Raw genomic sequence first — 112125 nt, forward strand, 5'->3', positions numbered from 1 at the left:
GTCGAAGGTCACGATCTCGCGCACCTCGAGGTTCTCGAGCAGGTACTCGCTGAACTGGCCCACGGCCGCTCCCGCGTCGGAGAATCCGGTCAGGCCCGCGACGAGGTGCAGCCCGGTGGGCACGGTGGCGGCCTCGAACGTGAGGTCGTACAGTCCGCGCGGGTCGCTCATGCGTCGATTTTAGGTCGCCGGGCCCGCCGGTCGCCGGAGCCGGAGGGGCCGCCCGTCATGCCCAGAGCGAACACGGGGATAGCGTGATCGGCATGGCCGTTCCCGCACTCTCGCTCGTCTCCGCCTCCCCGCTCTCGGCCGACGCCGACGTCCTCGTGCTCGGGGTGCTCTCGGGTGACGACGGACCGCGCCTCGCGCGGGACGACGACGCGTTCGGCGCGATCTCCGCGGCACTCGCCTCGATCGGTACGACCGGAGCGCCCGACGAACTGCGCCGGCTTCCGGCCCTCATCGAGGGTGCGCCGCCGATCGCGCTCATCGGGCTCGGCGGCGACGCCACGGTGGATGCGCTGCGGGCCGCCGCCGGATCCGCCGTCCGGCAGCTCGCCGGCACCGCCAGGGTGGCCATCGCGCTGCCCGCGGACGACGCCGAGCGTGCGGCGGCGGTGCTCGAGGGCGCGGCGCTCGGGTCGTGGTCGTTCACCACGTACCGCTCCGCCGCCAAGGCGGCCTCCGCCAAGCGACCCGTCGCCGAGATCGTCGTGCACGCGGCGTCCGGGCTCGACGCCCCCGCTCTCGTCGAGCACGCCGCGGCGGTCGCGACGGCCGTCCACACGGTGCGCGATCTGGCATCCACCCCCGCCAACGACCTCTACCCGCAGGCGCTCGCCGAGCGCGCGCAGGAGCTCGCAGCGGGGCTCCCGGTCGAGGTCGAGGTGCTCGACGAGGCGGCGCTGCACGAGGGCGGCTTCGGCGGGATCCTCGGGGTCGGCTCGGGATCGGTGCGACCGCCGCGCCTGGTGGTCGTGCGCTACCGCCCTGCCGGCGCCGAGCGCCGCATCTCGCTCGTCGGCAAGGGCATCACGTACGACTCGGGCGGCATCACGCTCAAGCCGGCGACGGGGCTCGTCGGCATGAAATACGACATGACCGGGGCCGCGGTCGTGCTCGCCGCGACCCTCGCGATCGCACGGCTCGGCCTGCCGGTCGAGGTGACCGCGCGGCTCTGCGTCGCGGAGAACATGCCCTCCGGCAGCGCCATGCGGCCGAACGACGTGCTCACCATGTTCGGCGGCGGCACGGTCGAGGTGCTCAACACGGATGCCGAGGGCCGGCTCGTGCTCGCGGACGGCCTGGGTGCGTCGGCCGACGACGACCCCGACTTCATCCTCGATGTCGCGACCCTCACCGGCGCGGCGCGCGTCGCGATGGGCGAGCGGGTGACGCCGGTGATGGGCGACGACGAGATCGTCCAGCGGGTGCTCGACGCCGGTGCGGATGCGGCCGAGCCCGCGTGGGCCATGCCGATCCCGCCGGAGCTGCGCAGCATCCTGGACAGCGACGTCGCCGACATCGTGAACTCGCGCCCCGGCGTGACCACGGGCGGCATGCTCGTCGCCGCGACCTTCCTCCAGCACTTCGTGCCGACCCGCGGCGACGGCGCCGACGCCCGGCCGATCCCGTGGGCCCATCTCGACATCGCCGGCGTCGCCAACAACAGCGGCGGCCCGTACGGGTTCACGCCCAAGGGCCCGACCGGATCGACCGTGCGCACCCTCATCGCGCTCACGGAAAGCCTGAGCCGGAAGGGATAGGGTTGTTGGCGGCAGAAATCCTCTGTCGTTTCGTCCGCACCGCGACGCCACCCCCTTGCGCGGTGCTCACCTCGCTTCATGCACAGGGAGATGCCGGGTGTCCGAGCAGAACTTCGACCTTGTCGTGCTGGGCGCCGGAAGCGGGGGCTATGCCGCCGCGCTCCGGGCCGCCGAGCTGGGCCTCACCGTGGGCCTCATCGAGAAGGGCAAGGTGGGCGGCACGTGCCTCCACGTCGGGTGCATCCCGACGAAGGCGCTGCTGCACGCCGCCGAGATCGCCGATCATGCGCGGGATGCCGCCCGGTACGGCGTGCAGGCCACGCTCCAGGGCATCGACCTGGCCGGGGTCGCGCAGTACCGCGACAGCATCGTCTCGAGCAAGTGGAAGGGCCTGCAGGGGCTGATCAAGGCCCGCGGCATCACCACGATCGAGGGCGAGGGGCGCCTGACCTCCCCGACGACCGTGCAGGTCGGCGACGTGACGGTCACGGGTAAGAACGTCATCCTGGCGACCGGGTCGTACTCGCGCTCGCTGCCCGGCCTCGACATCGGCGGCCGGATCATCACCTCCGAGCAGGCGCTGAACCTCGACACCGTGCCGAAGAAGGCGCTCGTGCTCGGCGGCGGCGTGATCGGCGTCGAGTTCTCGAGCGTCTGGCGTTCGTGGGGTGCGGACGTGCAGATCATCGAGGCGCTGCCGCACCTCGTGCCGAACGAGGACGAGTCGGTCAGCAAGCAGTTCGAGCGGGCGTTCCGCAAGCGCGGCATAGAGTTCAGCCTCGGGGTGCGCTTCCAGAGCGCGAGCCAGGACGAGAACGGCGTGCACGTCACGCTCGAGAACGGCGCCACCTTCGACGGCGACGTCCTGCTCGTCGCGGTCGGCCGTGGTCCGGTCACCGCGAACCTCGGCTACGAAGAGGTCGGCGTGAACATGGACCGCGGCTTCGTGCTCACTGACGAGCGGCTGCAGACCAACGTGCCCGGCGTCTACGCCGTCGGCGACATCGTCCCGGGCCTGCAGCTGGCCCACCGCGGATTCCTGCAGGGCATCTTCGTCGCCGAGGAGATCGCGGGCATGAACCCGATCCGCCTCGAGGAGTCGACGATCCCGCGCGTCACCTACTCCGACCCCGAGGTCGCATCGGTCGGCATCACCGAGGCCCGGGCCAAGGAGACCTACGGCGACGACCAGGTCGTGGCGTACGACTACAACCTGGCCGGCAACGGCAAGAGCCACATCCTCGAGACGTCCGGCTCGGTCAAGGTGGTGCGCGTCAAGGACGGGCCCGTCGTCGGCGTGCACATGATCGGCGCCCGCGTCGGCGAGCTCATCGGCGAGGCCCAGCTCGCGGTCGGCTGGGAGGCCTACCCCGAGGACATCGCCCCGTACATCCACGCGCACCCCACCCAGAACGAGGCGCTCGGTGAGGCGTTCCTGGCACTCGCCGGGAAGCCGCTCCACGCGATCTGAGGCCGGACTACCCTGAACAGCACCACGAATAAGGAGCATCACCGATGAGCGAATCCGTCAGCCTTCCTGCGCTCGGGGAGAGCGTCACGGAGGGCACGGTGACCCGCTGGCTCAAGAAGGTCGGCGACCGCGTGGAGGTCGACGAGCCGCTGCTCGAGGTCTCGACCGACAAGGTCGACACCGAGATCCCGTCGCCGGTCGCCGGGGTCATCGAGCAGATCCTCGTGCAGGAGGACGAGACCGTCGAGGTGGGCACGGCGCTCGTCACGATCGGCGACGGCTCCGGCGGTGAGGAGGCGGCTCCGCAGGCCGCCCCGCAGGCCGAGGCGGCACCGGCCGAGGCCGCGCAGCCCGCCGCGGCCCCCGAGGCTCCGGCGGCACCCGCCGAGCAGCCGGCCGCGCAGGCCCAGGAGACCGTCCCGGCCCCGCAGCCGACGCCGGCCGAGACGGCGACCCCGTCGACCGAGCAGCCCGTCGAGGCGGAGCAGCCCGCCACCGCGGCCCAGCAGGCGGAGACCACCCAGCCCGCCCCGGAACCCGCAGCCCAGCCGGCCGAGCCGGCTCAGCCCGCTCCCGAACCCGCAGCTGCTCCTGCCCCCGCGCCCGCCGGCACGTCGCCCGCGACGCCCGCCCCGGCCGCAGAGGCTCCCGCAGCGGCAGCTCCCGCTGCCGCGCCGGCTCCGGCTGCAGCGGCTCCGGCCGGCGCAGCTCCCGCGGCCGCGGCGCCCGCCGCTCCGGCGGTCGCTCCGAACGCCGGCTACGTCACCCCGATCGTGCGCAAGCTGGCGAACGAGAAGGGCATCGACCTCTCCGCCGTCTCCGGCACCGGCGTCGGCGGCCGCATCCGCAAGCAGGACGTGCTCGATGCCGCGACGGCTCCGTCAGCCCCGGCCGCTCCCGCCGAGGCTGACGCCGCGTCGCGCCAGCCGGCCGAGGTCTCCGCGCTGCGCGGCACGACCGTGCCGATGTCGCGCCTGCGCAAGGTCGTCGCCGAGCGGGCCGTCGTCTCGATGCAGACGCTCGCGCAGCTCACGACCGTCGTCGAGGTCGACGTGACGAAGGTCGCGGCACTGCGCGACCGCGTGAAGGGCGACTTCCAGGCGAAGACCGGCGTCAAGCTGAACTTCCTGCCGTTCTTCACGCTCGCCGCCGCGGAGGCCCTGCGCGCGTTCCCGATCGTCAACGCGACGGTCGACGGCGACAGCATCGTCTATCCGGATCACGAGAACATCAGCATCGCGGTCGACACCGAGCGCGGTCTGCTGACCCCGGTGATCCGGGATGCGGGCGAGCTCGACCTGGCCGGCATCGCGAAGCAGATCGCGGACCTCGCCGAGCGCACGCGCGGCAACCGCCTGAAGCCCGACGAGCTCGCCGGCGGCACCTTCACCGTGACCAACACGGGATCGCGCGGCGCGCTGTTCGACACCCCGATCGTCTTCCTGCCCCAGTCCGCGATCCTCGGCACGGGCATCGTCGCGAAGCGGCCGGTCGTGGTGAGCGAGGGCGGCACGGACGCGATCGCGATCCGCTCGATCGTCTACCTCGCGCTCTCGTACGACCACCGCATCGTCGACGGCGCGGACGCCGCCCGCTTCCTCGGCGCGGTCAAGGAGCGTCTCGAGGGCGCCGACTTCGAGGGCCAGCTCGGCATCTGATCCGTCTCACCGTCGACCGACGCCGTCATCCTCCGGGTGGCGGCGTCGGCGTCTGCGGGACTGCCGGCGTCACCGCCGGCGCCGGCAGGATGTCGCGTATCCGCCAGCCGTCCGCGCCGTCCACGAGCAGGATCGACGCTCCCCCGCCGAGCCCGACCAGCGCCGAGCCGCCCAGCCGCTCGGTGAGCCGTGCCGCCGCTTCCGCCGACGCGGGCAGCGGATCGGTGGCCAGCTCACCACCGTCCTGCGCCGCGCGGATGGCATCCCGGTCCGTCAGGGCGGCCGACGACCCGTCCTGGTCGACGTCGTCGAGGCACAGCACCGAGAGCTCCCGCCGACATCGCTCGCGCCCCCGGAGCAGCGCCGTCGCCGCGGCGACCGGGTCATCGCCCCGCACGGGATCGTCGCTCGCCGCCGGACGGGGCGAGGCGGATGCACGACCCGGGTGGGACCGCGTCGGCGACCCCGACGGAGCCACGGCACCCGCCGCGGCGCCGGGTGCGGGGCCGCTCGGGATCGCGACGACGGCGACGATCAACGCCAGCGCCCCCACCCCGGTCGCGAGCAGCAGCTTGCGGCGGGCGGCGGGCAGCCCCGACCACCGTCGCAGCGCCGCCGCTTTCACCTCGGCGGCGGGCGATCGGTCGAGCAGGGCTTCGACGCGCCCCGTCCACCCGGGGCGCGGTGCGCCGTCATCCGGCGCCACGGGCGCGGAGACCGGCACGAGGCGCCCGCCCGATCCGCCGAGCGGCGGTGACGGGTCGGCGAATCGCACGGGCAGGGCCGCGGCGACGTCGAAGAGCTCCGACGCAAGGACACCGGTGAGCGCGGCATCCGGCGTGCTCGCCAGCCGCGCGAGCAGGCGCCGTGCTGCCGCACGGCGGTCGCCGCCGACGCGGCCCAGCACGGTCGCCGCGAGGGCGCGGAGCCCGGTCCGATCGCTCGCGACGCCGGCGATCCCCTCGAGCCCGACCTCCGGAAGGTCCGCGTCGAAGGCGGACGCCGCGCCGAACCCGATGAGCACGGGCGCACCGTCGACGTCGAAGAGCACGGACCCGGCGTCGAGCGCCCCGTGCGCCACGCCCCGGGCGTGCAGCCGGCCGACGGTCGCACCGAGCGGGGCGAGGATCGTGACGGCCTCACCGCCCTCCAGCTCGGTGCGGTCCGCGAGCAGCCGTGCGAGGTCCGGGCCGGGCAGCCGCGGCAGCACCAGCGCGAGCCGGTCGTCGTCCGCGCAGGCGTCGAGCAGCGCCACGACGTGATCGCCCATGCCCCGATCGAGCGCCGCCGCCTCGCGGAGCGCCGCCGGGTCGTCGGCCGGTGTCACCTTCAGCACGACGCCGTCGGCTCCTTCGCCGTCGTAAGCGAGCAGCACCGTGCTGCGCGCCCCGACCGCGAGCCGTCGCAGCACGCGGTACCCGCCGATCTCCTGCCCATCGTCCACCCGACCAGCCTGATCCGCCGTCGATGCGCCCGATCCGAGACCGCCTCACCGGGTGGACGGTGCGCCCGAACGAGGGAGGTGGAGGACGCCGCCTAGGATCGGAACATGGTCGACTACGTCGACACGGGGCTAAGCGCCAACTCCGTGCCGTACTCGACGGCCCTCGACCGGCAGCGTGCCCTGCACGCGGCCGTCGCGAGCGGCCGGGCGCCCGATACCGTGATGCTCCTCGAGCACCCGTCGGTGTACACCGCGGGCAAGAGGACCGAACCGCAGGAACGGCCGGTCGACGGCACCCCCGTCATCGACGTGGATCGCGGCGGCAAGATCACCTGGCACGGCCCCGGTCAGCTGGTCGGTTACCCGATCGTGCGGCTGGCCGACCCCATCGACGTCGTCGCGTACGTGCGGCGGCTCGAGGGGATGCTGATCGATGTGCTGGAGGAGCTCGGCGTGCCGGGCGTGCGCGTCGAGAGCCGCAGCGGCGTCTGGCTGGTCGACGAGCGGCGGCCGGTGGGCGACAAGATCGCGGCCATCGGCATCCGGGTGGCCGACGGCGTCACCACGCACGGCTTCGCGCTGAACTGCAGCAACGGCTTCGACGCCTACCGCGCGATCATCGCGTGCGGTCTCGCCGACGCGGGCGTCACGAGCATCAGCCGCGAGCTCGGCCGGACGGTCACGCCCGCCGATGTCGTGCCGCTCGTGGTGGATCGCTTCGAGCGGCACCTCGCGCCGAGCCTGCACAGCCTGCACGACGAGCCGACCCTGCAGACCGCGACCGTCGGCGCATGAGCGCCGTCACGAATGGGATCGCCCCCGGCGACCCGCGCCACGCCGGCGCCCGCAAGCTGCTGCGCCTCGAGGTGCGCAACGCGCAGACGCCGATCGAGCGCAAGCCCGACTGGATCAAGACCCGCGCCAGGATGGGTCCGGAGTTCACCGAGCTGCACCGCCTCGTCAAGGACGAGGGCCTGCACACGGTCTGTCAGGAGGCGGGCTGCCCCAACATCTACGAGTGCTGGGAGGACCGCGAGGCGACGTTCCTGATCGGCGGCAGCCAGTGCACGCGCCGGTGCGACTTCTGTCAGATCGACACCGGCAAGCCGGCCGACTACGACACCGACGAGCCGCGCCGCGTCGCCGAGTCCGTGCGCACGATGGGCCTGCGCTATGCAACCGTGACCGGCGTCGCGCGCGACGACCTGCCCGACGAGGGGGCATGGCTGCACGCCGAGACCGTGCGCGCGATCCACGAGGCCAATCCGGGCACCGGGGTCGAGATCCTCGCGACCGACTTCTCCGGTGACCCGGCACTGCTCGACGTCGTCTTCGCGAGCCGGCCCGAGGTCTTCGCACACAACGTCGAGACGGTGCCGCGCATCTTCAAGCGCATCCGGCCGGCGTTCCGCTACGACCGGTCCCTCGGTGTGCTGACCCGGGCCCGGGAGGCGGGTCTCATCACGAAGTCCAACCTCATCCTCGGCATGGGCGAGGAGCGCGCCGAGGTCGAGCAGGCCCTTCTGGACCTGCACGACGCGGGCACCGACATCATCACGATCACGCAATATCTGCGGCCGAGCCCGCGGCACCTGCCGGTCGCGCGCTGGGTCGCCCCGCAGGAGTTCGCAGAGCTGAAGGACATCGCCGAGCGCATCGGGTTCCTCGGCGTGCTCGCCGGGCCCCTCGTGCGGTCGAGCTATCGCGCCGGGCGGCTGTGGGCGACGTCGATGCTCGCGAAGGGGCGCCCGATCCCGGCCGAGCTGCAGCATCTCGCCGACAGCGCGGAGTTCGCCCAGGCGGTGGGGTGATCGCTCGACTCGCGCACCCGCGGCGCCCCGTATTCTGATCCCTATGGCCCGCGCGACCGAGAAGCCCGAGAAGGAGCCGAACCGGCTCGTCCAGATGTGGCGGGTCTTCCAGATGACCCGCCGCTACGACGGCAGCATCGTCTGGTGGCTGCTGGCCTGCCTGCTCGTGCCCATCGCCGCGGGCATCGTCGCCGGGGTGCTGCTCTCACGCGACAACGTGTTCGGGCTGGTGCTGTACATCATCGTCGGCGTGCTGCTCGGCGTGCTGCTCGGGATCATCGTGCTCGGGCGCCGCGCCGAGCGAGCGGCGTACGGCGGCATCGAGGGCCAGCCCGGAGCGGTCGGTGCCGTGCTCAAGAACGGCCTGCGCCGCAGCTGGGTCGGCAACGAGATGCCGGTCAACATCAGCCCGCGCACTCAGGACGCCGTCTACCGCGCCGTCGGCCGCGGCGGCGTCGTGCTCATCGGCGAGGGGCCGCGCTCACGTACCCAGCCCATGCTCGAGAAGGAGCGCGCCAACGTCGCCCGCGTCCTGCCGAACGTGCCGATCCACTTCATCTACGTCGGCCCCGACCCCGACGCCACGCCGCTGCACCGCATCGTGTCCAGGCTGCGCACGTTCAAGTCGACGCTGACCAAGGCGGAGGTCGCCGCGGTGTCGAGCCGGCTCGCCTCGCTCAGCCGCGGGATGGGCGGCATCGGCATCCCGAAGGGCATCGACCCGCGGCGGGTGCGCGCACCGCGCCCGCGTTGATGTCCGTCCAGCTGAGCATGCTCGGCGTGCTCGTGCGCGACATGCCGCGGGCGCTGCGGTTCTACCGCATGGTCGGGCTGCCGATCCCGGAGGACGCCGACGAGAAGCCGTTCGTCATCCACCGCATGGACAGCGGCGTCAGCATCTTCTTCGACACGGTCTTCGCCCAGGCGTTCGACCCCGCGTTCGAACGGCCGGCCACCGGCTACGGCAGCCTGTTCGAGTTCTACCTCGGCACCGACGGCGCGGTCGACGCGACGTACGCGCAGCTGACGGCGGCCGGCTACCACGGCCGGATGGCGCCGCAGCAGACGAGCGGGCCGTACGCCGCGATGGTCGACGACCCCGACGGCAACGTCGCGCTGCTGACGTCGGACCGGGGCGCCCTGGCTACACCCTGACCAGGATGGTCGCGGCCGCGCGGTCGTGGAGGCCCCGCTGGTCGCCATCCGGGATCACGGCCGGGATCACCAGGCACAGCAGCAGCGTGCGCACGAGCGGCTGCCACGGAGCGAGCCGTCCCCCGCGCAGCGGCACGACGCGCATGCGCAGGATGAGGTGGCCGGGGCTGCCGAGGAAGAAGAGCTCGAACAGGATCGTCAACACCGCGAACACCGCGAGCACGTAGAGGCCGTCGACCCGGAGATCGCGCTGGTGGAAGACCGTCCAGGCCAGGGCGTAGGAGATCCCCCAGTCGATCGCGATCGCGCCGATCCGCCGGCCGATGCGGGCGATGGAGCGGGGGCCGTCCTCGGGCAATCCCAGACCGCGTCCGGGCCAGCTGCGGTCGGAGGATGCGCTCACCCCGCCAGCCTAGGAGCGCCCGCCCGCGTAACATCCCCGAAACAAAGCGGTCACGATGGGGAAACCGCCGCGGCCTAGCCTTCGGGCAAGGCTGCGCTCGGCAGCCGTCCTCATCACGGCCACGGGAGAGTTCCGCACCTATGTCCACCCCCCTGTTCAGCGACTCCTCCGAGGTCCTGAAGTTCATCAAGGACACGGATGTCAAGTTCCTCGACATCCGGTTCACCGATCTGCCGGGCATCCAGCAGCACTTCAACATCCCGGCGTCGACCGTCGATGAGGAGTTCTTCTCGGTGGGTCAGCTGTTCGACGGGTCCAGCATCCGGGGCTTCCAGTCGATCCACGAGTCGGACCTGCAGCTCATCCCCGACATCTCGACGGCGTTCGTCGACCCGTTCCGCACCGAGCGCACGCTCGTGGTCGTCTTCGACATCTACAACCCCCGCAACGGCGAGGTCTACGGCCGCGACCCGCGGCAGGTCGCCAAGAAGGCGGAGAAGTACCTCGCCTCGACCGGCATCGCCGACACGGCGTTCTTCGCCCCGGAGGCCGAGTTCTACATCTTCGACGACGTGCGCTACGAGGTGCGGCAGAACAAGAGCTTCTACGAGGTGGACTCCTCGGAGGCGGCCTGGAACACCGGCCGCGTCGAGGACGGCGGCAACCTCGCCAACAAGACCCCGTACAAGGGCGGCTACTTCCCGGTCACGCCCGTCGACCAGATGGCCGACCTGCGCGACGACATCGTGCTGAAGCTCGAGGAGGTCGGCCTCCAGGTCGAGCGCAGTCACCACGAGGTCGGCACCGCCGGGCAGAACGAGATCAACTACCGCTTCGACACGATGGTGCACGCGGCCGACGACATCCTGAAGTTCAAGTACGTCGTCAAGAACACGGCGCTCGAGTGGGGCAAGGTCGCGACCTTCATGCCGAAGCCGCTCATGGGCGACAACGGCTCGGGCATGCACACCCACCAGTCGCTCTGGGACGGCGGCAAGCCGCTGTTCTACGACGAGAAGGGCTACGGCGGGCTCTCCGACATCGCGCGCTGGTACATCGGCGGCATCCTGAAGCATGCGGCCGCCATCTCGGCGTTCACCAACCCGACCGTCAACTCGTACCACCGGCTGATCCCGGGCTTCGAGGCCCCGGTCAACCTCGTGTACTCGGCGGGCAACCGCTCGGCATCGATCCGCATCCCGATCACGGGCACCAACCCGAAGGCGAAGCGCATCGAGTTCCGCGCGCCCGACGCCTCCGGCAACCCGTACCTCGCCTTCGCGGTGCAGCTCATGGCCGGCATCGACGGCATCAAGAACAAGATCGAGCCGCACGAGCCCGTCGACAAGGACCTCTACGAGCTCCCGCCGGAGGAGGCCAAGGGCATCCCGCAGCTGCCGGGCTCGCTCGACGAGGCGCTGCGTGCCCTCGAGGACGACCACGACTTCCTGCTCGAAGGCGGCGTGTTCACGCAGGACCTCATCGACACCTGGATCGACTACAAGCGCGAGAAGGAGCTGCTCCCGTTCGCGCAGCGGCCGCACCCGTTCGAGTACGAGCTGTACTTCGGGGTGTAAGTCAGATCGAGTGGGGGCCGTCCTTCTCGGAGGGCGGCCCGATTCACGTCAGGTCGACGAACGAGTCGCGTTCCGGGTCGGCGTGAGCGACATCGGCGGGCGGCACGTCCGACGGTTCCGCCATCGCCGGGGAACCCGCCTCGCCGTGCGCGACGACCTCGACGGCGACGGAGTCCCAGCGGTAGAGCACTCTTCCGGCCGCGGGACTCTGCGACGTGACGTAGAACAGGCCGGGCCATGCCAGCACGCCGATGGGCGGGCCGTCCGGGTCGGGATTCGCAAGGGTGACGCCGGCCTCGCGCGCGACGTCGCGAGCAATGTGGAATGGGAGCCCGACGACCTCGGGCACCGTCACACGATGCGCCGCACGCTCCACCATGAGACCGACGGTACGCCGCTCGTCACTCGGGCCGCTCGTCGAGCGGCCCGCGGATGGTCTCCCCTCAGCGCACGTACCGGCGGGTGCCGTCCACTACCGGCGAGTAGTCCCACCGGATGCCGTTGCGCGCCAGTGCGGCCGCCACGATCTGCCGTCGCGGGATGCTCGCCGCGCCATCGGTGGCCAGCTGCTCCGGATCGAATCGGTCGAGAAGCAGCGAGCGCAGCTCCTCCTCGATGTGGGCGTATCCCGGCGTCCCTGCGAGGTCGTGCCACTCACCCGGATCGGCCTCGAGGTCGAACAGCTGAACGCCGTGGCCGTGGAAGTGCAGGTACTTGAACCTGCCGCGCCGCACCATGAAGCAGGGCGCCCAGACCTTCTCGAGGTGGTACTCGGAGAAGGCAGGGCGCTCCTCGTCCTCGACGGTGAGCAGGGGCAGCACGCTCGCGCCGTCGAGTGGGGCGCGTTCGTCTGCGGGCACCCCAGCCAGGCGGCTCATGTGCGGATCCATCCGATCGAGAAGGTCACGCCCGCCTGACGGCGGAGCTCCGGGGGCTCGGCCTACTCTGTGGACGTCGGATCGGTCGAGGAGGTCGCGATGACGGGATCGTCCGCGGAGCTCTTCGCCGACCGGGACGACGCCGGCCGCCGGCTGGGCGATCGGCTCCTCGAGCTCGACCTCGTCGACCCCGTCGTCCTGGGCCTGCCGCGCGGCGGCGTCATCGTCGCCGCCAGGGTCGCCGAGGCGCTGCACGCGCCGCTCGACGTCCTCGTCGTGCGCAAGCTCGGTGCGCCCTTCCGACCCGAGCTCGCGATCGGCGCGATCGGCGAACTCGGGGTCCGGATCGTCGACGACGATCTCGTCGCTACTGCGCGCATACGGCCGGAGCAGATCGAGGCCGTCGAGCATCGCGAGCGCGCGACCCTCGACGACCGCGTCGCCCGGCTGCGGCACGGGGACGTCCCGCCGGACCTCGCCGGGCGCACCGCGCTCGTCGTCGATGACGGGATCGCCACCGGCGCGACCGCGACCGCGGCCTGCCGGGTGGCGCGAGACCTCGGCGCGAGCCGCGTGCTCCTGGCTGCGCCGGTCGGTCCGCCGGATGCCGACGACCGCGTTCCCGACGCCGATTCCGTCATCTGCCTGGCGCGCCCCCTCGGCTTCTTCGCCGTCGGCGCGCACTACCGCAGGTTCGGCCAGACGTCCGACGCCGAGGTCGAGGACGTCCTCCGGTCGGCACGCCGCCCCTGAGCGGCGACGGCGGCACTCGGTCCGGCGCTCAGAGGGACCGGATGACCCGCTGCAGCTGCTCGGCGACGAGGTCCGGCCGGGACAGGAACGGATGGTGACCCGCCGGGAGTTCCACGGCATGAGTGGCGCGGTCCGCGTGCTCACGCTGCAGGGCGAGGGAGGTGCTGCGGTCATCCGCGCAGACGAGGTATGTCGAGGCGCGACCGAGCCAGGCGGCGCGGGTCGTCGGAGTCGTGAAAGCCGCGGCGCCCTGACCGGTGGTCCGGCGCCACGCACCGTCGCGGGTGGACCGGGCGTCGACGTCGTGCCAGAAGCGGTCCGCGAAGGCGGCCTCCGTGTAACCGTCGACGTGGACCACGCCCTCGCTGATCGTGACGCGGACGGGGTCCGCCTCGTCGCTCACGACGCCGGACTGCGATCGCCCGACGTCCGGAAGGTATGACGTGATGTACACCAGGTGACGGACCGCCGGATGCTCGGCGCCTTCGGCGATCACCATGCCACCGTACGAATGCCCCACGACGACGACATCGTCGGCCGTGTCGAGCTCGCGCTGGAGGGCGTCGGCGTCTTCGCGCAGTCCGCTCGCGGCGGCCGAGCCGCCCCCCTCGCCGCACGACGGCAAGGCGACGGCGCGACTCGTCACGCCCATCCGGGCGCGGACGATGTCGCCGACCGCGCGCCACCACCACGCTCCGTCGCGCACCAGGGCGCCGTGCACGAACAGGATCTCGACCACTCCCCCACGCTAGATCCGTGCGTGGACCCGGCCGCCGGGTTCTGCCGGGAGCAGAGAGCGGCGCGCGGCCGGGCGCACCGACCTCACCATCGGGCGCGACGTGGGGAGAGGCCGACCTCCCCGAGGTGGAATGCCGGCCATCCGGATACCGGGCCGTCGCCGGAGCCCGAGAGCGGGCGCATCGCCGGAGCTCGCACGCCGACCTCGACGGCGATCAGCGCCCCGGTGATGCCGGCGAGGTCGAGCGTCACCCGATTCCAGCTCGCGGGCCACGACCGGGTCTCGACCCGCCGCCGCGAGCCATCGGCGAGATGCGCGGCGAGCACCAGCCGGGCGCCGGCCGCATCCGCCCGCGAGCACAGGTCGAACGCGGCGTGCAGGAAGCCGGCTCCCCGGAGCGGCAGCGGCTCGGGCAGGCGCAGCACGATCGAGGCCTCCTCGCCCGCCTCGGTCGCCGTGACCTGCGTGACGGCGTGGCCGAACTGCGCGTGCGGAACCGGCATGCACACCAGGTCGGCCGACTCCCACGCCGGTTCGCCGCGGCCGGGCTCCCAGCGGGCACCCGCATCCAGACGGAGGCCGTCCCGTTCGTCATTGGGCTCCGGCGCGAGCGCGGGTGCGCTCCAGCGCGGGAGCTCCGGCGCCGGCACGGCCTCCGGGACCGGGAGCGCGTCACCCGTCAGCTCGTGGCGCCCCGGGCCGGCCTCGATGGGATCGCGGCCGGGCAGGGACACGACCGCAACCGAGCCGGGCGGCACCTCGAGCTCCAGGACGAACCCGGCGCCGGTTCGCCGGTATCGGACGGCGACGGCGCCTGCCGGCGTCTCGAACGTCGCGTTCACCCGCGTGATGCCGAAAAGAACTGCCGGACGGACCTCGAAACGCCGGTAGCCGCGGTCCGTCGGGCGGACACCGATCACGTGCTCCCAGACCCAGGCCGCGAACGGAGCGCCGAGCCCCACGTGGTCGAGGGAGCCGGTGCCCGTATTGCGGGGATCGATCCACCAGTTCTCCCAGAAGGTGCCCGGGCCCGCGGCGAGCATCGCGCCGATGCCCGGCTCGGCGGGCTGAGCCAGGCAGTCGAGCAGCACCGCCGAGTAGCCGTGCTCGGCGAGCGACCGCACCACGGAGCGGGTCAGCGCGAACCCGCTCGACACCCGGTTGCCCCGCTCGCGGACCAGCTCGGCGAGCTGCGCCGCGGCGCGGGCCGATTCCCCCTCGCTCAGCATCCCGCTCTCGAGAGCGACGGCGAGCGAACCCTGCGAGCCGTTGGCGATCGACACGGTGCCGGAGCCCCCGTCCGTCTCGAGGAACGCCTGGCGCGTCCGGAGCCGCAGACGCTCGGCGTGCCCCCGCCAGTCGACCGCCGCTTCCGGATCGCCGGCCGCCTCCTCGAGGAGCGCGAGCGTCTCGAGGCTGTCGATGACCGCGCCGCTGTGGATCAGCTCCGCCGGCGTCTGCTCGAGTGCGAGCCAGTCCTGCCCGTAGCTGATCGGGAAGCCGTCCGCGATCCCCGCGGAGCCGATCCGGCCGAGCTGATAGCGCCCCCAGCGGCGCACCGCGGGGAGGAACGCGTCGACCACGCGCTCGTCGCCGACGTGCAGCCAGTGATTCCACAGCACGCGATGCAGCGCGGCTCCCCACACTGGGTCAGCCGGCGTCTCCGCCGGCCCGACGTGGGGCGCGATGCCCGGGATGTCGCCCTCCGTCCCCTGGCTCGTCACGAGGTCCCCGAGCCACTTCGGGGCGAACGCGGCGTGGTCGAACTGGGCGAAATGGAAGTCGGCCGCGGACGCCATGTCGCCGGTCCAGGCCGCCTGCTCACGCGTGGGGCAGTCCTCCGGCACGCCGTGCACGTTGTTGAGCGCCGTCCGCTCCGCGCGCTCGAGGAGCCGTCCGATAAGCTCGTTGTCGGTGTCGACCCGCCCGCGCGTTCGGAGCTCGCTGTGGAACGGACGCGCCGTGACGTGGATCCGGGCGTCGTCCGGAAGCCCACGGACCTCGAGATAGCGGAACCCGTGATACGCGAAGAGCGGCTCCACGGCCTCGCCGGGGCGACCCCCGCACACCCGCGTGAGCACCTGACGTTCACGACCGTGGTCGTACGGCATGGTCAGGTTCGTCGTGTCGATCCGGCCGCGCTCATCGAGATGCTCGCCGTGCACGACGGTGACGGTCGTGCCGGGCGGCACCCGCGATTCGAGGACGACGCGCGAGCGCCCCGCGATGTTGAGTCCGACGTCGAACTGCCGTGCGCCGTCGACGCGGCCGACCTCGACCGGCGTCAGCGCGGCCTGCGCCCGGACCGGCGGCGAGCCGTCCGGATCGACGCGGCGAGGCGGCACGGCCGCATCGGTGGTCGCCTCGGCGGCCTCCAACCGGCGGATCGGCGCCCCGGGCGCGGTGCCGCCGCCGGCGCGCGTGCGCTCGAGGTAGAAGGGGTCGTCGGCCTCGACCTCCGACGGGACGAGCACGGCGTCCTCGTCCGGCGCCACCCACCGCGCCGCGGCACCGGGGGCGACGATCCGGAGCTGGACGAGCACGCGCGGCAGGAGCGCCGTCGCGTGCCATCCACCCCGTCCCACGATCAGATCGAGCTCGTTCCGGCCGTCGACGAGCAGCTCACCGACGTCGAAGACGCGGTACAGCGCACGACCGATGTCGGTGCGCGACGGATCCAGGCGGTCGGCATTCACGGGCGCGCCGTTGAGACGCGCGACGACGACGCCCTGACCGGTGAGATAGAGCCGCGCGAGCGACGCCGCGCGAGCACGGAATCCGGTGCGGATGATCGCACCCGCCGGCACCTCGAGCCACGAGGCATGCCAGTCGGCGAGGGACCACGGACCCGTCTCGAAGGCCAGCTCACCCCACGCGGAGACCTTTCCGTTCCGTTCCGATCGGACACGCCAGCGGAACGCACCGTATGGCGGCAGATCGAAGGGAGGCTCGGCATGGAGCGACTCGGGCGGAAGGACTGCCGACCAGACCGCCGAGCCGGATGCATCGAGCAGTTCGACCCGGATGCGCTCGGCCGGCACGGGGTCGCGCGACCGCTGCCACGTCAGGCGCGGGCGCGGCGTGGTCGCGAGGACGGGCGATCGAGCATCCTCCTCCTGGTGGTCGAGGCGGAGTCGCCCCGGCGCGACGACGGCCGCCGGATCAGCGTCCGTTCCCGGTGCCATGTGCGTTCCCGTGCGTCAGCTCGTTCACCGTCACCCGCACCGATCTGCCCGGCCGGTAGCGTCGGGCCAGCGAGATGCCGTCGCCCTGGATCGAGACCGTATCGCGCGTCACCACGAGTTCGAGGTCGTGCCCGTGCCACGACAGATGGCGGACGCCCGCGTTGCTCAGCGTCGACGGGAGCCGGGGGGTGATCACCAGGGCATCCGGCTCCGCCTCGGCGCCCACGAACGCGTAGAGGAAGCTCGCCGGCGCGAGGCCGCTCTCGGGGAACGGGATGTCGGTCCCGACCGAGCCGCCGACGTCGGCGGTGCTCTCACCGTGGAGGAGGGGCGAACCGCCGGAGAGGTGGTCGGGTTCCTTCCAGCGATCGAGGATCGCCGTCATCCGGGCCCATGCGTCGTCGGCGGATCGGTAGCGGGCACGTGCCATCACGTCGAAGCCCGAGGTGTAGAGGATCGCGCCACCGTCCTGCACCTGCTGACCGAAGGGCGTCGTGAGCTCGCTCAGGAAGAACCAGTAGCTGTTCCGCCGCGTCGTCGCCCTGGGGGCGAACTGCCACGTCGAGTAGATGTCGGCGGGGCCCTCGCGATAGGCGCCGAGCGCCGCGATGAAGCGGGTCGCGGCATCCGGCGCCACGGCGCCGTCCGAATAGGCGGCGGCGCCCGCCACCGGCTTCGCCGACGACCACCACGCAAGCGTTCCGATGACCTTCGAGACCTCCAGGTAGTAGACGCCGGCGGGCTGCGTCTCCAGGTCGAGGTGGGCGACGCTCCCGTCGCTCCAGTCGCTGAAGTCCTTCTCCGCGATCATGACCGGCGCGTGACCGGGCAGTCCGCGATACAGCGTCATCGTGAAGGCGGCGCCGCGTTCGCCGTAGGTCGGGAACCGTGCCGCGACGCTCGTGAAGGGCGCATCCGCGGTGAAGCTCATCCCCATGCTGTGTCCGGGCGCGATCTTGGGCGCGAGGCCCCCGCTCTCGATCAGCACGACCGAGTCCTGCAGCTCGGTGCGGCCGTGATCCAGCCAGTCGAAGATGCGCTCGGCCTGGGAGTCCGACGGCAGGCCGAACGACGCGGCCTCGAGGTTCACGTATGTCGCTCCGAAGTCGTGCCGCACCCCATCCACGTCGATGCACTGCACGTACCGGCCGTCCGTGTCGTTCCAGAACAGGTCGTTGTAGCGCTTGCGCACCGCGGGGCGCAGACCGCGCAACTGCTTGGCCCGTGTGCGCCCGCCGACGTGGTCCTCGAGCTGTGCCATGGCCTCGAGCGCTCCGTAGAAGTAGGCGTTGAGGAAGGCGTCGAGATGACCGAACGAGGTGATGTCCCAGTAGTTGGAGCTCAGCGCCCCGTCACGGCCACTGTGATCGGGGGACGCGATCGTGACGATTCCGCTCGCGCCGCCGAGGGACTCCAGATAGAAGTCCATCGCCTTGCGCACGCGCGGCAGAACCGTGGCGAGGAACGAGGAGTCGCCGGTCCAGGAGTAGTACCGCCATGCGCCGAGGATGTACATGGCATTGGAGGTGAAGTGCCGGGCGTCGTAGAGCTTCGGGTCGGGGAACGGCCAGCCGGGGGCATCCGACCACGACCAGACGTAGCCGTCGTCGTCTTGCCTGATCGCGAGCAGGTTGGATCGCTGCGCCTCCCGTCCCGCTGTCGATGTCCAGTCCAGCACCCGGCCGTTCCAGTCCGCCCAGTCGGCGGCGTGGCCATCGAACCGGAAGCTGAGGGCACGTTCCCAGTAGAACGACGAGACCTGGCTCGCCCGTACGGTGTCGGATGCCGTGAAGACCGGGAAGATCGCCGGCAGGACCTCGGTGTGGGCTTGCACGTCGAACCCGACGGTGCGGGAGACGACCTGCGTCGCCTCGGTGCCGCCGGTCTCGAGCGTCAGTTTCATCGCGGCGGCCGTCATCGTGCCGTTGAGCGTCGGTCGGGCCGCCGTGATGCGAAGGTCGTACGGTCCGGTGCCGGTTCCGGCGACCCACTTGGATCCGCTCACCGCATTGGTCCATGCCGTCCGGCGTTTCAGCTGCTGGGCCGGGAGATACGCACCGCCATCGCCGACGAACCGGCTGAACAGGATGCCGTCCTCGTAGTCGATGGAGTATCCGTCCTTCACCCACGACGTGTTCAGGGTCATGCCGACGTCCGCGCGGGGAGCGCCCTGCCACGTCAGCTGATAGGTGCTGTCGAGCCTCGGGCCGTTGAGCTCGAGGTCCCAGGTCGCGACACCGTCGACGTCGTAGCCGACCGCGTCGAGGGTCATCGCCCGCCCGGTGAGCTGCACGCGATCCGCGAAGGATGCGCCATGCGGGTCGACGGTGCTGGTGCCGCTCTTGCCCCACCATCCGGGCGTGCCCGAACCGTCGGACGCCTCGAGATAGTAGATGCCGGCGGGCTGCGCCGGCACATCGACATAGGCCCAGCCGTTGTCCTTCACCGGATCGATCCGCGCGCTGCCGATCTCCGTGAGGCCGGTGGCCGGGGTGCCGGAATAGAGCGTCAGCTTCAGCGATGTGGTCGAGCTGCTCCACGTCGGGAACTGCCCGCCGACGCGGGTGAACCGGAAGGCTGTCGAGGTGAAGGACTGGCCGAGCGTGTGGCCGGTGCTGAGCGGGATCGGGTCGCTGAGCTGGGACTGCGTCAGGTTCTTGACGGACGGGAGCTGGATCCCCGCGAGGCTGAGCCTGCCTGCCTGCGTCGTCCAGGTCACGTCGTCGTTGAAACCGGCGTCGAAGAAGTCCGTGCCGCCGAGGAAGACCGAGCTGAACGCGGTCGGCTCGTAGTGGCCCCGACCCGTCGGATCGCACGCGAACCGCGTGAGCTTGCCGTACGCGCCCGACAGGCTGACGTAGCCGTTCTCGAGCAGATAGGTCGCGGCGGGATCCGGCTCCGCTCGCGGCGGCTGGAGCCGCGTCAGGGCGGCGCTCGCGGCGGCGACGACGCCCGCTCCCTTCAGGAACGAGCGCCTGCTGGGCGTGAAGCGCGTGAACACGTCGGTCATGAGGTCCTCCCATTGCGTCCGCGGGATCGAGGATCCCCGGATATCGGTGACTGCCGGGATCCTCGCGTCGGTGCGAGGGCCGTGGTGAAGCGGTGCGTGCCGATGCCGACGATGCGCGGGGCCACCTCGCCGGGCAGCCAGACGTCCGCGGTCACGCCGTAGGGCAGCGTCACGGCCAGGCGCAGTACATCGCCGTCGATCTGCCAGTCGCACTCGATGTCGCCGTACGGCGACCGGTGCCCGACCTGGGCGCTGGCGACGGGGACCCCGGCCGACGAGAGCATCGGCCGCACCGTCACGCGCCGATAGCCCGGCTCTGCGGGGCTCAGGCCTCCCAGCGCACGATGCATCCAGTCCGCGACCGCGCCATAGGCGTAGTGGTTGAACGAGGTCATCGACCCGGGGTTGATCGCGCCGTCGGGCAGCATGGAATCCCACCGCTCCCAGATCGTGGTCGCACCCATCGCCACCGCGTACAGCCACGACGGGCACTCGCGCTGCAGCAGCATCGCGTACGCGAGATCGGTGCGGCCGGCGATCGTGAGCGCGTCCAGGATCAGAGGGGTGCCGACGAACCCGGTGCTGACCCGGTGGTCGGCCTCGACGACCAGCTCCGCGAGCCGATCGGCCGCGCCGGCCCGTTTGCGCTCCGAGTCCAGCAGCTGCCAGCAGAGCGCGAGCGCGTAGACGGTCTGGCAGTCGCTGCGGATGCGACCATCGGCGCTCACGTACTCGCGATTGAAGGCCGCCACCGCAAGGCGCTCGAGCGCGTCGTAGCGCTCCGCATCGTCCGGGATCCCGAGGACGCCCGCCGCGTCGCGCACCGCGCGCAGCGAGCGGACGTAGTAGGCGCTCGCGACCACGTACTTGTCGGCCTGCGCCGCACCCGCGTCCTCCGGCGGAGCGGTGGGGTCGAGCCAGTCCCCGAACTGGAAACCGGTGTTCCACAGGTGATCGTCGCCCGCCAGCCGGGTGGCCTTCTCGACCCACGCGCGCATCGAGGAGTACTGATCCGAGAGAAGCGCGCGGTCGCCGTAGGCGCGATACAGGGCGTCCGGCACGAGCGTCGCGGCATCGCTCCATCCCGCCGCGCCCGGATCGGGTTCGCGCAGGACATCGGGGATCACGTAGGGCACTCCCCCGTCCGGCTTCTGCTCGGCGGCCAGGTCGCGCAGCCACCCGGCGAGGAAGCCGGAGACGTCGAGGAGGAATGCGGCCGTCGGGGCGAACACCTGGATGTCGCCGGTCCAGCCCAGCCGCTCATCCCGTTGCGGGCAATCGGTGGGCAGATCGAGGAAGTTGCCGCGCATGCTCCACACGACGTTCTCGTGCAGTCGATTGAGGTCCGGGTCGGACGACACGAACCATCCCGTGCGCTCCAGGTCCGAGCCGATCACGAGGGCGTCGACGTCCTCCGCGCGCAGATCGGGAACGCCGGAGATCTCGGCATAGCGGAACCCGCTGAAGGTGAACGTGGGCTGGAGCGTCTCCTCCGCGTCTCCCGCGAGGAGGTACTCGTTCGTCGCCTTGGCGCTGCGCAGGGGCCGCGTGCCCAGTTCGCCGTGCTCGAGCACCTCCGCATGTCGGATGGTCACGCGCTCGCCCGGCGACGCGTTGCGCACCCGCAGCCGCACCCAGCCGACGAGGTTCTGTCCGAAATCGGCGATGAGCGCGCCGCTGGGAGCGGTGAGGATCCGCGTCGCCGGCAGGGTCTGGGTGATGCGGACGGGCGGGCCGGTACGGGCGACGAGAGCGCCACCGTACGGCGGGAGGACCTCGACCGGCTCGCTTCGCCGACACGCGGCATCGTCGCGGATCCGGCGATCCGTCGACTGGCCGTCATACAGGTCGTCTCGGAGGATGCCGCTTCGGCAGGCGTGCCAGTCCGCGTCCGTGCCGATCGTCGTGGTCGTTCCATCCGCGAACGTCAGCTCGAGCTGCGCCAGCAGGGCCAGACGGTCGCCATAGCTGGATCGATTGCCCGGCCAGACGAGCTGGCCGCGATACCAGCCGTTGCCGAGGACGGCGCGAAGCGCGACGGCGCCCGTCGTCACGAGCTCGGTCACGTCGTAGGTCTGGTAGCGCAGCCGATGCTGGTACGCGGTCCACCCCGGGGTCAGGATGTCCTCGCCCACCCGCTGCCCGTTGATCGAGAACTCGTACAGCCCGAGGGCGGTGACGTAGAGCCGCGCCCGGACGGGCCGTTCGTCGACCTCCACGTCGCGGAAGACGATCGGTGCTCCGTCGTCGAGATCGCCCAGGGACGCGGGGCTGACGAGGTCCGCGCTCCAGTCCGCGGGCTCGAGCAGACCGGCCTCGATCACGAGGGTCCGGCTCGGCGCCGTCCACCCATCGCCGCGGCCGACCCGTACGTTCACCGAGACACGCTCGCGAGAGCGCAGCGGCGCGAACGGCCACGGCACGAGCACCTGGTCGCGCGACTCGACGATCGCCGACTCGTGAGATCCGTCGTCGCGAGCGAGTTCGATCTCGTAGCGGTCGAACTCGAAACCGGCGTCCTCGGTGCCGATCGTCCAGCTCAGCCGCGGCGACGCGACGCCGATGCCGAGCGCCTCCGTCTCATACTCGCAACGGATCTCGTCGATGCGCGCCTCGGAGACGCTGCCCGTCTCCTCCCCCGCCCCGGCAGCGGCCCGGGCGGCCATCTCGTCGATGGTCACCTACTCCAGCCCCGTCCCCGCGACGCCCTTGATGTACCACTTCTGGAACACGATGAACACGATCAGCACCGGCACCATGGCGATCACGGCACCGGCGAGGCCGACCGATGGCGGGATCAGCGAGTTCTCGCCCCCGGCCAACGGGGCGAGTGCGACATTCAGCACGCGGTGCTCGGGATCCGGCGCCACCACCTGCGGCCAGATGTACATGTTCCACGCCGTCAGGAAGCTCACCGAGCAGAACGTCGCGAGCGCCGGACGCGACAGCGGGATCCCGATCGACCACAGGACTCGCCCCCAGCTGGCGCCGTCGATGCGCGCCGCCTCGATCAGCCCGCCCGGCAGGCTCGCGAAGAACTGACGGAACAGCAGCACCGCGAAGGCGCACTGCGCCGCCATCGGGATGATCAACCCCGCGAACGAGTTCAGCCAGCCGAGCTGGAAGGTGACGATGAACAGGGGAATCAACGTCAGGTTGCCCGGGATGAACATCGGCACGATGAGCGATGCCATGACCGCCGCGGTCCATTTGAACGGGATCTTCGCGAGTGCGAATGCCGCGGGCAGCGAGATGATCAGCTGCAGCCCGACGATCCCGAGAGCGAAGACGAACGAGTTCGCGATCACGCCGGCGGTCAGGTAGGTCCAGGCGTCGGCGAAGTTCTGCCAGATCGGCGTCGCGGGCAGCAGCCGGGGCGGGAAGGTGTTGATCTCGGTCGCCGACTTCAACGATCCGGAGACCATGAAAAGCAACGGAAGCGCCAGCACGAAGGCGCCGACGAGGATGGCGAGGTAGCGCACGACGTTGCGGAGGGTGGACCTCATCGCGAGGACGCCTTTCGAATCCGGATCAATGCCCGCACGAGCACCACGATCGCGCCCATCAGCACGAGCTGGAACAGCGAGAGAGCGCTGGCGTAGCCGATGTCGCGATCGGAGAACGCGACCTTGTAGGCGTAGAGGGCGAGGCTCTGCGTCGTGCCCAGCGGGCCGCCGTTCGTCATGATCAGCGAGACCTCGAAGGATCCGCTGACGAATCCCACGGCCTGGAGGACGGTCACGAGCAGCGTCGTCGGCCACACGTTCGGCCAGGTCATCGACCACAGCTGACGCCAGGCGCCCGCTCCGTCGAGCGAGGCCGCCGCGTAGATGTCGTCGGACACGCGCTGCAACCCGCCGAGGTAGAGGATGATCACGATCGGCAGCGCGCCCCAGATCATCATGATCACCAGCGCCGGGCGTGCCCAGGTGGTGTCGGAGAGCCAAGCCGGCCCGTCCACGCCGAACCAGCTGAGCACCTGGTTCACGAGGCCGTAGCGCGGGTCGTACAGCGCCGCCCAGATCACCGACGCGACAGCGGCGGAGGCGATCATCGGCGCGAAGTAGAACACCCGCAGCACCGACACGCCGGGCAGTCTCGCGTTGATCAGAACGGCGAGGAGGAATCCGATCACGACCGTCGGGATCACGCCCATGACGACGAAGAGCCCGGTGACCCCGAGCGCCTGCCACATGTCCGGATCCGTGAACAACCGCACGACGTTGTCGAGGCCGACGAACCGGGGCGGACTGAACAGATCCCATTCGAAGAAGGACAGAGCGAGTCCGCCGAGCGCGGGGATGATCACGAACAGGATGAAGCCGATCATCGCCGGGGTGAGGAAGGCCGTCGCGGTGACCGTGTCGACCCGCGTCGTGCGCCGCCGACCGGATGATCGCCCCGCCCTCGAACCACGGGACACCGCTGCCCGCGGCGTGGTGCTGGATGTCGTCATCCGGTGACTCCGTCGTCGTCTCGCGGACGGGGAGGGACCGCGGCGCTGCTCGCACCGCGGTCCCGGTGTTCCCGGCCTACTTGTTCTTCGTGTCCTTCGCCAGCTGGGCGTTGACGGTGTCCTGAGCCTCCCGGAAGGCCTTCTCAGCCGGCACGTGCTGCAACACGACCTCCTGCGTCGCCTTCACGGTCGCCTGCGTCATCACGCTTCCGGAGGACCCGGGCATCGGCGTCAGCAGGGCGGCGGTACGGGCGGACGCGCCGAAGATCGCGATGTTCGACGGCGGCTTGCCGCCCGTGTCCTTCCAGGTGCCGTGGTCGATGCCGTCGTTGGTCGGGGGGATCACGCCGCCGACCTTCTGGGCCACCGCCATGCCGTCCTTGCTGTAGAACCACTTCAGGAAGGCCCAGGCGGCATCCTGGTTCTTGCTCGTCTGCGAGATCGAGAGCCCGTAGGACCCGCCGCCCGCGGTCGACTTGCCGTTGATCGTCGGCATCGTCTGCACGTTCCAGTCATCCTTCACGGTCTTCTGGAGCCCGGGGATGCCCGCTCTCGAGCCGATGCCCATCGCGACGTTGCCCGCACCGAATCCGAGCGATGCGTCGTTCGGGTTGGCCGAGTAGGGGTTCGACGACGTGCCGTACATGCTGATCAGGAGCTTCCACCCCTTCACGGCGTCGGCGCTGCCGATGTCCGACTTGCCCGTCTTGCCGTTGTAGACGTCGGCACCGAAGGCCCTGAGCACCGGGCCGAAGACGAGCTGATTGCTGCCGTCGGTGAGCGGCGCCTTGATGCCGTACACCTTGCCGCCGCTCTTGGCCTGGATCTCCTTCGCCACGCGCATCATGTCGTCCCAGGTCCAGTCCGACTTCGGATACTCGGTGACGCCGTACTTGTCGAAGAGCGTCTTGTCGTAGAAGAGCCCGACCGAATCGGCACTGACCGGCAGACCGGTCACTTGATCGGGATGATTGATCGGCCGGTACTGCCCGACGAACGGTGCCACGAAGTCGTCGAGCTTCAGGGAGCCGAGCTTGCCGTCCTTGATGCCGGGAGCGAGGTCGAGCGGGACGTTGGCCTTCGCCAGAGTGTCGGCGAGGTAGTCGACGTTGAAGAAGACGTCGGGCAGCTTGCCGCTGATGCGCGCCGTGGCCAACTGCTGGGCGTACTTCGCGCCGTCATCGGTGGTCGCGCGCACCTCGACCTTGCGCTGGGGGAATTTCTTCGTGTACGCGTCCGCGTACTGCTGGAACTGCGGCTGGAGCGAGTTCACCGTCTGCAGCACGATGGTGCTGCCGTCGATCTCACCTGCGGAGCCGGTGGCGGCGGCGTTGCCTCCGCAGGCGGCGAGCATCGGAACCACCGCGACCGCCGCGGCGACCGCGATCCATGTGCGGCGGACCCGTGATGTGCGTGACGTCATTGTCCACTTCCTTCCTCGATGAATGGTGCGGGGTTGGTGCCGATGCCGGCCGCAAGAAGCTCCTCATGCCGGTATTGAAACCTTTCATATTCTGAGCAGGGCGAGGACGTGTGTCAAGCGCGGCGCAAGATTCCCCGTATTCCGGGGCCCCGGGGGCCGGGCAACGCGTCTCACAACGGTCAGAACTGGAACGTTCCTTGCCGTCATAAGACGTTTCAAATCTCCCGGGTCATTCCGACCCACCCCCTTCAGGCGGGCTGCGAACTCTCGCGGACGACCAGCTCGGGAGGCAGTTGGAGATGCTCGTGCCGGTGTCCGGCCTTATCCGTCGCCTCGTCGAGCACGAGCCGGACCGCCTCCCGGGCAAGGTCTCTCTTCGGCTGCCGGATCGTGGAGAGCGGCACGATCGCGGACGCTGCGTAGTCGATGTCGTCGTAGCCGACGATCGCGATGTCGTGCGGAAGTCGCACGCCCGCCCGGACGAGCGATTGCATCAACCCGAGCGCAAGCAGATCGTTCGCCGCGAAGACGGCGTCGGGCCGATCCTCCGACAGTCCGGCCAGCCGCTCCCCCGCGGCTCGCCCGTCGGCGATTGTCTGGTCGGCGGTGTCGATATGGCTCAGCTTGACCCCGGAGGTCTCGGCGCAGGCGCGCATCGCGCCGGTCCACCGGTCCTGCACCTGGTGCAGAGGACCGCCGAGGAAGGCGATGTGGCGCCGGCCCTGCTCCACGAGGTGCGACACGGCGAGGTAGCCACCCGCGTCGCCGTCCATCGCGACCGTGCAGAAGTCGCCGGTGTCGCGATGGTTCGAGAAGAGCACGAGCGGGGTGCCTCGCTCGCGAAGGCGACGGATGCGCGCCGTCGGCCCATCGAGCGGGGCGATCAGCATGCCGCGCACGCGCTGCTCCTCGAAGAGGTCGATGTAGCGCTCCTCACGTCGAGGAAGCTGGTCGCTGCTGCCGAGCACGACCGTGCACCCGAGTTGCTCGGCGGCCGTCTCGCTCGCGTGGGCCAGCTCCGCGAAGAACGGGTTCGCCACATTCAGGACGATCATCCCGAACGTCGTGCCCCCACCCATCTTCAGCTGGCGTGCGAGGTCGTTGCGCACGAAACCGAGCTCGTCGATGACCCGCTGCACCTTGATCAGGGTCTCCTCGGAGACCAGGTCCGGCTTGTTCAGGACGTTCGAGACCGTGCCGATGGAGACACCTGCGCGTGCGGCGACGTCACGAATCCCCACCGAACCAGCCACGTCCGCACCTTTCCTCGGGTCGCATTTGACACGAGCCCACGTCCGATCCTATTTTACGATGAAACGGTTCAATGTCGGTTGCGCTTCGGCTCTCGAAGGGCGCGCCCTCCCCAATTCCGGAAAGGCGGACCCGCGTGAGCCCCGTCACCCAGATCGACGCCTCGGGCGTCCCGGTGAGGATCTACCGTCCCGATCGGCCCCGGGGCGACGCGCTGCTGTGGCTGCACGGCGGCGGCTTCTCGGGAGGCGACCTCCGGATGCCGGAGGCCGACTGGGTCGCCACGACGCTCGCCGCGCGCGGCCACCTCGTCGTGACGGCCGACTATCGTCTGGCCACGGACACCGTGCGCTTCCCCGCCCCGTCCGACGACGTCCTGATCGCCTGGGCCTGGCTGCGCCGGAACGCGGCCGAGCTCGGCGCCCCCCGCTCTGCACACCTCGGAGGCGCCAGCGCCGGCGGCAACCTCGCGCTCGGCGCCGCGCTTCGTCTGCGCGACGGCGACCCTGTCGCGGGCGCCACGCGGCCGCCGGACACCATCGTCCTGGCCTACCCCACCCTGCACGCCGTGCAACCGGCGCCGTCCGCAGCGCTCGCTGCGCTGCTCGAGCAGCTTCCTGCCGGCCAGCGCAGCGAGCCCGACTACGTCACGGCCATGTACACGCGGTTCATCCGCGAGCCGCTCGACCGGGCTCCGGCCGCCGCGATTCCCGGCGTGGTCGCACCGGACGGCCTGCCCCCGGTGATGATCGTGGCGAGCGAGATCGACGGGCTGCGCCCGTCGGCCCAGGCATACGCCGAGCTGCTCTCGGCGCATGGCATCGAGCACGAGTACATCGTCGAGCCCGGGGTGCGTCACGGTCACCTCAACCAGCCCGACGAGCCGGCGGCGCTGACGACCCTCGACCGCTTCAGCAGGTGGCTGGACGCGCACTCCTGAGCCGGCTCATCCGCGCGAGTCGGTTCCCCCTCGTGCGGGGCGCTCGCCGATCGCGGTGCCCGGGACGACTCCCGTGCCGGGCGCGTGCTTGTCACGTTCGGCGATGAGCCAATCCGGTCGCTCGTCCAGCAGCGCCCGGATCTCGGCCGTCGTCATCGCGTCGCTCACGCCCGAGCGCGCGAGGGCCGAGTTCGAGACGCCGAGCCGGCGCGCCGTCTCGGAGCGGGTATGCGGTCCCTCGCGACGCAGGGTGACGAGCCACTCCGGCGGGTCGGCCTGCAGCGCCTGCAGCGCGTCCCGGGAGATCGGCGCCGCGCGGAATGCCTCCGGGGTCGCCGGCAGGTAGACACCGAGCTTCTGGGCGGCGGTCTCGGGCTTCAGCAATTGCTGCTGCCGCGGCTTCGGCTGCTGGCGGCGGTCCTCGCGCGGGATGTCGGTCACCCCCCGAGCGTACGGGCCGCGGCTAGCCTGAGCGCATGGCGGCCGACGCGAGGGTGCTCGTCGTCGCGTTCGTGCCGGGCGTGACGCCGGGCAAGTGGGAGCGGATCTGGCGCGAACGGCGTCCGGGCGGACGGCTCGAGCTCCGGCCGCTGGTTCAGGATGCCGCCCTCTCCGCACTCGACGAGGGCGCCGTGCAGATGGCCTTCCTCCGCGACATCGTCGCCGATGATCGACGGCACGCCATCTCGCTGTACCGGGAGCGGCCGGTCGTGATCGCGCCGCGCGGATCGCTCGTGGCGAGCCTCGGCGAGGTCGACCTCGCCGATCTGCCGGGCGAGAACCTGCTCGACGTGGACCTTGCGCGAGGCGACGGCGCACCGGCCGTCGACCTGGTGGCGGCGAACGTCGGCGTCGCGATCCTGCCCCAGTCGGTCGCGCGAGCCCTCTCGCGCAAGGACGTCGTCGCCCGCCCGCTGCGCGACGCACCGGACACCGGCATCTCGCTCGTCTGGCCCACGGCTTCCGCGCATCCGCTCGCCGACACCTTCATCGGCATCGTGCGCGGGCGCACCGCGCACAGCTCACGCTAGCTCGCACCACCACGGGAGGTCACAGCGCGGTGGCCATCCGGCCGCCCGCCGTTTCCAGGTACTGCGCATTCAGGGCACCGGTCACCTCTGGGTCACCGAATGCATCATCAGCTACGACGGCGCACCGACCTTCTCCGTCTCCATCATGGAGTTCGACCGCGACCGTGTCGTGCACGAAACCCAGTACTTCGCCGATCCGTTCGAGGCGCCCGAATGGCGTCGTGAGATCGCCGAGTGGATGCCGGGTCGCGATCCCGAGGCCGGCTGACGCGCCACTGCGACCCGTGGGCCATGCCGCGACGCGTTCTCAGCGTCCCGCGACGTGCAGCAGGCGGAATTCGCGCCGCCGCAGCAGGCGCAGGATGAGGTTGCGCGGAGCGCCGAACGCCCTCATCCCCGCCGCCGTCTCCAGCCGGTCCATCCGGTCGATCGCGAAGGTGGCACCGCCCCGGATGATCGTGCACCGCCCGTGCGCCGCGACGACATTCCGGTACCACGACACGTTCTCGCCGTAGGTGAGCTCGGCGACGAAACCCTGCGGCACCTCGGCGAGGATCAGCGGCGTCTCGAAGACCGTGCCGGTCGTTCGGCCCACGTGCCGGACGAGCGAGAACGGACCGCGTCCGCTGCGGGCCGCCCGCAGCGCGATCGGGTTGATCGTGTGCTTGAGCACCGTGAAGAAGCCGCTGCGCAGACTCACGACTGCTCCCCGTAGAAGCCGCGCTCGAACACCTGCCGCGCGAGCCGGGTGGCTCGGAGGTAGTCCTCCTCGAGCTGCGAGGCGCTGCCGGGCGGGTACTCCAGCAGGCGGGCGACGCCGTCGAGGGCGCGGCGGTCGGTGGGCAGCACATCCGCCGTCTTCACCGTCCACAGCGTCATCGCGGACCGGGCGCGCGAGGCGATGAGCCACGCAGCGCGCAGACGCTCGGCGTCCGGAGCCGGCACGAGGCCCGCCTCGGCCGCGGCCGCGAGCGCGTGCAGGGTGGATGTCGTGCGCAGCGCCGGCAACGAGGCGGCGTGCTGCAGTTGCAGCAGCTGGACGAACCACTCGACATCGCTCAGCGACCCTCGCCCGAGCTTCACGTGCCGCGACGGATCGGCACCCTGCGGCAGCCGCTCCGCCTCGACGCGCGCCTTGATCCGCCGCACCTCGCGCGCGTCGGCGACCGACAGCACGCGCGGGTAGCGGATCTCGTCGGCCAGCTCCGTGAACGCAGCCAGCAGGCCGGCATCCCCCGCCGCCCCCCGCGCCCGCAGCAGCGCCTGCGCCTCCCAGGTGAGCGACCAGCGCGCGTAGTAGGCGCGATACGACTCGAGGGAGCGCACGACCGCGCCGTTGCGGCCCTCCGGGCGCAGCCCGATGTCCAGGTCGAGCGGCAGCCGCAGGTCCTCGGTGAGCCGGTTGAGCTCCTTCACGATCTGCTCCGCGGTGCGCTGCGCCCGGTCGTCGTCCGCGCCGGCCGACCGGTACACGTACATCACGTCGGCGTCGCTGCCGAAGCCCAGCTCGGCTCCGCCGTACCGGCCCATCGCGATCACGCCGAACTCGATCCCGTCGCCCGGTCGATGCACGAGCGACAGCACCCCCTGCAGCAGCGCGCTCGTGATGTCGGCGAGAGCGACGCCCAGCTCCTCGACCGTGATGAGGCCCAGGATGCCGGCCAGCGCCATCCGCAGCACCTCGCGTCGCCGCGCCGTGCGCAACGCACTCGCCGCCCCGTCCGCGTCGTCCGCGTGCCGCGCGACCGTCGCGTTGGTCTCATCCAGCAGCGCCGCGAGCGACCTCGGCCGCAGCTCCGCGTCGTTCTCCAGCCACTCGGCGGCCTCCGGGATCCGTTCCAGCAGCCCGCCCACGAACCGCGACCCGGAGAGAACCTCGGTCAGCCGCTTCGCGGCACCCGACGAGTCGCGCAGCATCCGAAGGAACCAGTACGCCTCGCCCAGGTCGTCGCTCAGCCGCCGGAACGCGAGCAGGCCGTAGTCGGGGTCCGCCCCGTCCGAGAGCCACTGCAGCATGACGGGCAGCAGCGTGCGCTGGATCTGCGCCCGGCGCGAGACGCCGCTCGTCAGGGCCGCGATGTGCCGCAGCGCCCCCGCCGGGTCCTGGAAGCCGATCGCCGCCAGCCGCGCCTCCGCCTGCGCGCTCGTCAGCGCGTACCCGTCCTCCGGCAGCGCCGCCACCGCCGAGAGCAGCGGCCGGTAGAACAGCCGCTCGTGCAGGCCCCGCACCTCGTGCTTGACCCGCTGCCACGCCTCGAGCAGGCCGTCGGCGGTCGTGGCCAGCGCACTCGCCCGGGCGAGCACCCGCAGCGCGTCCTCCTCGCGGGGCATGAGGTGGGTGCGGCGCAGCCGCGACAGTTGCAGCCGGTGCTCCAGCGTGCGCAGGAACCGGTAGTCGCTCGCGAATTCGGCCGCCTCGACCCGGCCGATGTAGCCGTGCTCGGCGAGGGCGGCGAGCGCTTCGAGGGTCGAGCGCTGCCGCACCCCCGCATCGGCATGCCCGTGCACGAGCTGCAGCAGCTGGATCGTGAACTCCACGTCGCGCAGCCCTCCCGGACCGAGCTTCAGCTGCACGTCGACCTCGTCGGCCGGGATGTGCGCCGTCACCCGCTCGCGCATCGCCTGCACCGACTCGACGAACCCCTCGTGGGTCGACACCGCCCAGACCATGGGCGCGACCCCGGCGACGTAGCGCTCCCCGAGCTGCCGGTTCCCGGCGAGCGGCCGCGCCTTCAGCAGCGCCTGGAACTCCCACGACTTGGCCCAGCGCTCGTAGTACGCCAGGTGCGACTCGAGCGTGCGCACCAGCGCGCCGTCCTTGCCCTCGGGGCGCAGGTTGGCGTCCACCTCCCACAGGCCCGGCTCGAGCGCCGCTTCCTGGATGCCGCGCATCGTGTCGCGCGCCAGCTTCGTCGCCCGCGCGACCGCCTCGTCGTCGCCCTCGGTCACGAAGATGACGTCGACGTCGCTCAGGTAGTTGAGCTCCCGCGCACCGGACTTGCCCATGCCGATGATCGCGAGCGGCGTGCCGTCGTCGCCGGACGCCGCCCGCGCCGCGGCGAGCGACGCGTCGAGGGCGGCGCCCGCGAGATCCGCGAGAGCCGACGCCACGCGGTCGACGACGGCCGCGGGATCGGGTTGCGCGAGGTCCCACGCCGCGAGCCGCAGCAGCTCGCGCCGGTACGCGACGCGCAGCGCATTCCAGGCCCGCTCCCCCGTGCCGGAGGCCTCGATCGGGGCCGGCTCACCCGGATCGGTGATCGGCCGGCACAGGGCGTCCAGGTGCTCCGGATGCCGTCCCAGGAACGCCGCGAGCCCCTCCGACGCGCCGAGCACCCGTACGAGAGAGGCCGCCGACCCCGACTCGCCGTCCGTCGCGTCCGCCAGCACCGCCGCCGTCTCCGTCGGGGCCGACTCGAGCAGGCCGAGCAGCAGCCGCAGCGCCTGATCGGGGTCCGCGGCGAGCGCGAACAGCGGCACGAGCCTCGCCGGATCGAGCTCCTCCGGGATGTGCTCGAGCCGCCCGGACGCCTCCCCCAGTCCCGCGAAGCCGAGCCGCGCGAGGTCGGTGAGGGTCGACGCCGATCGGCTCACGAGGTTTCGGGGCTCACAGGATCTCGAGGTTGCTCTCGAGCTCGAACGGGGTCACCCGCGAGCGGTAATCGTTCCACTCCCGCCTCTTGTTGAGCAGCACGTATTCGAAGACCTGCTCGCCGAGGGTCTCGGCCACCAGTTCGCTGTGCTCCATGAGCCGCAGCGCCTCGTCCAGTGAGCCCGGGAGCCGGTCGTAGCCGAGGGCGCGCCGCTCGGCGCTCGTGAGGCTCCACACGTCGCCTTCGGCCTCCGGCGGCAGCTCGTAGCCCTCCTCGATGCCCTTCAGGCCCGCCGCGAGCAGCAGCGCGAAGCCGAGGTACGGGTTCACGGCGGAGTCCAGCCCGCGGTACTCGACGCGCGCGCTGTTGCCCTTGCCGGGCTTGTACAGCGGCACCCGCACGAGCGCCGAGCGGTTGTTGTGGCCCCACGTGATGTAGCTCGGAGCCTCGTCGCCGCCCCACAGTCGCTTGTACGAGTTCACGAACTGGTTCGTCACCGCCGTCACCTCGGGCGCGTGCCGCAGCAGGCCGGCCACGAACTGGCGGCCGATCGCCGAGAGCTGGTACTGGCCTCCGGCGTCGTAGAACGCGTTGACGTCGCCCTCGAACAGCGAGAGGTGGGTGTGCATGCCGGAGCCCGGATGGTCGGTGAACGGCTTGGGCATGAACGTGGCGTAGGAGCCCTGCTCGATCGCGACCTCCTTGACCACCGTGCGGAAGGTCATGATGTTGTCGGCCATCGTCAGCGCGTCCGCGTAGCGCAGGTCGATCTCGTTCTGCCCCGGTCCGCCCTCGTGGTGGCTGAACTCGACCGAGATCGAGAGGTCCTCCAGCATCCGGACCGCACGACGACGGAAGTCGTGCGCGGTGCCGCCCGGCACGTTGTCGAAGTAGCCCGCCTTGTCGACCGGCACCGGCTGCCCATCGACGAGCTCCGACGACTTGAGCAGGTAGAACTCGATCTCGGGATGCGTGTAGAACGTGAAGCCGCGGTCGTTCGCCTTCGCGAGCGCGCGCTTCAGCACGTTGCGCGGGTCGGCGACCGCCGGCTGGCCGTCGGGCGTCGTGATGTCGCAGAACATGCGGGCCGTCGGGTCGATCTCGCCGCGCCAGGGCAGGATCTGGAAGGTCGTCGGGTCCGGATGGGCGAGCACGTCCGCCTCGGACGAGCGCGCGAGACCCTCGATCGCCGAGCCGTCGAATCCGACGCCCTCGCTGAAGGCGCCCTCCACCTCGGCGGGGGCGAGCGCGACCGACTTGAGCGTGCCCACGACGTCGGTGAACCACAGCCGCACGAACTTGACGCCGCGCTCCTCGATCGTGCGGAGGACGAAGTCACGCTGCTTGTCCACAGTGTCCTTTCCTGCGCCGCCGCCTCTGCGGCGCAGCCGCTTCGCCGGCCGCGCGCGAGCGCCCGGCTCCGCTGGCCCTTCGGTATCGCGCCGGAGGTGGCGGTCCGACCCGTCCTAGGCTACTGGCATGCCCCGTCTGCGATTGGCCCTGGCACAGACGAATCCGGTCGTCGGGAACTTCTCCGGCAATGCCGACGGCCTGGTCGCGGCGGCGCGCCGAGCCCGGGATGCCGGGGCCGACATCCTGCTCGCGGGCGAGATGGCCCTCTCCGGCTACCCGATCGAGGATCTCGCCGCCCAGCCCTCGTTCCTCCGCGCCGCGCACGACGCCGTCCCGGCCCTCGCCGAGCGGCTGGAGGCGGAGGGCCTCGGCGACCTCGTCGTCGTCGTCGGCTACCCCGACGGACCCTTCGAGCCGCGGCTGCTCGGCTCGTCCAACGCTCCGACCGCGGTCGCGCAGAACGCGGCCGCCGTGCTGCAGCACGGCGCGATCCAGGCCCGGTACGCCAAACACCACCTGCCGAACTACTCGGTCTTCGACGAGTACCGCATCTTCATCCCGGGCGACGAACTGCTCGTGCTGCGCACCGCCCGTCCCGGGGAACCGGCCGCGGACGTCGCGCTCATCATCTGCGAGGACCTGTGGCGCGACGGCGGCCCGGTCGGCCGCGTGCTGCAGGCCGACGCGGGGCTGCTGCTGGTGATCAACGCGTCGCCGTTCGAGCGCGACAAGGACGACGTGCGGCTGCCGCTCGTCACGCGGCGCGCGCAGGAGACCGACACGATCGTCGCGTACGTCAACATCGTCGGCGGCCAGGACGACCTCGTCTTCGACGGGGACAGCGTCGTGGTCGACGGCGCCGGCGCGATCCTCGCCCGGGCTCCGCAGTTCGAGGAGTACCTGCTTCTCGTCGACGTGGACCCGGACGAGGCGACCGACACCCCGCTGCCCGAGCACGTCGCCCGGGTCGACATCACCCTGCCGGCGTCGCCGGATCCGGCCGACCTGGCTCGGGACGTGGCGGTGCTGCCGGACGATCGCGAGCAGCTCTGGAACGCGCTCGTGCTCGGCCTGCGCGACTACGTGCGCAAGAACCGGTTCCCCTCGGTGGTGCTCGGGCTGTCGGGCGGCATCGACTCGAGCGTCGTCGCGGCCCTCGCCACCGACGCGATCGGCGCCGACAACGTGTACGGCATCTCGATGCCGAGCCGGTACAGCTCGCCGGGGTCGAAGGACGACGCGGCCGAACTCGCCGAGCGGCTCGGCATCCACTTCTCGGTGCAGGCGATCGCCGACCTGGTCGCGCCGATCGAGGAGCAGCTGCAGCTCACCGGCACCGCGGCCGAGAACGTGCAGGCGCGCATCCGGGGCATGATCTGGATGGCCGAGTCGAACATGCACGGCCACCTGGCGCTGACCAACGGCAACAAGACCGAGGTCGCGGTCGGGTACTCGACGATCTACGGTGACGCGGCCGGCGGCTTCGCGCCGATCAAGGACGTGCCGAAGACGCTCGTCTGGGAACTGGCGCGTTGGCGCAACGAGCACGCCCGCTCGCGCGGCGAGACCGAGCCGATCCCGGTCGCGTCGATCGAGAAGCCGCCGAGCGCCGAGCTGCGCCCGGATCAGACCGACCAGGACACGCTGCCGCCCTACGAGCTGCTCGACGCGATCCTGGAGCTGTACGTGACCCAGCGCCTCGGGCGCGAGGACATCGTGGCGCAGGGCTTCGACCACGACACGGTGTTCTTCGTCGCGAAGCTGGTCGACCAGTCGGAGTGGAAGCGCCGGCAGGGTGCGATCGGTCCGAAGATCTCGGGGATGGCGTTCGGCCGCGACCGGCGGCTCCCGATCACCTACCGGCCGAATCTCTGACCGCCGGCTCGAACTAGGCTCCTTCCATGGCCGATGGCGTCGTCAAGCGGGTCCGCACCCGGCACTTCCAGAACGCGAAGGAGCAGGGGATCCCGATCACGGGACTGACCAGCTACGACGCCCTCACCGCCGGCATCTTCGATCGGGCCGGCATCGACTTCCTGCTGGTGGGCGACTCCGCCGGCAACAACGTGCTCGGTTACGACACGACGCTGCCCGTGACGATCGATCACCTGATCCCGCTGACGCGCGCCGTCGCGGGTGCCGTGCAGCGCGCGCTGGTGGTCGCCGACATGCCCTTCGGGTCCTACGAGACCGGACCCGACGAGGCCCTGCACACCGCGTTCCGGTTCATGAAGGAGACCGGAGCGCACGCGGTGAAGCTCGAGGGCGGGGTGCGCTCGGCCGAGCAGATCCGCCGCGTGGTGGCCGCCGGCATCCCGGTCATGGCGCACATCGGCTTCACGCCGCAGAGCGAGCACCAGCTGGGCGGTCACGTCATCCAGGGCCGGGCCGGCTCGGGCGTCGAGCAGCTGCTCGCCGACGCGCACGCCGTCGAGGATGCCGGTGCCTTCGCGGTCGTCATGGAGATGGTGCCGGCGGAGGCCGCGAAGCGGGTGACCGAGGAGCTGCGCATCCCGACGATCAGCGTCGGGGCCGGACCGCACACGACCGGGCAGCTGCTGGTCTGGACGGACTGGGCGGGGCTCACGACCGGCCGGATCCCCAAGTTCGTGAAGAAGTACGCGGAGCTCGCCGAGATCCTCGACGGGGCCGCGAAGGCGTACATCGCCGACGTCGCCGCGGGCGCCTATCCCGACGCCGAGCACTCCTACGACGGGTAGGGGCGAGCCCGCGGAAGCACCACCACGACGACCACCAACAGGACCCCGAGGACGACCCCGACGCACCCGAGCACCAGGCCGGCCACGGACCTCGACCGACCCTGGGGACCGAGACCGAGTCGCTCCAGCCGGCGCGAGCGCGCGATCCCGAGGATGCCGAACACGATCGCGAACACCCCCGGCAGCAACGCGACGTTGAACAGGAGCGCCGAGACGATGCCCCAGAACAGGGCTCGGCCGGGGAAGGCCTGCTGCCGGGGGCACGAGCAGGTTGAGCGCCGTGAACCGGTCGTGACTGACCGACGGCGCGGGCGGATACACCGGCGCGGGCGGATACACCGGCGCGGTCGGATACACCGGCGCGGTCGGATGCACCGGCTGCGCGATGGGCGAGATGGGCGGCGTCCACGCCTCCGTCATCGGTGCAGCATGTCGTCCCATCGATCCCCCTGTCTCGATCGAACCATCCTCACCTGACGCGCGGGCGATCCGGCAGCCCCCGAACGGGTCGGTCCGCGTAACCTGGCCGCGTGGCGCGCGCGTGGGTGGGCATGTCCGGTTGGACCTACGCGCCGTGGCGCGGCGTCTTCTACCCGAAGGGGCTGCGTCAGGCCGACGAGCTCGACTACGCCTCGCACCGGGTCTCGTCCATCGAGATCAACGGCTCGTTCTACTCGTTGCAGAAGCCCACGAGCTGGATGTCATGGCGCGACGGCACGCCGGACGACTTCCTCTTCGCGGTCAAGGCACCGCGCTTCATCACGCACATCAAGCGCCTGAGCGACATCGACGAGCCCGTCGCCAACTTCTTCGCCTCCGGTCTGCTGGCTCTCGGTCCCAAGCTCGGGCCGATCCTGTGGCAGCTGCCGCCCAACCTCGACTACGACCGCGAACTGGTCGAGCGCTTCCTCGGGATGCTGCCCCACACGACGACCGCGGCCGCCGAGCTGGCGACCCGCCGTGGCGTGGAACGCATGAAGGACCGGGAGCATCTCGAGACCGATGCCGATCGCGTGCTGCGGCACGCCGTCGAGGTGCGCAACTACTCGTGGGACGACGAGCGCTTCGCCGCCCAGCTGGAGGCCCACGGCGTGGCGATGGTGCTCGGCGACAGCGCCGGACGCTGGCCGAAACTCGATTGGGTCACCGCCGACTTCGCGTATGCGCGACTGCACGGCGACAAGGAGCTCTACACGAGCGGCTACGACGACGCGGGTCTCGACACGTGGGAGGAGTGGACACGCGATCACCTCGACCACGACCGCGACGTCTACGTCTACTTCGACAACGACGCGAAGGTGCGCTCCCCCATCGACGCGATGTCGCTCATCGAGCGGCTGAGCGACCTCTGACCGGGCGCCCGGCCCGGCCGCTGATCAGTCGTCCTCGTCGTTCCAGGCGGCGGCGCGCTCCTGCGCGATCTGCGGTGCCCGCTCGGCCTCCTCGCGCGTGGCGTAGGGCCCGTCGCGATCGATCCCCAGCGACTGCGGTCCCTGCTCGACCTCGCCCGTCTTGTTGTTGTACCACCAGGTCGTGTCGTCGTCGGCACTCATAGGCTGAGCGTATGCCCCGCGACGCCGACGGTCACCTCGTTCCCGGCCGGATCTCGGCACGTCGCGACGTGCCGATCGGCATTCCGCGCCCGGAATACGTCGGAAAGGCCGAGCCGGCGGCGTACGACGGCGACGACCGCTACTCCCCCCTCGAGCTCGAGCGCATCCGCCGCGCGAGCCGGATCGCGGCGCAGGCGGTCGAGGCCATGGGCGCCGCCGTGCGGCCCGGCATCACCACCGACGACCTCGACGCCATCGGCCACGACTACCTCGTGGCGCACGATGCCTACCCCTCCGAGCTCGGCTACCGCGGCTACCCGAAGTCCACCTGCACCTCGGTCAACGAGGTCATCTGCCACGGCATCCCCGACGACACCGAGCTGTTCGACGGCGACATCGTCAAGATCGACATCACCGCCTACGTCGAGGGCATGCACGGCGACCTCTGCGCCGCCTTCCCGGTCGGCGAGGTGAGTCAGGATGCCGCCCTCCTCATCGATCGCACCCACGAGGCGATGATGCGCGGCATCCGGGCCATCGCACCGGGTCGGCAGGTCAACGTCATCGGCCGCGCGATCGAGAGCTATGCGAAGCGGTTCGGCTACGGCGTCGTGCGCGAGTACACCGGGCACGGTGTCGGCACCGCGTTCCACAGCGGTCTCGTCATCCCGCATTACGACGCCGCACCCGGCTACGACGCGCCGATCGAGCCCGGGATGGTCTTCACGGTGGAGCCGATGCTGACCATCGACGGATCGACCGCGTGGGACATCTGGGACGACGACTGGACCGTCGTCACCCGCAGCCGGGCGCTGACCGCGCAATGGGAGCACACGATCGTCGTCACCGAGCGGGGCGCGGAGATCCTGACCCGCCCGTAGCCGCACGAAGGGCCCGGTCGCCACCCGACCGGGCCCCCTCGTGCTGCTTGGTTCCTACTTGATCTTCTCGGCCTTGACGGCCGCGTCCCAGGCGCCCTGGTCGAACCACGTCGCGATGTCCGGCGAGTTCGAGATGGCGCCGACGTCGGCGGCCTGCTGCTCCTGCTCCTGGGCGCTGGCCTCGGAGTAGGCGCTCGAGGAGACGGGGAAGGTGTCGGACGACTTCAGCGCCGTGTAGAGGTCCTCGGCGTCGGCCTTCGACCCGCCCGCGTAGGCGAGCGCCGCGCTGATCCACTTCGCCTTGTCGTCGTTGAAGATCCGGGCCGCCTCGATCCACGCCTGATCGATCGCCTGGGCCAGGTCGGGGTTCGCCTTGTACCAGGCCGGCGTCGTGGCGATGAAGGAGTCGGCCACATCCGGGGCGACCTTCGACATCGTCGCGAGATCGTTGAAGCCCTGATCCGTGAGCGTCTTCACGTCCTGTGCGTGCACGAAGGTCGCCTGGATGTGGCCCGCGATCATGGCGCTGACCCGCACCGAGGCGCCGCCGGCGATCGTCTGCGTCACCTTCGACGCGTCGATGTGCTTGGCCTTCAGCAGAGCCGCGAACGCGAGCGCCTCGACGCCGTGCTGGTTCGACGTGCCGTAGATCTTGCCGGGCAGCTGCGTGACCTTCTTCAGCGACGGGGCACCGATGAAGTGGTAGTCGAGACGCGGCTGCGAGGGGCCGATGGCGATCAGGCCCGAGTTGATCGCGCTCGGGCCGGCGATCGCCCCGACCTGCGCGTCGCCGGAGAGCACGACGCGCACGGCGGCAGGGTCGCCGACCTGGTTGACGATCTTCGCGTCGGCGCCCCACTGCTGCAGGATCGACACCATCAGCGCGATCTTGGTGTCGCTCGTCGCCGGGGCGGCGCCGAGCGCGATGTTGATCGTCTTGCCGGTGAGGTCGGGCTCACCCGTCGCGGACGTGGCGTGCTTGGTCGCGGCGGGCGTCGACGTCGACGCGCAGCCGGCCAGCATGAGGCCCGTCGCCGCGGCGATGGCCGTGCCCGCGAGGAGCAGCCGCGTGACGCCGTGCGCACGGGATCGTATTCCGAGCATTTCGTTGCCTTCCTGTCTTGGTACCGGGTTGTACGTGCGAGCGCCCTCAGCCGAGTCCGAGCACGAGCTCGAGCACGCGGTCCCGGATCTGCGCTGCCTCGGGATTGCCGAGGAGTTCGACCTGGGTACGCGGACGCGGGAACGGCACGTCGATGAGTTCCGTGACCCGACCGGGTCGGGCGCCCATGACGACGATGCGATCCGAGAAGAAGACCGCCTCGTCGACGTCGTGGGTGACGAGCACACAGGTCGCCCCGCTCGCCTCGATGATCGAGGCGATCTCCTGCTGCAGTCGGCGGCGGGTGAACGCGTCGAGCGCCGAGAGCGGCTCGTCCATGAACAGCACCTCGGGGTCCGTGGCGAGCGCTCGGGCGAGCCCCGCCCGCTGCTGCATGCCCCCGGAGAGCTGGTGCGGATAGGAGTTGCGGAACTCGAGGAGGTTGGTCAGCTTCAGCTTGTCCTCGATGACGGCCTCGCGCTCGTCCGGCGGGAGCTGCTTGTACTCCAGCGCGAACGCCAGGTTGTCGTGCACGGATCGCCAGGGCAGCAGCGCCGGCTCCTGGAAGACGAACCCGACCTTGGACGGCACCCCGTTCACGAGGCGGCCGTCGATCCGGATCTCACCGCTGTCGCGCGCGATGAGCCCGGACATCATCCGCAGCAGGGTGGTCTTGCCGCAGCCCGAGGCGCCCACGAGCGAGACGAACTCGCCCTTGCCGACGCTCAGGTCGATGTCCTGCAGCGCGGTGAAGACGTCGCCGCCGGTCGTGATCGCCTCGGTGGCGCTCTGGGCGCCGCGCCGGCGCGAGCGCGCCGAGCGCTCCACCGGGCGGGAGAAGGTCTTGGTGACGCCCGTCACCTGGATCGCGGGGGTTGCGGTCGCGATGGACATGCGTGCTCCTGATCGGGTGGGGGCTCAGAGCTTGCCGCGGTCGACGGTCTGCGACCACGGAGCGATGTAGCGGCGGAGGATCTCGATGATGATGGTGCCGACGACGCCGACGATCGACGACGTGATGATCGCGGCCAGCAGCTTGGCGGTCTGGAACGAGTCGCCGAAGTCGACGATGAGACCGCCGAGGCCCTGGAGGCTGATGCTCATCTCGCCGATGATCACGCCGATGAGGGCCTTGCCGAGCGCGATGCGCAGGCCGGCGAAGATGTACGGCACCGCGTGCGGCAGGGCGACGTTGCGCACGACCGAGCTCTCCTTGGCGTGGTAGACGCTCGCCATGTCGAGCAGGATCGGCGGCGTGTTGCGGGTGCCCTCCGAGGTGTTGATGATCACCGTCCACACCGCGAGCAGGAACGTGATCACGACCTCGGCGGGGAAGCCGATCCCCGCCCAGATGACGACGAGCGGGGTCAGGGCGATCAGCGGCGTCGCCTGGAAGAACGAGACGTACGGGTTGATGACACGGTAGGCGACGATGGAGCGGCCCATGAGCAGCCCGACGCCGATCCCGACCACCGCGGCGATCCCGAAGCCGGCGCCGAGTGCTCCCATGGCGCGCAGGAACGCGAACCCCAGCTGACCGTTGACGACGAGCTCGCCAAGGGCGACGGCGACCGAACCGGGCGTCGCGAGCAGGATCGGGTTGAGATTCATGCCCACGATCTGCCACACGATGAGGAAGACCACCACCGAGAGGATCGGCAGCGTCCAGCGGCGGCGCAGGAACGTGCGGAGAGCGCTCGGCTCGGCGGGCGCCTCCGGATCCTGCACGGGCGACAGGTCGGGTCGCGGCGCCCGGCCGGGCGCGTCGTTCGTCAGTGCCATGGTGGTCTTCCTCGTGTGCGTGACGTGGCTAGCGGAGGTGGGGCAGGACCTCGGTGCCGAGCAGTTCGATCTGCTCGAACCAGCGGTCGAACTTGAAGCGGAAGTCGAAGACGAGATGCTCGACTCCGAGCGCCTCGAACTTCTTGACCTCCTGGACGGCCTCCTCGGGGCTGCCCGCGATGAGCTGCCCCTCGAGGTCCTCGACGGTCTCGAACGATCCCGACGGCGGCTTCACCGTGAACTTGGCCTTGTTCGCCCACGCGAGCAGGCCCGGGATGTTCACATCCCTGAGCGCCTCCTCGCGCGTCGCCTCGATGGAGGTCGGCGGGATGACCGCGATCGTCGGCATCGTCTTGCCCTGTTCGGCCGACAGCTCCTTGATCGTGTCGATGCGCTTGGCCATCGTCGCGAGCGAGATGCGCCCCGGCATCCAGCCGTCGCAGAACTCGACGGCGAGGCGCGCCGAACGCGGCGTCGCGCCGCAGTACCAGAACGGGATGCGCCCGCCGACCGGCTTCGGCTCGATGGAGATGTCGTTGAACGTGAACTGGTCGTCGCTGTAGCTGACGTTGTTCTCGGTGAACACGCGCTTCAGGATCTCCGCGTTCGAGCGCACGAGCTCCACGCGGTCGCGGCCGCCCCACTCGATGGCCTCGAACTCGTGGTCGAAGGTGCCCGCTCCGAACCCGAGGATGAGGCGGTTGCCGACGAGCTGGGTCATCGTGCCGGCCATGAGCGCCGTGAGGAGCGGATGACGGAACGGGATGAGCGACCCCGTGCCGAGCTCGATCTTCTCGGTGACCGCGCCGATCGCGGTGAGCGTCGTCAGGGCGTCGTAGAACTCGCGGTTGGGGGCCTCCATCTCCCCGTGCGGCTCGAAGACCAGGTGATCGCGCACCCAGACCGAGTCGAAGCCGAGCTCCTCGGCCCGCTGCGACCCGCGCAGCAGGTTGTCCTTGGAGGCGTGCTCGCCGAAGTGCGGGAGCAGGAGTCCGAATTTCATGGTGTCCTTTGGTCGTGAGGTGGGGAAGGCGGATGAGGTCTAACGGGCGAGCGCCATGCGGCCCTGGCCGGGCGTGCCGACGACGGTGCCGCCGATGCTCACCGCTCGACCGCGCACGTAGCTGGCGGTGATCGCGGCGTTGATCGTGCGACCGTCGTAGGGCGTCCATCCGACCCGCGACAGCACGCCGTCGTTGCGGATGGTCCACGGGGCGTTCAGGTCGGCGATCACGATGTCGGCGTCCCGGCCGACCTCGAGGGCGCCCTTGCTCGCCGCGAGGCCGAACTTGTCGGCCGGCGCCTGGGCCACGAGCTGGGCGACCCGCTCGATCGTGAGCTGGCCCTTCGTGACCGCGTCGAGCAGCAGCGGGTAGTAATACTGGATGCCGGGCGTGCCTGTGTGGGAGCTCCACATCTGCGTCCAGCCGATCTCCTTCTCCTCGCGCGTGTGCGGCGCGTGATCGGAGGAGCACATGTCGATGGTGCCGTCGCGCATCCCCTGCCAGACGGCCTCGCGGCCCTCGTCGGGCACCCAGTAGCTGAGCGCGTAGGGGCCGAGCGTCTCGACGTCGTTCCAGGTCGAGAGGAAGGGCGCCCAGTGGTTGACCTCGCACGTCACGTCGATGCCGTTGGCCTTGGCGCGGCGCACGGCCTCGATGGAGCGCTTGGTCTGCATGTGCGCGATGTGCACGGGGCAGCCGCTCGCCTCGGCGAGACGGATGACGACGTCGATCGCGGTGTCCCAGATCACGCCGCTGCGCTCGGCGTACGCCTGCGCATATCCCTGCGGCGTGTTCTCCCCGCGGTCCAGGTACTGCTTCTCGATGTAGTCCATGAGCGCCTGGTCGTGCGGGTGGATGATGAACCGTTTGCCGGTCGCCTTGATCTGATCCATCATCCGGAGCAGGTCGCCGTGATCGTGCATGCCCGTCCCGGCGGGGTGGGGATAGGTGCGTCCCGTGTCGACGACCATGTAGACCTTGTACGCCCGGATGCCGCGCTCGGCCATCGGCACGATCTCGTCCGGCTGCGTCGCGGCCGGGTTGTGGTTGTAGTCGACGATCGACTTCTCGGCGTACATCGCGAGCACCTCGTCGAGGGTCTGCGCGGTGGTCGTCGGCGGCTGCAGATTCGGCATGCCGAAGATCGTGGTGACACCGCCGACCGCGGCCTGCTCGGTCGTGGTGGTGATGTCCTCCTTGTGCTCGTACCCCGGCTCGCGGGTGTGCACATGGACGTCGATCATGCCGGGCAGCACGTTCTTGCCCGTCGCGTCGACGATCTCGGCGGCGTCGACCTCGAACTCGCGCGAGACGAGGCCGGCGATGCGCTCGCCGTCGACGAGCACGTCGGCGTCGATCGTGCCGGACGGGGTGGTGACGCGGCCTCCCGCGATGCGGAGCGAGATGGTCATCGGGCAGCAACCTCCAGGTTCTCGATGGATGCCGATCCGGCGGAGGACTCCACCCGGACGTCGGCGGGGCGCACGTAGCGGTCGAACCACTGCACGATCCGGGGCGTGACCTCGGTCCAGTAGCGGTCGTAGGCGGCGTAGTGCGAGGTCTTGCGCTGCATGATGAGCGCCTTCGGGCCCGCCGCGACCTCGTAGAGCGCCTCGGCGTGGTCGGTGGGCGTGGTCGCGTCGGCCTCGACGCCGATCACCATGAGCGGGGTCAGGAGGCCATCGGCCGCGTCGATCGGGCGGTATTCGAGGATCTGCTCGGCGGATGCGAGGGAGATGGCGGTCGGGATCCGCTCGTCGACGTCCGCCTTGATGGTCGTCGTCTTGCGCTCCGGCGTCGGGATCATGATCTCCTCGCGCGGGTGCACCGTGCGCCCGCGCCCGGTGGTGACGCGCAGCTTCGCGTCCTCCTCGAGAGCGCTCAGGTAGGCGATCCACTCGTGCTCCTGGCGCATGCGGTGCAGCCAGTCGCGGCCGTCGGCGACGGGCACCTGGCTGACGACGGCGCGGATCCGCGGGTCGACGCCCGCCAGCAGGACCGCGTTGCCGCCGCCGGTGCCCCCGGTGCCGAAGCAGCCGATGGCATCCGCGATCACGTCGTCGCGGGTCGTCAGGTAGGTGACCGAGTTGCGCAGATCGGTGAGCTGGTCGGCGGGCGACAGGATGCCCTGGTCGCCCTCCGAGTCGCCGAACCCCCGGTAGTCGAAGACGAGCACGCCGAACCCCGCGGCGGTGAGTGCCTCGTGGTAGCGGACGTAGAGCTTGGCGTCCTTCAGGCCCAGCCATCCGGGCCCCTGGACGATCGCACGCACCGGCCCGTCGACCGTGTCGGGGGTGCGCCAGATGGCGCTGATGCGGTCACCCTCGCTGTAGAAGGTCACGTTCTCGGTTCGCACTCGTCGTCTCCATCGGCCGGCGTGTTGCTGGCTACTGTATCCAATGTGCAGAAACGTAGCGAACTTCGGCGCCCCAGATCAAGCACCGGGCCGCGACTTTTACGCGTCGGAAACATGCACGCCCTCCCGTCCGGGCGCGCCGGAACGGCCCGCGACGAGCGGGCCGGAGAACTGCCCCGGTCAGGCCTCCTGGGTGACGACGTCCTTCGCCATGATCTCCTCGAGGCCGTCCCGCACCTGATCGAGGTGCTGCCGGACGAGGGTGCTCGCGCCCTTCACGTCGCCGGCGAGGACGGTCTCCGCGAGGTCGGAGTGATTGCGCCCCGCACCGACCGCGACGCGCCACCCGAGCAGGTAGCGCCCGACCGCGGAGCGCAGCTCCTCGATCATCTTGACCAATTGCGGATTGTTCTCGTGGTCGTAGAGCTCGCGGTAGAAGGCGATCCGGATCTCGAGGAACTCCGAGCCCTCGTGCCCTTTGTCCAGCTGCTTCGCGAGCGATCGCAGCCGCGCCGCACGCTCGGGCGTCATCGTCGCGATCGACTTGCCGATCGCGAACGGCTCGAGCAGCTCCCGCAGCTCGAAGATCTCGTGCAGCTGCGCGATCGAGAGGGATCGCACGACCGCCCCGCGGCGCGGATGGAAGTCGACGAGACCCTCCGACTCCAGCTGCATGAGCGCCGAACGCACCGGGATGCGGGAGACGCCGATCGCGGTCGCGATCGCCTCCTGTCGCAGTCGCTCTCCCGGCGCGAAGGCGCCGGACACGATCGACTCCCGGATCACCTCGTAGACCATCTCGCCGATGGTCTTGTAGCCGTTGGTGAGCCGAGCGGCCACCTCCTCGAGGTGGACCGTTCCGCGCTGTGCCGTCGTCGCCATCGTCGCCTCCTACAGGTAGCCCGCCACGGTAGCGCGGTGGACGTAGTGCTCCCACATCTTGCCGGGGCGGTGCCCCAGTCCGCCGTAGCTCTCGGCGATCTCGTCGATCTCATCGGGCGTCAGCGGCCGCTGCTCCCCGCCCAGCTGGGTCGCCGCGAGCTGGGTACGCGCGTTCTCCTCGAGGTCGACGCAGTCCATGAAGAGCACGTCGAACCGATCGCCGACCACCACGGTGCCGTGCGAGCGGAGCATGCACGCGCCCGCATCGCCGAGCGTCGCCGCGACGGCGTCGCCCTGCTGCCTCGTCCGGATGTGCCGGGTGTCGGGGTGGACGGCCAGCCCGTCGGGGAACTTGTAGGCGAAGTGCCGCATCGGCAGCATGGCGCGGTCGGTCATCGTGAAGGTGGTCGAGAGCGATGGATGCCCGTGGCAGATCACCGAGACATCCGGGCGGGCACGGTACACGCCGGTGTGGATGGCGGCCTCGGCGACGGGGATGCCCTCCCCGCGCACGAGCTCGCCCTCCAGGTCGATGACGAGCAGGTCGTCCGGCGTGATGGCGGCCCGGCTCGCGTCGCGCGGCTGGATGAGCACCTCGTCGGTGCCGGGGATCCGCGCGCTCACATGGCCGCTGTAGTCGAGGACGCCGGTGTAGACCAGCAGACGCGTGCACGTGACGAGGTCACGGCGCAGCTGCTGCTCGACCGCCGGGGTGCTCATCCGAGCTGCCGCAGGGCCGGAAGCACCTCGTCGCCGTAGAGCTTGAGGAATCGCTCCTGATCGGGACCGGGAGCGTGGAACACGAGGTGGGTGAAGCCCATGTCGACGTACTCCCGGATGCGGGCGACGTGCTCCTCGACATCGGTCGAGACGATGAAGCGGCTCGCGGTCCGTTCGACCGGCAGCGCGTCGGCGAGGCGCTGCATCTCCACCGGGTCCTCGACGCCGGTCTTCTCCTCCGGCTTCAGCGCCAGGGCGCCCCAGAACTGCGTCGCCTCGAGCGCCTTCTGCCGGTCGTGGTCGAACGACACCTTGACCTCGAGCAGGCGGTCGACGTCGGCGTCTGCGCGGCCGGCCTTTCCGATGCCGTCCTCCAGCGCCGGGATGAGCGTGTCGACATACAACTCCCGCCCCTTGCCGCTCGTCGTGATCCAGCCCTGCGCCACGCGACCGGCGAGGCGGGTGGCCGCGGGGCCGGCACCGGCGATGTAGATCGGAACCGGCGTCTCGGGCCGGTCGTAGATCGTCGCGCGCTCCACGCTGTAGTAGGTGCCCTGATAGTCCACACGCTCCTGCGTCCACAGGGTCTGGATGAGCTCCACCGACTCCTTGAGTCGTGCGAAGCGCTCCTTCTGCTCCGGCCACTCGATGCCGAGCGGCTTCTCGTTCATCGCCTCTCCGGAGCCGACGCCGAGGACCACGCGGCCCGGGTACAGGCATCCGAGGGTGGCGAACGCCTGAGCGATGACGCCCGGGTGGTACCGATAGGTCGGGGTGAGCACACTGGTGCCCAGGATGATCCGCTCGGTCGATGCGCCGAGCGCGCCCAGCCAGGGCAGCGCCGCGGGCGCGTGCCCGCCGTCGTGCCGCCAGGGCTGGAGATGGTCGCTGGTGAAGACCGAATTGAACCCGTTCTGCTCCGCCAGCACGCCGTACCGCAACAGCTCGGAGGGCCCGAACTGTTCTGCCGATGCCTTGTATCCGAGCTTGAGCACGCCGCCTCCTGGGTGACCTAAATCGTCTTTTGGCTACAATATACATAGCTCGGTCGCCCCGCGGTGAGGGCGCTGCCAGGATGGAGCCATGACGACCAGGGCGATCGGCATCGACATCGGCGGAACGGGCATCAAGGGGGCGGTGGTCGACCTCGACGCCGGCGAGCTCGTGACCGACCGCGTGAAGGTGCCCACGCCGAAGGGCGGTGAGCCCGACGACATCGTCGCCGCCGTTGCGGAGATGGTCGACGGGTTCGGCGAGGTCGCGAAGGAAACCCCGATCGGCGTCTGCTTCCCCGCCGTCGTGCTGCACGGAGTGACCATGTCGGCCGCCAACGTCTCCAAGAAGTGGATCGGCCTCGCCGCCGAGAAGCGGTTCGAGGCGTCGCTGCACCGCGACATCCTGTTCGTCAACGACGCGGACGCGGCGGGGGTCGCCGAGGTGCGCTACGGCGCCGCGAAGGGCCGCGACGGTCTCGTGATCCTCACCACCCTCGGCACGGGGATCGGCAGCGCCGTCCTGTGGAACGGCCAGCTCGTGCCCAACAGCGAGCTCGGCCACCTCGAGGTGGACGGGCACGACGCCGAGAAGCGGGCGGCGTACTCGGCGATGGAGCGCGACGACCTCGACTGGAAGCACTGGGCCAAGCGCCTGCAGCGCTACTACGACGTGCTCGACGCGCTGCTCTGGCCGGACCTGCTGATCGTGGGCGGCGGCGTCTCGAAGAACGCGCACGAGTTCCTGCCGCTGCTCAAGCTGCGTCCCGAGATCGTTCCGGCCGTGCACCTGAACAACGCCGGCATCCTCGGCGCGGCCGCGCTGGCCGGCGATCTGAGCGACGCACGGCACTGATCAGGAAACCGTCAGGACCCGTCGCCGGGCCGTGAGGATCCCGTCAGGATCGATCTGGCCGCCGGTGCGCGGGCGTTCACTCGTGGCGTGCTCGATATCATCTACGTCCTGGCGATCCTCGCGCTGACCGCTCTCGTGACCCTGGTGGCCACGGGGATCGAGAGGCTGTGATCGCCTTGACCGTCGTCGCCGCCGTGCTGGCGGTCGCCGCGATCGGGTACGTCGTGGCCGCGCTCGTGCGACCGGAGAAGTTCTGATGGTGCCCACCGGGACCGAGTGGACGCTGTTCGCCGCCCAACTGCTGACGCTCGCCGTCGTGCTCGGGCTCGTACAGGTGCCGCTCGGCGATCACATCGCGCGCGTCTTCACCACGACGAAGCACTGGCGCGCCGAGCGCGGCTTCTACCGGATCATCGGCGCCGACGGCGACGCCGAGCAGAGCTGGAGCGTCTATCTGCGCTCGGTGCTGGTGTTCTCGCTCGTCGGCATCCTGCTCGTCTACGTGTTCCAACGCCTGCAGACCTGGCTGCCGTGGTCGCTCGGCCTCGGCCGTCCCGGCGAGGCGCTGTCGTTCAACACGGCGGTCTCGTTCGTGACGAACACGAACTGGCAGTCGTACTCCCCCGACACGACGCTCGGCTACACCGTGCAGCTCGTCGCCCTCGCGGTGCAGAACTTCCTCTCCGCCGCCGTCGGCATCGCCGTCGCCGTAGCGCTCGTGCGCGGGTTCTCGTACCGACGCACGAGCACGATCGGCAACTTCTGGGTCGACCTCACGCGCGGCACGCTCCGGATCCTGCTGCCGCTCTCGATCGTCGCAGCGATCGTGCTCATGGCCGGCGGCGTGATCCAGAATCTCGGTGGCTTCCAGCACATCACGACCGTCACCGGCGCCACCGCCACGATCCCGGGCGGTCCGGTCGCCTCGCAGGAGGCGATCAAGGAGCTCGGCACCAACGGCGGCGGGTTCTACAACGCGAACTCGGCCCACCCGTTCGAGAACCCGAGCGCCGCGACGAACCTGTTCGAGATCTTCCTGCTGCTGCTGATCCCGTTCTCCCTGCCCCGCGCCTTCGGCCGGATGGTCGGCGATCAGCGGCAGGGCTGGGCGATCCTGGCCACGATGGGGGTCTTCTGGCTCGTCTCGAACGTGCTGCTGTTCTGGGCGGAGATCAGCGCCTCCGGCACGGCTCCGCAGCTCGCAGGCGGCGCGATGGAGGGCAAGGAGGACCGGTTCGGGATCGCGGCCTCGACGATCTTCACCTCGTCGACGACGCTGACCTCGACCGGCGCCGTGAACTCGATGCACGACAGCTACACCGCTCTCGGGGGTGCCGTGACGCTGTCGGACATGATGCTCGGGGAGGTCGCGCCGGGCGGCGTGGGCGCGGGGCTCTACGGCATCCTGGTGCTCGCCATCATCGCGGTGTTCGTCGCCGGCCTCATGGTCGGGCGCACCCCCGAGTACCTGGGCAAGAAGATCGGGCCGCGCCAGATGAAGCTCGCGAGCCTCTACATCCTGACGACACCGACTCTGGTGCTGCTGGGAACGGGGCTGAGCTTCGCGATCCCGGCCGTCAAGACGGACCTCGTGACGACCTCGATCGGGAACCCCGGCACGCACGGGTTCAGCGAGGTGCTCTACGCGTTCACCTCGGCCGCGAACAACAACGGTTCCGCGTTCGCGGGCATCACGGCGAACACCTCGTGGCTGAACTCGGCGCTCGGCGTGGTCATGTTCCTCGGGCGGTTCGTGCCGATCGTCTTCGTGCTGGCCCTCGCCGGCTCGCTCGCCCAGCAGGACAGGGTGCCGGTCACCGCGGGCACCCTGCCCACGCACCGGCCGCTCTTCATCGGGATGCTCATCGGTACCACGCTGCTCGTCACCGCCCTCACCTACTTCCCCGTGCTCGCGCTCGGGCCCCTCGCAGAAGGACTGAAGTAAGCCATGACCGTCGTCACCGAGACCTCCGCCGCCGCGTCGTCGCCGTCTCCGAAGGGCCGCGGAAGCGCGCTCTCGTGGGGTCAGTTCGTGCAGGCGCTGCCCGGCGCGTTCCGCAAGCTCGACCCGCGGCTCATGTGGCGCAATCCGGTGATGTTCGTCGTCGAGGTCGGCGCCCTGCTCAGCACCGCCTATGCGATCGCCGAGCCGTTCCTGCACGCGCCGGTGTCGAGTGCCCGGCCCCTGCCGCCGACCTTCAGCGCCGCGATCGCCGTCTGGCTGTGGATCACGGTCCTGTTCGCCAACCTGGCCGAGTCGATAGCGGAGGGGCGCGGCAAGGCCCAGGCCCGGTCGCTGCGCGCGACGCGCACCTCGACGCTCGCCCACCGCGTCCCGCGCTACGACGGGGCCGATCCGGATGCCATGGCCGACGAGACGACGGACGTCGCCTCGTCGGACCTCCGGCTCGGCGACGTCGTGATCGTCACCGCCGGCGAGGTGATCCCCGGTGACGGCGACATCGTCGCCGGCATCGCGAGCGTCGACGAGTCGGCGATCACCGGCGAGTCCGCTCCGGTCGTGCGCGAGCACGGCGGCGACCGAAGCGCGGTCACCGGCGGCACCCGGGTGCTTTCCGACCGCATCGTGGTGCGGATCACGTCCAAGCCCGGCGAGACCTTCGTCGACCGCATGATCAGGCTCGTCGAAGGCGCCGCGCGGCAGAAGACGCCCAACGAGATCGCGCTCAACATCTTGCTCGCGAGCCTCACGATCGTGTTCCTCATCGTCGTGCTCGTGCTGAATCCGATGGCCGATTACCTGCACGGCGCGACCACCATCGTGGTGCTCATCGCCCTGCTCGTCTGCCTCATCCCGACCACGATCGGCGCCCTGCTGAGCGCCATCGGCATCGCCGGCATGGACCGGCTCGTCCAGCACAACGTGCTCGCCATGTCGGGTCGCGCGGTGGAGGCGGCCGGCGACGTGACCACCCTGCTGCTCGACAAGACCGGCACGATCACCTACGGCAACCGGCGAGCGACCGAGTTCGTGGTACTGCCCGGCATCTCGCAGGCCGTGCTCACCGAAGCAGCCCTGATGTCGTCGCTCGCCGACCCGACGCCGGAGGGCAGCTCCATCGTCGACCTGGCCGGCGGTCACGTGCCGGTTCCCGAGGGCGCCACGATCGTCCCGTTCACCGCCCAGACCCGGATGTCGGGCCTCGACCTCGCGGACGGCTCGGAGGTGCGCAAGGGTGCCGGGTCGAGCATCGCCGCGTGGATCGGCGGCGAATCGGCACCCGGTCTGCAGGACATCGTCGACAAGATCGCGCAGTCCGGTGGCACGCCGCTGGTCGTAGCCACCAAGGACGCCGCAGGCGCGGGCCGCGTGCTCGGGGCGGTCCATCTCAAGGACGTCGTGAAGACGGGGCTGCGCGAGCGCTTCTCCGAGCTGCGCGCCATGGGCATCCGCACGGTCATGATCACGGGCGACAACCCCCTGACCGCCCGGGCGATCGCCGCCGAGGCCGGCGTCGACGACTACCTCGCCGAGGCGACCCCGGAGGACAAGCTCGAGCTGATCAAGAAGGAGCAGGCCGGCGGCAACCTCGTCGCGATGACCGGCGACGGCACGAACGACGCGCCGGCGCTCGCGCAGTCGGACGTCGGGGTGGCCATGAACACCGGCACCTCGGCCGCGAAGGAGGCGGGCAACATGGTCGACCTCGACTCCGACCCGACGAAGCTGATCAACATTGTGCGGATCGGCAAGCAGCTGCTCATCACCCGCGGCTCGCTCACCACCTTCTCGATCGCCAACGACGTGGCCAAGTACTTCGCGATCATCCCGGCGATGTTCGCCGTCGTGTTCCCGGGCCTCGCCGTGCTGAACGTCATGCACCTGCACTCGCCGGCGTCCGCCGTGCTGAGCGCGATCGTCTTCAACGCCCTCGTGATCGTCTTCCTGATCCCGCTTGCGCTCCGGGGGGTGGGATACCGGCCGCGCCCGGCCGCATCGATCCTCGGCCGCAACCTGGCGATCTACGGTCTCGGCGGCCTCGTCGCCCCGTTCATCGGCATCAAGCTCATCGACCTCGTCGTCACCCTCATCCCCGGCTTCTGAGCCGTTTGGCGTCCGAAAGGAGCATCATGAAGCTCACGCGCCAGGCGTGGACCGCCCTCCGCGCCATGATCGTGCTGACGATCGTCCTGGGCATCCTGTACCCGGCCGTCATCTGGGTCGTGGGGCTGGCCATGCCGAGCCAGTCGAACGGATCGCTGCTGCGCGACTCCTCCGGCGCCGTCGTCGGCTCCTCGCTCATCGGGCAGTCGTACACCGACAAGGAGGGCCGACCGCTGCCGCAGTGGTTCCAGTCGCGCCCATCCGCCGCCGGCACCGGATACGACGCGAGCGCTTCCTCGGGCTCCAACTACGGCCCCGAGAACAAGGAGCTGATCGCGGCGATCCGGGCGCGTCAGGCCGGTATCGCGAAGCTCGACGGTGTCTCCACAGCGCGGATCCCGGCCGATGCGGTCACCGCATCCGCCTCGGGGCTCGACCCCGACATCAGCGAGGCGTACGCGCTCCTGCAGGTCGGCCGGGTCGCCGCCGCGCGCCAGCTCGACACGCCGACCGTGCGCGCACTCGTCGAGAAGCACGTCGCGGGCCGCGAGCTCGGCGACCTCGGCGAGCCGGTCGTGAACGTCGTGGAGCTCAACCTCGCACTCTCCCAGCTCCACTAGCGGCAGACTGCGTTCATGAGGCAGGGCCGGCTGCGGGTCATGCTCGGCGCCGCCCCCGGCGTCGGCAAGACCTACACGATGCTCGAGGACGGCGCCCGCCTGCGCCACGAGGGACGGGACGTGGTCGTCGCGGTCGTCGAGACCCATGGGCGGGCCGCCACATCCGCCCTGATCGACGGGCTCGAAGTGATCCCGCGCCGCACGGTCGAGCACCGCGGAGTCGTGCTCGACGAGATGGACCTCGACGCCGTGCTCGCCCGGCATCCGGACCTGGCCCTCGTCGACGAGCTCGCCCACACCAACGCCCCCGGATCACGGCACGCCAAGCGCTGGGAGGACGTCGCGACCCTGCTCGACGCGGGCATCGACGTCATCTCGACGGTCAACATCCAGCACATCGAGTCGCTCAACGACGTGGTGCAGCAGATCACCGGGGTGCCGCAGCGCGAGACGATACCGGATGCAGTGCTGCGCGACGCCGACCAGGTCGAGCTCGTCGACGTCGCTCCGCAGGCGCTCCGCGACCGGCTGGCCCAGGGAGTCGTCTATCCCGCGGCGCGCGTCGACGCGGCCCTCAGCAACTACTTCCGGCTCGGCAACCTCACCGCCCTGCGCGAACTGGCGCTCCTGTGGCTCGCGGACGAGGTCGACAGCGCCCTGCGTGCCTACCGCGAGGAGCACGGCATCTCGGCGCCGTGGGAGGCCCGTGAGCGGATCGTCGTGGCCCTCACGGGCGGCCCGGAGGGCGACACGCTCCTGCGTCGCGGGGCGCGCATCGCGCAGCGTTCGGGCGGCGGCCAGCTGTACGCGGTGCACGTGACCAGCCCCGACGGGCTCACCCGCCCCGGGGCCGGCATCCTTGCCGCCCAGCGGAGCCTGGTCGAGACGCTCGGCGGCACGTTCCGCCAGCTGGTCGCGGAGCAGGTGCCGCAGGCGCTGGTCGAGTTCGCCCGGAGCGTCAACGCGACCCAGCTCGTCATCGGCGTCAGCCGGCGCGGGCGGCTGCGCGCGTTGCTCGGCGGCGCCGGCACCTCGCAGGGCGTCATCCGGCTCGCGGGCGACATCGACGTGCACATCGTGTCGCACTCCCAGGCCGGCGGGCTCGGGCTCCCGAAGCTCACCGGCGCGCTCTCGGTGCGACGGCGGATCGCGGGCGTCGCCGTCGCCGTGCTCGGCATGCCGCTCCTCACCCTGCTGCTCTCGCTCGCGCGATCACGCGAGACGCTGCCGATCGACGTGCTGTCGTTCCAGTTGCTCGTGGTCGTGGTGGCGGTGGTGGGCGGGATCTGGCCGGCGCTGTTGGCGGCGGTGATCGCCGGGTTCTTCCTCGACTTCTTCTTCCTGCCGCCGCTGTACGTGATCCGGATCCAGGACCCGCTGCATGCGCTCGCTCTCGTGATCTTCGTCGCAGTGGCGGGTCTCGTCAGCATCGTGGTCGATCAGGCGGCGCGCCGGGCGACGGTGGCCGCACGGGCCTCGGCCGAGGCGGAGGTGCTCGTCGCCGTGGCCGGGAGCGTCATCCGGGGCGGTGACGCGCTGCACGCGCTCGTGGGGCGGCTGCGAGAGGCATTCGCGCTCGCGAGCGTTCAGCTGCGCCAGGGCGCCCCCGGGGAGGAGCAGGAGATCGTCGCGGCCGCGGCCGACCCGTCGATCGCGCGGGACGCCGACCAGGAGTCGGCTCTGCCGCTCGGCGAGCACGCCGAGCTCGTGCTCCGCGGCCGTGTGCTCGATTCGTCCGATCGCCGCGTCCTCGGAGCGTTCGCCTCGCAACTGGAGGCCGCTCTGGTGCAGCGTCGGCTGACGGCCGCGGCCGAGGAGGCGCGCCCGATCGCCGAGGCCGACCGCCTCCGGAGCGCACTGCTCGCCGCGGTCGGTCACGATCTGCGCCGCCCGCTCGCGGCGGCCACGGCCGCGGTCACATCGCTGCGGTCCTCGGACGTGCGGCTCAGCCGGCACGACAAGGGCGAGCTGCTGGCGACCGCTGACGAGAGCCTGCGCTCGCTCGGCGCTCTGGTCACCGATCTGCTCGACGTCAGCCGCCTCCAGGCCGGCGTGCTCGGAGTCACGACGCAAGCGGTAGCGCTCGACGACGTCGTCGGCGGCGCGCTCGACGAGCTGGGACTCGCGCCCGGCGACGTGGCGCTGGAGCTCTCCCGCGTCGCCCCCGTGCGGGCCGACCCCGTGCTGCTGCAGCGCGCGGTCGTCAACCTGCTCACCAACGCGCTGCGCTACGCCCCCGCCGCAACCGCGCCGGTCATCGCGACGAGCGAGCTCGGCGACCGCGTGCAGCTGCGGGTCATCGACGCGGGTCCCGGGATCCCGGAGCATCGGCGCGAGGATGTCTTCGTACCCTTTCAGCGCGTCGGCGACACCGACAACACCGCCGGCATCGGGCTCGGCCTCGCCCTGTCGAAGGGGTTCGTGGAGGCGATGGGCGGCACCCTCGAGGCGGAGGACACGCCCGGCGGCGGCCTGACGATGGTGGTCGAGCTCGGGGCGGCCGCGTGAGGATCCTGATCGCGGACGACGACCCGCAGATCCTGCGGGCGCTGCGCATCACGCTCACCGCGCGCGGCTACGAGGTCACCGTTGCCGCCGACGGCCGCACCGCGCTCGACGCCGCGACTCGTACGCATCCGGACATCGTCGTGCTCGACCTGGGAATGCCCGGCCTGACCGGGGTGCAGGTCATCGAGGCGCTGCGCGGATGGACCCAGGTGCCGATCCTCGTGGTCTCCGGCAGGAGCGACTCGTGGGACAAGGTCGAGGCCCTCGACGCGGGTGCCGACGACTACGTGACCAAGCCGTTCGCGGCCGATGAGCTGCTGGCCCGGATCCGCGCGCTCGGCCGGCGCGCGCCCACCGCTCCGGAGGCTCCCGTCGTCGCATTCGGAGACGTGGTCGTCGACCTCGCTGCGCGGGCGGTGACCCGTGCGGGCTCGACCGTGCGCCTCACCCCGACCGAATGGCGGCTTCTCGAGGTGCTGCTGCGGCATCCGGGGCGCCTCGTGACACGCGAGACACTGCTCACCGAAGTGTGGGGACCGCAGTACACCACCGACACCGGATATCTGCGCCTGTACCTCTCCCAGCTGCGCAAGAAGCTCGAACCGGAGCCCGGTTCACCCAGGTATCTGCTCACCGAAGCGGGGATGGGATACCGCTTCGCGCCCGAGGCGCCCGCGGCCGGGTGATGTTTCGGTTCGGTGAACATTCCCGCTGAGACCCGTTTTGGCCACGTAGGGTGCGCTACTCTTCTGGCTCAACAGTTCCGGAACCGTCGGGACAGCAATAGAAAGCAGTACGAATGCCCACTGGAACCGTCAAATGGTTCAATGCCGAAAAGGGATTCGGCTTCATCACCCCCGACGACGGATCGCAGGATCTGTTCGCGCACTACTCCGCCATCCAGACGTCGGGCTACCGCAGCCTCGATGAGGGACAGCGGGTCGAGTTCGAGGTCACGCAGGGCCAGAAGGGCCCGCAGGCCTCGAACATCAACGCGGTCTGAGACCCGAACCACACGACGCGTCGTCCCGTCAGGGGCGGCGCGTCGTTGTTTACCCGGGCGTTCACCCTCAGATGTGGACGCCGTTCACATCCCCGGCTACGGTGTCGGCATGAGCGCGATCCTCAACCCCTACATCAACCTCCACGGCCAGGCACGGCAGGCGCTGGAGTTCTACCACGCCGCCCTCGGCGGCACGGTCAACATCATGTCCTTCGAGCAGGGCGGCATGGGCGACCAGGTGCAGGCCGATGAGAAGGACCTCGTCATGCACGGCCAGGTCGACGGCGATCACGGCTTCACCCTCATGGTGTCGGACACCCCGGCCCACATGGACAGCGGTCGGAGCCTCGGCGGCTTCTCCGTCTCCCTCAGCGGTGACGACGAGGCACTGCTCACCGAGCTCTGGGACAAGCTCTCGGCGGGCGGCACGGTCAACCAGCCGCTCGAGAAGGCGCCGTGGGGCGACTCGTTCGGCATGTTCACCGACGCCTTCGGCGTCGACTGGATGGTCAACATCTCGGGCGCCTCGGCCTAGCGGCGAGGAACGGGCCGGCCGATACGCCGGGTTCTGTCCGGGCGGGGCCTCGCGGCTCCGTCCGGGACGGCCATCTCTCTCGGGGATGCGTTGCCGCAGCCCTCCAGCGGTCCACCCGACACCTCGGCGAGCAGCTTCATCGGTGCCTGTCTGACCTTGCTCCGGACGAGGTTTACCCAGCGAGCCCTGTCACCAGGGCTCCTGGTGGTCTCTTACACCACCGTTTCACCCTTACCGGCCGACCGGTGTCCGAAGACGCCAGTCGGCAGGCGGTCTGCTCTCTGTTGCACTTTCTCGCGGATCACTCCGGGTGGGTGTTACCCACCGCCCTGCTCTGTGGAGCCCGGACGTTCCTCGGCATCCCTCGCGGGATGACGCGACCGTCTGGCCGGCCCGTTCGGCGTCGAGCCTAGCGCCTAGCGCTCGAACGACATCCGCTTGTCCATCGCTTCGTTCGCGAGCCGGTCGGCACGCGAGTTCTCGAGCCGCGGGATCCACTCGAAGCTGACCTGGGTGCCGGCCAGGATGCCGTGCGCCTCGCGGGCGAGCTCGGCCATGCCCGGGTGCTTGATCCTCCAGCGACCCGACATCTGCTCGACGACGAGCTTGGAGTCCATCCGGACGTGCAGCTCGGCGTGCGGGTCGATCTGCAGCGCCTTCGTGACCCCCGCGATCATGCCCTTGTACTCCGCGACGTTGTTGCTCGCGATGCCCACGTACAACCCGATCTCGGCCAGGATCTCGCCCGACTCCGGATCGATGACGAGCGTTCCGGAGCCGGCCTGGCCCGGGTTGCCGCGTGATCCGCCGTCGGCCTCGACGATGAGGCGGCGGGCTCCGCCATCGGCCACGGGCGTCACAGGCCCGACTCCGCGGTCCGCACCAGGATCGCGCCGGACTCCTCCTCGACGATCACGTCGTCGGGGGCCGCGGCCCGCACCTTGCTCAGGTCGGAGCCGCCCAGCAGGACTCCGGTCGCCGACGACATGCCCCGCTCCAGGTGCGAGGCGCCGACCCCGTATCGGGCGCGCTGCTTCTCGTAGAGCGCGAGCAGCTCGGCGGGCACCCGCGCGGCGACGACCCCGCGGTCATCCTCGGTCTGCCGCCGCTCGGCCGCGATCGCGTCGGTCGCGGCATCGCGTGCGGCCTGCGCCTCGGCGACCGAGACATCCAGGGCCGCGAGCGCCGCACGGGATGCCTCCAGCTCTGCCGAGCGGTCCTCGACGGTCTGCATGACCTCGAGCTCGATGTCCTCGAGGTCGCTGCGGCGCTTGGCGAGGGCCGCGAGCTCCTGCTCGAGCGCCTGGATGTCCTTCTGCGACGAGGTCGCCTGCAACCGCTCCTGGTCGCGGGCGATGCGCGCCTCGACGACGGCGACATCCGACTCGGTGCGGGTCAGCTCCGCCTTCGCGTCCTCCCAGGCGCCCGTGTGGTCGCGCACGACCGCGTGCAGGTCGTCGCGGCGCATCGTGAGTTCGTCGACGGCCGCCGCCTCGGGCAGGGTCGCGGCCCGGTGCGTCAGCTGGCCCAGCCTCGTGTCGAGCGCCTGGAGCTCCAGGAGCAGCGCCTGGTGCTCGGGTGCGGCCTTCAGCGGCATTCGATCCCTCTCATACGATCGCGAACTCCCACGGGTCGGTGCGCAGCTCGCTGACGTCGATCGCGACGCCGGGCAGTTCTGCACGCAGCTGCTCGGCGGCGACCTCGAGCCAGAGCCACTCGCTGGCCCAATGCGAGACGTCGACCAGCGCCGGTCCCCGGCCGAGCCGAGCGGCCTCGGCCGCCTCGGAGGCCGGATGATGCCGCAGGTCGCTCGTCACGTAGACGTCGGCGGCGAGCACGGCCGGATGCTGCAGCAGCGAGTCGCCCGCACCGGCGCACAGCGCAACCGTGCGCACCTCGCGCTCGTACTCCCCCGCCACCCGGATGCCCTGCGCCGTCGCCGGCAGCACGTCGGCGATCGCACGCGCGAGCCGCCCGAGCGTCGTGGGCCGGGCGAGTTCGCCGACGCGACCGAGCCCCGTGGTGCCGTCGGGCGCCGGCTCGATCGGTCGCAGAGCGCCGAGGCCGAGCCGCTCGGCGAAGACGGCCGACGTGCCGCGTGCCACGACGTCGGCGTTCGTGTGCGCCGCGAGCAGGGCGCATCCGCCGCGGATCAACCGCGCGACGACGGCCCCCTTGGAGCGGTCCTCGGCGACGCTCGTCACCCCGCGCAGCAGCAGCGGGTGGTGCGTCAGCAGCAGCTGGGCGCCCTCGGCGACGGCCTCGTCGACCGTGTCGAGCACGGCGTCGACCGCGAGGCGCACCCGGGAGACCTCGGCGGCCGGGTCGCCCGCGACGAGGCCCACGGCATCCCACGACTCGGCGCCCGATCGCGGCCACAGGCGCTCGACGACCAGCTGGACGTCGGCGAGCGTGGGCGGCATCCCCTCAGTCTAGGTTCGGGCGATCGCCACGCCGTCGTCCATCGCGGCCTCCTGGCGACGGATCGTCGGCACCGCGGAGACCAGGGGCAGCAGGATGCCGAGCACGAGCGCCAGCAGCACGCCGAGATCGACGCCTGCGAGCGGCTCCGACGCCCCGACCCCGAGCAGGCGCCAGCCGAAGCCCTCCCAGCCGAGCCAGGTCGCGCCGCCGCTCACGAAGCCGTACCCGACGACGGCGATGACGATCAGTCCGATGAAGTTGACCCAGCGCACGCGCGGGTAGATCCCGCCGCTGGCGAGGAGTGACGGCGTGTGGAACCCGCGGTTGCGGATCATGATCTCGGCCGCGAAGATCCCGGCCCAGCCCGCGACGGGCACGGCGAGCGTGACCGCGAGATCGTGCACGACCGTGCGGGTGTCCGCTCCGAGCAGCACGAGCCCGGCGGCCGTCGCGAAGGCCAGCAGCGCGGCCACCACCACACCCACGACCCGCGGCACCTGCGGAGTGAGGTTCTGCAGCGCGAAGCCGCCCGAGTACAGCGTGAGGACCGAGCCGGACAGCAGTCCGACGGCGGCGGCGACGAACAGCGGGGCCGCGTACCACGACGGCAGGAGCCCCGCGATGCTCGACAGGGGGTGCGCGGCGAATGCGGTGGCGAGAGCGGGGTTCGAGGCGGCGAGCAACGCGCCCCAGACGATGAGCAGGAACGGCGGGATGGTCGCCCCGAACGTCGCCCACAGCATCGACGACGCGCCCGACGCGCTCGCGCGTTGGTACCGGGCGAGGTCCGACCCCGAGAAGGCCCAGACCAGTCCGACGAACGCGAACACGAGCACGGCCCCGCCGATGATCAGCAGCCACGGGCCGTCCTGACGCGTCAGCGCCACGTCGAGATGCACCTTCGGCAGCGTGACCGCCGCGGCGCCGACGATCAGCAGTCCGGTGAGGATGCTCAGGATCAATTGCACGCGCGCCAGGAGCCCGTAGCCGATCGCCGCGACGAGCGCCGTGAGCAGCAGACCGACGGCGGCGCCGATGAGCGCCCAGCGGGTCGCGCCGAGGCCCGCGTCGGCGTCGGCCGGCACGAGGGTGCGTCCGAGGGCGTCGCCGAGCATCCACAGCAGCACGCCGCCCCAGAACACGCGCACGAGGATCGCCAGGATCGTCGGCAGCAGGTTCCCGTCGGTCCCGAAGGCGGAACGCGACACCACGAGCGTCGGCTGCGAGCTCCGCTTGCCCGCGAGCGTCGTGAATCCGAGCGGGATGAACGAGAGCGCGATCCCGACCACCGTCGCGACGATCGCCTGCCGCAGACTCATCCCGGTGCCGAGCATGACGGCCCCCAGCGCCACGCTGACGAGCGACGCGTTCGCCGCGAACCAGAGCCAGAACAGGCGAGCGGCGCGACCGGCGCGCTGCTCGCGCGGGGTCGGCTCGATCCCCGCGGTCTCCACGGCGAGTGCGCGCGGGAGGCGGGGTTCGCGCTCCTCCGTGGCGCCCGCGGCCACGCCGGCGGTCGTCGGCGCGGCGGTCGGCGGCGGGCTGGGAGCGGGCGGCGATCCGGCCGCCATCGCGACACCCTCGACCGGGAGCGGGATCACGGGCGACGGGCCGACCCGGTCGGCGGGATCGATGACGTCGTCGTCATCGTCGACGTCGCCGGCCGCCGGAGCTCGAGGGGTGGGGGCTTCGGTGGTGGTCGGTTCGGCTGCAGGCGCCCAGGCCGGCGTCGGCGTGAGGGGCTCGGGCGCGACCGCCGCGGGCGTCGTGGGCTCGGGCACCATCGCCAGCAGGTGATCCCACCCGGGGGATGCGGCGGCCGGCTCCGCCGCCTCGGGCAGCAACGTCTCGGGTGCGGGTGCGGGTGCGGGATCCGGGTCGAGCGCGACCGGGGCGGCTGCATCGGCGGAACCGGACTCCGGCGGTTCGGCGGGAGACGGGGTGCCGTCCTCCGCATAGCCGGGCGGCGGCGGCAGCTCGGCACGGAAGGCGATGTCGGGCAGGTCGGTCGGGGGCGGCAGCAGGCGAGCCACCGGCTCCGGGCTCGCGGGCGGGGCCGGCGGCTCCACGAGCGGTGGCGGTGTGTAGAGGGGCGGGGGCGCGGCCGACAACGGGTCGCGATCCGGTTCGGAGGACGGCGGGGACTCGGGCGAGGTGCCGAGCGCGGGCTCGACCACGGGCGCGTGTGCCGCCTCCGACTCGGACTCGGCCGTCACCGGCTCCGGCTCCGGCGCCGGCTCCGTGGAGAGCAGCGGGTCCGGGCCGGGGGGCTCGGGCGAGACGGGGGGCGCGCCCGGGAAGAACGACGGCACCGGCGCGACGATCTCGGTCTCGCCGGTCGCGCCGCGGCGACGCAGCTCCTCCTCCAGTCGCTGCATGGCGTCGAGGGTGGGCGCTGCCTCGAGTTCGCGCGCGAATTGCTCGTCGTCCGCGGGCTCCGGGTCGGTGAAGGGGTCGACCGCGATGTGGTCGGGCTCCGGCTCCGCGTGGCGGGCCGGTTCCGGTTCGGGCTCCGGCTGCACGGCGGGCTCCGGCTGCGCGGCTTCCGGTTGCACGGCCGGCTGCGGCGGTGACGCAGGCTCCGGCGGTGGGGCGGACTCGGGCGCGAGCATCGGCAGCGAGATCGGCGATGTGTACAGCCGCACCTCCTCCTCCATCGCCGCGGCGAGCGCGTCGTCGTCCCAGACCGGGGGCGGAGTCCCCTCCGGCGGCGGCGAGAAGGTCGAACGGCGCTGGCCCGAGGGCACGTAGGCCTCGGGATGCTCCTGTCCGGGGGGAACGGACGGGACGTCGCTCATGCCCGGATTCTAAATGTCGGCCCCGTCCAGACCGACGCGACGGGCCGACGAGATCGCAGGACTCCCCGGGGAGTCGCGCTCGAGACCAACGGCCAGCTCCCCCACGACGCCGTCCGCATCGGCGATCGAGACCACCGCGCCGCCGGGCGCGGGAGCCAACCGGATCGTCACCCGCGGTCCCGGCATCCGCTCGATCCGCTCGGCGCACCACCGTGCGACCGCCGCCGCCTGCTGGGTGCCGAGAGCCGCGTCGCCGAGATCGTCGAGCAGGAGCGCATCGATCTCGCGATCGCGCGCCCGGGCGAGGGCGGAGACGAGCGGCTCCAGCGCGAGCCCGCGCCCCCGGATGCGATCACGCAGCGCGGCCTCCAGCGACAGCGCCGCACGCCGGTCCACCGCCTCCCCGCGCGCGATGCGCAGCAGCAGCGGGCCGGCGAGCGCTCGGACGTCGGCGAGTTCTGCGGCCCGGTGGGCGTCGCCCGCCCGCCGCGCCGCCTCGACGCTCGCCCGCGCTCGTTCGGCGTCCTCCTGCGCGAAGATCTGCCGGACGGTGCGCTGCAGGCCGATGGCGAAGATCGTCCCCGCTGCGAGCGACACGGCCTGGCCGTAGGTGAGCTGCAGACCGAGCCACGGCTCCCCCGTCTGCACGACGCTCCACACCGTCACGACCGCGACGATCGCCGCGAGCAGGATCCACGCCTCGACGATGCGCCCGCGCAGCTCGATCACGAAGAGCAGGAAGTTGACGGCGGCGAGCTGCCAGGTCACGAGCGACTCGTACCCGAGCCGCGTCGGCAGGTCGAGCACCATCGCGACCACACCCGCGAGGCAGAGGGCGGCGATCGCGACGAGCCGTCCCCAGGGCAGCGGTGTCGGCGAGGGGCTCGCGACGAGGAGGGCCGCGGCCACGACCAGCCCGAGGGATGCCGCCGTCACGGGCAGGCCGACTCGCGGAACCCCCACGACGACCGCGATGAGCGTGAAGACGGCGACATACAGGGCGAACAGCGCCCAGGCCCACCGCCCGACGATGCCCAGGAACCGGCCGACGTCGCGCTGCGGGGCCGTCACCGCCGCCTCCACTCGAGCACGACCGTGGTTCCGCGTCCCGGACGGGAGACGACCTCGGCACGGCCGCCCGCCAGCGCCATCCGGCGGATCATGCCCTCTCGGATGCCGAGCCGCGTGGGGTCCACGGCGGCCGCATCGAAGCCGACACCGTCGTCGAGCACGACGACGCGCACGCGGCGATCGCTCACGTCGGCGGTGACCTGGCGCAGCACGCGGCCTCGCTCCCCGCCGTGGCGCAGGCTGTTGCGCACGGCCTCGGACATCGCCTCGGCGATCGCCATGCCGACGGCGGTCGGGATGCGGCCCTCCTCGCCCGCCCGGTAGTCGAACCGGATCTGGGCCTCGAGGTCGGTCGTGATGCCCTGCAGGCGCCACGCGAGCTCGCGGGGGGTCGGGTCGTCGGCCGGCTGCGCCGACGCGGCGAGCTCGTCGATCGCGACGAGCGCCTTCGCGGCCTCCCGAGCGGCCCGGGCGTCATCGTCCTTGGTCCCGCGTCCGAACGCGAGCAGGGCGACGATCACCGTGTCGTGGATCAGGCCCTCCACCCGTCGACGCTGGGCGCGCCGTGCATCCGCCGCCGCCGCCGCACTGGCATCCGAGATCGCGGAGAGCGAGGCGAGGTCCAGCAGCCGGCCCGCCCGGCGTGTCGCGATGGCGATCGCCATCACGAGGGCCGCATAGAACAGCGACTGACACAGGTGCAACAGCGTGTCGAGTCGCACCGCGGGCACGACGACGACGAGCGCTTCGGCGCCGAACGCGCCGAGCAGCGCCACGAGATAGGCCACGGCCGCCGGCACCGGCAGTCCCGCGCCCGCCGCCGCGGCACCGATGACCAGCAGATCGGCGGGCCAGGGCTCCTGTCCGATTCCCCCGCCGGGCACGGCGACGAGCGCCAGCAGCGCGACCGCCAGCATCGCGGCGGCCAGCACCCGGAAGGCGACCACCGTCGCGCGGGGTGTGCCGACCAGGCCGACGACGGCGACCGCGATCCCGGCGCCGACCACGCCCGTGGTGGCCGTGAGAGACCACCACGGCGCGAAGACGCGGGCCTGCCCGATCACGAGTGACAGATCGAACACGAACAGGATGAGGCCGCCGAGCCCGAGCGACACCGCGACGAGGCGGGTGACCCGCAGCGAGGCGATGGACTGCCCGGCCGTCGCCGTCATCGGTCGGCGTCGGGGGCGGGCAGGATGCCGTCCTCGACCGCGCGCTTGTACAGGTCGACCTTCGTGTAGGCGGGACGCCCCGCGCGCACGTACTTGGCGCGCACCCGGCGCACGTAGTCGTCCACCGTGGACACCGTGATCCCCATCTGCGCGCCGACGGCCGCCGCTTTGAGACCGCGGGCGAACAGGCTGAGCGCCGTCTGCTCCTGTGGGCTCAGCCCGGCGTCCGCGAGCTGGGGGTCGCCGTCGATGGCCGCCGCCCAGTCGGCCGACATGCTCTCCTCCCCCGCGGCGACCCGCCGGATCGCCTCGACGAGCGCGGGCAGCGGCTCCGACTTGCGCAGCAACCCGGCGATCGGCGACTTGGAGACCGACCGCACCAGGTAGGGGCTCTCCCCCGACGTGAAGACCAGGATGCGTGCCCCGATCGCGTCGAGCCGCTCGACGTTCGCGACCGGTGACGATCCGTCCGCGAGCCGCAGGTCGAGGATCGCGAGCTCGAACGCGGGATGCAGAGCGAGCAGCTCGTCGACCGTGGGGGCCGAGCCGAGGAACTCGAGGCCCTCGATCTGCGCAACGGCAGAGCGCACCGCGACGGCGACCATCTCGTGATCGTCGATCAGGACCACGCGCGCCACGGGGTCACCTTAGTCAGCGCCGGGGTCGCGCACCGGCAGGACCATGCCCCGGATTCCCGGGGCATGACGCGGCGCACGGTTGCGGCCACACTCGGAGAATGCCCGACGTGCACCCGGATGCCAGCACCGAGCCCAGCTCCGCCCTGCGTATCGCGCGCCCCTGTCTCACGCCCGAGTGCGGCGCGGTCTTCTACGTGGCGACGATCCTCGACGCGGCGCACTGCCCGGTCTGCACCCCGTCGCGGGAGCGGTACGAGCTGTCGGCCTAGGCGGGACCCCGCGGGCGGTCCCGCGCAGTTGAGTAGTTAGTAACTAGTAACATAGAGCGCGTGAACGAGCGTATGCGCGGACCTGAGAGGCGAACTCAGGTGCTGGAGATCGCGGCGCGGGAGTTCGCGGATCACGGGCTGCACGGCGCCTCCACGCAGGCGATCGCTCGCGAGGCCGGCATCACCCAGACCTACGTCTTCCGCATGTTCGGGACCAAGAAGGCCCTCTTCCTCGAACTCGTCGGGAGCGCATTCGACCGGTTCAGCGACGGCATGCTCCATGCCGCGGACGAGGCAGACGGCGTCGACGCCCTGATGCTGATGGGCAGGCAGTATTTCGACCTGCTTGCCGATCGGACCAGCCTCCTCTTGCAGTTGCAGGGGTTCGCCGCGTGCGGCGACACCGAGGTCCGTGACCTGGTCCGGGCGCGCGTCGCCCGCTTGTGGCACGCCGTCGCCGATACCACCGGCCTCGACCCGGTGACCGTCAAATCGTTCCTCGCCTTCGGCATGCTGCTCAACGCCGGCGCCGCCCTCGACGTCGGGGAGCTGGATCAACCGTGGGCCGACGGCATCCGGACTCGCATCCAGCCCGGCCTGTTCGAGCACATCACGGCGCAAACGAACCGATGAGCCCGGCGGCACCCGGTCCCCTCGCCCCGCGCGGACTCGGCCGCACCGTCGTCACGGTCGCGTTCCTGGGCTCGGTGATCGGGGGCGTCGGCGCCCCGCTCATCACCTCGGTGGCCCTCGACCTCGACGTGCCGTTGGACGGCGCCCAATGGACGCTCACGGTCACGCTGTTCGCGGGCGCGATCGCCGCCCCCGTGCTGGGCCGGCTCGGCACCGGCTCCCGCCGCCGCAGCACGATCCTCATCACCCTCGCCGTGGTCGCGGCCGGCGGTCTGCTCACGGCGATCCCGGCGCCGTTCGGGGTCCTGCTGCTCGGCCGCGCGCTCCAGGGGCTCGGCCTCGGCGCGGTCGCACTCCTGATGAGCGTTGCCCGCGACCATCTGCCCGCCGAGCGCGCCCATGCCACGATCGCGACCATCTCCGTCGCCTCCACGGTGGGCATCGGCGCCGCCTACCCCCTCATGGGCCTCATCGACCAGCTCGCCGGGCTTCGTGTCGCGTACGGGGTCGGCTTCCTCCTCTCGCTCGCCGCCGTCCTCATCGCCTGGCGCGCGATTCCGCGGGACGCCCCGCGTCCGGCCGCCGGGGTCGATATCCCGGGCGCGCTGCTGCTCGGGGTCGGCACGCTCGGAGTGCTCTCGGCCGTGGCGCAGCCTTCCGTCTGGGACAGGCCCTGGGTCGGAGGTGCGATCCTCCTCCTCGCCGCCGTCGCGCTCGGCGCGTGGGTGCTGGTCGAACGGCGCAGCGCCGCGCCCGTGGTCGACCTGGGTCTGTTCGTCCAGGGGGGTGTGCTGCGCGCCAACGCGGCGATGCTCGTCTCCGGCATGGGCATGTATCTGCTGTTCTCGCTGCTGACCCGCTACGTGCAGACGCCATCCGATGTCGGATACGGCTTCGGACTGTCCGGCGTGCTCGCCGGTGCGGCCCTCATCCCGTTCTCCGTGCTCGGTTTCGTCGCCGGTCGCCTGACCCCCTGGCTGACCGCGCGCGTGTCCGCGCGATGGACCTTCGTGATCTGCGCGGCCTTCGTCGCCCTCGCTGCCGTGCTGTTCGCGGTCACCCCGGGATCGCTCATCGCGACCCTGGGTGCGATGGCGGTCCTGGGCTTCGGCGTCGGCGGCGTCTCCGCGATCATGCCGAGGCTCGTGCTCGACGGCGTTCCGCAGCAGGAGACGCCCAGCGTCCTGTCCGTCAACCAGATCGTCCGCAGCATCGGGTTCAGCATCGGCAGCGCCCTCACGGGCCTCCTGCTCGCGACCGCCACACCGACCGCCGCCCTGTTCCCGAACGAGCACGGCTACACGACGGCCGCCGTGTGGGTGGTCCCGATCCTGGCGCTGAGCGTCGCGATCCTCCTGCTGCCGCGCCACCGGGTCCGGTCGGGTGGGCCCTGAGGGACTCGAACCCCCGGCATCCACGGTGTAAACGTGGCGCTCTACCAGCTGAGCTAAGAGCCCGACCCGCTCACCGTACACTCGCACCATGCAGGCCGACGCCGGTCCGGTGAAGCCGGAGCACCGCTGGCCCCCGATCGTCGCGGTGACCGCCGCGATCCTCCTCTACGCGTTCCTCCCCAACGAGTACGAGATCATCCCGCGGTGGATCCTGCCGACCATCGGCGTGCTCATCCTCATCCCGCAGCTGATCCTCAATCCCCACCACCTGACGCGCGAGACCCGCTGGTCGCGCGTCGTCTCGATCGTGCTCGCGTTCTCGTTGTTCGCCGCGAACCAGGTCGCCATCGTCGTGACGGTGCGCATCCTGGTGATGGGCGGCCACATCGAGGCGCCGGTCATCCTCCTGTCGACGTTCCAGGTCTGGGTGACCGACGTCGTCGCCTTCGGGCTCATCTTCTGGGAGCTGGACCGCGGCGGGCCCGTCGCGCGGCGCATGCGGCACGATCCCGACGCGGTCATGGACTTCCGGTTCCCGCAGGAGGACAACGGCCTGCCGACGGCGTGGCGGCCGGCGTTCGTCGACTATCTGTACTTCGCGCTGTCGAACATGATGGCCTTCAGTCCCACCGACGTCATGCCGCTGACGGCCCGGGCGAAGGGGTTGATGGCCCTGCAGTCGCTGACCGGTTTCGTCCTGCTCGCCCTCGTCATCTCGCGGGCGGTCAATATCCTGGCCTGATGGCGACGACCCGCAAGCCGCAGCAACGCGCCGAGGCGGAGCGGCGCTGGCCCGTCGTCATCGGCATCGCCGTCGCCCTGGCGATGTACGCCCTCCTGCCGACCACGTTCCTGCCCGCCCTCCGGATCGGCGTCGTCGTGGTCAGCGCCGGCATCCTGATCGCCCTCATCTTCCTGAACCCCGCACGCTTCCAGCGCGAGACGCGGTGGTCGCGCGTGCTGTCGGGGGCGCAGTCCCTGCTGCTGCTCGCCGCGAACCAGGTCGCGCTCGCGCAGCTGATCATCCAGCTCATCCAGGCCAAGCACGCCGACGGACCGCTGATCCTGCTCGCCGCGCTCCAGGTCTGGGTCACCAACGTCATCGCGTTCAGCGTCCTGTACTGGGAGCTGGATCGCGGCGGTCCGGTCGCCCGCCGCCGTGATCAGCGCTCCGAGCTGCCCCGGGCCGACTTCCGCTTCCCGCAGGACGAGGATCACGACGCGATCGACGAGGTGCGCGCCGGGTCGTCGTCCCGGAGCGACTGGATGCCGGGCTACCTCGACTACCTCTACTTCTCCGCGACCAACTCGATGGCGTTCAGCCCGACCGACACGATGCCGCTGAGCTCCCGGGCGAAGGGCCTCATGCTGCTCGAGTCGTTCACCGGGTTCGTGATCCTCGCCCTCGTGATCGCGCGCGCCGTGAGCCTGCTCGGCGGTTAGGCGCTCTCGCTGTTCAGCTCGCCGGCGTGACGCCCCCGTCGGAGGCGCCGCTCAGCGCCTCCCGGATCTGCTTCTCGGTCAGCGGCGTCCACGGCGAGCTGTCGGGATCCGACGATGCGGCCGCGGGGCTGTCGCCCTGCGTCCACCACTTGGCCTCGAACGGCACTCCGTCGAAGAGCACCCGGTCGCCCTTGTCGTACTGGTCGGTGCCCTTCCATCCGGGATAGGTGCCGGCCGGCAGCGTCGGCTGCGGGATGGGGGTCTCGCCCGGGAGCACCGGGCCCACGAGCGTCCAGGGCGTCTCCCAGGCGTTGAGGACCGGGTCGTCGGGCAGATCGCCGCGGGTCCACCACTTCGCCTCGTAGACGTTGTGGTGCCAGACGACCTTGGTGCCCTGCAGGTAGGCGCCGTCGGAGGTCCAGATCTGATAGGGGCTCTTCGCGGGATCGTCGGTCAGGTCGCGCGCGTCGGTCGGCTCCTCGGTCGTGACCTTCCCCGCCGCGAACGCGAGCTCGCCGGTCAGGCCCCTGCCGAGCGCGTCGGCGAAGCGCCGCCCCTTCTGGTCGACACCGCTGCAGGAGTCGGAGACGACCTTGAGGGTGACGTAGTTCGCACCGCACGTGACGTCGCGGTTCAGCGACCACATCGAAACGCGCCCGATGCCGTGGCTCGTCGCGAACGCGTTGAGCTTCTTGGCCGCGTCGAGGCCCAGCACCTCCTCCTCGACGTCGTTCTGGCCGATCATCGGCGTCATCCCGACCTTCGACCAGAGGGTCGGGTCGGAGAGCGTCGTCCCCGCCTGTCGGTACATCACGCCGAGCTGGCGCTGCACCCGCACGAGCGCCGACTCCGCGCCGTCGGCGAGGCTGGTGCCCTTCTTCAGGCTCTGTCCGAAGTCCATCGTCATGGCGTTGACACCGGCGATGTCGACCTTGTCGGCCAGCATCTGCTGCACGACCTTCTGCCCCTCCGGCGCGAGGCCGTCCGGCGTCACCGGCAGCGTCAGCCAGACGGCGAGCGGCTTGCCCGCGGCGCGCCGCGTGTCCTGCAGCCGCGCGATGGCCTCCGCACGCCGCTCCCCCGCGGTCGCATCCGCGAGCGAAGCGCCCTCGATGTCGAGGTCGATCGTCGAGAGGTCGTAATGGTCGACGACGCCGGCGTAGGCCGCGACGAGCTGGTCGGTGTCGGTGCACCGCAGAGCGAGCTCGTCGTTGCGCTGACCGCCGAAGGACACCGCGACGTCGCCGCCGGCCTGCTTGAGCCGCGCGATGCGCCGATCGAGGTCGAGCTGGGCCGAGGCCTGCTCGACCGTGTACGCGGCGCCCCAGCTCGGCGTGCAGGCGTCCTCCGTCGACGACACGATGAAGGACAGCACGACGTTGCGCCCGGCATCGCCCTTCGGGGTCTCGAAGGCGAACGTCGGCGTCGCCGTCACGTCCGTGTAGCCGGCGAACCAGGGTTTCGCCGCGGCGGCGGCCGAGGACTGCACCCAGTTCAGGGCGAACAGGACGCCCGCGACGAGTGCCGCGACGACGGCGAGGACGACGAACAGGCGGGAGACCGAGAGCCGTCGGCGCGGCGCCGCGACCGGCGCGCTCATGCGGCCACCCGCTCGTCATCGCGCGTACGGGCGGCGGTCGGCGCGGCACCGCTGTACAGCACCTCGCGCCAATCGACCTCGATCGGGGCAACCACTCCACGACCGCGCCGCGACGGCCGCGCCGGGAACAGCCAGTCGCGCAGCGCGATCCCGATGTCGACGAGCGCGGCACCGATCCCGATGTACGAAAGCGTCGCCCAGCTCGCGAGCACCGCGTTGAACGCCGCGAAGGCCGCGTTGCCCCAGTTCTGCGCCTCGACGTCGCGCACGAGTGTGAACACCGAGAAGCCGATGACCAGGAACGGCGCGATCACGTACAGCGCGGGCGCCGCGGTGCGGTTGCGCACCTTCGGCGTGCGGGCGAACGGGATCTTCTTGTTCGTGATCGCCTGCTGCAGCGACTTGAGCACGCCCGCGAGGTTGACCGGCAGCAGGATCAGGTTGAACCCGTAGATCCTCAGCACATCGGAGAAGCGGTAGCGCATCGAGCGAAGGTCGGCACCCATGCAGAGGAAGTACGGCAGCGCGGCGAGGAGGACGAAGGGGCTCAGCAGGCGCGAGTCGTACGGGAAGGCCAGCAGGAAGAGCAGGCCGAAGCTCGCCCAGGCGATCGACGCCATGTAGTTGACCCGCAGGAGCAGCTCGGTCTTCGAGACGCGGCGACCGGTGCGTCGGCGCTCCCCCACCTGGCGGATGAGCTTCGGCAGAATCAGCAGGCCGCCGTTCGCCCAGCGCCGGCGCTGCACGACGAGCGAGCCGAAGTCCGGCGGCGTCGCGCTGTAGCTGAGGCGCTCGGGATAGTTGACGAGGCTCCAGCCATGGGTGCCGAGGTCGACGCTCGACTCGGTGTCCTCGATGACGGTGCGGTCCTGCACGTAGCGGCGCACCTCGAAGCCGCCGACCTGCTCGACCTCCTCGATGTCCTTCAGCGCCTCCTTGCGGATCACCGCGTTCGCCCCGACCCAGAAGGTCGCGCCGAACCGGGACATGCCCTGGTGCTGGATGTGCTGGAGGTCGGTGGTCGCACCGGCGAGACGCTCGATGCGGGTCGTCGCTCCGCGATACGACGAATAGGGGGTCTGGACGACCGCCACCCGATCGTTCTCGGGCTGCTCGAGCAGGTACACGAGCCGGACGCAGTAGTCGCGCAGCAGGAGCGAATCGGCGTCGAGGGTCAGCAGATACTCGCTGTCCGGCACCTCGAGGTCGGCAAACCGGTCGGGCTCGACGGGGCGCAGCACGACGCCCTTGGGGGTGTCGTCGAATCGGTAGCGTCCGCCCATGAGGCCGATGTAGGCGTTGAGGTTCATGGCCTTGTTGGCGTCGTGCGGGAGCGAGGCGTAGAGCTTGCGCTCGAAGCTGCCGAGTTCGGCCTGGAACAGCCAGACCAGGCGGCGGTGCAGCTCCAGCATCCGGGCGCGGGTGGGTGCCTCGCCGTGCTCGTCGGCCAGCAGCAGCGCGGTCGAGACCTCCGCGAGGTCCTCCGCGAGCCCGCCGAGCACCTGGTCGACGAAGAAGCGATCGACGTGGTCGGCGACGCGCTCGCGCGCCGCCATGCTGTTCAGCCATCCCGCCGCCCAGGCGTATTCGCCGGCGAGATCGCGAACCGAGGCGGGCGAGACCCAGCTGGAACGGCCGAGGTCGACGAATGCGCGCTCGGCGGCGGCCATGCGGGCGGCCGGCTCGGCGAGCGCCTCCTGGATGCCCGTGGCGATCGCGCGCGTCCGGTCGAGACGGGCGCGGGTCACGGGGTCGGCCGGCGACGGCGGGTCGTCGACGAGCAGCATCACGCGGACCGACGGGAACTCCTGCAGCGCCGCGGACCAGAGGGTCTGCCGGACCACCTCGGGCTCCTCGGCGTAGGACGGCACGAGCACCGTGATCGACGAGCGACGGTCGGCGAAGTGCCGGTCGAGCTCGGCCCGCGGGACGCGGCTGTGGGTACGGAAGCGCTCCAGTGCACCCTGCCGAGCCACGAGGTACATGAGCGCGGACAGCGTCAGGAAGGTCACGACGACGACGTAGGAGATCGCCTGCATCGTGAACGCGAAATCGACGCTGCGGTCGATGAACTGGCGCACGATCGTCCAGACGACGTAGGCGAGCCAGGCCAGGACGGTGGCGACGATGGCGAGCCGGCCCCACGTGATCGCGTGGTCGCTCGGCCGGCGGTGGACGGTGGGCAAGGGGGTTCCGTTGCGTTCGGAACCCCACTGGCGCCTGCGGGCAGGCGCGTTCGGATCAACGCTCATGGGGGGAATACGTCCTGGGGGGGAGACGTGGATGGGGGATGTCCACCAGGGGGGATGGTGGCGACCCCAGGTTAGTCGTGAATGGGGGGACGACCCGAGTCCCCCATTCGGAGGACAGGGTCATGCGGGAGGTCAAGCGGCCGCGACCGGCACATCGTATGCGCCGGCGGCGATGTCCTCCAGGAGGGTCGGCCCGGCCGGCTCCCAGCCGAAGCGCTCGCGGGTCAGGGCGCTCGATCCGGCCAGGTCGCCGCCGAAGAAGCGGCCCATCCAGCCGAAGTGCTCGTCCGCATCGCGCCGCTCGATCGACACGGTCGGCACGCCGAGTCGCTCGCCGAGCGCCTCGGCGATGAGGCGGGTCGGCACGCCCTCCTCACCTGAGGCGTGCGCCACGGTGGCGAGCTCCGGCCGCTCGGCCGCGAGGCGCACCAGGCGCGCCGCGTCGTCCCGGTGCACCGCTCCCCACCGGTGGGCGCCGTCGGCGATGTACGCCGAGACGCCGCGCTGACGCGCGGTGTGCGCGATCGCCGAGATGAAGCCGTGGTCGCCCATGCCGTGCACCGTGGGCGCGAAGCGCACGAAGATCACGCGTACGCCCCGTCCGCCGAATTGCTCCGCGATGCGCGCGGTCTCCGCTCGCGGTCCCGCGACCGCGGGGTCCGCCGGAGTCTCCTCGGTCGCGATCGAGCCCGGCGCCAGGCCCGCGAAGCCGGAGGCGATCAGCAGGGGACGGCCGCTTCCGGACATCGCCTCGCCGAGCGCGGTGATCGCGGCGCGGTCGATCGCGATGGAGGTGGCGAAGTCGGTGAAGTCGTGGACGAAGCCCAGGTGGATGACGCCGTCGGCTTCCCGGGCGGCGCCCGCGAGCGTGTCGAGGTCGGTGAGCTCGCCGCGGACCGGCACGGCTCCGAGGTCCGCCAGCCGTACGGCCGACACCTCGGACCGGGCGAGTCCGACGACCTCGTGGCCGGTGCCGAGCAGCTCCCGGGTGACGGCCGAGCCGATCCAGCCGGATCCGCCGGTGATGAAGTAGCGCATGATGTGTCTCCGATCGCTGATGTCAGATTGTGACATCACGACCGTAGCACTCCATGTCAGAAACTGTCATCGACTAGCATCGGGCCATGGTGAGATGGGAGCCCGATGCGGCGGGACGGTTGCGACGGGCCGCGCTCGAGCTGTTCGCGGAGCGCGGCGTGGAAGCCACGACGGTCGCGGCGATCGCCGAGCGCGCGGGCGTGACCGAGCGCACGTTCTTCCGCTACTTCCGCGACAAGCGCGAGGTGCTCTTCGGCGATCAGGAGGGGTTCGCCGGGCTGTTCGTCGAGGGCGTGCGCGCCGCTGCCCCGGACGCCGCCCCGCTCGAAGCGGTCGCGGCGGGGCTGCGTTCCGCATCCGACTTCTTCACCGACGACGCCCGCGACGGCGCGCGTCTGCGCAGCACGGTGATCGACGCGCATCCGGGCCTGCGCGAACGGGAGCTGCTCAAGATGGCGGACGTGGGTGACCGCATGGCAGCGGCGCTGCGCGAGCGCGGCGTCGCCGAGCCGGGCGCCTCCCTCGCCGCGAAATCCGGCATCGCCGTGTTCCACGCCGCGTTCGCCGCCTGGGTCGCCCCCGGGCAGACCCGCGGACTCGCCGACCTCACCGAGGACGGCCTGCGCGAGCTGCGCGCGATCGCGCGTTAGGCGGCGGGCGCCAGCACGTCTGCGAGCGCCTCGCGATAGGCCTCGATCGAACGCGGCTCGCCCGGCGCGGTGATGAACGATGCCCGGATCACGCCCCCGGGGTCGATCACGAACGTCGCCCGGTTGGCGAAGCCCTTCTCCTCGAGGAACACGCCGTACTCCTTGGCGACGGCGCCGTGCGGCCAGAAGTCGGCCAGCAGGGTGAAGTCGTAGCCCTCCTGCTCGGCCCAGGCCCGCAGGGTCGCCTTCGAGTCGACGGAGATCCCGATGAGTTCGGCGCCCTGCTCCTGGAACAGCGACAGGCTGTCCCGCAGGGCGCAGAGCTCCCCCGTGCACACGCCCGAGAACGCCAGCGGGAAGAAGACGAGGACAACCGGACGCTCGCCGCGGAAGTCGCTGAGCCGCACGTGCTCACCGAACTGATTGGGCAGATCGAAGTCCGGAGCCTTGGTGTCATTCTCGAGAGCCACGGGTCGCGATCCTACGCCCGCCGGAACCGAAGCGCCGGACGTCCTAGACTCGAATTGCCACACGGCGCCCGGCCGTAATCCGGCCCGGACTCCCCATCTCCCGATGCGCCCACCCGATCCGGTCGCGCGCGCGGGAAGCGACTGCGAAGAAGGTCAGCGGTGACGGTGAACGACCAGGACCCGTATTCGGTGGATCACACCGACCAGGATCCGGACGAGACGCAGGAGTGGCGGGAGTCGCTCGACGGCCTCGTCGCCGCCAAGGGGCACGAGCGCGGGCGCGAGGTCATGCTGTCGCTGCTCAAGCGCTCGAAGGATCTGCATCTGGGCGTGCCGATGGTGCCCACGACCGACTACATCAACACCATCGCGCCCGAGAACGAGCCCGACTTCCCGGGCGACGAGGAGCTCGAGCGCCGGTACCGCGCGTGGATCCGGTGGAACGCCGCGATCACGGTGCACCGCGCCCAGCGCCCCGGCATCGCTGTCGGCGGCCACATCTCCACGTACGCGTCGTCGGCGGCGCTGTACGAGGTCGGCCACAACTGGTTCTTCCGCGGCAAGGATCACCCGGGCGGCGGCGACCAGATCTTCTATCAGGGCCACGCCTCCCCCGGCATGTACGCCCGCGCCTTCCTCGAGGGGCGGCTCAGCACCGATCAGCTCGACGGCTTCCGGCAGGAGAAGAGCCGCGCCCCGCACGGGCTGAGCTCCTACCCGCACCCGCGGCTCATGCCCGAGTTCTGGGAGTTCCCGACCGTGTCGATGGGCATCGGACCCATCAACGCGATCTGGCAGGCGCAGGTCAACAAGTACCTCACCAACCGCGGCATCAAGGACGCCTCGGACCAGCACGTCTGGGCGTTCCTCGGCGACGGCGAGATGGACGAGGTCGAGTCCCGCGGCGCGCTGCAGTGGGCGGCCAACGACCAGCTCGACAACCTCACGTTCGTCATCAACTGCAACCTGCAGCGTCTCGACGGCCCGGTGCGCGGCAACGGCAAGATCATCCAGGAGCTCGAGAGCTTCTTCCGCGGCGCCGGCTGGAACGTCATCAAGGTGATCTGGGGCCGGGAGTGGGACTCGCTGCTCGCGGGCGACAGCACCGGCGCGCTCGTCAATCTGATGAACCGCACCCCGGACGGCGACTACCAGACCTACAAGGCCGAGTCCGGCGCGTACGTGCGCGAGAACTTCTTCGGCCGCGACCCGGTGACCGCGAAGATGGTCGAGGGCTACACCGACGAGCAGCTCTGGAACCTCAAGCGCGGCGGCCACGACTACCGCAAGGTGTTTGCCGCGTTCCAGGCGGCGATGGAGCACAAGGGGCAGCCGACCGTCATCCTCGCGAAGACGGTCAAGGGTTACGGCCTCGGACCGAGCTTCGAGGGTCGCAACGCGACCCATCAGATGAAGAAGCTCACGCTCGACAACCTCAAGGACTTCCGCGACGCGATGCGCATCCCGATCACGGATGCCCAGCTCGAGGAGAACCCGTACCAGCCGCCGTACTACAACCCCGGCCCCGACGACCCGGCGATCCAGTACATGCAGGAGCGCCGCCGCGCGCTCGGCGGCTACGTGCCGGAGCGCCGGCACGCCCACGTTCCCGTCAACGTCCCGGACGCGAGCGCGTACGAGATCGCCAGGAAGGGCTCCGGCAAGCAGGAGGTCGCCACCACCATGGCGTTCGCCCGCCTGCTCAAGGACCTGCTGCGCGCGCCGGACTTCGGCAACCGGATCGTGCCGATCATCCCGGATGAGGCCCGCACGTTCGGCATGGACGCCTACTTCCCGACGGCGAAGATCTACAACCCCAACGGCCAGCACTACACGTCGGTCGACCGCGAGCTGCTCCTGGCCTACCGGGAGAGCCAGCAGGGTCAGATCCTGCACGTCGGCATCAACGAGGCCGGCGCCTTCTCGGCCTTCACCGCCGTGGGCACGAGCTACTCCACCCACGGACAGCCGCTGATCCCGGTGTACGTCTTCTACTCGATGTTCGGCTTCCAGCGCACCGGCGACGCGATGTGGGCGGCCGGCGACCAGATGGCGCGCGGCTTCATCATCGGCGCCACGGCCGGGCGCACGACGCTGACCGGCGAGGGCCTGCAGCACGCCGACGGCCACTCGCACCTGCTCGCCTCGACCAACCCGGCCGTCGTCTCCTACGACCCGGCGTACGGGTACGAGATCGGGCACATCGTGCGGGCGGGCATCGAGCGGATGTATGGGCCGGCCTCGACCGATCCGAACGTCATGTACTACCTCACCGTGTACAACGAGCCGATGCGGCAGCCGGCCGAGCCGGAGGACGTGGACGTCGACGGGATCCTGCACGGCATCCACCGGATCAAGGCGGCCGAGAACCTCGGCCCGAAGGCGCAGCTCATGGCCTCGGGCGTCGGCGTTCCGTGGGCGCTCGAGGCGCAGGAACTGCTCGCCGCCGACTGGAACGTCGCGGCGGACGTCTGGAGCGTCACCTCGTGGACCGAGCTGCGCCGCGACGGACTGGCCGCCGACGAGCATAACTTCCTGCATCCGGAGGAGCCCCCGCAGGTGCCGTACCTGTGGTCGAAGCTCGCGGGCGCGGAGGGGCCGTTCATCGGCGTCTCGGACTTCATGCACGCGGTTCCGGATCAGGTGCGGCAGTTCGTGCCGGGCGACTACCTCACGCTCGGCGCCGACGACTTCGGCTTCAGCGACACGCGACCCGCGGCGCGGCGGTTCTTCTACATCGACGGCCCGTCGATCGTGGTCCGCACGCTGCAGGCGCTCGCGCGGCGCGGACAGGTCGACCCGTCCGCCGTCGGCCAGGCGATCGAGAAGTACCGCCTGCACGATGTGAACGCCGGCACGAGCGGATCGGCGGGCGGCGAGAGCTGACCGCTCGGGCCGAGGACATGGCGGAGCGCACGAAGGCGCAGACCCTCGCCTGGCTACGCACTCTCTCCGGGGAGCTGGCCACGGCGACGCTCAAGCGTCTCGACGACACGCTCCCCTGGTACCGCGACATGCCGCCCGGCCGGCGGAGCGCCGTCGGGCTGGTCGCGCAGGCCGGCATCACGTCGTTCGTCTCCTGGTTCGACGACCCGAGCTCCACCCCGTGGATCGCGTCCGACGTCTTCGGCGCCGCTCCCCGTGAGCTGCTGCGCTCGGTGAGCCTGCAGCAGACGCTGCAGCTCATCCGGGTGACGGTCGAGGTCGTCGAGGAGCGGGTGCGCAAGGATGCGGACGAGTCGCTGAAGGACGCGATCCTGCTCTACTCGCGCGAGATCGCCTTCGCCGCCGCCGACGTCTACGCCCGTGCCGCCGAAGCTCGGGGGCTCTGGGACGCGCGCCTCGAGGCGCTCGTGGTCGACTCGATCCTGACGGGCGAATACGACACGGAGCTGCCGAGCCGGATCGCCGCCCTCGGCTGGAACGGCCACGGCGCCGTGAGCGTGCTGGTCGGCACCGCGCCGCGCATGCTCGACGTCGACCAGCTGCGCCGCACGGCGCGGCACCTCGACGCCGACGTGCTGATCGGTGTGCAGGGCAGCCGGCTCGTGCTGGTCATCGGCCGCGTCGAGGCGGCGGAGGAGATCACCGACGGCCGCGACCCGCTCCCGTTCCTCGAGATCGCGGCGCAACTCGAGCCCGGGTTCGGGCCGGGGCATCTCGTGCTCGGTCACGAGGTGCCGTCGCTCGTGGAGGCGGCCCGCAGCGCGAAGGCGGCCCTGGCCGGGTTCGCGGTCGCCCGCGCCTGGCGCAACGCCCCGCGCCCCGCCCTCGCGGACGACCTGCTGCCGGAGCGCTCGTTCGCGGGCGACCCGCTCGCGCGATCCACCCTCATCAACCGCGTGTACAAGCCGCTCCAGGAGCACTCCAGCGACCTGCTCACGACGCTGTGGGCGTACCTCGACAACGGCCGGTCGCTCGAGGCCACCGCCCGGGAGCTGTTCGTGCACCCGAACACGGTGCGCTACCGGCTGAAGCGCATCAGCGAGATCATCGGATACGACGCGACCGGCGCCCGCGAGGCGCTCATCCTGCAGTCCGCGCTGATCGTCGGCAGCATCTCGGCATCCCGCAAATCCTGACCGCCGCTTGTACGACGCGCACAGCGTCGCGGCGGATTGTTCGTGGGCACCGTTCGACGCGGTGCCGATTCGATTGAGAGGATGGACGGTGTGAGTGTCGTCGTCGTCGCGCCCGGACAGGGCTCGCAGACCCCCGGCTTCCTGGAGCCGTGGATCGCCGTGCCCGAATACGCCGAGCATCTCGCGGCGCTGAGTGCCGCGGCGGGCGTGGATCTCGTGACGCACGGCACGGTCTCGGATGCCGACACGATCCGCGACACCGCCGTGGCCCAGCCGCTCATCGTGGCGGCCTCGCTCGTCGCCCTCGGCGGCATCCTCAACGGCTCCGACGCCCGGCGCGGTGCGCTGGCCGGGATCGCGGGGCACTCGGTGGGCGAGCTCGCGGCAGCGGCGGGGGCGGGCATCGTGAGCGAGCACGACGCGATGCGCCTGGTCGCCGCGCGCGGCGCCGCCATGGCCGACGCGGCCGGCAGAGCGCGGACCGGCATGAGCGCGGTCGTCGGCGGAGACGAGGCCGACCTGCTCGCGAAGCTCGACGAACACGGCCTGCACCCCGCGAACTTCAACGGCGGCGGCCAGATCGTGGTCGCCGGGGAGCTGACCGGCCTCGCGGCGCTGGCGGCGGATCCGCCCGCGGGCGCCCGGGTGATCCCGCTGCAGGTGGCGGGCGCGTTCCACACCCGGTGGATGGGCTCCGCCGTCGACGAGCTGCGCGCCGTCGCGGCGGGAGTCGAGATCCACGACCCGACGCTCACCATCTGGACCAACAGGACCGGCCGGCCGGTGACATCCGGCGCCGAGTACGTCGACCTCCTCGTCGGGCAGGTCGCGTCGCCGGTGCGCTGGGACCTCACCATGGAGTCGTTCGCCGCGCTCGGGGTCACCGGCCTCGTCGAGCTCGCCCCGGCGGGGGCGCTCGTCGGCCTCGCCAAGCGCGGGCTCAAGGGCGTGCCGACCGTCGCCGTGAAGACCCCCGACGACCTCGTCGCCGCGCGCGACCTCATCGACCAGGACGGTGCCGCATGACCCCCCGCTTGACCCAGGCCGTCGGCCCGCAGTACACCCGGATCCTGTCGCTCGGCGCGGCGCGCGGCGACCTCGACGTGCCCAACGACGACATCATCGGGCCGATCGACTCGAGCGACGAGTGGATCCGCCAGCGGACCGGGATCATCTCGCGCAAGCGCGCGTCGAAGAACGTCACGGCCGCCGATCTCGCGGTCGCCGCGGGCTCGGAGGCGATCGAGAAGGCCGGCATCGACCCGAGCCGGGTCGGGGCTGTGCTGGTCTCGACGATCAGCGGCACCATGGCGACGCCGTCCGTGTCGACCCTCGTCGCGGAGCGGCTGGGCGTGGGCACGGTGCCCGCCTACGACGTCAACGCCGCCTGCGCCGGCTACACCTACGGCATCGCCCAGGCCGATGCGCTGATCCGCAGCGGCCTCGCCGAGCATGTCGTCGTGATCGGCGCCGAGAAGCTCAGCGAGATGGTCGACCCGACCGACCGGTCGATCTCGTTCCTGCTCGGCGACGGGGCGGGTGCGGCGGTCGTCGGCCCGAGCGACGAGCCGGCGATCAGCCCGACCGTGTGGGGCTCCGACGGATCGCACTGGTCGAGCATCTGGATGACCGGCACCTTCCAGCAGTGGCGCGACGGCGAGCTCGAGAGCTTCCCCACGATGCGCCAGGACGGCCAGACCGTCTTCCGCTGGGCGGTGTGGGAGATGGCCAAGGTCGCCCGCCAGGCGATCGAGGTCGCCGGCATCCGGCCCGAGGACCTGACCGCGTTCGTGCCGCACCAGGCGAACATGCGCATCATCGACGAGCTCGCCAAGCAGATGAAGCTGCCCGAGAGCGTGCTGATCGGCCGCGACATCGCGACCACCGGCAACACGAGCGCCGCGTCGATCCCGCTCGCGACCCACCGCCTGCTCGAGGAGCACCCCGAGGCCAGCGGCGGCCTCTCCCTCCAGATCGGCTTCGGAGCGGGCCTGGTCTACGGCGCCCAGGTGGTACGGCTCCCCTAGAATTCGGGGAGGTCATTTCGAACCCTCCCCCCCGTCCATCCCAATCAAGGAGATAACCAACATGGCACTGACCAAGGACGAGGTCCTCGCCGGTCTGGCTGAGCTGATCAACGACGAGACCGGCATCGCGACCGACAGCGTCGAGCTCGACAAGTCGTTCACCGACGACCTCGACATCGACTCGATCTCGATGATGACCATCGTGGTCAACGCCGAGGAGAAGTTCGATGTGAAGATCCCCGACGAAGAGGTCAAGAACCTCACCACCGTCGGCGACGCCGTCACCTACATCGTCAACGCGCAGAGCTAGTCCCCACGGGGTGGAGGCACACGCCTCCGCCCCGTTCTCTGTCTTGTGGAGTTCGAAATGACCAAGAAGATCGTCGTCACCGGCATCGGCGCCTCGACCCCGCTCGGCGGCACCGCGCCCGACAGCTGGGACGCGCTGCTGGCCGGTGAGTCCGGGGCCCGCAGCCTCACCCACGAATGGGTCGAGGAGCTGCAGCTGCCCGTCACCTTCGCCGCGGAGGCCAAGGTGCGTCCCGACCAGGTGCTGGAGCGCGTCGAGATCAAGCGCCTCGACCCCGTCGCGCAGTTCTCGATCATCGCGGCCCGCGAGGCGTGGGCGGATGCCGGCGCGCCCGAGCCGGAGCCCGAGCGCCTCGGCGTCGACTGGGCGACCGGCATCGGCGGCCTCTGGACCCTCCTGGACGCCTGGGACACCCTCAAGGAGAAGGGCCCGCGCCGGGTCCTTCCGATGACGGTGCCGATGCTCATGCCGAACGCCGCGGGAGCCGCGGTGAGCATGACGTTGAACGCTCGTGCCTTCGCCCGCACCGACGTCGCCGCCTGTGCGTCGTCGACCGAATCGATCTCCAACGCGTACGACCACCTGCAGCAGGGTCTCGCCGACGTCGTGATCGCAGGCGGCTCGGAGTCGTGCGTGCACCCGATCACGCTGGCGTCGTTCTCCTCGATGCAGGCGCTCTCGAGGCGCAACGACGACCCGGCGACCGCCTCCCGGCCCTACGACGTGTCCCGTGACGGGTTCGTCATGGGCGAGGGCGCGGCGGCGCTCGTGCTCGAGACCGAGGAGCACGCGAAGGCGCGCGGCGCACGCATCTACGCCGAGATCGCCGGCGGCGGCGTCACGAGCGACTCGTACCACATCACGGCACCGGACCCCGAGGGCTGGGGCGCCGCGCGCGCGATGCGCGCCGCCCTCGAGCAGGCGGGCGCCTCGGCGGACGACGTCACGCACATCAACGCGCACGCGACCAGCACGCCGGTCGGCGACATCGCCGAGTACAAGGCGCTGCTGGCCGTGTTCGGGGATCGCGTGCACGGCATCCCGCTGTCGGCCACCAAGGCCTCGCACGGGCACCTGCTCGGCGGCACGGGGGCGCTGGAGGCGATCTTCGCGATCCTCAGCGTGCGCGACCGCGTCGCCCCGCCGACGATCAACATCACGGAGCTCGACCCCGAGATCCCGCTCTCGGTGGGAGCACAGACGCAGCCGCTCGGCGACGGCGACCAGCTCGTGATCTCGAACTCGTTCGGGTTCGGCGGGCACAACGCCGTGGTGGCGATCCGCTCGGTCTAGGTCGCGAGACGCCCGCTGCGCGGGCTGCTCGGTCCCCTCAGCGGCGCGCGCCCACCTCGAGGGCGCGCGCCTCGCGAGCCAGCCACCAGTCGTCCTTCTCGGGGTCGTCGCTGAGGTCGGCGGCCTCGAAGTCGAGCAGCCGCACGACCATCGACAGGCGCGCGCGCGCGAGGTGCCGGGGCCCGGGCAGGCGCGGCATCTTGTGCTTCGGCAGCTTCATGATCGTCTCCCCCGATCGTCTCTATCCCACCTTGTGCAGCCACACGACCGGGCTGTCCTGCCCGGCGTGTCGGAACACCTCGAGCTCGTCGTCCCAGGCCTGACCCAGCGCCAGCCGCAGCTCGCGGTGCAGTTCGAAGGCGTCGGAACCGGCCGACTCCATCGCGAACCGGATGCGGTCCTCCGGCACGACGAGATTGCCGGCCGTGTCGGTCTGCGCGTAGAAGACGCCGAGATCGGGGGTGTGCATCCAGCGTCCGCCGTCGGTGCCGAGGCCGGCGTCCTCGGTGACCTCGTAGCGCAGGTGCTCCCAGCCTCGCAGCGCGCTCGCGAGCGCCGCTCCGGTGCCGCGCGGGCCCTCCCAGTAGTACTCGGTGCGCTGGGCGCCGCGGAGCACCGGCTGCTCGCGCCAGTCGAAGTTCACGGCACGCCCGAGGGCGCGTCCGGCCGCCCATTCGACGTGCGGACAGAGCGCACGAGGAGCGGAGTGGATGTACACCACTCCGCGCGACAGGGCACGCGTGTTGAGACCACGTTCGACCTGCATCGTCACTTCTCTCTCCATTCGTCGGATGCGACTTCCCCATCGACCCGATGAATGCACGAGAGAGCTGTGCTTCGCTGCATTCTGTCAGAGCACCCCGAGCGTTACAAGGGTGTCATTCGGTGTTTCGCCGGGCTCATTTCGCGTCGGCGTAGCGCTCCACCGTCGCGACGGTGAGGGCGAACTCGACCGGGGCGGCACCGAAGAGCAGACGTCCGGCCTCCGCTGCCGACTCGCGCAGGGCGACCTCGACGACCGGCGCGAGCGCCGCGGGGGTGTGCACGATGAGCTCGTCGTGCAGGAAGAAGACCAGATGGGGCCGTTCGGTGAGCGGCTGACCGGGCCCGCCGAGCTCCCACAGGCGGCGTCGCAGGCCGCCCATCCAGCACAGCGCCCACTCGGCGGCCGTGCCCTGCACGACGAAGTTGCGGGTGAACCGGCCCCAGCCGCGGGCGTCGTTCTGCGCGCGCCGGGTCTCGGCATCCGACAGCGTCTCGTCGGCCCCGTCGATCCGGCCCGGGCCGTGCCGCCCGGGTGGGGAGCTCCGGCCGAGCCACGTCGTCACCACCTCACCCCGCTCCCCCGCCCGCGCGGCATCCTCGACGAAGGCCATCGCACGCGGGAACGCCCGCTCGATCCGCGGGCGCATCCGTCCGCTCTCGCCCGTCGTGCCTCCGTAGATCGCGCCGAGCATGCCGTACTTCGCCTGCGGGCGGGTCTCGACGGCGCCGGCGTCGACCATGCCCTGGTACATGTCCTGCGCCTGACCCGCCCGCGCCATCGCGACGTCGCGCGACATCGCGGCCAGCACTCGCGGCTCCAGCTGGGCGGCATCGCCGACGACGAGGCGCCATCCCGGGTCGGCGACCGCCGCCCCGCGCACCTGCTTCGGCAGCTGCAGCGCACCTCCGCCGTCCGCCGCCCAGCGGCCGGTCACGACGCCGCCCGGCACGTAGACCGGCCGGAACCGGCCGTCGCGCACCCACTCGGCGAGCCAGCTCCAGCCGTTCGCCGAGAGCAGGCGGGCCAGCTTCTTGTACTCGAGCAGCGGCGGGATCGCCGGATGGTCGAGGCGCTTGAGCTCCCACGAGCGGGTGCTGGTCGCACGCAGTCCCGCCCGCTGCAGACCCTTGACGAGCTCCACCGGCGAGTCCGGATTGAGCTCGGGCGCGTCGAGGGCCGCGCGGACCTCGGCCAGCAGCGCCTCCATGCGCGCTGGGCGACCCGACGGGCCGGGGTCGCCGAGCAGCTCGCGCAGGATCGCATCGTGCAGGTCGGCCCGCCACGGCAGGCCCGCGAAGCTCATCTCGGCGGCGACGAGCGAGCCGACGCTCTCGGCGGCCACCAGCAGCCCGAGACGGCCCGGCTCGCTCGACGCGGCGACGGCGGTGCGCTGGCGCCGCAGCTCGGCGACCGGGTCGTCGTCGGGGCGCGGCTCCTCGAGCGCGAACAGCGCGTCGGCCGCTGCCGCACCCGCGGGGCCATCGGCGGGGGCGTTCCAGGCATCGTCCGGCCAGGTCGACGCCGCCGTCCAGACCGCGTTGCGCAGGATCCGCCGGCACAGCCGCAGGTCGACGCAGCGCTCGATGCGCACTCCGCCGGCCAGCAGGTCCGGATACCAGCGAGCGGTGTCGCTCCACACCCAGCGGGGGCGGCCGACCTCGCGCTCGGCGACCCACGCCGCGAGCGCGGGTTCCGGCACCGTCGTCCGCGCCGTCTCGACTGCGTCGCCGTCGAGCTCGACCGCGGTGACCGTGCCGCGCCGGTCGGAGCTCAGCGCGACGAACACGCTCCAGTCTCCCGCCTGCCGCCGACGCGCGGCACCCGATGGGTGCTCCTGTCACAGAACGCGATGCTGCATTGTCGAAGCAGGAGGAGGACCCTGTGACCACGACCGACACGACACCCCACGAACAGTTCCTCGCCGTGCGACCGCGGCTGTTCGGCATCGCGTACCGCATCCTGGGCAGCGCGACGGAGGCCGAGGACGTGCTGCAGGACGTCTGGATCCGCTGGCAGGCCGTCGACGCGTCGATCGTGGAGACCCCCGCCGCCTACCTCGCGACGGCCACCACGCGCGCCGCGATCAACGCGGCGACGAGTGCGCGGGCGCGGCGCGAGACGTACATCGGTCCGTGGCTGCCCGAGCCCGTCGACACGAGCGCCGACCCCGCCCTCGGCGCCGAGCGCGCCGAGGCGATCGAGCTGGCGGTGCTGCTGCTGCTGGAGCGCCTGTCGCCGCTCGAACGCGCCGCCTACGTGCTGCGCGAGGCCTTCGACTACCCGTACCCCGTGATCGCCGAGATCCTGCAGCTGAACCAGCCGGCCGTGCGGCAGCTGGTCTCGCGCGGGCGACGGCATCTCGCGGCGGAACGGCGCGTGCCGGTGTCTCCCGAGGAGCAGCGCCGTCTGCTCGAGGCCTTCCTGCGCGCCGCCCAGGGCGGCGACCTCGAGGCGCTCGAGCAGCTGTTCACCGAGGATGTCGTGAGCACCTCCGACGGCGGCGGCCGGAACCGGCTGGCCGCCCGCATCCTCGTCGTCGGCCGCACCCGGGTCGCGAAGTTCGTCGGCGCGTTCTCCTCGCACTTCTGGAACGGCGTCAGCCTGCGCTGGACCCGCGCCAACGGCCGACCCGCGGTCGTGCTCGCCTGGAACGGCGTCGAATCCACCGTGCTCACCGTCGAGGCGACCGAGGACGGCATCACGCACCTCATGTGGCTGATGAACCCCGAGAAGCTCGGAGCGGTCGTCACGCGATGACCGTGGCCTCCCATGAGGCCGTCATCCGCCGCGTCGGGGCGGCCGTCGCGCAGGACGACCCGGCGGCTCTCGGAGCCGCCCTCACCGCGGACGTCGTCGCCCTCGTGGACAGCGGCGGCGACGTCCTCGCGCCGATCCTCCCCGTCGAGGGGCGGGATGCCGTGGCCCGCGAGCTGCTGGCGGCCCTCTCGCCCCGCACCGGTGCGACGCTCACCGAGCAGCGCGTGAACGGCGCACTGGCGCTCATCGCGCGCCGCGGCGGCCGGGTCGAGGCGATCGTGAGCTTCGGCCTGCGCCGACGCCGGATCGACCGGGTCTGGATCGTCCGCAGCCCGCAGAAGCTCCGGCGGTGGAACGCGATTCCCTGATCTCGTCACAAAACACCTCGCTGCGGCGTCCAAGCAGGTGAGGGCGCGAGAGGCGCGCCGCTCGTCACGAAGGGCAGGATCATGAAGATCGTCGTCATCGGCGGAACAGGGCTCGTGGGAGCGCAGGTCGTCGACCTGTTGCGAGGGCGCGGGCACGAGGCGGTCGCGGCATCCCCGCGCTCCGGCGTGAACGCCTACACGGGTGAGGGGCTGCGGCGGGCCCTCGCTGGCGCCGACGTCGTGGTCGACGTGACGAACTCGCCCTCGTTCGCCGACGACGACGTGCTGGACTTCTTCACCACGTCGACGGGGCACCTCCTCTCCGCCGAGAAGCAGAGCGGCGTGGGTCATCACGTGGCGCTGTCGATCGTCGGCGCGCAGCGCCTTCCGGACAGCGGGTACCTGCGTGCCAAGGTCGCCCAGGAGGACCTCATCAGCGGCTCGGGAGTACCGTTCTCGATCGTCAAGGCGACGCAGTTCTTCGAGTTCGTGGCGGCCATCGCCGACTCCGCGACGGTGGATGGCGTGGTGCGGCTCCCGCGTCAGCTGATCCAGCCAATGGCCTCCCGAGATGTGGCAGCCGTGGTCGCCCGCGCCGCCGCCGGTGCGCCGCTCGACGGCGTCATCGAGATCGGCGGTCCGGAGGCGCTGCCGATGGACGAGTTCATCCGCACGGGCCTCGCGGCCCTCGGTGACCCTCGAGAGGTCGTCGGCGACCCGGACGCCACGTATTTCGGCACGCGGCTCGCGCAGCGCTCCCTCGTTCCCGACGACGGCGCCGAGCTGGCGACCGACACCTACGCGGCGTGGACGGCATCCCGATGAGGATCGCGGTCATGGGCGGGACGGGCCTCATCGGCACGCGGACCGTCGCCCGCCTTCGAGCCGACGGGCACGACGTCATCGACGCGTCCCGCGCGACCGGTGTCAACACGTACACCGCCGAGGGGCTGCCCGAGGCGGTCGACGGAGCCGACGTGCTCGTCGACGTCACGAATCCGGGCTACTTCGACGAGAAGGGGGCGACCGAGTTCTTCGAGGTCTCGACCCTGAACCTGCTGACCCACGGCCGTGCCGCGGGCGTCGGCCACCACATCGCCCTGTCGGTGGTCGGCACCGACCGCCTGGCCCGCTCGGAGGGCGGCTACTTCGCGGCCAAGGTGGTGCAGGAGCAGCTGATCCGCGAATCCGGGCGGCCCTACTCGATCGTGCACTCCACCCAGTTCTTCGAGTTCCTGAAGAGCATCGCGGATGCCGCGGCGGTCGGTGGCCGCGTGCGCCTCGCGCGGGCGCGCATCCAGCCGATCGCGGCGGACGACGTGGCGCAGGCGCTGGCGGTGGTCGTGGCTGGGGCCCCGAGTCAGGGCGTGCTCGAGATCGCCGGGCCCGAGCGGTTCCGGCTCGACGAGGTGATCCGCGAGCGGCTGCGGTACGCGGCCGACCCGCGCGAGGTGCTCGCGGACCCTCTGGCGCGCTACTTCGGAGCGCGGCTCGACGAGGATGAGCTGCTGCCCTCCAACGGGGCCCGGATCGCCGCAACCCGTTTGCGCGACTGGCTCGACGCGGGCGATCTCACCGGGATGCCGGCATGAGCGCCGCGGTTCACTCGTGCAGGAGCGCGCCGTCCTTGGTCAGCACCTGCTTCTCGCCCGCCTCGATCGGCACCGAGAAGCGGTTCTGCTTGGGCGGCATGGGGCAGTTGAAGGCGTAGCTGAAGGCGCACGGCGGCAGCACGGCGCGGTTGAAGTCGAGCGTGATCGTTCCGTCGGCGTTCGGGGCGACGAACAGGAAGCGGCCGACGCTGTAGGTCTCCGCGCCGCTGGTCGCATCGGCGAAGACGAGTTGCAGTGCCCGGCCGGCCTTGAACGCCGCGAGGTCGTAATCGACCCCGTCGCGGGTGAAACGGATCGAGCCGGGCACGACCTCCTCGCGGGTCTTGCCGTCGCTCGTGTGCTCGAAGCCCACCGTGGTGCCGTCGGGGTTCTCGCTCCAGGCGGCGGTGACCACCCACTCCGGGTTGTAGGGGTACGCGTCGATGGAGCCGAACTCCCGGATCCCGTCGGAGGCCGCGTCCCACACGCGCAGCGCGTACTGGCCGCCCTCGATCCGGATCACGAACCCGCGGAGCGTGTCGCTGAAGACGACCTCCGACGGGTTCGGGTCGTCCTTGCCGCGCACGACGGCCTCGCCCTCGACGAGCTCGCCGTCGACCCGGATGCCGTCGCCGGCCGCCGCGATCACCTTGAGGCCCGACTGCCCCTCCGGCAGCGGCGCCCAGCGCCCCGGCACCCCCCAGATCGGCTGCTCGGAGTCGATGACCTGGGTGTTGACGAGCGCGAGGCTGCCGAGCGGCTGCACGACCGCCTGCTCCCGGCGGGAGTGGAAGTACGCGAACGCGTCCTCGGGGGACTGCGGGTCGGTGTGCGCGGCGGCGTCGGTCATGTGATCCATCCTGTCGGCTCGAGGGTGTCAACCCCGGCCGACACGAACGGATTCCCGCGCTACGCCTTCGACCGGCCGCCGCGCCGGATCAGGCCGATGATCCCGGTGATCACGAACAGCACGATGCCGAGGATCGCCAGCCAGATGATGCCCTTGATGACGAACCCGAGCACGGCCAGGACCGCCCAGATGACCAGCAGGATCAGGATGAGTGCGAGCATGCTGCGACGCTAGGGCGCGCCCCGTCACCCGGGGCCGACGCTCAGTCGTCGTCCAGGCGCGCCGGTGCGACCCGCGGCGCCGTTCACGAGAGGATGAACGCGATGCGCATCGCGGTCCTCGGCACCTCACTGCTGGCCGCGGGCGCGGCGCTCGTCGCGACGGGCGTGCTGCCGCTGGCCGCCGCGGCCGATGTGGGCGACCGGGTCTGGCCGATCCTGCTGTTCGTCGTCGCCATCACCGTGGTGGCCGAGCTCGCCGCCGAGGCGGGCCTCTTCGCCTCCCTCGCCGCCCGCCTCGCGCTGGCCTCCGGCGGCCGCACCGTCGTGCTCTGGCTGCTCGTGGTGGTCATGGCCGTCGTGAGCACCGCGTTCCTCTCGCTCGACACGACGGCGGTGCTGCTGACCCCGGTGGTCGTGCTGCTGGCCCGGCACGCCGGCCTGTCTCCCCTGCCGTTCGCCCTCACCACCGTCTGGCTGGCCAACACCGGATCGCTCGTGCTGCCCGTCTCCAACCTCACCAACCTGCTCGCACGGCGCGTTCTCGGACCGGACCCGCTGCGGTTCGTCACCCTGCTCGCGCCGGCCGCCGTCGTGGCCGTCCTCGTGCCGTGCGTCATCATCGCGATCGTCTTCCGGGCCCCCCTGCGGGGCAGGTTCGCACCGTCCCAGCCGGCGGATCCGCGCGACCGCGTGCTATTCCTCGTGAGCGGCGTGGTCGTCATCGTCCTGCTTCCGCTTCTCGTCAGCGGCATCCCGCCGTGGATGCCGGCGTGCGGCGCCGCGGTCGTCCTGGTCGCCGTGACCGCTCTCCGGAATCGCCGCGCGCTGCGTCTCGCGCTCGTGCCGTGGCAGCTCGTCCTGTTCGCGAGCGGGCTGTTCCTCGTCGTCGAGGCGGTTCACGCGCTGGGCTCGGGGCCGGTGCTCGCCGCCATCGCCGGAACGGGCGACGGCCCGCTCGACCTGCTGCGCGTCGCGGGCACCGGGCTCGTCGGCGCGAACGCCGTCGACAACCTCCCCGCGTACCTCGCCCTCGAACCCGCCGCCGGCTCGCCCGCCCGGATCGCCGCCCTGCTGGTCGGCGTCAACGCCGGCCCGCTCATCACACCGTGGGCGTCGCTCGCGACGCTGCTGTGGCACGGGCGGCTGCGGGCGCTCGACGTCGACCTGCCATGGGGTCGCTACCTGCTGCTCGGGCTCGTCGCGGCCCCGGTCACGGTCGCGCTCGCGACGCTCGCCCTCGCCCTCACCGCCGGCTGAGCGCCGCTATGGCGCGACGCGCCCATTCGCCTCGAACGCCGCGTGCGTGAGCGGCATGAGCCGCGCCCAGTGCTCCTCCATCGCCTCGGCGACCATCTCGATCTCGCGCTGCGGGAAGGAGGGGAAGTGCGAGTCGGGCCGCTTCGTGCGCAGCGAGAGGAAGTTCATGAGCGAGCGGGCGTTCATGGTCACGTACATCGACGAGTACAGCGACAGCGGGAGGACGATCCGGGCGACCTCGCGCGCGATGCCGGCTTCGAGCATCCGCTGATACGCGGCGTAGGCCTCGGTCGCGAGCACGGTCGCCTCGCGCACCGCGAGGTCGGTCTGCTCCGCCGTGCCGGGGACGAACTCGTATGCGCCCGGCTTGCCCTGCTGCACGAGGTTGCGCTGCGGGCCGGGCACGTAGAACACCGGCCGCAGCTCGCGGTAGCGGCCGGATTCCTCGTTGTACGACGCGACCCGGTGCCGCATGAACTCCCGGAACACGAAGATGGGCGCCTGCACGTAGAACGTCATCGAGTTGTGCTCGAACGGCGACCCGTGCCGGTCGCGCATGAGGTAGTTGATGAGCCCCTTGTCGCGATCTGTCGCGCCCGTTCCCGCGGCCGCGGCATCCAGGGTCTTCTCGCCCTGGGTCGAGACGCGGGCGGCGAACAGCACGTCGGAGTCGTCGGCGCTTGCGCGCACGAGCTCCACGGTCATGTCGGAGCGGAACTGCGGATCGGGAGCGGTCTCAGGCACGACCTTCACGCTACTGCGGGCCTGCCGCGCCGCCGGGCAGCGACATAGGCTGAGCGCATGGCCCTCACGAGCGAAGCGACCACCCTCTGGTTCGGCGACCTGATGTCCGGCAGCGGCACGACCTCCCTCGACTCGAGCGACGCTGCCGAGTTCGCCGTGGACTGGAAGGCGCGCTCGGAGGGCGAGGTCGGGCACACCAATCCCGAGGAGCTGCTCGGCGCGGCGCATTCGGCGTGCTACTCGATGGCGCTCGCCAACGCGCTCGGACAGGCGGGCCACGCACCCGAGAGCCTGCAGGTCACCGCCGCGGTGACGTTCCAGCTGCCCGACGGGATCACGGGCAGCCACCTGCTCGTGAGCGCGAAGGTGCCGGGGCTGTCGGCCGAGGAGTTCCAGAAGTTCGCGGAGGACGCGAAGGAGAACTGCCCGGTGTCGAAGGCGCTGACCGGCATCCCGATCACCCTCGAAGCGAGCCTGGCCTAGCCCGTGCGCGTGCTCGTCGCCGGCGCCTCCGGGCTGATCGGCACGGAGCTCGTGCGCACGCTGCGCGCGGAGGGCCACGAGGTCCGGCGGCTGGTGCGCCGTCGGCCGTCCGCGCCCGATGAGGTGAACTGGGCTCCCTCGGCGCGCACGATCGACGTGCAGGCTCTCGGCGACGTCGACGCCGTCGTGAACCTCTCCGGCGCGTCGATCGCCCGGATGCCGTGGACCCGCGGCTATCGCCGACAGCTGCTCGACTCGCGCGTCGCCGCGACCCGCACCCTCGCCGACGCCATGAACCAGGTGCGCCGGCCGCCGGCGGTGTTCGTGAGCGGGTCGGCCGTGGGGATCTACGGCGACCGGCCGGGCGAGCGGCTCACCGAGGAGTCGGCGCGCGGCCGCGGCTTCTTCCCCGACCTCGTCGAGGAGTGGGAGAAGACCTCGCACCTCGCGCCGGCCGCGACCCGGGTCGTGCAGATCCGCTCGGGCGTCGTGATCGCACGCGGCGGCGGGATGGCACCCGTGCGCACCCTCACCGGTGTCGGTCTCGGTGCCCGATTCGGCACCGGGGGTCAGCACTGGCCGTGGATCAGCCTGCACGACGAGGTCGCGGCGATCCGGCACCTGCTCACCCGCTCCGCGCTCGCGGGGCCGGTGGCCCTGGTCGGCCCGACACCGGCGACGAGCGACCGGGTCACCCACGGATTCGCACGCCGGATGCGCCGGCCGTACGCCCTGCGCGCCCCCGAGGGCGTCATCCGGCGCGTGCTCGGCGAGGCCGGTCAGCGTCTGCTGCTGGACAGCATGAAGGTCGTGCCGGTGCGGCTGCAGGCCGACGGATTCACGTGGACGCACCCTCGCGTCGAGGATGCGATCGACGCGGTCTTCGCGGCCTGAGCCGCCCCGCGCCGGCTACTCGACCCGCTCCCGCGACAGTCGGATGGCGGTGCGCGTCGCCCAGCGCGCCCGGCGGCGGTCGCCCGCGGCGTCGTAGGCCAGCGCCAGTCGGTACCACGGGCGCCAGTTCTCGGGATCGGCATCCACCGCCGCCTTGTAGACGGGGAACAGCGCGTCCGCGGCCGAGCGCTCGACGCGCCCGCTCGCCGTGAGCGGCAGCTGCTCGGTGGGCAGGCCACCCTCGGCCTCGAGCCGCTTCGCGAGCCCCTCGGCGCGCACGGCGAACACGATCTCCGCCGCCACGAGGCCGAGGGCGAGCAGCGGCAGCACGATCATGCCGATGCCGAGCCCGATCGCGACCGGCTGCCCGACCCGGATGAGCACGATCCCGTAGCGCAGTGCGAACAGCAGGTACAGCAGCAGCAGCGCCGCCATGACGACGACCGCGATCCGGGTGCGCACGGGCCTCAGGCGCCCAGCTCGAGCAGGTTCTCGAGGCCCACGACCACCCCGCGCACGGCGGGTGTCGCACGGATCCCGAGCACGATCCCCGCCTCGTACGAGGAGTCGCCGAGGGTCTCGTGCGTGATCCGCAGCACCTCGCCCGTGCCGCCCATGACGACCGTCTGCTCGGCCAGGATGCCGTTCATCCGCAGCGAGTGGATCGGCACGCTCGCCACCTGCTGCCCGCGCGCGCGCTGATCGGCGTGCGGTGCGGCGACCGGCCCCGCCTCGGCACGCGCCTGACCGATGAGCTCGGCGGTGCGCACCGAGGTGCCCGACGGCGAGTCGATCTTGCCGGTATGGTGCGCCTCGATGATCTCGATCGAGTCGAAGTAGGGAGCCGCGAGCGCCGCGAAACGCGTCGCGAGCACGGAACCCAGGGCGAAGTTCGGCACGATGACCACGCCGAGCTCCGGCATCCTGTCGACGCGCGTGCGCACGGTCTGGATGCGATCCGCGCTCCAGCCCGAGGTGCCGACCAGCGCCGGGATGCCGTGATCGAGGGCCGCGCTCACCACGTCGGGCGAGACGGCGGGCACCGTGAAGTCGAGCACCAGGTCGGCACCGGCGATGCCGTCGAGCGGGTCGGCCGAGCCGAGAGCGGTGTGCAGCTCGAGGTCCGGGGTCGCCTCGATCAGGCGCACGGCGAGCGAACCCATCCTGCCGGTCGCACCGACCACCGCGACCGAGACAGCCATGCGTCCAGCGTACCGGGGGCGCGCCGCTGGGTAGCCTGGGCCGGTGCCCGTCTTCCGCCCCGCCGCCGTCGACGATCCCGAGGTCGTGGAGCTCCTCGACGAGTACTTCGCCCTGCGCGCGGACACGTTCGAGGGCGGCGAGTACCGGGTCGCCCGGCCCGATCCGGCGCGGTTCCGGCCGCCCGCCGGCGTCTTCCTGCTCGTCGAGGACGACCTCGGTCCGGTGGGCTGCGGCGGCATCCGGATGCTCGAACCCGACCGCGCGGAGGTCAAGCACCTCTACCTGCGCGACCGGGCGCGCGGCCGGGGCTGGGGCCGCGAGCTCCTCGCCGAGCTCGAGGCGCGTGCGGTCGGACTCGGCGCCCGCGTCGTCGTGCTCGACACGAACGCGACCCTCGAGGCGGCGCAGGGGCTCTATCGCTCGAGCGAGTACCTCGAGGTGCCGGCCTACAACGCGAACCCGAACGCGACGCACTGGTTCTCGAAGGACCTCGACGTCACCGTCTGACCCCGGTGACGGGCGTCCGCGACGCCGGCGGCGTCAGTACGGCTGGTCGGCGGGGAGGCCGGTGCGCAGTTCCGGCGGCAGGTGGCCCAGGTCGTTGTGGGTCACCAGCGCGGGCGACTTCAGGGTGCGCACGCGGATGATCGTGAGCCCGCAGTTGGCCTGATTCACCCCGAGCCAGCGCCACGGATCGGCGCCGAAGGCCTCGCGCACGAACGCCCCGATGACGAAGTTGTGGGTGATGAGCAGGTCGTGCCGGTCCTCGCGGGAGGGCGTCATCCACTCGGAGAACGCGTCGGCCATCTGGGCCTCGCCGGCCTCGATCTCCTCCTCGGTGACGCCGCCGAAGAACGACGCGAACGCGTGCGGCATCCCGTCCCCCGGGCCGCTCGGGATGCAGTCCATCAGCAGCGCCGAGGGCTCCGGCTCGATGGCGGGCATCCGCTCCGTCATGATGCGTGCCGTCTCCTGCGCGCGCTGCAGCGGCGAGGTCCACGCACCCGAGAACGGCACTCCCCCGAGCCGCTCCGCGATGGCGCGCGCCTGGCGCACGCCGCGCGGGCTCAGCGGGCCGTCGGGCAGACCGTGCTCGGCATCCTGCTGCTCGCCGTGGCGCACGAGGTAGAGGTAACGCGACATGAGGGGTGTTCCGGCTTCCGGGTCAGGCGGCCGCGGGCTCTCCGTCGAGCCCGCGGAAGGTGTCGTCGTCGACGTCTCCGACCGCGGCGATCGAGAGCGGGCCCGCGGCGAGGCCGGCCGCGAGCTCCCGCACGTCGGCGGGGGTGACGAGCGCGAGCCGGCGCAGGCTCTCGTCGAGGTCGATGTACTCGCCGAGCGTGAGCTCGCTGCGCCCGAGCCGGCTCATGCGGGTGTCGGAGTCCTCGAGCGCGAGCGCGGACGCGCCGCCCAGCTGCCCGCGCGCGCGATCCAGCTCCTGATCGGTGATGCCGTCGGTGCCGACCCGACGCAGCTCGGCGAGCATGAGGTCGGCGACCTCCCCCGCCCGGCGGGGCGAGCATCCGGCGTAGAGCCCGACGAGGCCGGCGTCGCTGTAGCTGGAGGCGAACGAGTACACGGAGTAGGCCAGCCCGCGCTTCTCGCGGATCTCCTGGAACAGCCGCGACGACATCCCGCCGCCCAGCACCGAGTTGAGCGCGACGAGCGTCGAGCGGCGGTCGTCATGCGCATCCAGCCCGGGGACCCCCAGCATGAGGTTGGTCTGCTCGATCGGCCGCGGCACGAGCGCGCGTGCTCCGGTGTAGCCGACGACGGGGGGTGCGGGATGCCGGCGCGACACCGGCGCCGCTTCCGCCGTGAGATCCCACCCGGCCGCCGTGAGCGCCGCCTCGACCCCGGAGACGAGCTCGTCGTGGTCGACGGATCCGGCGACGGTGACCACGAGGTCCTGCGGTCGGTAGTTGGCCCGGTAGTGCGCCCAGACGGCCTCGCGCCCGACGGCCTTGATCGAGGCGGCGCTGCCCCCGATGGGCCGCCCGAGCGGGTGGTCGCCGAAGACGGCCTCGAACAGCCGCTCCCCCACGACATCCGACGGATCGTCGTCGGCCGCCGCGAGCTCCTCGAGGATGACCCCGCGTTCGCTCTCGAACTCCTCGGGGTCGAGAACCGACGAGGTGACCATGTCGGCCAGCACGGTCACGGCCATCGGCAGGTCGACGTCGCGCACCTTGGCGTAGTAACAGGTGTGCTCCTTCGCGGTCAGGGCGTTGTGCTCTCCGCCCACCTCGTCGAAGCTCACGGCGATGTCGAGGGCCGTGCGGGTCGGGGTGCCCTTGAACAGCAGATGCTCGAGGAAGTGGGTGGAGCCGTAGGTCGCCGGCTGCTCGTCGCGCGAGCCGACCGCGACCCAGAAGCCGACCGTCGCGCTCTGCGCGCCCGGCACGCTCTCGCTGAGGATCCGCACGCCGCTCGGGAGGATGGTGCGCCGCACCAGCGCCCCGCCGGATGACGTGATGGTGAGGTCCGCGACATCGAGAGGGAGCTGCACCGCGCCGTTCATCGCCCCGAGCCTACGTCACCCGCCCGAACGGCGACGCCGGGGTCCCCCGATTCGGGGTGGGGACAAACAGACAAGTCTGTCTGTCCCCATGCTATATTCTCCGCAGCGGGCACAACGAGCGGTTCCCCAAACCGCACGGCTCACTCGGTGGACCCCCCTGAACCACCTGAGCCCACGTGGTGAGATCTTCTCGTCCCCCGTCATACCGTGGCCGTCGTCCCCCCGCGGCGGCCACGGCCGACACTGCCGCCCGCACCCCCATCACACGAGGAGAGAACCGGATGACCATCGCGACGATCGAGATCCCGGTCCCGGCCGCCCTGCCTCCGCTCGCTCCCGCCAAGCAGCGCATCCTCGACACCGCCGATCGCCTGTTCTACGACGAGGGGATCCGGACGGTCGGGGTGGATCGGCTCATCGCCGACGCCCACGTCACGAAGGCGACCTTCTACAAGCACTTCGGCTCCAAGGAGCGCCTCGTCGTCGCCTACATCGAGCATCGCCACCGGGACATCGCCGAGCGCATCGCCGACTTCGCGCGCGACGCGGGTCCCACCGAGACGCTGCGCGCCCTCCGCGACGCGATCGTCGCGACCATTCATGAGCCGGGGTTCCGGGGCGACCCGTTCGCCAACGCCGCGGCGGAGTTCTCGGATCACCTGCATCCCGTGCGGCGCGCCATCGAGGAGCACCGCGACTGGTACCTCCAGGTGCTCGAGGACCTGCTGCGCCGCATGGGCGTCCCGCTCGCCGGCGACGTCGCCGACGACCTCATGCTCGCCCGCGACGGCGCGATGAGCGGCAGCTACGTCGGCGACCCGGTCGCCGTGACCGCGTCGCTGCGGCGCCAGTTCGCGCGCGTGCTGCCGGACGATCACTGATAGCACGCTGGGCGCCTTCCGTGCGGAGCCGCTCCCCCGCTACGGTGAGGTCGCCGCGGCGACGGGTCGCGGACTCCAGGAAGGACGCGTCTTGACCATCACGATTCCGGCCATCAACCTGCTGTTCCTCATCGCCCTCATCGGGGGTGTCGTCGCCATCATCGACGCCATCGTCCGCATCCGGGCCCGCTCCGCCGTGCTCGGCATCATCCAGCTCGTCGCGGCCGCCCTGTTCACGCTCTCGCTGTTCGTGGCGGGCGTGCCGTTCGGCCAGCCGATCCTCGCGGTCGTCACCATCGTGCTGCTGGTGCTGGGTCTCGCCTTCCGCGGATCGGCTCGCCGCGGCGGCGTCGCGCTCACGGTGATCGCGATCATCCTACTGCTCGCCTACCTGCTGCTGAGCGGCGGGATCCACATCGCCGGCATCAACTAGGCGAACGGCTCCGACGCCCGATCCAGCTCGGTGAGCTGGCGTCGACTCAACCGGACGGAGGCCGCCGCCGTGAGATCGATGACCTGATCCACGGCGGTGGCCGACACCACCGGGGCCACGACATCCGGCTTGCTGAGCAACCACGCGAGCGCGACGGTGGCGGGAGCGGCGTCGATCTCGGCGGCGACCTGGTCGACCGCGGCCAGCACCTGCATGCCCGTCCTGCCGAGCAGCCGCCCCAGGGCTCCGCGACGATCGCCCGGGGTCAGGTCGGCGCGGCTGCGGTACCGACCGGTGAGGAACTTGCCCGCGAGAGGGAGCCGCGGCACGAACCCGAGGCCCTGGGCCCGCACGATGCGCGCGAGGTCCTGCTCGTACTCCCGGCGCGACACGAGGCTGTAGGGCGCCTGGACGGCCGCCATCGGGGTGAAGCCGAGCTGGGCGCTGGCGATCCGGGCCTCGATCAGGCGCGTGCCCGGATGCTGCGCCGCCGCGAACTCCCGCACCGCCCCGCCGAGGATCAGCTCGTCGACCGCCAGCAGCGTCTCCTCGAACTCCACGTCCGGGTCGTCGACGTGCAGATAGAGCAGGTCGATGCGATCGGTGCGCAGCCGTCGCAGCGAGTCGTGCACGGCGGCGGTGATCGCACGTGCGCCGACCCCGGGATGCTCCGAGCTGCGCCCCACCTTCGTGGCGACCACGAGGCTGTCGCGATTGCGGCGCGCGTGCATCCAGTCGCCGAGGATCGACTCGCTGCGCCCGTCGGCGTAGGAGTCGGCGGTGTCGAGGAAGTCGCCGCCGGTGGCGCGGAAGGCGTCGAGCATGCGCCCGGCCTCGGCGGCATCCACGGTCCACCCGAATGCGTTCGTGCCCAGGGCGACGGGGAAGACCCGCAGGGCGCTGAGACCGACCGGTCGGGGCGGCACCGGCGTCGGATCGACGACCGTGGCGGTCTGCGCCGTGGTCGGAGCCGGCAGCGGCCCGGCGACGGTGGCGCGGTGCGCACTGTCGCTCATGATGCCTCCTGGATCGGAGGCTACGCGGAGCCCGGTCCGGTCACCGGCCGGCACGGGCAATAGTTATCGGGCTGATATCCGGCGCCGTCGACCTCGGCAATCCGAGAAGATGCCCAGAAGGCGCCGGGACCGTTCCGCGGGGTCTGGCGGCGGCGCGATCCATCGGCGTAGGTTCGCCCTAGCGACGCCGTCCACAGCGCACGGCGGAGCGACACCCGCCGTCCCTTCCGCAGAACCCGGACGGCCCGAGAAGGGGAACGGCCCCGCGAACGTGTCGCGGGGCCGCCCCTTCGTCCACCTCCCCCGAGCTGCCGGGGGATGGATCCCCTAGCTCTCGGCCGGCTCGAGCGATCCCTCGCTCGGCGCCGCGGAACCCTCGGCGGCAGCCGCCTCGGACTCCTCGGTCACGGGCGAGAGGGAGAGCTTGCCGCGGTCGTCGATCTTGGTGATCTCCACCTGGATCTTCTGGCCGACGCTCAGCACGTCCTCGACGTTCTCGACCCGCTTGCCGCCGGCCAGCTTGCGCACCTCGGAGATGTGCAGCAGGCCGTCCTTGCCCGGGGTCAGCGAGACGAACGCGCCGAACGTCGCGATCTTGACGACCGTGCCGAGGTAGCGCTCGCCCACCTCGGGCTGCAGCGGGTTGCCGATTGCGAGCACCTGGGCGCGCGCGGCCTCGGCTGAGGGGCCGTCGACGGCACCGATGTAGACGGTGCCGTCCTCCTCGATCGAGATGTCGGCTCCGGTCTCGTCCTGGATCGCGTTGATCGTCTTGCCCTTGGGGCCGATCAGCTCGCCGATCTTGTCGACCGGGATGTTGACGCTGATGACGCGCGGTGCTGTCGGGGCCATCTCGTCCGGTCCGTCGATCGCCTGGTTGATGACCGCGAGGATCGCGGTGCGCGCCTCCTTGGCCTGCTTCAGCGCGCTCGCCAGGACCGAGGCGGGGATGCCGTCGAGCTTGGTGTCGAGCTGGAGCGCGGTGACGAACTCCGACGTGCCGGCGACCTTGAAGTCCATGTCGCCCAGCGCGTCCTCGGCGCCCAGGATGTCGGTCAGCGCCGCGTACTGCGTCTGGCCGTCGACCTCGTCGGAGACGAGGCCCATCGCGATGCCCGCGACCGGGGCGCGCAGCGGCACGCCCGCGTTGAGCAGCGAGAGCGTCGAGGCGCACACCGAGCCCATCGAGGTGGAGCCGTTGGAGCTGAGCGCCTCGGACACCTGCCGGATGGCGTAGGGGAACTCCTCGCGGCTCGGCAGCACCGGCACGAGGGCGCGCTCGGCGAGGAAGCCGTGCCCGATCTCGCGACGCTTCGGCGAACCGACCCGGCCGGTCTCACCGGTCGAATACGGCGGGAAGTTGTAGTGGTGCAGGTAGCGCTTCTTGGTGATCGGGCTCAGCGAGTCGATCTGCTGCTCCAGCTTGAGCATGTTGAGCGTGGTGACACCCAGGATCTGGGTCTCGCCGCGCTGGAAGATCGCCGAGCCGTGGACGCGCGGGATGACCTGCACCTCGGCGTCGAGCGCCCGGATGTCGGTCAGACCGCGGCCGTCGATGCGCACGCCGTCCTTCAGGATGCGGCCCCGCACGATCTTCTTGGTCACGCCCTTGTAGGCGGCGCTCACCATGCCGAGGGTCTCCTCGCCGAGGCGGCCCTTGGCGATGAGGTCGGCGACGTGCTCCTTGACCTGCCCCTTGAGGACGTCGTCCTGGTGCTGGCGGTCGACCTTGTCGGCGATCTGGTAGATCTCCGCGAGCTGGTCGTGGGCGTAGGCGTTCACGGCCTCGAAGAGCGCCGGGGTGTAGTCGACGAAGAGCGGGTACTCCGCGATCTCCTTGGCCGACTGCGATGCGAGCAGCTCCTGCGCCTCCACCAGCTGGCGGATGAACGGCTTGGCCGCCTCGAGCCCTTCGGCCACGCGCTCCTCGTCGGGCTTGATCGCGCCGCCCTGGATGAGGTTCCAGCTGTGCTCGGTCGCCTCGGCCTCGACCATCATGATCGCGACGTCGGACGAGCCGTCGTCGTTGCGAACGACGCGGCCGGCCACCGTGAGGTCGAACACGGCCTCCTGCAACTGGCTGAACTTCGGGAAGACGACCCACTGGCCCCCGTCCTGAGTGGGGATGAGCGCCAGGCGTACGCCCGCGATCGGGCCGCTGAACGGCAGGCCCGAGATCTGGGTGGACGCGGACGCCGCATTGATCGCGAGCGCGTCGTAGAACTCGTCGGGCGCGACGCTCAGGACGGTGATGACGACCTGGACCTCGTTGCGGATGCCGTCGGCGAACGACGGGCGCAGCGGCCGGTCGATGAGGCGGCAGACGAGGATCGCCTCCGTCGAGGGGCGGCCCTCGCGACGGAAGAACGAGCCGGGGATCTTGCCGGCCGCGTACGACCGCTCCTCGACATCCACGGTCAGCGGGAAGAAGTCGAAACCCTCCCGCGCGTTCTTGCTGACGCTCGTGGCGCTGAGGAGCATCGTCTCCTCGTCGAGGTACGCGGCGACCGCGCCCTGCGCCTGCTGCGCGAGCCGTCCGGTCTCGAACCGGACGGTGCGCTTGCCGAACCTGCCGTTGTCCAGCACGGTTTCGGCGAACTTGATCTCGGGACCCTCCATGAAGGGAACACTCCAATTGCTCGGTGGAGCAGGAGCGGGCAGGAAGGGCCGTCCCCGCGCTCGTGCGCGGAGCACCGGGCTGTTCTGGCCAACAGTAGAAATGATCCGGGTCTTCAGACGATCCGGCGCATCACCACCGGTGACCAGCTTCATGCCGGCCTGCTCCGGGTGTGCGACCGTCGAGCGACGGTCGATTCATGGTATCCGATGAACGGCGCCGACATCGAGCCGGCACGGCCGGCATCCGGCACCTAGCCTGGATGGCATGGCTACTGTGGAGCTGACCGAGGACACCTTCGAGACGACCGTGCTGGGCGACGGCATCGTGCTCGTCGACTTCTGGGCGGACTGGTGCGGCCCGTGCAAGGCGTTCGCGCCGATCTACGACGGCGCCTCCGAGGACAACGCGGACATCGTGTTCGGCAAGGTCGACACCGAGGCGCAGCAGGGCCTCGCCGGCGCGATGGGCATCCAGGCGATCCCGACGCTCATGGTGTTCCGCGACGGCATCGGCGTGTTCGCGCAGGCCGGCGCTCTGCCGGGGCCCGCGCTCGACGAGGTCATCAAGCAGACCCGTGCGCTGGACATGGACGACATCCGCGCCCAGGTCGCCGCGCAGCAGGCGTCGCCGCAGCAGCCCGCCGACCCCGCGTAGCCCGTCCGGACGTCTATCGCGCGGATCGGCCGCGTCGCTACAGTGCACGCATGACCGAGCCCGCCGCCACGGCCCCCGCCGTCCCGCCGACGCCGGCGTACGCCCCTCCCCCTCCGGCGCCGCGACGCGCGCTGGGCGTCACCGGGTTCGTGCTGTCGCTGCTCGCGTTCCTGGGCGACTTCGTCGTCGCCATCGTGCTGCTGGCCACGTTCATCTCGGCGATCGGCAGCCTCGCCGGATTCGTGGAGGGCAAGGACACGGGCGGGTTCGGCGCCGCAGCCGCCGTGTTCGTCGCGGCGGTGCTCGCCGGCATCGCCGGAACGCTCCTCGCCGTCGTCGGGATCATCCTGGGGTGCATCGCCGCGGCGCGGAACCGCGGGCGGGTGCTCGGCGTCTTCGCTATCGTCCTGGGCGGCCTGGTCATCGTGACCCGGATCCTGCTCCTGGTCGGATCCGCGACGAGCGGCAGCGGCGGTTCGTGAGGCGCGGACCGGGACGCCGGCTCAGACGAGCTTGTCGCGCACCGCGCCCATGAGCAGCTGCACGCGGAGCCGGCCGCGCTTGCGCACGATCGCCACCGGGATCCGGGCGATCCCGAACGCGTCGTCGAGCCGGCGCAGGTTCTCGTCGACCACCGACTCCAGCCCGCGCGGCACCATGCCGACCGGACCGCTCACCCGGCGGCCGGTGAACAACCGCACGACGATGGGCGCGTCCACCTTCTCCTGCGCCTGCGTGCGCGGCGAGACGGCGGTCTCCATCTGATCGGCACCCTGCTCGAGCACCGCGATCAGCTCGTCCTGGCACGCGTCGCTGCCCGCGAGCGTCAGCCGGATGCGGCGGTTGCGCGCGAGCAGCCCGTACGTGTAGTCGTTCAGCTTGCCCTCACCGCGGTCGGTGCGATCCAGCGGCGCCTGCGGGTCGTACCCCGTGATGCTCATCAGAATCCCTCGGCGTTGCGCGGGGCGTAGTGCTCCTCCAGGCGGCGCAGCTCGTCTCCGGTCAGCTCGATGTCGACCGCGGCGATCGCATCGTCGAGCTGACCGGGCTTGGTCGCCCCGACGATCGGCGCCGTCACGGCCGACTGGTGCAGCACCCACGCATACGCGATCTGGGCCATCGGCACGCCGCGCTCGCCGGCGATCTCGCCCACCGTCTCCACGACGCGGCGGTCGCTCTCGATCTGCTGCTTGTAGTTGTTCGCGATGACCTTGTCGGTGCGGGAGCGCTCGGTGTCCTCGCCCCACGGCCGGGCCAGCCGGCCGCGCGCGATCGGGCTCCACGGGATGACGCCGACGCCCTGATCGCGGCAGTACGGGTGCATCTCCCGCTCCTCCTCGCGGTACAGCAGGCTGTACTGGTCCTGCATCGAGACGAAGCGGGTCCAGCCGTTCAGGTCGGCGACGTGCTGCGCCTGGGCGAACTGCCACGCCCACATCGACGAGGCGCCGATGTAGCGTGCCTTGCCGGCGCGGACGATGTCGTGGAGAGTCTCCATCGTCTCCTCGATGGGCACCTCCGGGTCCCAGCGATGGATCTGATAGAGGTCGACGTAGTCGGTGCCGAGCCGTCGGAGGCTGTCGTCGATCGCGGTGAGGATCGCCGCGCGGCTGAGCCCGCTCCCCTTCGGTCCGTCGAACATGTGCCCGTGCACCTTGGTCGCGATGACGTACTCGTCGCGCTTCGCGATCTCGCCCATGAGGATGCGGAGGAACTCCTCGCTCGACCCGAGCGAGTACACGTTGGCCGTGTCGAAGGTCGTGATGCCCGCCTCCCACGCCTGCCGGTAGAAGGGCCGGGACTCCTCGAGCCCGAGCGTCCACGCGTGGCCGCCGCGCGAGGCGTCGCCGTAGCTCATGCAGCCGAGGATGATGCGCGAGACCTGAAGTCCGCTGTCGCCGAGGCGGAGGTGATCCATGCCTCCGACTCTAGGGTGCCGGGCGGCTGCGTGATCTGCGCACCCGGCGCAGCAGCGCGGTCGCCGCGATCAGCACCCCGGCGATCCCCGCACCGAGGAGGGTGTCGACGACGCGCTCCCACGCCACCCCGACCGGATCGGCACCGCCCTGCTCGGCGAGGGTGAGCGCCAGTGGGGTGACGAACAGCAGCGCGAGCCCGTAGTTGCGGGTGACCAGCTCCTGCGCCACGAACTGCAGAACCGCGAGCACGCCCGCCAGGAGATAGCCGGCGGGCTGGGCGATCGCGAAGATCGCGAAGGCACCCGCGCCGAGGAGCGTGCCGAGCGCTCGGTGGATGCCGCGCACCGCCGACAGCCGCAGGTGCGGCTCCTTCTGCAGGATCGCCATCGCCGAGAGCACGACCCAGTACGCCCGGTGCTCGCCGAGCGGCAGCACGACGACGAGGGCCATGACGATCGCGATCAGGATGCGGGGCAGGATCGCCCGGTTCGGCTCGTCGAGCCGGAACGCCCGTCGGACCAGCTCGTCCGCCACGACGCGATCCCGCGCCCGGACGCCCGGCACGATCAGGGGCGCGACGACCGCGAGATACCCGGCGAGACAGCCGCAGGCGACGAGCCCGACGATCAGCGGAGGCGGCAACCCCGGGCCGCCGGCCGAGGCGGGCGCTGCGACCCGACCGGCGGTGCCCGCCACGAGCGCGAAGAAGATGCCGCCCGGCGGTCCGACGCTGCGCAGGGCGAGGACGATGCTCGACAGGATCGACGCGACGCCGACGAGCGCGAGCACGGCCAGCGGCTGCGCGGCGACGAGGGCGCCGACCGCCGCTGTCGCCAGCAGGCCGGCGCCGATGAGCGGCAACGCCCAGGCCCGCTCCCGGCGGCTTCGCGCCGTCAGGTAGATGGAGAGCAGGGAGCCCGACGAGGCGACCGGGCCCCAGGCCGGATGCCCGAGCGCCGTGAACGCCGCCACCGGGGCCGCCATGGCGATCGCCGCGGTCAGCGCGATCGGCCAGCGCACGGGACTGTCGCGCAGGGCCAGGAGGTCGCGGGTGCGATCGCGAAGACGCATCCCTGTCAGGATCCGCCCCGATCGGGCCGGCGCGCCAGCCGCCCGGCTATTCCTCGGCGAGGACGATGATCCTGTCGCCGGCGGCGAAGGAGACGCGCGCCGCCTTGGGCGGATTCACGCGCACGCCGTACGCGGCATCTGCGTCGTGCGACTCGGCCGCGATCCGGTATCCGATCGCGGTCTCGTTCACGCGTCGGGCGGCGGCGGCGATCGTGTAGAAGTCGACCTCGGCGCCGGGGGCGATGTACAGCTCCGCCGGGCGGATGTAGACCTCGCTGCCCGCACTGTCGAACAGCACCCGGAACACGTCCGAGAGCCGCTCGTTCTCACTGATCTGCGACAGCATGAGGCTCACGAGCTTCTCGCTCACGATGAAGTCGTCGGCCTTCGTGACCTCCGCGAGTTCGCGGTTGCGGTCGTCGAGCATCTCGCTCACGATGTTCAGCTCGGCGCCGGTCTCGTCGGCGATCTCGCGCAGGTGCAGGAGCGTCACGAGCGTCCGCGCGTCGGCGCGCTGGGCGGGCAGCGTGTCGCGCGCCGCCAGCACGATCACGTGATGATGGGGCCCGATCACGAGGTCGTCGAGCACGCCGCGCTGGGTCGGATCGGCGCGCGTGAAGGTCACGGACATCCCGGGATAGTCGGGCAGCTCCGGCTCGAGCGCGTCCGCCACGATCGTGACCGTCGAGCCGGCCGCGACGTACGAGTGCAGTTCGTCGAGCATGACCCGAAGCCCCGAGTTGATGCCGAGGATGATGGTGTGCTCGGGCTGCGGCTCGTACGGAGTCGGCGATGCGATCGCCGACTCGTCGGCGGGCACCGGATCGCCGCCGAGCCGGATGGTGCTGTCGTCCTCCGCGATGACGACGAGCTGGTGGCCGGCGACGTACACGGTGTCGGGCGCCGGGTTGATGAGCACGGCATCCGGCGTGACGATCCCGATGACCGTGCAGTCGGAGAAGGCGATCTGGGCGTCGAAGTACGTGCGCCCGTGGAGGCTCGGCTGATCCGTGAAGTAGATCTCGTCGCCCTCGAAGTCGAGCAGCTCCGTGTAGACGACGCTCAGCCCACTCTGCCGGCAGCTCTGCACGGTGACGCGACTGATGAGGTCGAGTGCCAGCACCCAGTGCGCCTCGTCGCGGCCGACGAGTCGGCCGGCCTCGAGGTTCGCGCCGTGCGCGAGCTCGCCGACGATGTGGTAGCGCCCGGCCTTGCGGTTCTTGTTGTTGGTGAGCGCGAGGGTCGTCTTGATGACGGTCGCATCGGGATCGTCGTCGCCGTCCGCGCCGAGCACGATGATCGAACGGGCGGCATCCGGATTGCCGAGCTCGAGATCGCGCAGGTTCATCGGATCGCCGGTGCGGCAGACGATGCGGGTCCTGCCCGTCGGGCCGACCTCGGTGCGGATGGCGTCCTCCATCTCGACCTTGTCCATGTCGGCGAGGATGACGATCGCGCTGCGACCGCGCGATTCGTTGGCGATCGAGATCTCGTGGATGAGCGCGAAGACCTTATGGCTCCAGCCCAGGATGAGCGTGTGGTCGGTCTCGAGCACGCGCGAGCGACCCTTGCGCAGCTCGTCGACCTTCGCGTCGAACGCGCCGGAGATGATGCTGATCAGGCTCGCGACGATCACGATGCCGGCGATCGTGATGACGAGCATGAGGCCGCGGTAGCCCCAGCCGTTGTCGCCGGCCAGGGTGCCGGAGTCGATCGCGCGCATGAGCGTCGCCCAGAGCAGGTCGAGGAACCCGTGCGGCTGACCCTCCGGTCGCGCACCGGAACCCAGCGCGAACGTGATGAGGGTGACGAGCACCACGAGGACGGCGGTGACGATCGCGAGCAGCGCGATGAGCGCGCCGGTGCCGCGCGACATCCAGCCGTCGAACCAATAGCGGAATCGCTCGCCGAGGCCGGGCTTGTTCTGGGTCATGGCGGGGCTCGGTTGTCGCTCGCCGGAAAGGGGCGCTCGAACCCTACCGGCGCGCGGACGTCAGACCGCAGCCCCCAGCTCTGGTGTCAGGCGCGACGCGAGCGGCGTCGCGAGAGCGCGAGCAGCACGGCGCCGCCGGCCAGCGCGAACGCCCCGAGTGCCGGAATCGCCGTGCTCACGCCCATGCCGGTCGCTGCGAGCTCGGGCTTCGGAGGCAGTGCCGCGAACCGGAGGATCACGAGACCATCGGCCCCGTCCTGCCCCTCCTCGTCGACGACGCTGCCACCGGAACCGGGATCGGTCGTGCCCGCGGGACCGGCATCGACGCTGCCACCGTTGCCGTATACGGTCGACTCGAATGAGCCCGCCGGGAAGAGCGTGGATGCGCCGATGCCGCTGAGGCCGGCGATCGTCAGCCCCGCGCCGTACGCGCAGTCCGCCTGGGTGTTGGTCGCCGCGGTCTTCGCGCCGCCACCGAGAGAGAGGTTCGGGTTGGCGTGGCAGAGGCCCGACGCCAGGCCGGACCCGCTGAAGCCCTGCGTCGAGCCCGGATTGGTGTCATCGTTGCCACCGAGGCCGCCGTTCGCCGTCGAGGTCGCTACCTGCGTCGCCTCGCCGTTACCGCCCACCCCGAAGGTCGAACCGGATCCTGCGGTCCCCACGTGGATCGACACCGTCGATCCGGCGACACTGTCGACGTACTGGACGTCTCCGCCACCGCCGGCGTATTCGACGTTGGCAGGGACGTCATCGTCCGAGGTCGCGTGCCCACCGCCGCCACCCGCACCGACCAGCACCGCCGAGAGCTTGCTGACACCGGAGGGGACCGTGAACGTGTGGTCGCCCGCCGTGGTGAAGCGCACCTCGCAGACGTTGTCCGCGACGAGCGTCGCTGCCGGCGCCGTGGTCGGGCAGGTGCCGGCGAACCCGAGAGCGGGGGAAGCCGCGCCCGCCACCGCGAGCGCACCTCCCGCGCCGAGGCCCAGGACACCGAGGGTCGCGAATCCGCGGGTGAGTCGAGTCGTCATTGATGGCTCCAGCCGGGCGGGAAAGATTCCGCGCCAGAGTAGCAGTCGTCAGAACTCGATGGTGCGATCCAGCCGGCTCTGCACGTCGGCCGCGATCTGCGCGCGCCGGAGCTTGCCGTTCTCGGTACGCGGCAACGAAGCCACGCGGTGGCAGATGCGCGGCGTGGCGTCACCGAGCTCGCGGCGCAGGGCGGCGACGAGTCGCTGCGAATCGACCCCGTCGTCCGTGACGACGGACAAGCCGACGGCGGCGACGCCGCGGGCATCGGATACCGCGAACGCGGCAGCGTCACGCACACCGGGCTGCCGCAGCGCCGCCTGCTCCACCCGCTCCGGATCGACCTTGAGCCCGGCCGCATTGATCAGCTCGGATCGCCGCGCGCCGAGGATGAGCCGCCCGTCGACGAGGCGGCCCAGGTCGCCCGGCACGAACCAGCCGTCCTGGAACGCAGCGTCGTCGTCGGCCCCGCCGCGGAACGACGCCTGCGCCTGCAGGGGACGTCGGATGCGCACGAGACCGGTCTCGCCATCGGGCACCGGACGCCCGTCGTCGTCGAGCACCTCGACGGTGGCGTAGTCGAGGACCGTTCCGACGTCACCGGGCTCCCGCGCCGGGCCGCGGCGCAGCGTGACCGCCCCCACCTCGGTCGCGCCGTAGATCACCTCGACCACGACGCCGAGCTCGCGCTCGAGGCGCTGCGCGAGCGCGCCCGGCAGCGGGCTGCCCACGGATTGCGCCGTCTCCAGCGCGGGCAGGGTCGCCTGCCGGCGACGAACGGTCGTGAGCAGCTCCGAGAGCTGCGCGGGCGACCCGTGCACGACGTGCGCACGCACGTCGGCCAGCACCCGCAGGTTCTGGTCGGCCGAACCCGGCACCAGATACGCGATCCCGTCGTCGACGGCCGCGAAGAAGGTCGCCGATCCGCTGATCGTCCCCAGCCCGAGAGTCGTGAGCGCCGGATGCCGCAGCAGCCAGTTCTCCCGCGAGCGCACCACGCGCTCCCGGATCTCGTCGCTCGTGAACGGGATCGCCTTGGGCGCGCCCGTCGTGCCGCTCGAGAACACCAGGCGCACGAGATCGTCGCCCGTCCGAAGAACCGGCTCGAAGGCGGCGGGGTCGAGCTCGGCGGTGCCGGTGAGCCAGCGGTCGTCGACGAGCAGCTGACGCTCGACGGGCAGATCGGCGGCCGGCACGGGCGTCACCAGGATGTCGAGCACGCGCCCGCGCTCCAGTCCGGGAACGGGCGCGACTGCTCCGATCGCGCCGAGCCCCCAGAGCGCGAGGGCGAGCACCGGCTGCAGCAGCGGCGGGAGCGCCACCCCCACCACCGTGCCCGGTCCGACGCCCTGCTCCCGCAGTCGCAGCGCGATCCGAGCGACCGAGTCCCAGGCCTCCTCCGCGGTGAGACGTGCGTCGGCGGCGATCAGCGCCGCGCCGTCCGGGTCCGCGGCGGCGCGGGACCGGAGCGAGCCGACGGGGTCGAGGGGGATCACGCCCCGATTCTGCCGCGTGTCAGAGGTGCGCGGCGAGGAACGCCGTCGCCTTCTGCCACGCGTCGGCCGCATCGGCGGCGTTGAAGGCGTGCGGGTTGGTGTCGTTGAAGAACGCGTGGCCGGCATCCGGGTACACCGTCGCCGTGAAGTCCTTGCCGGCATCCGCGAACGCCGACCGCACCCCGGGCAGCGCTGCGATCAGCCGCTCGTCCTGCTGGCCGTAGAAGGCATGCACGGGGCAGCCGACCTTCGCGATGTCGCCGGCGGCCGGGGCGGTGCCGTAGAACGGCACGGCCGCCCTCACCCGCGGGTCGGCCGCAGCCAGCGCGAACGCGTAGGTGCCGCCGAAGCAGAACCCGAGCACGGCGATCCGGCCGTCGACGCCCGGCTCTGCCTCGAGCGCGTCGACGAGCTTCGTCAGCTTGGCGACGGCGCCTGCGGCGAACGCCGAGTCCTGCATGCCGGAGAACAGCTCGCGCAACTGCGGCTGCACCGCGGTGCGGCGCGCCTCATCCGGGTCGTTGCGCGCCTCCATCAGCTCCTGCCCATTGGCCGAGCCGAGAACGTCGCCCAGCAGCTCCGGTGCGAGCACGAGATAGCCCTCGCCGGCGAACCGATCGGCCACCGCCCGGATGTGGGGCACCAGGCCCCAGATCTCCTCGATGAGGATCAGACCGCCCGTGAGCGGTCCGACGGCCTCGGCGCGGTACACGTCCACGCCCCCGATGTCGACCATGCGTCCCATGGGGCGCACGCTACCGCACGTCGTTGACGAGTCACCCGACCGTGGTCGGGCACGACCGCGCGGCGGTCAGGCCTGGCTGATCCGCACGTGGTTGCCCGACGGGTCGCGGAAGGCGCAGTCGCGCGGACCCCACGGCTGGTCGGACGGCTCCTGCATGACCTCGGCGCCGGTCTGGCGCACCTTCTCGAAGGTCGAGTCGAGATCGTCGGTGCGGAAGATGATCGGGCCGAGGAGGGTGCCCTTCGCGAGCAGCTCCCCGACGAGGTCGCCGTCCGCCTTCGAGCGGCCCGCGTGCGGATCGCTCAGCACCAGGGCGACGTCGGGCTGTTCGGGGCTCCCGAGCGTGAGCCAGCGGTGCTCGCCGGCGGGGACGTCGTTCAGCACCTCGAGGCCGAGACCGTCCCGGTAGAAGGGAAGGGCCGCGTCGACGTCGTGGACGGTGATGTTGATGTACTGGACTGCGATGCTCATGCCGCCACGCTAGGTGCGCGACGTGGCGGCGGCTTCTTCGATCCTGCTCGACTGCCCCCTCGACGCGTCGCGCAGTTCGGCCCGCACATACGGCGGCCGACCCAGGATGCGGGCGAAGCACTCCGGCATCGCCTCGATCGCGGCGTGCTCGCGCGCGCGGTACGCGCTCGGGGTCTCGCCCACGATCTCGCTGAACTTCGAGCTGAACGAGCCGAGGGATGTCGCCCCGACCGCCATGCAGGCGTCGGTCACGCTCATCCCGCCCCGCAGCAGTGCCATCGCGCGCTCGATGCGTCGTGTCATGAGATAGCCGTACGGCGTCTCGCCGTAGGCCGCCCGGAACTGCCGGGAGAAGTGGGCGGGCGACATGAACGCGGTCGCGGCCATGGCGGCGACGTCGAGTGGACGGGCGTACTCGCGGTCCATGAGGTCGCGGGCGCGGCGCAGCGCGGTCAGCTGCGCGAGCCGCTCGGGGGTCACGACCCGAGGGTAGCCGCCTCCTGGGGCGTCTCCCGCTGCGCCGCCCCCTGCCCCGGCGGCTCCGCCTCCTCGGCCAGCTCGACCGCCGCGGTCTCCTCGGCCGCGCTCTGGCGACGCCCGCGCAGCGCGTAGCCGGCCACGAACGCCACGAGTCCGACCAGGGTCGCGACCGCGCCGAACACCGGGATGAGCGCCGTGTCGCCCGCCGACAGCGAGGCCGCCCCGGCCAGCGGCGCGATCGCGATCCCGAGGTAGAGCGCCGTGCTGAACCACGAGATCGCGACGGACGCCGTGCGCGAGTCCACCGCGAGCAGGCGGTGCTGCACGGGGATCACCGACCCGAACGCCGAGAGCCCCCACACGACGAACGCGATCACGAGGCCCACGAAGCTGTGCCCGACCAGGGCCACGGCGGCCAGCGCGAGGGTCTCGACGACCATGAACGCGATGCCGATGCGACGGCTGCCGAAGCGGTCGGTGAGCGGTCCGCTGATCGTGTTGCCGACGATCCCGAACACGCCGTAGACGAGCAGCAGCGCGGCGAGCGCCGTCCCGGTGTAACCGGTGACCGCCGAGCTGAAGATGTAGAGCAGGTTGAAGCCGGCGGCGATGAACAGGGTCGTCAGAAGCGGCAGCAGGATGCGGCCGTCACGGAGCACGGCGAAACGCCGGGCGAGCGAGAT

At 71.3% G+C, this 112125-nt stretch carries 109 protein-coding genes, 1 tRNA gene and 1 other RNA gene (1 of these 111 running past the window's edge); 50 read left to right on the forward strand and 61 right to left on the reverse strand.

Annotated features, from left to right (window positions below; all coding sequences use genetic code 11):
* Positions 1–263: 263 nt before the first annotated feature.
* The 3 genes from ABD285_RS12025 (at position 264) to sucB (ending at position 4895) form a co-directional block, all read left to right on the forward strand.
* Positions 264–1766 (forward strand): leucyl aminopeptidase, encoded by a 1503-nt coding sequence (locus tag ABD285_RS12025; RefSeq protein ID WP_284255354.1) that lies wholly within the window; start codon positions 264–266, stop codon positions 1764–1766.
* A 97-nt stretch (positions 1767–1863) separates the two neighbouring features.
* Complete coding sequence (lpdA, locus tag ABD285_RS12030; protein WP_344202761.1) at positions 1864–3237, forward strand: dihydrolipoyl dehydrogenase; 1374 nt, start codon at positions 1864–1866, stop codon at positions 3235–3237.
* Between the two features lie 44 nt (positions 3238–3281).
* On the forward strand, positions 3282–4895 hold the full coding sequence (gene sucB, locus ABD285_RS12035; protein WP_284255353.1) for a 2-oxoglutarate dehydrogenase, E2 component, dihydrolipoamide succinyltransferase: 1614 nt from the start codon (positions 3282–3284) through the stop codon (positions 4893–4895).
* 25 nt (positions 4896–4920) lie between these two features.
* On the opposite strand, the gene ABD285_RS12040 is transcribed toward sucB, so the two are convergent.
* Positions 4921–6339, reverse strand: coding sequence for a protein kinase domain-containing protein (locus tag ABD285_RS12040; RefSeq protein WP_284255352.1), 1419 nt, complete (start codon positions 6337–6339; stop codon positions 4921–4923).
* A 105-nt stretch (positions 6340–6444) separates the two neighbouring features.
* On the opposite strand from ABD285_RS12040, the gene lipB reads away from it, so the two are divergent.
* Genes lipB through ABD285_RS12060 form a run of 4 tightly spaced genes read left to right on the forward strand, consistent with a single transcriptional unit; the run spans position 6445 to position 9305 of the window.
* Positions 6445–7134: a lipoyl(octanoyl) transferase LipB gene (gene lipB / locus ABD285_RS12045; RefSeq protein WP_284255351.1), complete on the forward strand. Its 690-nt coding sequence runs from the start codon at positions 6445–6447 to the stop codon at positions 7132–7134.
* Positions 7131–8150 (forward strand): lipoyl synthase, encoded by a 1020-nt coding sequence (gene lipA, locus ABD285_RS12050; protein ID WP_284255350.1) that lies wholly within the window; start codon positions 7131–7133, stop codon positions 8148–8150. The genes lipB and lipA overlap by 4 nt, the downstream gene beginning before the upstream one ends.
* 43 nt (positions 8151–8193) lie before the next feature.
* Positions 8194–8904, forward strand: coding sequence for a DUF4191 domain-containing protein (locus tag ABD285_RS12055; protein WP_284255349.1), 711 nt, complete (start codon positions 8194–8196; stop codon positions 8902–8904).
* The gene (locus ABD285_RS12060) at positions 8904–9305 is read left to right on the forward strand and encodes a VOC family protein (protein ID WP_284255348.1); all 402 of its coding nucleotides are present in this window, start codon (positions 8904–8906) and stop codon (positions 9303–9305) included. The genes ABD285_RS12055 and ABD285_RS12060 overlap by 1 nt, the downstream gene beginning before the upstream one ends.
* Here ABD285_RS12060 and ABD285_RS12065 read toward each other — a convergent pair.
* Positions 9295–9708, reverse strand: a complete 414-nt coding sequence (locus tag ABD285_RS12065; RefSeq protein ID WP_344202764.1) for an RDD family protein — start codon at positions 9706–9708, stop codon at positions 9295–9297. The genes ABD285_RS12060 and ABD285_RS12065 overlap by 11 nt on opposite strands.
* 152 nt (positions 9709–9860) lie before the next feature.
* Between ABD285_RS12065 and glnA the strand changes: the two genes are divergently transcribed.
* The gene (gene glnA, locus ABD285_RS12070) at positions 9861–11285 is read left to right on the forward strand and encodes a type I glutamate--ammonia ligase (protein WP_284255757.1); all 1425 of its coding nucleotides are present in this window, start codon (positions 9861–9863) and stop codon (positions 11283–11285) included.
* Between the two features lie 43 nt (positions 11286–11328).
* Here the strand turns inward: glnA and ABD285_RS12075 are convergent, their stop codons facing one another.
* Together ABD285_RS12075 and ABD285_RS12080 are read right to left on the reverse strand one after the other, a co-directional pair.
* The gene (locus ABD285_RS12075) at positions 11329–11664 is read right to left on the reverse strand and encodes a PASTA domain-containing protein (protein ID WP_284255346.1); all 336 of its coding nucleotides are present in this window, start codon (positions 11662–11664) and stop codon (positions 11329–11331) included.
* 64 nt (positions 11665–11728) lie between these two features.
* A complete protein-coding gene (locus ABD285_RS12080; protein ID WP_284255345.1) occupies positions 11729–12163 on the reverse strand; it encodes a sulfatase/phosphatase domain-containing protein in 435 nt (144 codons plus the stop codon).
* Positions 12164–12262: 99 nt separating this feature from the next.
* Here ABD285_RS12080 and ABD285_RS12085 point away from each other — a divergent pair, with 99 nt between their 5' ends.
* On the forward strand, positions 12263–12916 hold the full coding sequence (locus ABD285_RS12085; RefSeq protein WP_284255343.1) for a phosphoribosyltransferase: 654 nt from the start codon (positions 12263–12265) through the stop codon (positions 12914–12916).
* A gap of 28 nt (positions 12917–12944) precedes the next feature.
* Here the strand turns inward: ABD285_RS12085 and ABD285_RS12090 are convergent, their stop codons facing one another.
* The 6 genes from ABD285_RS12090 to ABD285_RS12115 form a co-directional block, all read right to left on the reverse strand.
* Positions 12945–13655, reverse strand: a complete 711-nt coding sequence (locus tag ABD285_RS12090) for an alpha/beta hydrolase (RefSeq protein ID WP_344202767.1) — start codon at positions 13653–13655, stop codon at positions 12945–12947.
* A gap of 83 nt (positions 13656–13738) precedes the next feature.
* Complete coding sequence (locus ABD285_RS12095; RefSeq protein WP_284255341.1) at positions 13739–16840, reverse strand: family 78 glycoside hydrolase catalytic domain; 3102 nt, start codon at positions 16838–16840, stop codon at positions 13739–13741.
* Positions 16818–19850 (reverse strand): MGH1-like glycoside hydrolase domain-containing protein, encoded by a 3033-nt coding sequence (locus ABD285_RS12100; protein WP_344202769.1) that lies wholly within the window; start codon positions 19848–19850, stop codon positions 16818–16820. The genes ABD285_RS12095 and ABD285_RS12100 overlap by 23 nt, the downstream gene beginning before the upstream one ends.
* Positions 19847–22531 (reverse strand): family 78 glycoside hydrolase catalytic domain, encoded by a 2685-nt coding sequence (locus ABD285_RS12105; protein ID WP_344202771.1) that lies wholly within the window; start codon positions 22529–22531, stop codon positions 19847–19849. Before ABD285_RS12105 ends, ABD285_RS12100 begins: the two co-directional genes overlap by 4 nt.
* Positions 22532–23356, reverse strand: a complete 825-nt coding sequence (locus ABD285_RS12110) for a carbohydrate ABC transporter permease (protein ID WP_284255338.1) — start codon at positions 23354–23356, stop codon at positions 22532–22534.
* The gene (locus ABD285_RS12115) at positions 23353–24180 is read right to left on the reverse strand and encodes a carbohydrate ABC transporter permease (protein ID WP_344202774.1); all 828 of its coding nucleotides are present in this window, start codon (positions 24178–24180) and stop codon (positions 23353–23355) included. Before ABD285_RS12115 ends, ABD285_RS12110 begins: the two co-directional genes overlap by 4 nt.
* A 7-nt stretch (positions 24181–24187) precedes the next feature.
* Between ABD285_RS12115 and ABD285_RS12120 the strand changes: the two genes are divergently transcribed.
* Positions 24188–24313: a hypothetical protein gene (locus tag ABD285_RS12120; protein ID WP_344202776.1), complete on the forward strand. Its 126-nt coding sequence runs from the start codon at positions 24188–24190 to the stop codon at positions 24311–24313.
* A 69-nt stretch (positions 24314–24382) separates the two neighbouring features.
* Here the strand turns inward: ABD285_RS12120 and ABD285_RS12125 are convergent, their stop codons facing one another.
* On the reverse strand, positions 24383–25729 hold the full coding sequence (locus tag ABD285_RS12125; protein WP_344202778.1) for an ABC transporter substrate-binding protein: 1347 nt from the start codon (positions 25727–25729) through the stop codon (positions 24383–24385).
* 248 nt (positions 25730–25977) lie between these two features.
* Positions 25978–26982: a LacI family DNA-binding transcriptional regulator gene (locus tag ABD285_RS12130; protein ID WP_344202780.1), complete on the reverse strand. Its 1005-nt coding sequence runs from the start codon at positions 26980–26982 to the stop codon at positions 25978–25980.
* Between the two features lie 134 nt (positions 26983–27116).
* On the opposite strand from ABD285_RS12130, the gene ABD285_RS12135 reads away from it, so the two are divergent.
* Positions 27117–27920 (forward strand): alpha/beta hydrolase, encoded by an 804-nt coding sequence (locus tag ABD285_RS12135; protein WP_344202782.1) that lies wholly within the window; start codon positions 27117–27119, stop codon positions 27918–27920.
* Between the two features lie 6 nt (positions 27921–27926).
* Here the strand turns inward: ABD285_RS12135 and ABD285_RS12140 are convergent, their stop codons facing one another.
* The gene (locus ABD285_RS12140; protein WP_284255332.1) at positions 27927–28361 is read right to left on the reverse strand and encodes a DUF5997 family protein; all 435 of its coding nucleotides are present in this window, start codon (positions 28359–28361) and stop codon (positions 27927–27929) included.
* 35 nt (positions 28362–28396) lie between these two features.
* On the opposite strand from ABD285_RS12140, the gene ABD285_RS12145 reads away from it, so the two are divergent.
* Positions 28397–28951 carry a LysR substrate-binding domain-containing protein gene (locus ABD285_RS12145; RefSeq protein ID WP_284255331.1) on the forward strand — a complete coding sequence of 185 codons (555 nt, stop codon included), beginning with the start codon at positions 28397–28399 and terminating at the stop codon, positions 28949–28951.
* A gap of 145 nt (positions 28952–29096) precedes the next feature.
* The gene (locus ABD285_RS12150) at positions 29097–29219 is read left to right on the forward strand and encodes a hypothetical protein (protein ID WP_284255329.1); all 123 of its coding nucleotides are present in this window, start codon (positions 29097–29099) and stop codon (positions 29217–29219) included.
* 39 nt (positions 29220–29258) lie between these two features.
* On the opposite strand, the gene ABD285_RS12155 is transcribed toward ABD285_RS12150, so the two are convergent.
* Genes ABD285_RS12155 through ABD285_RS12165 form a run of 3 tightly spaced genes read right to left on the reverse strand, consistent with a single transcriptional unit; the run spans position 29259 to position 33896 of the window.
* Positions 29259–29651, reverse strand: coding sequence for a PNPOx family protein (locus tag ABD285_RS12155; RefSeq protein ID WP_284255328.1), 393 nt, complete (start codon positions 29649–29651; stop codon positions 29259–29261).
* Entirely contained in the window at positions 29648–32545 is a 2898-nt protein-coding gene (locus ABD285_RS12160; protein WP_344202785.1) for a bifunctional [glutamine synthetase] adenylyltransferase/[glutamine synthetase]-adenylyl-L-tyrosine phosphorylase, read from the reverse strand. Before ABD285_RS12160 ends, ABD285_RS12155 begins: the two co-directional genes overlap by 4 nt.
* A gap of 13 nt (positions 32546–32558) precedes the next feature.
* Positions 32559–33896: a glutamine synthetase family protein gene (locus tag ABD285_RS12165; RefSeq protein WP_284255327.1), complete on the reverse strand. Its 1338-nt coding sequence runs from the start codon at positions 33894–33896 to the stop codon at positions 32559–32561.
* A 127-nt stretch (positions 33897–34023) separates the two neighbouring features.
* On the opposite strand from ABD285_RS12165, the gene ABD285_RS12170 reads away from it, so the two are divergent.
* From ABD285_RS12170 to ABD285_RS12180, 3 genes are all read left to right on the forward strand, one after another.
* The gene (locus ABD285_RS12170; RefSeq protein WP_284255326.1) at positions 34024–35772 is read left to right on the forward strand and encodes an NAD+ synthase; all 1749 of its coding nucleotides are present in this window, start codon (positions 34024–34026) and stop codon (positions 35770–35772) included.
* Positions 35773–35798: 26 nt separating this feature from the next.
* Positions 35799–36617, forward strand: coding sequence for a 3-methyl-2-oxobutanoate hydroxymethyltransferase (gene panB, locus ABD285_RS12175; RefSeq protein ID WP_284255325.1), 819 nt, complete (start codon positions 35799–35801; stop codon positions 36615–36617).
* 530 nt (positions 36618–37147) lie between these two features.
* The gene (locus tag ABD285_RS12180; RefSeq protein WP_284255323.1) at positions 37148–37969 is read left to right on the forward strand and encodes a DUF72 domain-containing protein; all 822 of its coding nucleotides are present in this window, start codon (positions 37148–37150) and stop codon (positions 37967–37969) included.
* A 24-nt stretch (positions 37970–37993) separates the two neighbouring features.
* Here the strand turns inward: ABD285_RS12180 and ABD285_RS12185 are convergent, their stop codons facing one another.
* Positions 37994–38170 (reverse strand): methionine aminopeptidase, encoded by a 177-nt coding sequence (locus ABD285_RS12185; protein WP_284255322.1) that lies wholly within the window; start codon positions 38168–38170, stop codon positions 37994–37996.
* Positions 38171–38181: 11 nt separating this feature from the next.
* Here ABD285_RS12185 and map point away from each other — a divergent pair, with 11 nt between their 5' ends.
* A complete protein-coding gene (gene map / locus ABD285_RS12190; protein ID WP_344202788.1) occupies positions 38182–39051 on the forward strand; it encodes a type I methionyl aminopeptidase in 870 nt (289 codons plus the stop codon).
* 54 nt (positions 39052–39105) lie between these two features.
* Here the strand turns inward: map and ABD285_RS12195 are convergent, their stop codons facing one another.
* The 9 genes from ABD285_RS12195 to fgd form a co-directional block, all read right to left on the reverse strand.
* A complete protein-coding gene (locus ABD285_RS12195) occupies positions 39106–40155 on the reverse strand; it encodes an ABC transporter substrate-binding protein (protein WP_284255321.1) in 1050 nt (349 codons plus the stop codon).
* A 46-nt stretch (positions 40156–40201) separates the two neighbouring features.
* Complete coding sequence (locus ABD285_RS12200) at positions 40202–41047, reverse strand: ABC transporter ATP-binding protein (RefSeq protein WP_284255319.1); 846 nt, start codon at positions 41045–41047, stop codon at positions 40202–40204.
* Between the two features lie 24 nt (positions 41048–41071).
* The gene (locus ABD285_RS12205) at positions 41072–41935 is read right to left on the reverse strand and encodes an ABC transporter permease (protein WP_284255318.1); all 864 of its coding nucleotides are present in this window, start codon (positions 41933–41935) and stop codon (positions 41072–41074) included.
* Between the two features lie 28 nt (positions 41936–41963).
* Positions 41964–42938: an LLM class flavin-dependent oxidoreductase gene (locus ABD285_RS12210; RefSeq protein ID WP_284255317.1), complete on the reverse strand. Its 975-nt coding sequence runs from the start codon at positions 42936–42938 to the stop codon at positions 41964–41966.
* Positions 42939–42977: 39 nt separating this feature from the next.
* Positions 42978–44351: a dihydroorotase gene (locus ABD285_RS12215; RefSeq protein WP_284255316.1), complete on the reverse strand. Its 1374-nt coding sequence runs from the start codon at positions 44349–44351 to the stop codon at positions 42978–42980.
* Positions 44348–45295 carry an alpha/beta hydrolase gene (locus tag ABD285_RS12220; protein ID WP_344202791.1) on the reverse strand — a complete coding sequence of 316 codons (948 nt, stop codon included), beginning with the start codon at positions 45293–45295 and terminating at the stop codon, positions 44348–44350. Before ABD285_RS12220 ends, ABD285_RS12215 begins: the two co-directional genes overlap by 4 nt.
* A gap of 180 nt (positions 45296–45475) precedes the next feature.
* Complete coding sequence (locus tag ABD285_RS12225; RefSeq protein ID WP_344202793.1) at positions 45476–46177, reverse strand: GntR family transcriptional regulator; 702 nt, start codon at positions 46175–46177, stop codon at positions 45476–45478.
* A gap of 9 nt (positions 46178–46186) precedes the next feature.
* The gene (locus tag ABD285_RS12230; RefSeq protein WP_284255311.1) at positions 46187–46897 is read right to left on the reverse strand and encodes a class II aldolase/adducin family protein; all 711 of its coding nucleotides are present in this window, start codon (positions 46895–46897) and stop codon (positions 46187–46189) included.
* Positions 46894–47892, reverse strand: a complete 999-nt coding sequence (gene fgd / locus ABD285_RS12235; protein ID WP_284255310.1) for a glucose-6-phosphate dehydrogenase (coenzyme-F420) — start codon at positions 47890–47892, stop codon at positions 46894–46896. The genes ABD285_RS12230 and fgd overlap by 4 nt, the downstream gene beginning before the upstream one ends.
* 88 nt (positions 47893–47980) lie before the next feature.
* On the opposite strand from fgd, the gene ppgK reads away from it, so the two are divergent.
* From ppgK to ABD285_RS12280, 9 genes are all read left to right on the forward strand, one after another.
* Positions 47981–48745, forward strand: coding sequence for a polyphosphate--glucose phosphotransferase (gene ppgK / locus ABD285_RS12240; RefSeq protein WP_284255309.1), 765 nt, complete (start codon positions 47981–47983; stop codon positions 48743–48745).
* Between the two features lie 167 nt (positions 48746–48912).
* The gene (locus ABD285_RS12245; RefSeq protein WP_284255308.1) at positions 48913–49002 is read left to right on the forward strand and encodes a potassium-transporting ATPase subunit F; all 90 of its coding nucleotides are present in this window, start codon (positions 48913–48915) and stop codon (positions 49000–49002) included.
* Positions 49002–50690, forward strand: a complete 1689-nt coding sequence (kdpA, locus tag ABD285_RS12250) for a potassium-transporting ATPase subunit KdpA (protein WP_344202796.1) — start codon at positions 49002–49004, stop codon at positions 50688–50690. Before ABD285_RS12245 ends, kdpA begins: the two co-directional genes overlap by 1 nt.
* Positions 50691–50693: 3 nt before the next feature.
* Entirely contained in the window at positions 50694–52811 is a 2118-nt protein-coding gene (kdpB, locus tag ABD285_RS12255; protein WP_344202798.1) for a potassium-transporting ATPase subunit KdpB, read from the forward strand.
* Positions 52812–52837: 26 nt separating this feature from the next.
* Positions 52838–53431: a potassium-transporting ATPase subunit KdpC gene (kdpC, locus tag ABD285_RS12260; RefSeq protein WP_284255307.1), complete on the forward strand. Its 594-nt coding sequence runs from the start codon at positions 52838–52840 to the stop codon at positions 53429–53431.
* 15 nt (positions 53432–53446) lie between these two features.
* Positions 53447–55939 carry an ATP-binding protein gene (locus tag ABD285_RS12265; RefSeq protein ID WP_284255306.1) on the forward strand — a complete coding sequence of 831 codons (2493 nt, stop codon included), beginning with the start codon at positions 53447–53449 and terminating at the stop codon, positions 55937–55939.
* Entirely contained in the window at positions 55936–56625 is a 690-nt protein-coding gene (locus tag ABD285_RS12270) for a response regulator (protein ID WP_284255305.1), read from the forward strand. The genes ABD285_RS12265 and ABD285_RS12270 overlap by 4 nt, the downstream gene beginning before the upstream one ends.
* 113 nt (positions 56626–56738) lie before the next feature.
* Positions 56739–56942 (forward strand): transcription antiterminator/RNA stability regulator CspE, encoded by a 204-nt coding sequence (gene cspE / locus ABD285_RS12275; RefSeq protein ID WP_284255304.1) that lies wholly within the window; start codon positions 56739–56741, stop codon positions 56940–56942.
* Positions 56943–57051: 109 nt separating this feature from the next.
* On the forward strand, positions 57052–57477 hold the full coding sequence (locus ABD285_RS12280; protein ID WP_284255303.1) for a VOC family protein: 426 nt from the start codon (positions 57052–57054) through the stop codon (positions 57475–57477).
* A 6-nt stretch (positions 57478–57483) separates the two neighbouring features.
* Here ABD285_RS12280 and rnpB read toward each other — a convergent pair.
* The 8 genes from rnpB to ABD285_RS12320 form a co-directional block, all read right to left on the reverse strand.
* Positions 57484–57873: RNase P RNA component class A (rnpB, locus tag ABD285_RS12285), an RNA gene on the reverse strand.
* Between the two features lie 20 nt (positions 57874–57893).
* Positions 57894–58337, reverse strand: coding sequence for a reverse transcriptase-like protein (locus ABD285_RS12290; RefSeq protein ID WP_284255302.1), 444 nt, complete (start codon positions 58335–58337; stop codon positions 57894–57896).
* Entirely contained in the window at positions 58334–59074 is a 741-nt protein-coding gene (locus tag ABD285_RS12295; RefSeq protein ID WP_284255301.1) for a zinc ribbon domain-containing protein, read from the reverse strand. Before ABD285_RS12295 ends, ABD285_RS12290 begins: the two co-directional genes overlap by 4 nt.
* A gap of 10 nt (positions 59075–59084) precedes the next feature.
* Positions 59085–59900: a Nif3-like dinuclear metal center hexameric protein gene (locus tag ABD285_RS12300; protein ID WP_284255300.1), complete on the reverse strand. Its 816-nt coding sequence runs from the start codon at positions 59898–59900 to the stop codon at positions 59085–59087.
* A gap of 9 nt (positions 59901–59909) precedes the next feature.
* Complete coding sequence (locus ABD285_RS12305; protein WP_344202801.1) at positions 59910–62699, reverse strand: cytosine permease; 2790 nt, start codon at positions 62697–62699, stop codon at positions 59910–59912.
* A 9-nt stretch (positions 62700–62708) separates the two neighbouring features.
* On the reverse strand, positions 62709–63770 hold the full coding sequence (locus ABD285_RS12310) for a hypothetical protein (protein ID WP_284255298.1): 1062 nt from the start codon (positions 63768–63770) through the stop codon (positions 62709–62711).
* Positions 63767–64942 (reverse strand): ATP-binding protein, encoded by a 1176-nt coding sequence (locus ABD285_RS12315; RefSeq protein ID WP_344202803.1) that lies wholly within the window; start codon positions 64940–64942, stop codon positions 63767–63769. The genes ABD285_RS12310 and ABD285_RS12315 overlap by 4 nt, the downstream gene beginning before the upstream one ends.
* Entirely contained in the window at positions 64939–65580 is a 642-nt protein-coding gene (locus tag ABD285_RS12320; RefSeq protein ID WP_284255297.1) for a transcriptional regulator, read from the reverse strand. Before ABD285_RS12320 ends, ABD285_RS12315 begins: the two co-directional genes overlap by 4 nt.
* A gap of 98 nt (positions 65581–65678) precedes the next feature.
* Here ABD285_RS12320 and ABD285_RS12325 point away from each other — a divergent pair, with 98 nt between their 5' ends.
* The 3 genes from ABD285_RS12325 to ABD285_RS12335 all read left to right on the forward strand — a co-directional run bounded on the left by ABD285_RS12325 (position 65679) and on the right by ABD285_RS12335 (position 67876).
* Positions 65679–65849 carry a hypothetical protein gene (locus ABD285_RS12325; protein WP_284255296.1) on the forward strand — a complete coding sequence of 57 codons (171 nt, stop codon included), beginning with the start codon at positions 65679–65681 and terminating at the stop codon, positions 65847–65849.
* 99 nt (positions 65850–65948) lie between these two features.
* On the forward strand, positions 65949–66482 hold the full coding sequence (locus tag ABD285_RS12330; RefSeq protein ID WP_284255295.1) for a TetR/AcrR family transcriptional regulator: 534 nt from the start codon (positions 65949–65951) through the stop codon (positions 66480–66482).
* A complete protein-coding gene (locus tag ABD285_RS12335) occupies positions 66479–67876 on the forward strand; it encodes an MFS transporter (RefSeq protein ID WP_344202806.1) in 1398 nt (465 codons plus the stop codon). Before ABD285_RS12330 ends, ABD285_RS12335 begins: the two co-directional genes overlap by 4 nt.
* Here ABD285_RS12335 and ABD285_RS12340 read toward each other — a convergent pair.
* Positions 67867–67939 (reverse strand) — tRNA-Val (locus tag ABD285_RS12340). The two genes, ABD285_RS12335 and ABD285_RS12340, sit on opposite strands and share 10 nt — an antisense overlap.
* Before the next feature lie 25 nt (positions 67940–67964).
* Here ABD285_RS12340 and ABD285_RS12345 point away from each other — a divergent pair.
* Together ABD285_RS12345 and ABD285_RS12350 are read left to right on the forward strand one after the other, a co-directional pair.
* A complete protein-coding gene (locus tag ABD285_RS12345; RefSeq protein ID WP_284255292.1) occupies positions 67965–68618 on the forward strand; it encodes a DUF1345 domain-containing protein in 654 nt (217 codons plus the stop codon).
* Positions 68618–69319, forward strand: a complete 702-nt coding sequence (locus ABD285_RS12350; RefSeq protein WP_284255291.1) for a DUF1345 domain-containing protein — start codon at positions 68618–68620, stop codon at positions 69317–69319. Before ABD285_RS12345 ends, ABD285_RS12350 begins: the two co-directional genes overlap by 1 nt.
* A 13-nt stretch (positions 69320–69332) precedes the next feature.
* On the opposite strand, the gene ABD285_RS12355 is transcribed toward ABD285_RS12350, so the two are convergent.
* The 3 genes from ABD285_RS12355 to ABD285_RS12365 all read right to left on the reverse strand — a co-directional run bounded on the left by ABD285_RS12355 (position 69333) and on the right by ABD285_RS12365 (position 74209).
* Entirely contained in the window at positions 69333–70919 is a 1587-nt protein-coding gene (locus tag ABD285_RS12355; protein ID WP_284255290.1) for a chitinase, read from the reverse strand.
* Entirely contained in the window at positions 70916–73171 is a 2256-nt protein-coding gene (locus tag ABD285_RS12360) for a glycosyltransferase family 2 protein (RefSeq protein ID WP_344202810.1), read from the reverse strand. The genes ABD285_RS12355 and ABD285_RS12360 overlap by 4 nt, the downstream gene beginning before the upstream one ends.
* A 132-nt stretch (positions 73172–73303) precedes the next feature.
* Positions 73304–74209 (reverse strand): SDR family oxidoreductase, encoded by a 906-nt coding sequence (locus ABD285_RS12365; protein ID WP_284255289.1) that lies wholly within the window; start codon positions 74207–74209, stop codon positions 73304–73306.
* Positions 74210–74295: 86 nt separating this feature from the next.
* Here ABD285_RS12365 and ABD285_RS12370 point away from each other — a divergent pair, with 86 nt between their 5' ends.
* Complete coding sequence (locus tag ABD285_RS12370; RefSeq protein ID WP_284255287.1) at positions 74296–74859, forward strand: TetR family transcriptional regulator; 564 nt, start codon at positions 74296–74298, stop codon at positions 74857–74859.
* Here the strand turns inward: ABD285_RS12370 and ABD285_RS12375 are convergent.
* Positions 74856–75329, reverse strand: a complete 474-nt coding sequence (locus ABD285_RS12375; protein ID WP_344202812.1) for a peroxiredoxin — start codon at positions 75327–75329, stop codon at positions 74856–74858. The two genes, ABD285_RS12370 and ABD285_RS12375, sit on opposite strands and share 4 nt — an antisense overlap.
* Before the next feature lie 159 nt (positions 75330–75488).
* On the opposite strand from ABD285_RS12375, the gene aceE reads away from it, so the two are divergent.
* The 6 genes from aceE to ABD285_RS12405 all read left to right on the forward strand — a co-directional run bounded on the left by aceE (position 75489) and on the right by ABD285_RS12405 (position 83041).
* Entirely contained in the window at positions 75489–78215 is a 2727-nt protein-coding gene (gene aceE, locus ABD285_RS12380) for a pyruvate dehydrogenase (acetyl-transferring), homodimeric type (RefSeq protein ID WP_344202814.1), read from the forward strand.
* A 17-nt stretch (positions 78216–78232) separates the two neighbouring features.
* Positions 78233–79411 (forward strand): PucR family transcriptional regulator, encoded by a 1179-nt coding sequence (locus ABD285_RS12385; RefSeq protein WP_284255286.1) that lies wholly within the window; start codon positions 78233–78235, stop codon positions 79409–79411.
* A gap of 90 nt (positions 79412–79501) precedes the next feature.
* Positions 79502–80437: an ACP S-malonyltransferase gene (locus ABD285_RS12390; protein ID WP_284255285.1), complete on the forward strand. Its 936-nt coding sequence runs from the start codon at positions 79502–79504 to the stop codon at positions 80435–80437.
* Entirely contained in the window at positions 80434–81438 is a 1005-nt protein-coding gene (locus ABD285_RS12395) for a beta-ketoacyl-ACP synthase III (protein WP_344202816.1), read from the forward strand. Before ABD285_RS12390 ends, ABD285_RS12395 begins: the two co-directional genes overlap by 4 nt.
* Before the next feature lie 61 nt (positions 81439–81499).
* Positions 81500–81748 carry an acyl carrier protein gene (locus ABD285_RS12400; RefSeq protein ID WP_284255284.1) on the forward strand — a complete coding sequence of 83 codons (249 nt, stop codon included), beginning with the start codon at positions 81500–81502 and terminating at the stop codon, positions 81746–81748.
* A 57-nt stretch (positions 81749–81805) separates the two neighbouring features.
* A complete protein-coding gene (locus ABD285_RS12405; RefSeq protein WP_284255283.1) occupies positions 81806–83041 on the forward strand; it encodes a beta-ketoacyl-[acyl-carrier-protein] synthase family protein in 1236 nt (411 codons plus the stop codon).
* A gap of 37 nt (positions 83042–83078) precedes the next feature.
* Here the strand turns inward: ABD285_RS12405 and ABD285_RS12410 are convergent, their stop codons facing one another.
* From ABD285_RS12410 to ABD285_RS12420, 3 genes are all read right to left on the reverse strand, one after another.
* Positions 83079–83261 (reverse strand): hypothetical protein, encoded by a 183-nt coding sequence (locus tag ABD285_RS12410; RefSeq protein ID WP_284255282.1) that lies wholly within the window; start codon positions 83259–83261, stop codon positions 83079–83081.
* A 21-nt stretch (positions 83262–83282) separates the two neighbouring features.
* Entirely contained in the window at positions 83283–83807 is a 525-nt protein-coding gene (locus ABD285_RS12415) for a DUF3145 domain-containing protein (protein ID WP_284255281.1), read from the reverse strand.
* A gap of 133 nt (positions 83808–83940) precedes the next feature.
* Entirely contained in the window at positions 83941–85593 is a 1653-nt protein-coding gene (locus ABD285_RS12420) for a bifunctional 3'-5' exonuclease/DNA polymerase (RefSeq protein ID WP_344202819.1), read from the reverse strand.
* A gap of 95 nt (positions 85594–85688) precedes the next feature.
* Between ABD285_RS12420 and ABD285_RS12425 the strand changes: the two genes are divergently transcribed.
* The 4 genes from ABD285_RS12425 to ABD285_RS12440 all read left to right on the forward strand — a co-directional run bounded on the left by ABD285_RS12425 (position 85689) and on the right by ABD285_RS12440 (position 88524).
* Positions 85689–86564, forward strand: a complete 876-nt coding sequence (locus ABD285_RS12425; protein WP_284255280.1) for an RNA polymerase sigma-70 factor — start codon at positions 85689–85691, stop codon at positions 86562–86564.
* Between the two features lie 2 nt (positions 86565–86566).
* Entirely contained in the window at positions 86567–86932 is a 366-nt protein-coding gene (locus tag ABD285_RS12430) for a sigma-70 family RNA polymerase sigma factor family protein (protein WP_344202821.1), read from the forward strand.
* A gap of 81 nt (positions 86933–87013) precedes the next feature.
* On the forward strand, positions 87014–87757 hold the full coding sequence (locus ABD285_RS12435; RefSeq protein ID WP_344202823.1) for an SDR family oxidoreductase: 744 nt from the start codon (positions 87014–87016) through the stop codon (positions 87755–87757).
* Positions 87758–87768: 11 nt separating this feature from the next.
* On the forward strand, positions 87769–88524 hold the full coding sequence (locus ABD285_RS12440; RefSeq protein WP_284255278.1) for an SDR family oxidoreductase: 756 nt from the start codon (positions 87769–87771) through the stop codon (positions 88522–88524).
* Between the two features lie 10 nt (positions 88525–88534).
* Here ABD285_RS12440 and ABD285_RS12445 read toward each other — a convergent pair whose 3' ends face one another.
* Complete coding sequence (locus ABD285_RS12445) at positions 88535–89374, reverse strand: DUF1684 domain-containing protein (RefSeq protein ID WP_344202825.1); 840 nt, start codon at positions 89372–89374, stop codon at positions 88535–88537.
* 59 nt (positions 89375–89433) lie between these two features.
* The gene (locus tag ABD285_RS12450; RefSeq protein ID WP_284255275.1) at positions 89434–89595 is read right to left on the reverse strand and encodes a hypothetical protein; all 162 of its coding nucleotides are present in this window, start codon (positions 89593–89595) and stop codon (positions 89434–89436) included.
* Positions 89596–89697: 102 nt separating this feature from the next.
* On the opposite strand from ABD285_RS12450, the gene ABD285_RS12455 reads away from it, so the two are divergent.
* A complete protein-coding gene (locus ABD285_RS12455; RefSeq protein WP_344202827.1) occupies positions 89698–90852 on the forward strand; it encodes an SLC13 family permease in 1155 nt (384 codons plus the stop codon).
* A gap of 6 nt (positions 90853–90858) precedes the next feature.
* Here the strand turns inward: ABD285_RS12455 and thyX are convergent, their stop codons facing one another.
* Positions 90859–91605, reverse strand: coding sequence for an FAD-dependent thymidylate synthase (gene thyX, locus ABD285_RS12460; protein WP_425565031.1), 747 nt, complete (start codon positions 91603–91605; stop codon positions 90859–90861).
* A 48-nt stretch (positions 91606–91653) separates the two neighbouring features.
* Here thyX and ABD285_RS12465 point away from each other — a divergent pair, with 48 nt between their 5' ends.
* On the forward strand, positions 91654–92079 hold the full coding sequence (locus ABD285_RS12465; RefSeq protein ID WP_284255274.1) for an OsmC family peroxiredoxin: 426 nt from the start codon (positions 91654–91656) through the stop codon (positions 92077–92079).
* 3 nt (positions 92080–92082) lie between these two features.
* Complete coding sequence (locus ABD285_RS12470) at positions 92083–92973, forward strand: TIGR01777 family oxidoreductase (RefSeq protein ID WP_344202829.1); 891 nt, start codon at positions 92083–92085, stop codon at positions 92971–92973.
* 15 nt (positions 92974–92988) lie between these two features.
* On the opposite strand, the gene ABD285_RS12475 is transcribed toward ABD285_RS12470, so the two are convergent.
* Both ABD285_RS12475 and dapB read right to left on the reverse strand, forming a co-directional pair.
* Complete coding sequence (locus ABD285_RS12475; protein ID WP_284255271.1) at positions 92989–93435, reverse strand: tetratricopeptide repeat protein; 447 nt, start codon at positions 93433–93435, stop codon at positions 92989–92991.
* Positions 93436–93440: 5 nt separating this feature from the next.
* Positions 93441–94175, reverse strand: a complete 735-nt coding sequence (dapB, locus tag ABD285_RS12480) for a 4-hydroxy-tetrahydrodipicolinate reductase (RefSeq protein WP_284255270.1) — start codon at positions 94173–94175, stop codon at positions 93441–93443.
* 43 nt (positions 94176–94218) lie between these two features.
* Between dapB and ABD285_RS12485 the strand changes: the two genes are divergently transcribed.
* Positions 94219–94683, forward strand: a complete 465-nt coding sequence (locus ABD285_RS12485) for a GNAT family N-acetyltransferase (RefSeq protein ID WP_284255269.1) — start codon at positions 94219–94221, stop codon at positions 94681–94683.
* A gap of 33 nt (positions 94684–94716) precedes the next feature.
* Here the strand turns inward: ABD285_RS12485 and ABD285_RS12490 are convergent, their stop codons facing one another.
* Both ABD285_RS12490 and ABD285_RS12495 read right to left on the reverse strand, forming a co-directional pair.
* Complete coding sequence (locus ABD285_RS12490) at positions 94717–95319, reverse strand: histidine phosphatase family protein (RefSeq protein ID WP_344202832.1); 603 nt, start codon at positions 95317–95319, stop codon at positions 94717–94719.
* A gap of 22 nt (positions 95320–95341) precedes the next feature.
* The gene (locus tag ABD285_RS12495) at positions 95342–96697 is read right to left on the reverse strand and encodes a M16 family metallopeptidase (RefSeq protein ID WP_344202834.1); all 1356 of its coding nucleotides are present in this window, start codon (positions 96695–96697) and stop codon (positions 95342–95344) included.
* Between the two features lie 281 nt (positions 96698–96978).
* On the opposite strand from ABD285_RS12495, the gene ABD285_RS12500 reads away from it, so the two are divergent.
* Together ABD285_RS12500 and ABD285_RS12505 are read left to right on the forward strand one after the other, a co-directional pair.
* Entirely contained in the window at positions 96979–97578 is a 600-nt protein-coding gene (locus ABD285_RS12500; RefSeq protein ID WP_284255268.1) for a TetR/AcrR family transcriptional regulator, read from the forward strand.
* Positions 97579–97669: 91 nt separating this feature from the next.
* Positions 97670–98011, forward strand: a complete 342-nt coding sequence (locus ABD285_RS12505) for a hypothetical protein (RefSeq protein ID WP_284255266.1) — start codon at positions 97670–97672, stop codon at positions 98009–98011.
* Here the strand turns inward: ABD285_RS12505 and ABD285_RS12510 are convergent.
* Complete coding sequence (locus ABD285_RS12510; protein WP_284255265.1) at positions 98008–99027, reverse strand: aldo/keto reductase; 1020 nt, start codon at positions 99025–99027, stop codon at positions 98008–98010. The genes ABD285_RS12505 and ABD285_RS12510 overlap by 4 nt on opposite strands.
* A gap of 327 nt (positions 99028–99354) precedes the next feature.
* The gene (locus ABD285_RS12515; protein ID WP_284255751.1) at positions 99355–101646 is read right to left on the reverse strand and encodes a polyribonucleotide nucleotidyltransferase; all 2292 of its coding nucleotides are present in this window, start codon (positions 101644–101646) and stop codon (positions 99355–99357) included.
* Positions 101647–101911: 265 nt separating this feature from the next.
* Between ABD285_RS12515 and ABD285_RS12520 the strand changes: the two genes are divergently transcribed.
* Both ABD285_RS12520 and ABD285_RS12525 read left to right on the forward strand, forming a co-directional pair.
* Entirely contained in the window at positions 101912–102301 is a 390-nt protein-coding gene (locus ABD285_RS12520) for a thioredoxin family protein (protein WP_284255264.1), read from the forward strand.
* Positions 102302–102351: 50 nt separating this feature from the next.
* Positions 102352–102783, forward strand: a complete 432-nt coding sequence (locus tag ABD285_RS12525; protein WP_344202838.1) for a hypothetical protein — start codon at positions 102352–102354, stop codon at positions 102781–102783.
* 21 nt (positions 102784–102804) lie between these two features.
* Here ABD285_RS12525 and ABD285_RS12530 read toward each other — a convergent pair whose 3' ends face one another.
* The 10 genes from ABD285_RS12530 to ABD285_RS12575 all read right to left on the reverse strand — a co-directional run.
* Positions 102805–103242 (reverse strand): hypothetical protein, encoded by a 438-nt coding sequence (locus ABD285_RS12530; protein WP_284255262.1) that lies wholly within the window; start codon positions 103240–103242, stop codon positions 102805–102807.
* Positions 103242–104219: an aldo/keto reductase gene (locus ABD285_RS12535; protein ID WP_284255260.1), complete on the reverse strand. Its 978-nt coding sequence runs from the start codon at positions 104217–104219 to the stop codon at positions 103242–103244. Before ABD285_RS12535 ends, ABD285_RS12530 begins: the two co-directional genes overlap by 1 nt.
* Positions 104220–104229: 10 nt before the next feature.
* Positions 104230–105291, reverse strand: coding sequence for an FUSC family protein (locus tag ABD285_RS12540; RefSeq protein WP_284255259.1), 1062 nt, complete (start codon positions 105289–105291; stop codon positions 104230–104232).
* A 46-nt stretch (positions 105292–105337) separates the two neighbouring features.
* Positions 105338–107224: a CASTOR/POLLUX-related putative ion channel gene (locus ABD285_RS12545; protein WP_284255258.1), complete on the reverse strand. Its 1887-nt coding sequence runs from the start codon at positions 107222–107224 to the stop codon at positions 105338–105340.
* A gap of 86 nt (positions 107225–107310) precedes the next feature.
* A complete protein-coding gene (locus ABD285_RS12550; RefSeq protein ID WP_344202841.1) occupies positions 107311–108252 on the reverse strand; it encodes a glycine-rich domain-containing protein in 942 nt (313 codons plus the stop codon).
* A 48-nt stretch (positions 108253–108300) separates the two neighbouring features.
* A complete protein-coding gene (locus ABD285_RS12555) occupies positions 108301–109746 on the reverse strand; it encodes a class I adenylate-forming enzyme family protein (protein ID WP_284255256.1) in 1446 nt (481 codons plus the stop codon).
* Between the two features lie 19 nt (positions 109747–109765).
* Positions 109766–110491, reverse strand: coding sequence for a dienelactone hydrolase family protein (locus ABD285_RS12560; RefSeq protein WP_284255255.1), 726 nt, complete (start codon positions 110489–110491; stop codon positions 109766–109768).
* Between the two features lie 66 nt (positions 110492–110557).
* Positions 110558–110962, reverse strand: a complete 405-nt coding sequence (locus ABD285_RS12565; RefSeq protein ID WP_284255253.1) for a VOC family protein — start codon at positions 110960–110962, stop codon at positions 110558–110560.
* Positions 110963–110971: 9 nt separating this feature from the next.
* Complete coding sequence (locus ABD285_RS12570; RefSeq protein ID WP_425565065.1) at positions 110972–111388, reverse strand: helix-turn-helix transcriptional regulator; 417 nt, start codon at positions 111386–111388, stop codon at positions 110972–110974.
* Positions 111389–111438: 50 nt separating this feature from the next.
* A protein-coding gene (locus ABD285_RS12575) for an MFS transporter (protein ID WP_344202843.1) crosses the window boundary here: on the reverse strand, positions 111439–112125 show its 3' portion. Its footprint extends 594 nt past the window's final position; the window shows 687 of its 1281 coding nt (coding positions 595–1281); its start codon lies off the right edge, out of view; its stop codon occupies positions 111439–111441.

This window comes from Pseudolysinimonas kribbensis (assembly GCF_039531715.1).
GTDB classification, from domain to species: domain Bacteria; phylum Actinomycetota; class Actinomycetes; order Actinomycetales; family Microbacteriaceae; genus Pseudolysinimonas; species Pseudolysinimonas kribbensis.

Excerpts from the sequence above, each read along its gene's own strand:
- ABD285_RS12345 (WP_284255292.1), top strand. The coding sequence starts at position 67,965 with ATGCAGGCCGACGCCGGTCCGGTGAAGCCGGAGCACCGCTGGCCCCCG.
- ABD285_RS12535 (WP_284255260.1), bottom strand. The coding sequence starts at position 104,219 with ATGGATCACCTCCGCCTCGGCGACAGCGGACTTCAGGTCTCGCGCATC.
- ABD285_RS12515 (WP_284255751.1), bottom strand. The coding sequence starts at position 101,646 with ATGGAGGGTCCCGAGATCAAGTTCGCCGAAACCGTGCTGGACAACGGC.
- ABD285_RS12100 (WP_344202769.1), bottom strand. The coding sequence starts at position 19,850 with ATGACCGACGTGTTCACGCGCTTCACGCCCAGCAGGCGCTCGTTCCTG.
- ABD285_RS12325 (WP_284255296.1), top strand. The coding sequence starts at position 65,679 with ATGCCCGACGTGCACCCGGATGCCAGCACCGAGCCCAGCTCCGCCCTG.
- lipB (WP_284255351.1), top strand. The coding sequence starts at position 6,445 with ATGGTCGACTACGTCGACACGGGGCTAAGCGCCAACTCCGTGCCGTAC.
- ABD285_RS12025 (WP_284255354.1), top strand. The coding sequence starts at position 264 with ATGGCCGTTCCCGCACTCTCGCTCGTCTCCGCCTCCCCGCTCTCGGCC.
- sucB (WP_284255353.1), top strand. The coding sequence starts at position 3,282 with ATGAGCGAATCCGTCAGCCTTCCTGCGCTCGGGGAGAGCGTCACGGAG.
- ABD285_RS12360 (WP_344202810.1), bottom strand. The coding sequence starts at position 73,171 with ATGAGCGTTGATCCGAACGCGCCTGCCCGCAGGCGCCAGTGGGGTTCC.
- ABD285_RS12210 (WP_284255317.1), bottom strand. The coding sequence starts at position 42,938 with ATGAAATTCGGACTCCTGCTCCCGCACTTCGGCGAGCACGCCTCCAAG.
- ABD285_RS12435 (WP_344202823.1), top strand. The coding sequence starts at position 87,014 with ATGAAGATCGTCGTCATCGGCGGAACAGGGCTCGTGGGAGCGCAGGTC.
- kdpA (WP_344202796.1), top strand. The coding sequence starts at position 49,002 with ATGGTGCCCACCGGGACCGAGTGGACGCTGTTCGCCGCCCAACTGCTG.
- ABD285_RS12115 (WP_344202774.1), bottom strand. The coding sequence starts at position 24,180 with ATGATCGGCTTCATCCTGTTCGTGATCATCCCCGCGCTCGGCGGACTC.
- ABD285_RS12570 (WP_425565065.1), bottom strand. The coding sequence starts at position 111,388 with ATGGACCGCGAGTACGCCCGTCCACTCGACGTCGCCGCCATGGCCGCG.
- ABD285_RS12145 (WP_284255331.1), top strand. The coding sequence starts at position 28,397 with ATGGCGGCCGACGCGAGGGTGCTCGTCGTCGCGTTCGTGCCGGGCGTG.
- ABD285_RS12110 (WP_284255338.1), bottom strand. The coding sequence starts at position 23,356 with ATGAGGTCCACCCTCCGCAACGTCGTGCGCTACCTCGCCATCCTCGTC.
- ABD285_RS12565 (WP_284255253.1), bottom strand. The coding sequence starts at position 110,962 with ATGAGCATCGCAGTCCAGTACATCAACATCACCGTCCACGACGTCGAC.
- ABD285_RS12550 (WP_344202841.1), bottom strand. The coding sequence starts at position 108,252 with ATGACGACTCGACTCACCCGCGGATTCGCGACCCTCGGTGTCCTGGGC.
- ABD285_RS12200 (WP_284255319.1), bottom strand. The coding sequence starts at position 41,047 with ATGTCCATCGCGACCGCAACCCCCGCGATCCAGGTGACGGGCGTCACC.
- lipA (WP_284255350.1), top strand. The coding sequence starts at position 7,131 with ATGAGCGCCGTCACGAATGGGATCGCCCCCGGCGACCCGCGCCACGCC.
- ABD285_RS12300 (WP_284255300.1), bottom strand. The coding sequence starts at position 59,900 with ATGCCGCCCACGCTCGCCGACGTCCAGCTGGTCGTCGAGCGCCTGTGG.
- ABD285_RS12370 (WP_284255287.1), top strand. The coding sequence starts at position 74,296 with ATGGTGAGATGGGAGCCCGATGCGGCGGGACGGTTGCGACGGGCCGCG.
- ABD285_RS12080 (WP_284255345.1), bottom strand. The coding sequence starts at position 12,163 with ATGAGCCGCCTGGCTGGGGTGCCCGCAGACGAACGCGCCCCACTCGAC.
- ABD285_RS12350 (WP_284255291.1), top strand. The coding sequence starts at position 68,618 with ATGGCGACGACCCGCAAGCCGCAGCAACGCGCCGAGGCGGAGCGGCGC.
- ABD285_RS12395 (WP_344202816.1), top strand. The coding sequence starts at position 80,434 with ATGACCCCCCGCTTGACCCAGGCCGTCGGCCCGCAGTACACCCGGATC.
- ABD285_RS12095 (WP_284255341.1), bottom strand. The coding sequence starts at position 16,840 with ATGGCACCGGGAACGGACGCTGATCCGGCGGCCGTCGTCGCGCCGGGG.
- ABD285_RS12525 (WP_344202838.1), top strand. The coding sequence starts at position 102,352 with ATGACCGAGCCCGCCGCCACGGCCCCCGCCGTCCCGCCGACGCCGGCG.
- ABD285_RS12170 (WP_284255326.1), top strand. The coding sequence starts at position 34,024 with ATGCCCCGTCTGCGATTGGCCCTGGCACAGACGAATCCGGTCGTCGGG.
- ABD285_RS12280 (WP_284255303.1), top strand. The coding sequence starts at position 57,052 with ATGAGCGCGATCCTCAACCCCTACATCAACCTCCACGGCCAGGCACGG.
- dapB (WP_284255270.1), bottom strand. The coding sequence starts at position 94,175 with ATGGCTGTCTCGGTCGCGGTGGTCGGTGCGACCGGCAGGATGGGTTCG.
- ppgK (WP_284255309.1), top strand. The coding sequence starts at position 47,981 with ATGACGACCAGGGCGATCGGCATCGACATCGGCGGAACGGGCATCAAG.
- panB (WP_284255325.1), top strand. The coding sequence starts at position 35,799 with ATGGCCGATGGCGTCGTCAAGCGGGTCCGCACCCGGCACTTCCAGAAC.
- ABD285_RS12465 (WP_284255274.1), top strand. The coding sequence starts at position 91,654 with ATGGCCCTCACGAGCGAAGCGACCACCCTCTGGTTCGGCGACCTGATG.
- ABD285_RS12415 (WP_284255281.1), bottom strand. The coding sequence starts at position 83,807 with ATGCAGGTCGAACGTGGTCTCAACACGCGTGCCCTGTCGCGCGGAGTG.
- ABD285_RS12265 (WP_284255306.1), top strand. The coding sequence starts at position 53,447 with ATGAGGCAGGGCCGGCTGCGGGTCATGCTCGGCGCCGCCCCCGGCGTC.
- kdpC (WP_284255307.1), top strand. The coding sequence starts at position 52,838 with ATGAAGCTCACGCGCCAGGCGTGGACCGCCCTCCGCGCCATGATCGTG.
- ABD285_RS12085 (WP_284255343.1), top strand. The coding sequence starts at position 12,263 with ATGACGGGATCGTCCGCGGAGCTCTTCGCCGACCGGGACGACGCCGGC.
- ABD285_RS12450 (WP_284255275.1), bottom strand. The coding sequence starts at position 89,595 with ATGCTCGCACTCATCCTGATCCTGCTGGTCATCTGGGCGGTCCTGGCC.
- ABD285_RS12560 (WP_284255255.1), bottom strand. The coding sequence starts at position 110,491 with ATGGGACGCATGGTCGACATCGGGGGCGTGGACGTGTACCGCGCCGAG.
- ABD285_RS12540 (WP_284255259.1), bottom strand. The coding sequence starts at position 105,291 with ATGCGTCTTCGCGATCGCACCCGCGACCTCCTGGCCCTGCGCGACAGT.
- ABD285_RS12500 (WP_284255268.1), top strand. The coding sequence starts at position 96,979 with ATGACCATCGCGACGATCGAGATCCCGGTCCCGGCCGCCCTGCCTCCG.
- ABD285_RS12195 (WP_284255321.1), bottom strand. The coding sequence starts at position 40,155 with ATGCTCGGAATACGATCCCGTGCGCACGGCGTCACGCGGCTGCTCCTC.
- ABD285_RS12520 (WP_284255264.1), top strand. The coding sequence starts at position 101,912 with ATGGCTACTGTGGAGCTGACCGAGGACACCTTCGAGACGACCGTGCTG.
- ABD285_RS12075 (WP_284255346.1), bottom strand. The coding sequence starts at position 11,664 with ATGGTGGAGCGTGCGGCGCATCGTGTGACGGTGCCCGAGGTCGTCGGG.
- ABD285_RS12125 (WP_344202778.1), bottom strand. The coding sequence starts at position 25,729 with ATGACGTCACGCACATCACGGGTCCGCCGCACATGGATCGCGGTCGCC.
- ABD285_RS12305 (WP_344202801.1), bottom strand. The coding sequence starts at position 62,699 with ATGAGCGACGTCCCGTCCGTTCCCCCCGGACAGGAGCATCCCGAGGCC.
- ABD285_RS12335 (WP_344202806.1), top strand. The coding sequence starts at position 66,479 with ATGAGCCCGGCGGCACCCGGTCCCCTCGCCCCGCGCGGACTCGGCCGC.
- ABD285_RS12385 (WP_284255286.1), top strand. The coding sequence starts at position 78,233 with ATGGCGGAGCGCACGAAGGCGCAGACCCTCGCCTGGCTACGCACTCTC.
- ABD285_RS12455 (WP_344202827.1), top strand. The coding sequence starts at position 89,698 with ATGCGCATCGCGGTCCTCGGCACCTCACTGCTGGCCGCGGGCGCGGCG.
- kdpB (WP_344202798.1), top strand. The coding sequence starts at position 50,694 with ATGACCGTCGTCACCGAGACCTCCGCCGCCGCGTCGTCGCCGTCTCCG.
- ABD285_RS12205 (WP_284255318.1), bottom strand. The coding sequence starts at position 41,935 with ATGGCACTGACGAACGACGCGCCCGGCCGGGCGCCGCGACCCGACCTG.
- ABD285_RS12365 (WP_284255289.1), bottom strand. The coding sequence starts at position 74,209 with ATGCGCTACTTCATCACCGGCGGATCCGGCTGGATCGGCTCGGCCGTC.
- ABD285_RS12405 (WP_284255283.1), top strand. The coding sequence starts at position 81,806 with ATGACCAAGAAGATCGTCGTCACCGGCATCGGCGCCTCGACCCCGCTC.
- ABD285_RS12230 (WP_284255311.1), bottom strand. The coding sequence starts at position 46,897 with ATGAGCACCCCGGCGGTCGAGCAGCAGCTGCGCCGTGACCTCGTCACG.
- ABD285_RS12055 (WP_284255349.1), top strand. The coding sequence starts at position 8,194 with ATGGCCCGCGCGACCGAGAAGCCCGAGAAGGAGCCGAACCGGCTCGTC.
- ABD285_RS12440 (WP_284255278.1), top strand. The coding sequence starts at position 87,769 with ATGGGCGGGACGGGCCTCATCGGCACGCGGACCGTCGCCCGCCTTCGA.
- ABD285_RS12445 (WP_344202825.1), bottom strand. The coding sequence starts at position 89,374 with ATGACCGACGCCGCCGCGCACACCGACCCGCAGTCCCCCGAGGACGCG.
- ABD285_RS12355 (WP_284255290.1), bottom strand. The coding sequence starts at position 70,919 with ATGAGCGCGCCGGTCGCGGCGCCGCGCCGACGGCTCTCGGTCTCCCGC.
- ABD285_RS12185 (WP_284255322.1), bottom strand. The coding sequence starts at position 38,170 with ATGAGTGCCGACGACGACACGACCTGGTGGTACAACAACAAGACGGGC.
- ABD285_RS12490 (WP_344202832.1), bottom strand. The coding sequence starts at position 95,319 with ATGTCGCGTTACCTCTACCTCGTGCGCCACGGCGAGCAGCAGGATGCC.
- ABD285_RS12530 (WP_284255262.1), bottom strand. The coding sequence starts at position 103,242 with ATGAGCATCACGGGGTACGACCCGCAGGCGCCGCTGGATCGCACCGAC.
- ABD285_RS12400 (WP_284255284.1), top strand. The coding sequence starts at position 81,500 with ATGGCACTGACCAAGGACGAGGTCCTCGCCGGTCTGGCTGAGCTGATC.
- ABD285_RS12410 (WP_284255282.1), bottom strand. The coding sequence starts at position 83,261 with ATGAAGCTGCCGAAGCACAAGATGCCGCGCCTGCCCGGGCCCCGGCAC.
- cspE (WP_284255304.1), top strand. The coding sequence starts at position 56,739 with ATGCCCACTGGAACCGTCAAATGGTTCAATGCCGAAAAGGGATTCGGC.
- ABD285_RS12060 (WP_284255348.1), top strand. The coding sequence starts at position 8,904 with ATGTCCGTCCAGCTGAGCATGCTCGGCGTGCTCGTGCGCGACATGCCG.
- ABD285_RS12545 (WP_284255258.1), bottom strand. The coding sequence starts at position 107,224 with ATGACCCAGAACAAGCCCGGCCTCGGCGAGCGATTCCGCTATTGGTTC.
- ABD285_RS12225 (WP_344202793.1), bottom strand. The coding sequence starts at position 46,177 with ATGGCGACGACGGCACAGCGCGGAACGGTCCACCTCGAGGAGGTGGCC.
- map (WP_344202788.1), top strand. The coding sequence starts at position 38,182 with ATGCCCCGCGACGCCGACGGTCACCTCGTTCCCGGCCGGATCTCGGCA.
- ABD285_RS12215 (WP_284255316.1), bottom strand. The coding sequence starts at position 44,351 with ATGACCATCTCGCTCCGCATCGCGGGAGGCCGCGTCACCACCCCGTCC.
- ABD285_RS12315 (WP_344202803.1), bottom strand. The coding sequence starts at position 64,942 with ATGACGGCGACGGCCGGGCAGTCCATCGCCTCGCTGCGGGTCACCCGC.
- ABD285_RS12295 (WP_284255301.1), bottom strand. The coding sequence starts at position 59,074 with ATGCCGCTGAAGGCCGCACCCGAGCACCAGGCGCTGCTCCTGGAGCTC.
- ABD285_RS12510 (WP_284255265.1), bottom strand. The coding sequence starts at position 99,027 with ATGAGCGACAGTGCGCACCGCGCCACCGTCGCCGGGCCGCTGCCGGCT.
- ABD285_RS12495 (WP_344202834.1), bottom strand. The coding sequence starts at position 96,697 with ATGAACGGCGCGGTGCAGCTCCCTCTCGATGTCGCGGACCTCACCATC.
- ABD285_RS12150 (WP_284255329.1), top strand. The coding sequence starts at position 29,097 with ATGGAGTTCGACCGCGACCGTGTCGTGCACGAAACCCAGTACTTCGCC.